74 protein-coding genes and 2 pseudogenes (2 of these 76 running past the window's edge) are annotated in these 115343 nt (G+C 32.2%); 37 read left to right on the plus strand and 39 right to left on the minus strand.

Annotated features, from left to right (window positions below):
• Window positions 1–140, minus strand: the 5' portion of a protein-coding gene (locus OXU93_RS02055) for a hypothetical protein (RefSeq protein ID WP_267384180.1). 286 nt of this gene lie to the left of the window's left edge; the window shows 140 of its 426 coding nt (coding positions 1–140); its start codon is at window positions 138–140; the stop codon falls past the left edge of the window.
• A gap of 1425 nt (window positions 141–1565) precedes the next feature.
• Entirely contained in the window at window positions 1566–2924 is a 1359-nt protein-coding gene (locus OXU93_RS02060) for a CmpA/NrtA family ABC transporter substrate-binding protein (protein ID WP_267384181.1), read from the minus strand.
• A gap of 611 nt (window positions 2925–3535) precedes the next feature.
• Between OXU93_RS02060 and OXU93_RS02065 the strand changes: the two genes are divergently transcribed.
• From OXU93_RS02065 to OXU93_RS02090, 6 genes are all read left to right on the plus strand, one after another.
• Window positions 3536–3664 (plus strand): hypothetical protein, encoded by a 129-nt coding sequence (locus OXU93_RS02065; RefSeq protein ID WP_267384182.1) that lies wholly within the window; start codon window positions 3536–3538, stop codon window positions 3662–3664.
• 569 nt (window positions 3665–4233) lie between these two features.
• Window positions 4234–5826 carry an apolipoprotein N-acyltransferase gene (gene lnt / locus OXU93_RS02070; protein ID WP_267384183.1) on the plus strand — a complete coding sequence of 531 codons (1593 nt, stop codon included), beginning with the start codon at window positions 4234–4236 and terminating at the stop codon, window positions 5824–5826.
• A 525-nt stretch (window positions 5827–6351) separates the two neighbouring features.
• Window positions 6352–7269: a metal ABC transporter solute-binding protein, Zn/Mn family gene (locus OXU93_RS02075; RefSeq protein ID WP_267384184.1), complete on the plus strand. Its 918-nt coding sequence runs from the start codon at window positions 6352–6354 to the stop codon at window positions 7267–7269.
• A 32-nt stretch (window positions 7270–7301) separates the two neighbouring features.
• A complete protein-coding gene (locus tag OXU93_RS02080) occupies window positions 7302–8081 on the plus strand; it encodes a metal ABC transporter ATP-binding protein (RefSeq protein WP_267384185.1) in 780 nt (259 codons plus the stop codon).
• 4 nt (window positions 8082–8085) lie between these two features.
• Window positions 8086–8898 (plus strand): metal ABC transporter permease, encoded by an 813-nt coding sequence (locus tag OXU93_RS02085; RefSeq protein ID WP_267384745.1) that lies wholly within the window; start codon window positions 8086–8088, stop codon window positions 8896–8898.
• A gap of 453 nt (window positions 8899–9351) precedes the next feature.
• Window positions 9352–11037 (plus strand): alpha/beta hydrolase, encoded by a 1686-nt coding sequence (locus OXU93_RS02090; RefSeq protein WP_267384186.1) that lies wholly within the window; start codon window positions 9352–9354, stop codon window positions 11035–11037.
• A gap of 737 nt (window positions 11038–11774) precedes the next feature.
• Here the strand turns inward: OXU93_RS02090 and OXU93_RS02095 are convergent.
• Window positions 11775–12875 carry a CobW family GTP-binding protein gene (locus OXU93_RS02095; protein WP_267384188.1) on the minus strand — a complete coding sequence of 367 codons (1101 nt, stop codon included), beginning with the start codon at window positions 12873–12875 and terminating at the stop codon, window positions 11775–11777.
• 602 nt (window positions 12876–13477) lie between these two features.
• On the opposite strand from OXU93_RS02095, the gene OXU93_RS02100 reads away from it, so the two are divergent.
• The 4 genes from OXU93_RS02100 (at window position 13478) to OXU93_RS02115 (ending at window position 17337) form a co-directional block, all read left to right on the plus strand.
• A complete protein-coding gene (locus OXU93_RS02100) occupies window positions 13478–14959 on the plus strand; it encodes an aminotransferase class I/II-fold pyridoxal phosphate-dependent enzyme (RefSeq protein WP_416378777.1) in 1482 nt (493 codons plus the stop codon).
• Between the two features lie 278 nt (window positions 14960–15237).
• Window positions 15238–16056: a signal peptide peptidase SppA gene (sppA, locus tag OXU93_RS02105; protein ID WP_267384189.1), complete on the plus strand. Its 819-nt coding sequence runs from the start codon at window positions 15238–15240 to the stop codon at window positions 16054–16056.
• 40 nt (window positions 16057–16096) lie between these two features.
• Window positions 16097–16480, plus strand: a complete 384-nt coding sequence (aroH, locus tag OXU93_RS02110) for a chorismate mutase (protein WP_267384190.1) — start codon at window positions 16097–16099, stop codon at window positions 16478–16480.
• Window positions 16481–17067: 587 nt separating this feature from the next.
• Window positions 17068–17337 carry a hypothetical protein gene (locus OXU93_RS02115; RefSeq protein WP_267384191.1) on the plus strand — a complete coding sequence of 90 codons (270 nt, stop codon included), beginning with the start codon at window positions 17068–17070 and terminating at the stop codon, window positions 17335–17337.
• A 156-nt stretch (window positions 17338–17493) separates the two neighbouring features.
• Here OXU93_RS02115 and rodA read toward each other — a convergent pair whose 3' ends face one another.
• From rodA to OXU93_RS02135, 4 genes are all read right to left on the minus strand, one after another.
• A complete protein-coding gene (gene rodA, locus OXU93_RS02120; protein WP_267384193.1) occupies window positions 17494–18744 on the minus strand; it encodes a rod shape-determining protein RodA in 1251 nt (416 codons plus the stop codon).
• A gap of 38 nt (window positions 18745–18782) precedes the next feature.
• Window positions 18783–19844, minus strand: coding sequence for an Mrp/NBP35 family ATP-binding protein (locus OXU93_RS02125; RefSeq protein WP_267384194.1), 1062 nt, complete (start codon window positions 19842–19844; stop codon window positions 18783–18785).
• Window positions 19845–20658: 814 nt separating this feature from the next.
• Window positions 20659–21252, minus strand: coding sequence for a PAP/fibrillin family protein (locus OXU93_RS02130; RefSeq protein WP_267384195.1), 594 nt, complete (start codon window positions 21250–21252; stop codon window positions 20659–20661).
• A 95-nt stretch (window positions 21253–21347) separates the two neighbouring features.
• Window positions 21348–22094 carry a phycocyanobilin:ferredoxin oxidoreductase gene (locus tag OXU93_RS02135; protein WP_267384196.1) on the minus strand — a complete coding sequence of 249 codons (747 nt, stop codon included), beginning with the start codon at window positions 22092–22094 and terminating at the stop codon, window positions 21348–21350.
• Window positions 22095–22330: 236 nt separating this feature from the next.
• On the opposite strand from OXU93_RS02135, the gene tatA reads away from it, so the two are divergent.
• Window positions 22331–22498, plus strand: a complete 168-nt coding sequence (tatA, locus tag OXU93_RS02140) for a twin-arginine translocase TatA/TatE family subunit (protein ID WP_267384197.1) — start codon at window positions 22331–22333, stop codon at window positions 22496–22498.
• A 1036-nt stretch (window positions 22499–23534) separates the two neighbouring features.
• Complete coding sequence (gene eno / locus OXU93_RS02145) at window positions 23535–24824, plus strand: phosphopyruvate hydratase (RefSeq protein ID WP_267384198.1); 1290 nt, start codon at window positions 23535–23537, stop codon at window positions 24822–24824.
• Window positions 24825–25130: 306 nt separating this feature from the next.
• Here the strand turns inward: eno and OXU93_RS02150 are convergent, their stop codons facing one another.
• Window positions 25131–27566: a transglycosylase domain-containing protein gene (locus OXU93_RS02150; protein WP_267384200.1), complete on the minus strand. Its 2436-nt coding sequence runs from the start codon at window positions 27564–27566 to the stop codon at window positions 25131–25133.
• A 1643-nt stretch (window positions 27567–29209) separates the two neighbouring features.
• Here OXU93_RS02150 and fumC point away from each other — a divergent pair.
• From fumC to OXU93_RS02165, 3 genes are all read left to right on the plus strand, one after another.
• Window positions 29210–30604: a class II fumarate hydratase gene (fumC, locus tag OXU93_RS02155; RefSeq protein WP_267384201.1), complete on the plus strand. Its 1395-nt coding sequence runs from the start codon at window positions 29210–29212 to the stop codon at window positions 30602–30604.
• Window positions 30605–32247: 1643 nt separating this feature from the next.
• The gene (gene recF, locus OXU93_RS02160) at window positions 32248–33390 is read left to right on the plus strand and encodes a DNA replication/repair protein RecF (protein ID WP_267384202.1); all 1143 of its coding nucleotides are present in this window, start codon (window positions 32248–32250) and stop codon (window positions 33388–33390) included.
• A 278-nt stretch (window positions 33391–33668) separates the two neighbouring features.
• Window positions 33669–35015, plus strand: a complete 1347-nt coding sequence (locus OXU93_RS02165) for a BRCT domain-containing protein (protein ID WP_267384203.1) — start codon at window positions 33669–33671, stop codon at window positions 35013–35015.
• Between the two features lie 533 nt (window positions 35016–35548).
• On the opposite strand, the gene OXU93_RS02170 is transcribed toward OXU93_RS02165, so the two are convergent.
• Complete coding sequence (locus OXU93_RS02170; protein WP_416378778.1) at window positions 35549–36697, minus strand: class I SAM-dependent methyltransferase; 1149 nt, start codon at window positions 36695–36697, stop codon at window positions 35549–35551.
• A gap of 525 nt (window positions 36698–37222) precedes the next feature.
• Here OXU93_RS02170 and OXU93_RS02175 point away from each other — a divergent pair.
• The 4 genes and pseudogenes from OXU93_RS02175 (at window position 37223) to OXU93_RS02185 (ending at window position 41676) form a co-directional block, all read left to right on the plus strand.
• Window positions 37223–37432: a hypothetical protein gene (locus OXU93_RS02175; protein ID WP_267384207.1), complete on the plus strand. Its 210-nt coding sequence runs from the start codon at window positions 37223–37225 to the stop codon at window positions 37430–37432.
• Window positions 37433–37919: 487 nt separating this feature from the next.
• Window positions 37920–38003, plus strand: a pseudogene (locus OXU93_RS08680) (hypothetical protein); the annotation flags it as partial.
• A 301-nt stretch (window positions 38004–38304) separates the two neighbouring features.
• A pseudogene (gene lysS / locus OXU93_RS02180) lies at window positions 38305–39952 on the plus strand (lysine--tRNA ligase).
• Between the two features lie 1280 nt (window positions 39953–41232).
• Window positions 41233–41676 carry a two pore domain potassium channel family protein gene (locus tag OXU93_RS02185; RefSeq protein ID WP_267384210.1) on the plus strand — a complete coding sequence of 148 codons (444 nt, stop codon included), beginning with the start codon at window positions 41233–41235 and terminating at the stop codon, window positions 41674–41676.
• Here the strand turns inward: OXU93_RS02185 and OXU93_RS02190 are convergent.
• Entirely contained in the window at window positions 41673–42014 is a 342-nt protein-coding gene (locus OXU93_RS02190; RefSeq protein ID WP_267384213.1) for a hypothetical protein, read from the minus strand. The genes OXU93_RS02185 and OXU93_RS02190 overlap by 4 nt on opposite strands.
• Window positions 42015–42635: 621 nt before the next feature.
• Here OXU93_RS02190 and cofH point away from each other — a divergent pair.
• Complete coding sequence (gene cofH / locus OXU93_RS02195) at window positions 42636–43784, plus strand: 7,8-didemethyl-8-hydroxy-5-deazariboflavin synthase subunit CofH (protein WP_267384215.1); 1149 nt, start codon at window positions 42636–42638, stop codon at window positions 43782–43784.
• A 217-nt stretch (window positions 43785–44001) separates the two neighbouring features.
• Here the strand turns inward: cofH and purD are convergent, their stop codons facing one another.
• From purD to OXU93_RS02235, 8 genes are all read right to left on the minus strand, one after another.
• Window positions 44002–45273 (minus strand): phosphoribosylamine--glycine ligase, encoded by a 1272-nt coding sequence (purD, locus tag OXU93_RS02200; RefSeq protein ID WP_267384216.1) that lies wholly within the window; start codon window positions 45271–45273, stop codon window positions 44002–44004.
• 115 nt (window positions 45274–45388) lie between these two features.
• Window positions 45389–45679, minus strand: coding sequence for a YkvA family protein (locus tag OXU93_RS02205; RefSeq protein ID WP_267384217.1), 291 nt, complete (start codon window positions 45677–45679; stop codon window positions 45389–45391).
• A gap of 722 nt (window positions 45680–46401) precedes the next feature.
• Entirely contained in the window at window positions 46402–47916 is a 1515-nt protein-coding gene (locus OXU93_RS02210) for a GMC oxidoreductase (protein WP_267384218.1), read from the minus strand.
• A gap of 31 nt (window positions 47917–47947) precedes the next feature.
• Window positions 47948–48550, minus strand: coding sequence for a cytochrome c oxidase subunit 3 (locus tag OXU93_RS02215; RefSeq protein ID WP_267384219.1), 603 nt, complete (start codon window positions 48548–48550; stop codon window positions 47948–47950).
• Window positions 48551–48626: 76 nt separating this feature from the next.
• Entirely contained in the window at window positions 48627–50306 is a 1680-nt protein-coding gene (locus OXU93_RS02220) for a cytochrome c oxidase subunit I (protein WP_267384220.1), read from the minus strand.
• A 128-nt stretch (window positions 50307–50434) separates the two neighbouring features.
• Window positions 50435–51322, minus strand: coding sequence for a cytochrome c oxidase subunit II (locus tag OXU93_RS02225; protein WP_267384221.1), 888 nt, complete (start codon window positions 51320–51322; stop codon window positions 50435–50437).
• Between the two features lie 67 nt (window positions 51323–51389).
• The gene (locus OXU93_RS02230) at window positions 51390–52028 is read right to left on the minus strand and encodes a DUF2231 domain-containing protein (protein WP_267384222.1); all 639 of its coding nucleotides are present in this window, start codon (window positions 52026–52028) and stop codon (window positions 51390–51392) included.
• Complete coding sequence (locus OXU93_RS02235) at window positions 52028–52528, minus strand: DUF2231 domain-containing protein (RefSeq protein ID WP_267384223.1); 501 nt, start codon at window positions 52526–52528, stop codon at window positions 52028–52030. Before OXU93_RS02235 ends, OXU93_RS02230 begins: the two co-directional genes overlap by 1 nt.
• Window positions 52529–53461: 933 nt before the next feature.
• Between OXU93_RS02235 and OXU93_RS02240 the strand changes: the two genes are divergently transcribed.
• From OXU93_RS02240 to OXU93_RS02250, 3 genes are all read left to right on the plus strand, one after another.
• Entirely contained in the window at window positions 53462–54829 is a 1368-nt protein-coding gene (locus OXU93_RS02240) for an NAD(P)/FAD-dependent oxidoreductase (protein ID WP_267384224.1), read from the plus strand.
• Between the two features lie 1300 nt (window positions 54830–56129).
• On the plus strand, window positions 56130–57170 hold the full coding sequence (locus OXU93_RS02245) for an AI-2E family transporter (protein ID WP_267384225.1): 1041 nt from the start codon (window positions 56130–56132) through the stop codon (window positions 57168–57170).
• Between the two features lie 33 nt (window positions 57171–57203).
• Complete coding sequence (locus OXU93_RS02250) at window positions 57204–58076, plus strand: transporter substrate-binding domain-containing protein (protein ID WP_267384226.1); 873 nt, start codon at window positions 57204–57206, stop codon at window positions 58074–58076.
• A 904-nt stretch (window positions 58077–58980) separates the two neighbouring features.
• Here the strand turns inward: OXU93_RS02250 and OXU93_RS02255 are convergent.
• The 6 genes from OXU93_RS02255 to ylqF form a co-directional block, all read right to left on the minus strand.
• A complete protein-coding gene (locus OXU93_RS02255) occupies window positions 58981–60411 on the minus strand; it encodes an FAD-binding domain-containing protein (RefSeq protein WP_267384227.1) in 1431 nt (476 codons plus the stop codon).
• A complete protein-coding gene (locus tag OXU93_RS02260) occupies window positions 60404–60964 on the minus strand; it encodes an NUDIX hydrolase (RefSeq protein WP_267384228.1) in 561 nt (186 codons plus the stop codon). The genes OXU93_RS02255 and OXU93_RS02260 overlap by 8 nt, the downstream gene beginning before the upstream one ends.
• Before the next feature lie 15 nt (window positions 60965–60979).
• Window positions 60980–61471, minus strand: a complete 492-nt coding sequence (gene folK / locus OXU93_RS02265; protein ID WP_267384230.1) for a 2-amino-4-hydroxy-6-hydroxymethyldihydropteridine diphosphokinase — start codon at window positions 61469–61471, stop codon at window positions 60980–60982.
• 1225 nt (window positions 61472–62696) lie between these two features.
• Window positions 62697–65156: an ATP-dependent DNA helicase RecG gene (gene recG / locus OXU93_RS02270; RefSeq protein WP_267384232.1), complete on the minus strand. Its 2460-nt coding sequence runs from the start codon at window positions 65154–65156 to the stop codon at window positions 62697–62699.
• Window positions 65157–66078: 922 nt separating this feature from the next.
• The gene (locus tag OXU93_RS02275; protein WP_267384233.1) at window positions 66079–66450 is read right to left on the minus strand and encodes a phosphomannose isomerase type II C-terminal cupin domain; all 372 of its coding nucleotides are present in this window, start codon (window positions 66448–66450) and stop codon (window positions 66079–66081) included.
• A 1235-nt stretch (window positions 66451–67685) separates the two neighbouring features.
• Window positions 67686–68525, minus strand: a complete 840-nt coding sequence (ylqF, locus tag OXU93_RS02280; RefSeq protein WP_267384235.1) for a ribosome biogenesis GTPase YlqF — start codon at window positions 68523–68525, stop codon at window positions 67686–67688.
• A gap of 606 nt (window positions 68526–69131) precedes the next feature.
• Here ylqF and OXU93_RS02285 point away from each other — a divergent pair.
• Window positions 69132–69797 carry a TVP38/TMEM64 family protein gene (locus OXU93_RS02285; protein ID WP_267384237.1) on the plus strand — a complete coding sequence of 222 codons (666 nt, stop codon included), beginning with the start codon at window positions 69132–69134 and terminating at the stop codon, window positions 69795–69797.
• 682 nt (window positions 69798–70479) lie between these two features.
• The gene (gene grxC / locus OXU93_RS02290) at window positions 70480–70791 is read left to right on the plus strand and encodes a glutaredoxin 3 (protein WP_267384239.1); all 312 of its coding nucleotides are present in this window, start codon (window positions 70480–70482) and stop codon (window positions 70789–70791) included.
• 208 nt (window positions 70792–70999) lie between these two features.
• Here grxC and OXU93_RS02295 read toward each other — a convergent pair whose 3' ends face one another.
• Together OXU93_RS02295 and OXU93_RS02300 are read right to left on the minus strand one after the other, a co-directional pair.
• Window positions 71000–71161, minus strand: a complete 162-nt coding sequence (locus OXU93_RS02295) for a hypothetical protein (RefSeq protein WP_267384241.1) — start codon at window positions 71159–71161, stop codon at window positions 71000–71002.
• 866 nt (window positions 71162–72027) lie between these two features.
• Window positions 72028–72804 (minus strand): ABC transporter ATP-binding protein, encoded by a 777-nt coding sequence (locus OXU93_RS02300; protein WP_267384243.1) that lies wholly within the window; start codon window positions 72802–72804, stop codon window positions 72028–72030.
• Window positions 72805–73822: 1018 nt separating this feature from the next.
• Between OXU93_RS02300 and OXU93_RS02305 the strand changes: the two genes are divergently transcribed.
• The gene (locus OXU93_RS02305; protein ID WP_267384245.1) at window positions 73823–74317 is read left to right on the plus strand and encodes a peptidylprolyl isomerase; all 495 of its coding nucleotides are present in this window, start codon (window positions 73823–73825) and stop codon (window positions 74315–74317) included.
• A 110-nt stretch (window positions 74318–74427) separates the two neighbouring features.
• Here the strand turns inward: OXU93_RS02305 and shc are convergent, their stop codons facing one another.
• Window positions 74428–76362: a squalene--hopene cyclase gene (shc, locus tag OXU93_RS02310; RefSeq protein ID WP_267384246.1), complete on the minus strand. Its 1935-nt coding sequence runs from the start codon at window positions 76360–76362 to the stop codon at window positions 74428–74430.
• A gap of 342 nt (window positions 76363–76704) precedes the next feature.
• Between shc and hemJ the strand changes: the two genes are divergently transcribed.
• On the plus strand, window positions 76705–77271 hold the full coding sequence (gene hemJ / locus OXU93_RS02315) for a protoporphyrinogen oxidase HemJ (RefSeq protein WP_267384247.1): 567 nt from the start codon (window positions 76705–76707) through the stop codon (window positions 77269–77271).
• Window positions 77272–78160: 889 nt separating this feature from the next.
• Here the strand turns inward: hemJ and thiO are convergent.
• Together thiO and OXU93_RS02330 are read right to left on the minus strand one after the other, a co-directional pair.
• The gene (gene thiO, locus OXU93_RS08645) at window positions 78161–80155 is read right to left on the minus strand and encodes a glycine oxidase ThiO (RefSeq protein WP_324127319.1); all 1995 of its coding nucleotides are present in this window, start codon (window positions 80153–80155) and stop codon (window positions 78161–78163) included.
• A 1255-nt stretch (window positions 80156–81410) separates the two neighbouring features.
• Complete coding sequence (locus tag OXU93_RS02330) at window positions 81411–82790, minus strand: IctB family putative bicarbonate transporter (protein ID WP_267384249.1); 1380 nt, start codon at window positions 82788–82790, stop codon at window positions 81411–81413.
• A gap of 409 nt (window positions 82791–83199) precedes the next feature.
• On the opposite strand from OXU93_RS02330, the gene OXU93_RS02335 reads away from it, so the two are divergent.
• Window positions 83200–83895: a M15 family metallopeptidase gene (locus tag OXU93_RS02335; RefSeq protein ID WP_267384250.1), complete on the plus strand. Its 696-nt coding sequence runs from the start codon at window positions 83200–83202 to the stop codon at window positions 83893–83895.
• A 601-nt stretch (window positions 83896–84496) separates the two neighbouring features.
• Here the strand turns inward: OXU93_RS02335 and OXU93_RS02340 are convergent.
• Window positions 84497–85054, minus strand: a complete 558-nt coding sequence (locus OXU93_RS02340; protein ID WP_267384748.1) for a M23 family metallopeptidase — start codon at window positions 85052–85054, stop codon at window positions 84497–84499.
• A gap of 300 nt (window positions 85055–85354) precedes the next feature.
• Complete coding sequence (gene uvrC / locus OXU93_RS02345) at window positions 85355–87199, minus strand: excinuclease ABC subunit UvrC (protein ID WP_267384252.1); 1845 nt, start codon at window positions 87197–87199, stop codon at window positions 85355–85357.
• A gap of 270 nt (window positions 87200–87469) precedes the next feature.
• Between uvrC and OXU93_RS02350 the strand changes: the two genes are divergently transcribed.
• Window positions 87470–88303 (plus strand): carbohydrate ABC transporter permease, encoded by an 834-nt coding sequence (locus tag OXU93_RS02350; RefSeq protein ID WP_267384254.1) that lies wholly within the window; start codon window positions 87470–87472, stop codon window positions 88301–88303.
• 1005 nt (window positions 88304–89308) lie between these two features.
• Here OXU93_RS02350 and coaBC read toward each other — a convergent pair.
• The 3 genes from coaBC to surE all read right to left on the minus strand — a co-directional run bounded on the left by coaBC (window position 89309) and on the right by surE (window position 92067).
• Window positions 89309–90562 (minus strand): bifunctional phosphopantothenoylcysteine decarboxylase/phosphopantothenate--cysteine ligase CoaBC, encoded by a 1254-nt coding sequence (gene coaBC / locus OXU93_RS02355; protein ID WP_267384256.1) that lies wholly within the window; start codon window positions 90560–90562, stop codon window positions 89309–89311.
• 45 nt (window positions 90563–90607) lie between these two features.
• Window positions 90608–91186: a DUF3727 domain-containing protein gene (locus OXU93_RS02360; RefSeq protein WP_267384258.1), complete on the minus strand. Its 579-nt coding sequence runs from the start codon at window positions 91184–91186 to the stop codon at window positions 90608–90610.
• 65 nt (window positions 91187–91251) lie between these two features.
• Window positions 91252–92067, minus strand: coding sequence for a 5'/3'-nucleotidase SurE (gene surE, locus OXU93_RS02365; protein WP_267384260.1), 816 nt, complete (start codon window positions 92065–92067; stop codon window positions 91252–91254).
• Window positions 92068–92339: 272 nt separating this feature from the next.
• Between surE and pheS the strand changes: the two genes are divergently transcribed.
• Window positions 92340–93344, plus strand: coding sequence for a phenylalanine--tRNA ligase subunit alpha (gene pheS / locus OXU93_RS02370; protein WP_267384262.1), 1005 nt, complete (start codon window positions 92340–92342; stop codon window positions 93342–93344).
• Between the two features lie 990 nt (window positions 93345–94334).
• Here the strand turns inward: pheS and OXU93_RS02375 are convergent.
• Window positions 94335–95201, minus strand: a complete 867-nt coding sequence (locus OXU93_RS02375) for a branched-chain amino acid ABC transporter permease (RefSeq protein ID WP_267384263.1) — start codon at window positions 95199–95201, stop codon at window positions 94335–94337.
• A gap of 372 nt (window positions 95202–95573) precedes the next feature.
• Window positions 95574–97052: an FAD-dependent oxidoreductase gene (locus tag OXU93_RS02380; RefSeq protein WP_267384264.1), complete on the minus strand. Its 1479-nt coding sequence runs from the start codon at window positions 97050–97052 to the stop codon at window positions 95574–95576.
• Window positions 97053–98419: 1367 nt separating this feature from the next.
• On the opposite strand from OXU93_RS02380, the gene OXU93_RS02385 reads away from it, so the two are divergent.
• The gene (locus OXU93_RS02385; RefSeq protein WP_267384265.1) at window positions 98420–100927 is read left to right on the plus strand and encodes a phospholipid carrier-dependent glycosyltransferase; all 2508 of its coding nucleotides are present in this window, start codon (window positions 98420–98422) and stop codon (window positions 100925–100927) included.
• A 647-nt stretch (window positions 100928–101574) separates the two neighbouring features.
• Here the strand turns inward: OXU93_RS02385 and OXU93_RS02390 are convergent.
• Entirely contained in the window at window positions 101575–102564 is a 990-nt protein-coding gene (locus OXU93_RS02390; protein ID WP_267384266.1) for a glycosyltransferase, read from the minus strand.
• A 1114-nt stretch (window positions 102565–103678) separates the two neighbouring features.
• Window positions 103679–105136, minus strand: coding sequence for a phosphoglucosamine mutase (gene glmM, locus OXU93_RS02395; protein ID WP_267384267.1), 1458 nt, complete (start codon window positions 105134–105136; stop codon window positions 103679–103681).
• A gap of 2723 nt (window positions 105137–107859) precedes the next feature.
• Between glmM and OXU93_RS02400 the strand changes: the two genes are divergently transcribed.
• From OXU93_RS02400 to OXU93_RS02425, 6 genes are all read left to right on the plus strand, one after another.
• The gene (locus OXU93_RS02400) at window positions 107860–109458 is read left to right on the plus strand and encodes a 2-isopropylmalate synthase (RefSeq protein ID WP_267384268.1); all 1599 of its coding nucleotides are present in this window, start codon (window positions 107860–107862) and stop codon (window positions 109456–109458) included.
• Between the two features lie 114 nt (window positions 109459–109572).
• Window positions 109573–110466 carry an S-methyl-5'-thioadenosine phosphorylase gene (locus OXU93_RS02405; protein ID WP_267384269.1) on the plus strand — a complete coding sequence of 298 codons (894 nt, stop codon included), beginning with the start codon at window positions 109573–109575 and terminating at the stop codon, window positions 110464–110466.
• Window positions 110467–110625: 159 nt separating this feature from the next.
• A complete protein-coding gene (gshB, locus tag OXU93_RS02410) occupies window positions 110626–111585 on the plus strand; it encodes a glutathione synthase (RefSeq protein WP_267384270.1) in 960 nt (319 codons plus the stop codon).
• A gap of 683 nt (window positions 111586–112268) precedes the next feature.
• Complete coding sequence (locus OXU93_RS02415) at window positions 112269–113147, plus strand: universal stress protein (RefSeq protein ID WP_267384271.1); 879 nt, start codon at window positions 112269–112271, stop codon at window positions 113145–113147.
• 65 nt (window positions 113148–113212) lie between these two features.
• Window positions 113213–113779 carry a DUF3611 family protein gene (locus OXU93_RS02420; RefSeq protein ID WP_267384272.1) on the plus strand — a complete coding sequence of 189 codons (567 nt, stop codon included), beginning with the start codon at window positions 113213–113215 and terminating at the stop codon, window positions 113777–113779.
• 127 nt (window positions 113780–113906) lie between these two features.
• Window positions 113907–114239, plus strand: coding sequence for a DUF565 domain-containing protein (locus tag OXU93_RS02425; RefSeq protein ID WP_267384273.1), 333 nt, complete (start codon window positions 113907–113909; stop codon window positions 114237–114239).
• A gap of 590 nt (window positions 114240–114829) precedes the next feature.
• Here the strand turns inward: OXU93_RS02425 and OXU93_RS02430 are convergent.
• On the minus strand, window positions 114830–115343 hold the 3' portion of the coding sequence (locus tag OXU93_RS02430) for an ATP adenylyltransferase family protein (protein WP_267384274.1). Its footprint extends 425 nt past the window's final position; only the last 514 of its 939 coding nucleotides appear in the window; its start codon lies off the right edge, out of view — the gene reads right to left on this strand; the stop codon is at window positions 114830–114832.

Below are 115343 nucleotides of genomic sequence, written 5' to 3' on the forward strand. Positions count from 1 at the left end.
ATAGCATTAATTAATGCTTCGGTCTCATCTTGTATTGGTCTACTATTGGGGTAGGCTGAGGATACTTTGTCAGTTTTAATAATTTCGACATTCACTTGTTCAATAGTATTTTCCTGAGATACATTAGGTTCGGTTGTCATTATAATTTTTCCTCCTAGGGGTTAGGGTAAAAAAGTTGAGTAAGTTACTAAAAATATTAAGTTTAGTTTATCGTAATTACTACTTTGCGTAAACCTTGTGTCCTAACATTCAAGAATATATTAGTAAATAATTAACTTGAAAACTAGCTAATTAACTAAACAATGGTTTAAAAGCTAAGTTATCATCACATATTGCTAATTACTAAACTAAGTTTTATAAGTATTATTAGACAATGACTAAATTTCTATGATTTAGCGTAAACCACACCAACCCTACATTAACTTAAAATGTTATAGCTTCTGAAACTACTATTTGAATCATATCTAAAATTATTAAAGGGAGGTAATTTTGTCATGATATATAAACCATGCTCTATTGTTTTTTAAAAATTTTATTTTATTTTTAGATTTTAATTATAAATTAACACTTTTGAAGTAGATTTCCTGGCAAGGCTTTACACAGATAAAACAACTTATAATCTACTTTCAATTTTAAATATATTCAATTAAATATATTTAAAATTGAATATTTATGTTTTTATATTCAATTAATTCTAATTAATTTTAAGTTATATTGGCTGAACTCTTATATAATTTACTTTTAACAAATACTTTCTAGCTAACTTGTCTTAAATATCTTAAATATATTTAAAATAAAACTCAATAATAGATTTGCATTTTTAGATTAGTATCCATAACATAATCTTATACAAAAAAACAGAAAATAATGAATATATTTTCTGTTTTTTGTGATTTATTTGGTATTTATATACCGATCATTATTTGTAGTTACTATATATATTTATTTATGCAGTATTTTTAAATTTTAGCTATTATTTCATAGATAAAACTGTAAAGTTGATTTTACATAAAATAGTTTTTATTATCGATAATATATAGAAACCATAATAACATTTTATACTTAACAAGCTATATAAAAACTTAAAAATTTCAGACAAATGTATGTTGTTAGATCTATTTATTTTTTTGCGAGCTATTAAAAAGACAAAATATCTTATTTAGTCTAAGCTATTTGCTTAAAAACAATCTATCTATAAATTACTTTTCCTATTTCAGGATATCCATCCTAATATTTAGCCATCGTACTTAGAGGTAAAACAAATAATTAACATTGATATTTTTTAAAAATTCTAGAATAAGGAATACTGTAATCGGCTATATACTTTTATTTTTAAATAAGTTTACTTACTGCAAAAACAATATCTAAAAATGAAATTACCGAATAATTTAGGTTGGTCTAACAATAGAAGTAGAGGCAAATATAGATTTATGGTATTATAAGTAATCTTAAATCAAGTCAAGTTATTACATTTGGTAAATTAATAAATTAAGTTAACCTCAAAATTTAGATGTTGTCTGTTTAGGAGGATAAGCCAATAAAATTATTGTTAGATTTTCTTATGATTAAACAAAACTAAAAAATTGGGGATTATTTGCTCGAAGAGAAAACTGGTTGAGGTAAACTAGAGGTTGACTCGGATCAAAGGGTCGTCCATCTATAAAAGCAGTAGTCGGTTCAGATTTCATTGATTCATGAGGAATTTTAATGTTGAGAACTTTAGCTACTTCTTTATAAATAGAGACAGGATAAATTCGGTCTAAAATTTGTTCAGCATCTTTCGGATAGCTGGTGATTTCCAGTTGATTCCAACGAATCATTTGGGTTAGCACCCATACAGCATGAGAACGCCAAGGATAGTTAGCATGGTCGGGGGTCTTAAGATATGGAGTATCTTGATAGTGAAAAATAGTGAAGTCTGGAATCTTTACCAATTTATTCTTAGGGGTATTATTGGTATAAGCATAATCTCCATTTAAAGTCGGTTCAATCAAGGTCTTATCTAGATTTAGATACTGATTTTGAGCTAATATTTCAGTCATTTTCCCTCGATGGCGTTGATGATCGCAATACTGACAGGCTTCTAACAACGCAGCCATTAAAGATCGTGTAGTAGCAGGATGTCTTTTTACCCAACCATCCATAGCAGCTAAAATCTTATTGGGATGTCCTTGCCAGATTTCTCGACTAATATTGATGATAAATCCTGTGTTCTCAGCAATTGCAGAGCGTGTCCATGGCGCCGAAATACTATAACCTTCTATCGTCCGCGCTTGCAATTTATAGATCAATTGGCTGGCTTTAAATTCTAATAATTTTATTTCACGATCAGGATCAACTCCCATAGCTGCTAACCAATAACGCAATAAATAAGCATCCATTGAAATTGGGGAGTCTATAGCAAAACAAGTATGAGCATTACTTCGAATATATCGACAAAAACTTCTTTTAAAATCCCCAAAATCATTATAATTTAGGAAAGAACGTAAACCTTTTTTCCAGGCTTGCTTAGTAAGGGTAATGGCACTACCATTTAAGTTAAGGTTCATCAGGGAAATCAGGGAAGCTTGTTGTTTCCCTAACTGGACAGATATTGGTAAAGCAAAAGGAGCCTGTGCAGCATCTAATTGCCAGTTTAGTAAATCCTTTTCGATTGCTTTCCAGGAAGATAGGCGTTTAAGAATAACTTCTAGTCCATAACGTCTAAAAAAACCTTCTTTTTGGGCAATAATTAAAGGAATAGCATCGGTAGTTGGAACAAATCCTATAGTTAGGTTAGTTTTTTCCAATGAGCCGAATTTGTTCTTGTAGTTCAATAAAGTTTCTGAAAAACGAAGGGGATCTAGATTACCTTGAGTGCAAGCGGTTACTCCTACACTAGCCATTCCTAGGCTGCTGTATTTAATGAATTGACGACGCTTCATAATGGAGGTTAATCGGAGTAATCTAAACTTTTCAGTGAATATTAAGGTAGCATCTCTTTAATTATTTTGCATCTAATCTACAATTGATCTACAATTCTTCATACTTTTGAAATACTACAATTGGACTTATGTTAGTTACTTTTAATTAATATCTATTACTTTAACAATTTAAAACTTCAGTAATCAGAATTAGAGCTTAACTTTTGGTAGTTATTTATTTAAAAATTTATTTTTAATTGCCTGGTATATAGATAACTTAGCTAACAATAACTAATATCAGGTTGATCATAACACATTAGTTTATACTAGAAAAGCTAAACTAGAACTTATTCTTTTTCCCATATTTTTTTAAAAGGATTACTTACTTTGAACTCATGGGATAAATGAGGACGCAAACAAAACTTTATAAAATCTAATCTTATACTGAATACATAGTAGCAATCTATTTAAGTCAGCGTTTTTTCAAGATATATTCGACCGAACGATACATTTTAACTGATAGTCTAATTGTTATTAAAGAGACAATAGCCGGATACTCAGGAATTAGTAACAAAAATAAATCATGGGTTCAAGATATTTTTGCCGACACTATCTGTGATCAAGTAACCCAAATGTTTATAAATCAAGAACTAGTAATTGTGATGGGCAAAGATATCATAGAAGAAGAGACTTGTTATTTAACTAAGTACGGCTCATTAATTCACATCCTAGTCTGTCACAAGAAAACGCTGGCTAGTTAAATTACACAAAACTATCCCTCTAGCCATCCCAGCATTATTATTGACTAGAATAGAAAAGTGGTAAGCACTATACTTAATGATTCTAAACTCGAAGAACTAATAATTTGTAGTAATCAAAGAGTACGAACAGACAAATTAAACATTAGATAAGCATATTACACTATCAGCAATATTTACAATATAAACTTCCTTAAAGTACAATTACAACTTAATAATGTTAGTTATCTTTCTGTCATAATGGAAAAACTATAAACCAACTAATACTGAAGATATTTATGGGGTTATAAGTCTACAAGATTATGAACTATAGCATTAATGATACAACAATTTGTTGACATTAATATATAAACTAGTTGTTGAATTTCTAAGTATAATAATGTACTATCACTAAAGATTTAGTAATAACTTAAAAATATTAATTTAGCTAAACCGAAAAAGTTACTATTGTTGAGTTGTCAACAAATATTTATATTTTTTTATTAAAAAACAAATAATCAATGAAAATTAAACATTTTTTTAATTTAAATACTTGTATACCAATAATTATAGCTTTTTTAGGCGGAATATTGATGGGATTATCAACTGCTCCTATATCAGCTTTTTATTTTGCATGGTTAGCTTTAATTCCTCTATGGTTTTTCACATTTAAAAAGCATCAATATTATAACCAATCTAAAGAAAAGACAACTATAAAAACTTTAATTTTAGAAAAAAAAACCTGGATCGCTTTATCTTGGGGAGTAGGCTATCATGGATTAAGTTTATTTTGGATTACTGGAATTCATCCTATGACTTGGATGCAATTTTCTTGGTTTACTAGTTTATTTATCACTATTATTTGTTGGGCATTAATCACTATTTGGGGAGCCATACTAGTCATTATTTGGTCATTAATAGTTAGAGTTATTGATAATCTTAAATTTAGAGAAATTTACTTTAGAAAAAAGATAATTGATTCCTGTTCAAGAGTTTTTTTTGGTGTAACAATTTGGTGTCTACTAGAGTCAATTTGGAGTAAAAGCTCTTTATGGTGGACTTCACTCTCCTATACTCAAAGTCCTAATAATTTAGCTATTCTACAACTTAGTCAATTTTCGGGATTTTCAATGGTAACTGCCACTATTGTTACTATTAATGGATTAATTGCAGAAGGAATTATTTTACGAACAAATCAATATCAGTCAAAAATAACTTTTTCTAATTGGTTTAAGTTAAATCAGTATAATTATCACTCTTTAACTCTTTTTTTTATATCAATTAAAATTTTAATTGGTTTACATTTAATAGGATTATCTTTATACAAAAGTCCAGTTTTGATAATAAAAAAAAATGCTATAAAAGTAGGCATTATCCAAGGCAATATTCCCAACTCAATAAAGCTTTATGCTGAAGGTTTACAAAAAGCAACTCAGGAGTATGTAAATGGTTATAGAATATTAGCTCATCAAGGAGTAGATTTGATTATAACCCCAGAAACTGCTTTACCTTTTGACTGGAATTACATTGTGATTAATAGTCCTTTATATTCAGAAATTTTAAAATACAAGGTCCCTGTTTTATTGGGAGCATTTGGGAGGCAAAATAATAGCTATACTAATAGCCTATTTTCAGTAACGGGAGAAGGAAAAATATTAAGCAGTTTTGATAAAGTCAAATTAGTTCCTTTGGGAGAATATATTCCTTTTAGATTTATTTTAGGTAAAGTTATTAGTCGACTTTCTCCATTAAAGAGTCATTTAAAAGCGGGAGACAACAGTCAAATTTTTAAGACTACCTTTGGACAAGCAATCATAGGAATTTGCTATGAATCAGCTTTTAGTGAACATTTTCGTCGTCAAGCAAAAATAGGTGGAGAATTTATAATTACAGCATCTAATAATTCTCATTATAGTCAAGCAATGCCCGCCCAACATCATGCTCAAGATATAATTAGAGCCATTGAAACAGGTAAATGGATGGCAAGAGCAACTAATACTGGATACTCTGGTATTGTTAATCCTCGTGGTAAAACTTTATGGATATCTGATATTAATACTTATCAATTACACCAGGGAAAAATTTATCGTAGTAATAGCCATACTTTGTATGTTCAATGGGGAGATTGGTTAACAAAAGTATTATTATTACTAGGGATAGTATTATTGTATATTAAGATTAAATAACAATAATTAAACTTAAAGAATAATCGGATAAGTAAACTCGTATTTATATACGGTAGTAACAATATTTTAGCAGGTTTACAAGCTAGATCTTATATTATAAAATAATATTTTTTTCTTAATTAATTAGCTATGAATATTAAAGTAATATGACATTAATTAACTATAAAAATATTTCTAATAAAAAAAATAATTTAACTAATAACAATATATGTGACAGACTATATTGCTCTATATATTTTCAATTTAGATCAATAAATAAGTGAATCAAAAAAATACCTAAAATAGAAAATAGAGAGAATAGTTGTTACGGTTAAAAATAGCTGAATATGTATTATTCATAATAACAGCAGTGTACAATGTATCATATAAATATTCACATTAATATAACTAACAAATATTGTTATAAGTCAATATCTTAGTTATCTGCTTCAAGTACAGAAGATAGTGACGTATTTAAATACTTATCAAGTGTAATAAAATATAATTATAATTATTATCACTCTTACATAAAGGTCATAATCTTAAATGAATTTGCGGGTTTCGGCTATCTGGATGACCCTAGTATTGAATGTTGTTATGACAACGGGGTGTAATAACCAATCGAGAATTCAAACCAAGACTACAGAGGTTTTTAACGTTACGGTAAGTATCGTTCCCCAAAAGTATTTTGTCAGGAAAATTGGAGGTGATCGAGTAAAGATTAATGTTATGGTAAAACCTGGGGCTGACTTCCATAACTACGAACCAAAACCTGAGCAATTACAAGCTCTGAGTGATGCGAAAGCTTACATCACTATTGGTATCCCGTTTGAAAGAGCGTGGATAGACAAGATTTCAGGGATAAATACTCAATTGCAAATTATCGACTCAGCTAGGGGAATAGAGCGTCTCCCTATGATAGACCATGATCATCATAAACATCACCATAGTAAACTAAAATTAGAAACCGCAATAGAAACCCTAGATCCCCATATTTGGCTATCTCCAACATTAGCTAAGATCCAAGCTAGAAATATTTATAAAGGATTGTCTAAACTTGATCCTGATTATCGGGCAAAATATCTAGAAAATCTAAACATATTTCTACAAGAGATAGAACAGTTAAGTAATCAAATAAAAGAAAATCTCACTCAAATAGAAAATAGAAAATTTATTGTATTTCATCCGGCTTGGGGTTATTTTGCTAATGAGTATAACTTAATTCAAATACCTGTAGAGGTGGGAGGACAGAGACCAAGTCCTGCTGAGTTAGTAAAATTGATTAAGAAAGCTAAAAAAGAAAAAATAAAAGTTATTTTTACTCAACCAGAGTCAAATACTAACTCTGCTAAGATTATTGCAAAAGAAATAGATGGAGAGGTTTTATTTATTAGTCCTTTGGCACCTAATTGGTCAGAAAACTTACTAGAAGTATCCAAAACTTTTTCTACTATTTTAGATTAAAGTATATTTTGTAGCACCATCAATTTAACTTTATGTCTACTGAAGTTATTAGTCTGAATCATGTTTGGGTAAAATATAATCAAACTCCTGTCTTAGAAGATATTAATCTTACTGTTTATGAAGGAGATTTTATTGGAATAATTGGTCCAAATGGAGGGGGAAAGACAACTTTATTAAAACTAATATTAGGATTAATCTCTCCTTTTCAAGGTAATGTTAAAATCATGGGAAGGCGAGTATGTTCTGGTCGACAATATATAGGTTATGTTCCTCAAGTCTTAGAATTTGATCAAGATTTTCCCGTTAGAGTTGCTGATGTTGTCAAGATGGGTCGATTAGGAAAACGCCGTCTATTACACAGATACAATGCAAAAGATGAAGCCATTGTCAATCATAGTCTAGAACAAGTAGGAATAGTCGAACTGCGAAATCGTCCCATCGGTCAATTATCAGGAGGTCAACGTCAACGGGTTTATATTGCTCGCGCTTTAGCTTCAGAACCTCGTATTTTGCTATTGGATGAACCTACTGCAAGTGTTGATTACAAAATAAAAAGCAGTATTTATGAGTTACTCAAAGATATTAATCAATATATTACAATTTTGTTGATATCTCACGATATAGGAGAAATTTTAACCTACGTTAAGAGTATAGGCTCTCTTAATCGCCGTCTGCTCTATAGCGAAAAAGACCAACTTACAAATAATATTCTTGAACGAACTTATCAATGTCCTATTGATTTTATTGATTATAAAGTCCCCTATCAGATTCTTCCCCAATATTCTTGCCCCTTTTATAAAAAAAATGATTGAAAGTATTTTTGAATTATTTCAATTTGAATTTATGCGTAATGCTCTTTTAGTAGGGGTATTAGTTAGTATTGCTTGTGGCATCGTCGGTACACTAGTAGTTGTTAACCGTATTGTATTTATCAGTGGAGGAATTGCTCATGCAGCCTATGGCGGCATCGGATTGGGCTATTTTTATGATTTTAACCCTATTTTTGGGGCGATTATTTTTGCGTTGATGGCAGCTTTAGGAATGGGATGGATAGCTCGAAAGACTAAACAAAGAGCAGATACTTTGATTGGTGTAATGTGGGCAGTTGGGATGGCGATTGGTATTATTTTAGTAGATTTGACTCCAGGATATAAAGCAGATTTAATGAGTTACTTGTTTGGGAGTATTTTAATAGTATCCAAAGCCAATCTACTGATAATAGCATGTCTAAATACTATTATTATATTGATAGTGACTATATTTTATAAGGAGCTATTAGCTATTTCTTTTGACCGTGTTTTTGCATTAACTTGCAATATTCCTGCAGATACTTTTTACTTAATATTAGTTGCCATAATTGCTTTAACAGTAGTAATGGTAATGCAGATTGTTGGGTTGATTATGGTAATTGCTTTGTTAACAATTCCAGCAGCAATTGCAGAACAATTTTCACAGGATCTTAAGCAAATAATGATATTTTCAATTATTTTAGGGGGAATTTTTACCACTTTAGGACTTGGTTTATCTTACCGTTTTAACTTGACTTCTGGAGCAACTATTATACTAATATCTGGAACTGCTTATTTAATAAGTTTAGTTATTAAACAATACAATCAAATCAAAATTTAGTTAAAATAAAAATTATTAAATATTATTTTTTGTTACAGACATCTAATTATATTCTTAAATAATCAATAAAAAGTCTTATTTCTTGGATAGCTTGTCAGAATATAAAGTATAAAGTTGTTAGAACAATCATTAAGTATAATAGGTGAAATTATGTTAAAAAAATAATTTAAATTTTTGAGTATATGCTTCAATGGTGTCATTATCAATGATTATTTTATGGATAAATTTAAAGAGCATTATTTGTGTATTAATCAAGCAAAAAAATGTAAAATATGTCACATTTCTTATACTTATATTTATTAAATTAAATATATCTAAAAATACTATTTTCTAGAAATATTAAAAGTAAGTATGATGATAAAATTATATAAAAAATATTAACTAATATATCTGCGAGCAATAGCAATTTCTTATAAAATCTATAAATATAAAATTATTTGGACATTCTCTCAGATGAGATTTGCTGGCATTTTTTTAGTTCCTTGGCTATTGACTGCATTTAGTATAGCAATGTTTACCCTTATAACTCCTGTTCAAGGAGCTGAGACAATATATCTACTATATAATGCCCTTAATCTTTCAGTGAGAGTTAAATCTTTAGAAAAATTTGCTAAAAAAGGAAAAATAGATAAAAACTTAGCATTCTATTTAGATATTGTCGGGACAACAGAAGAAGAAAAAGTCTTATTTCGGGAGGCTTTAATGACCCCTGTAGAGGTTAACCCTGTTTTGTTGTATCGTTTTCTTCGCACTGATGAAGGAGAACGTCTTATTGATTATTTTGGAGATGTTATTAACATTCAAGGAGGACGTAATGGCAAATATCCTCTGAGAGGGTCATTAGTCCAAGCAGCCTTTGAACCTGAAGGATTAAGCTTAATTAATATTCTGAAAAAACTTCCTGTAAATATGCAAATTGATCTCAAAAAAACTTTACGTTTATCTCAACAAATCAAGGTAATTATTAACGGTACCTATTTATTTAGTGAAGCTGTCGCTGAATTATCAGAAATTGAAGCTCAAAATGCTGCACCTATTAATTTTGTACAGTTAACTGATATACGAGAGCCAGGCCCTTTTAAAATAGAAAAACCTAAACGTTGGACTTTACAACATAAAAAGCGAAATATACAGTGGAAAGGACAGGAATTTTATGTCGATGTCTATAGACCTCAAACACAGCGTGAGGGTAGAACCCCTGTAGTGATTATCTCTCATGGACTAAGTTCTAGACCGGAAGATTTTGCCAAACGGGCCGAACATTTGGCTTCTTATGGTTATGTGGTTGCTCTTCCTCAACATCTAGGGAGTGATGTTCAACATCTTCAAGATTTGTTAGAGGGTTATACTAGAGAAATATTTGATCTTGATGAATTCTTAAACCGTCCCCTAGATATTAGCCAGACTTTAGATGAATTAGAACGACGTAATATTACTGAGTTCGGCGGAAACCTAAATTTAGAAAATGTAGGAATTTTTGGTCATTCTTTTGGCGGTTATACAGTCTTGGCTTTAGCAGGAGCAACTCTAGATTTCAAAGGACTTGAAAAAGATTGTAATATAGAACTTGGTAAGTTAAATACAGCATTATTACTTCAATGTCGAGCTTTAAAATTGAAGAGAAAAAATTATAATTTTCGAGATGAACGAATACAAGCAGTTTATGCGATTAATCCCGTTAACGCTAGTATTTTTGGAGAACAAGGATTAAGTAAAATCATAATCCCAACTTTCATTGGTGCTGGAAATTACGATCCAGCCACGCCTTTTGTATTTGAACAGGCTCGATCTTTTCCCTGGTTAACAACTAAAAACCGCTATCTTTTATTGCAAGAAGGTCAAGCACATGTAGATTTTTCTCAACTAGATGCAGGGTTAACGGATATGATTAAAACTCTTCCAAATTTAACTTTACCTAGTTCAGTTTTACTTGATAATTATACTAATGCAACCATGTTAGCTTTTTTTGAAATCTATATTGTAAACAATCAAGATTATAAATCTTATCTTCAATCCTCTTATGTTAACCATATCAGTAAAAAACATAACTTTTCTGCTCATTTGATTTCAGGAAATTCTACAGAAGGATTAATTAAATTCATTAAACAGTTTAGATTAAACAATTTAGATACAAACTAAAATCAATTGATTGGAGTTACAAAGCTTATTATTCTCAGCCATAGAATAATTAAATCTTGACTTATATAAATAATTTACTGGGTTATTTAAGAAACCAAACATAGTAAAATGTTATTTTTTGAAAAATCATTCTAACTATTCAAGATAAATAGTATCCATAAATAAATAAAAAATATTTACGCGATAAATCACTCTTTACTCTTGATAATGGTAGGTCCTTATTAATTTATATTAATTTTTAAAAATTGTTTCTTAACTGAAATAGCTCTTTCTTTAGCTAGGGATAAATAAAATATAGTCATGTGTAGATTAAGAAATTAATTTTAGTTTTTAATAAAGTCATATATTGATTTAAGCTCATTATTTTTCTATTAATCTGATTATCAGAATAGAGATATATTTAAATATAAGAGTATATTATACGATGATTTACAGTTCCAAAACTTTGACACTGATTTTGTAAAATAATTCAGGCACAGGTGGATTAGAAAATTTTATTCTTAATATAGGCGACATACTTCCTTTTTTTAACAATTAATATTGGTTCAAACATTAACGATAAACTGGTGATATCTGTAAATAATAAATTGATTATTGATCTAACAAGATTAGACAGAACCTAGGAAAGAAATGATTGCATATTCAATCATTCCTCATAGAATTATTCTGGAAACCAAAAAGTAATGCATAGTAGTTAATCTTAATGCCTTACCTTTTGGTTAAAATATTATTTTTGTTTATTTATCAAATTCTTGAGCTTGACGATCTATAGAAAGAGAAATACACTCTTTCATTTGTTCACACAACATCTGGCTGTCAAGATTCTGACCAATGAATACAATTTGATTTTTGGGTTCTCCTTTCCACTCATCATCTTCTAGGGTAAACCGTTTACCACTAAGGTGAAAGATGTGACGTTTGGGACTTTCATCAAACCATAAAATACCCTTAGCACGAAAGACATTATCCGGTAGTTGGTTGTCTAAAAAGTACTGAAATTTGCGAACGGCAAAGGGTTTATCACTTTCAAAAGAAATAGATATAAATCCATCATTGTCCAAATGATTGGAATGGTGGTGGTCATGATCGTGGTGGTCATGATCGTGGTGGTCATGATCGTGGTGGTCATGATCGTGGTGGTCATGATCGTGTCTATGTTTGTGATACTTTTTGGACTCTTCAGAATCAAAATATTTACTAGAATTAAATAGCCCGACACTTAGAATTAAAGGTAATGGTACTTCAGACTCTCGAGCGCGTAATATTCTGGCCGCTTCTTTAATATCTCGAATTCTAATTTCCAAAGCATCTACATCTGATTTGTTTACCAAATCTATCTTATTAAGAATAATAATATCGCCATAAGCAATTTGACTGTAGGCAGCTTGGGAATTAAATAAATCTAGACTAAAGTTAGAACAGTCTACCATTGTGACAATAGAATCTAAGAATGTCATATCTCTTAACTCTGTTCCCAAAAATGTTAAAGCGACTGGTAAAGGATCAGCAACTCCAGTAGTTTCAACAACTAAATAATCTATATTGTCAGGACGTTCTAAAATTTTATAAACTGCTTGAACTAAATCTTCATTAATAGTACAACAAATACAACCATTGCTCAATTCTACTATATTATCTTCAACAGTCACAATGAGTTCATTATCAATACCGATTTCGCCAAATTCATTAACAAGAACTGCTATTTTTAATCCTTTTTGATTGGTCAGTATATAGTTAAGAAGAGTTGTTTTCCCACTACCAAGAAATCCTGTAATAATAGTAACCGGTAAGCCGTGTTTTGCTAGATCCATCACTTCAGAAGTTACTGATGTTTGCATAATCTTCTCCATTTGCTAAACTTTAGGGCGAAGGCTGCTACGCTAAATATCTAAAGTTAACTATAATGAAAATTGTCGCTTTCACTAAAGCTTAACTTTTGTGAGTAGTCCTACTGTTTTTTTGATATATTTTTTATTAGTGAGGTTAGTCACCTGTCTCAGTCTAACGTCTTTTACAAATCTAGAACAATGTTCTATTGTCGAAACGGGGTATTCTCATTCCAGGTGGGGTTAGATTATGTTCTTACTTTCTCGATTAATTTATTCAAATTGTTATTTATCTTTTGTCTTCGATTACTTGTAATAAGAATACTCTTAAAATTTTAATACTTTCTGTATTTTTTAGTAAAGAAATATGCCCTCTTTTGGGAAAAACAAATAATTTTTCTCAAACATTGTAGTCCGTATTCCCTAATTATTTCTTACAACTACTTTGATACCTCCCGCTTCGAGAACGATAACCTTAATAAAACGCCAAGCAGTTAATTTTTAATGACTATATAGTCATATCATACCAAACACGAATTCAAACCTGAGTATAACCAAATAATATCCATTAATTACTAGACACGTCAATATTTTAAACGAATGTTTCATCTCGCATGACCTCATCGCAAAACAAATTTTTCAACTCTCAATCTAAAATGCCTCTCATTGGGGCATTAATAAAATCAATTGCTCAGAAAAATGTAGCTTTCCATACACCTGGACATAAACAAGGGCAAGGAATATCACAACCCCTGGAAAGGTTACTAGGAAAAACTGCATTTACTGCTGATCTGCCAGAGTTGCCTGAATTAGATAATTTATTTGCCCCATCAGGAGTTATAAAAAAAGCACAAAAATTAGCAGCAGAGGCGTTTGGAGCAGAACAAACTTGGTTCTTAGTGGATGGTTCAACTTGTGGAATTGTTGCAGCAATTTTAGCTACTTGTAATCCAGGGGATAAGATTGTTTTGCCCCGTAATATCCATCAATCAGCGATTGCGGGATTAATTTTATCGGGGGCTGTTCCAATTTTTGTTAGTCCTTACTACGATCCTCTTTGGGATCTTTCCTATAGCATTACCCCAAATTCCTTAAAACAGGTTTTAGAGGAAAATTCTGATGTTAAGGCAGTTATGGTAGTTTATCCTACCTATCACGGTGTGTGTAGTGATATAAAAGCTATTGTAGATTTAACCCATTGTCGGGGAATTCCTTTATTGGTCGATGAAGCTCATGGAGGTCATTTCACCTTTCACCAAGACTTACCACCCTGTGCTTTATCCATGGGAGCAGATCTAAGCGTACAATCGACTCATAAAGTATTAGGAGCTATGACCCAGGCTTCTATGTTACATCTTCAAGGTACACGTATTGATCCTCAAAGAATTAGTCGAGCGTTACAGTTAATTGAGTCTACAAGTCCGAGTTATCTATTGTTAGCATCTTTGGACGGAGCAAGACAACAAATAGCATTACAGGGAAAAGAACTATTAGATAAAACAATTGAACTTTCTAGAAAAGCTAGACAAGAATTAAGTCAGATTCAAGGCTTGTCCATTTTAGATTTAAAAGAACCTTTTGACAGCTTTTATTACTTAGATACTACGCGATTAACAGTCAATGTTACAGCTTTGAAGTTAAGTGGTTTTGAAGTTGATAAAATTCTCCATAAACAATTAGGAATAACGGCAGAACTACCCATGTTACGTCATTTAGCTTTTATTATTTCTATAGGTAATACAATAGATGATATTACTAAACTGATAGCAGCTTTCCAAGTTCTAGGTAATGCCTATTATTGTCCCCATACCCCCACCTTTCCATACCCCCATCTTCCTGTACCTCAATCTCCCTATCCCCCCATTTCCCCTCGTGAAACTTTCTTTGCTGTGACAGAAATGGTTGACTTTAACTATAGTCTTGGCAGAATTAGTGGGGATTTAATTTGTTCTTATCCTCCAGGAATTCCAATTTTAATGCCCGGGGAAGAAATTACTAATCATATCTTAGAATATTTACAAATAGTATTAGCTCTAGGAGCTAGTATTACTGGTTGTAGTGATCCCCATTTACAAAAATTAAAAGTATTAGCTTAATGGAAAACATCAATTAAAAATGTTAGAATTAAAAGTCTGATGATAATAATCTTGGCTTTTCTGACTGGCTTTAAAGGTATTCCAATCAAGTCAAGGACTGAAAGTCTTATTCTACAAGGATTCTAAGATATCAGAAACTTGAACTTTATAAAAGTTTAGTTTCTGTAGTTACAGAATACACTCAGAATAAGAGTTCGAAAAGTTATTGGCTACTATCATGCTTCAGCCTGGAAAGACTATAACTTTTATCTTGTCTATTAAACCATTAAAAACCGCTTATGATTTGGCCGTTTAAACCTAGACCAACTAAACAAATTGCCCGCATTGAAGTTAGTGGTGCTATTGCCTCAGAAACTCGCAAAAATGTTCTTAAAGCTTTAAAAATCGTCAAAGAAAAGAAGTTTCCTGCTTTACTTTTACGAATTGATTCTCCAGGAGGAACAGTAGCGGATTCCCAAGAGATTTATGAAGCAATCAAAAAATTAAGAGAAACAGTTAAAATAGTAGCCAGTTTCGGCAATATTTCTGCCTCTGGTGGCGTTTATATTGGAGTAGGAGCGGAGTATATTGTCGCTAACCCAGGAACTATTACTGGAAGCATTGGAGTTATTTTGCGGGGAAATAACTTAGAACGGTTTCTAGATAAAGTTGGAGTTTCCTTTAAAGTGATTAAATCAGGTCCTTATAAGGACATTCTCTCTTTTGATCGGGAATTAACGATGGAAGAAGAGACTATTCTTCAAGAAATGATTGATGTGAGTTATCAACAATTTGTCAATACAGTTGCTCAAGGTCGTAATTTAGATGTAGAGAAGGTTAAAAGTTTTGCTGATGGGCGCATTTTTACTGGACAACAGGCTTTAGAATTAGGGGTGGTGGATCGCCTAGGAACAGAAGAAGATGCCCGTCGCTGGGTAGCTGAATTGGTGGGACTTAATCCTGATCGAGCTCAATGTTATACAATTGAAGCCCCCAAACCTTTATGGAATCGAATTTTATCTAAAAATCAAAATAAGTCTGGGTTAAGAGTAGCAATAGATTGGGTTAGATTTGAGTTGGCGACCAATGGTCAACCATTATGGTTATATCGACCCTAAACTCTAAGTATTAAGCAAAAGTTGTCGGAGGGATTTGATTGTGAATTGCAAAGTGCGGGGTATTCGAGGAGCAACCACAGTATCAGACAATACAAAAGAAGAGATAAAGGATGCTGTGAACGAATTACTTGAGGCAATCGAAATCCGCAATCAACTTAATCCCGAAGATATAGTCAGTGCGACTTTTACTACTACTAAGGATCTTGACGCCATTTTTCCAGCGGCGATCGCTCGTCAACGTCCACATTGGGACAATGTTCCTTTATTAGATTTGCAACAAATGCACGTGGAAGGAAGTTTAAAAAGATGTATTCGGGTTTTAATTCACTTTAACACCTCAAAACCTCAGGTAGAAATCTACCATTCTTATTTAAGAGATGCTAGTCATCTTCGTCCCGACTGGCATTTTATGAAATTGGGATGAGATTTTTCTATTAAATTTATAATAAATTCACATGGAAGAAAGCTTAAAAAGATGTATTTTGGTGTCAAAGTATATCAATACTCCAAAGTATCAAATAAGCATATATCATTACTTATTTACGAAATACTTGTTACTTAACGGTTTTTCCTGATTTTTTCTATTTATATAAGCTGTTAGCATGGACGGTAGTGAGCGTCATTCTGTACTAGAATGGCATGCTATGATGTTTTGTATGTTTTTTAGAGAAACCTTCAGATCCAGTCGAAACTTATATTAAAAAAACATAAAAGAAAGGGCAGGTGGGAACTTCTAATTGGGCGGTACGAAAAATTTAGTATTATTAACCCAATATCTGTGGCATTATTGCCTTGGAAAAAGATAAGTCTCAAGCTTGCGATGTAGCCAGTATTATTTTTATAGTGCAGATTATTTACTTATTTTACTCATAAATCTATCTCATAAATTAAATACAAAAAGATAAAAGTTTTCATTTATTTAAACAGATGAAGCTTACTTAGGATAAGTTTTAATATAAAGTTCGTGAACTTATTTTATATTTATAATGAGTTATAGTTAAAGTTATAGATATGAAACAAACAACAATAAAACAACAACAAGTTACCTACTCGAATTTACCGTTAGCAGTATATCGAGAATTAGCAGCTCATTTGCAACAAGTTAAAGGGGTAACCACTGAGTTAATTCCCCAACAATTAAAACAGTTTGATTATACTCAAAGTCAAGTAAAAACTTTAATAATACATTATACTAGTTCTCTTGATACCCTGAAAAAATACCAGATACAAATGATCTTAGACTATTATGCTAAAATATACGGCAAATATGAGCTAAGGTAGTTAAATGGCTACTTTGAAGAATCTTTTGCTACTCAGTTGTTTTTAGGTAAAAGGATATTAAGTGAATTTATTTTTAAAATACATTTGTTTTATTTATTGAATGAAGGGTATTGAAGTATATTCATTAAATAAAAGTCAATAGCTTTTATTTAAAAACTAAGACCTTTTATTACTACGATAATTAGCTACAGATTCTACTAAACCTAGAGCAATAAAGTTAGTTAGCAAGGAAGATCTACCATAACTTAACCATGGCAAAGGGATACCCGTGATAGGAGCTAAACCTACCGTCATACAAATATTGACAACAACCTGAAACGAGATCATTGATAAAACTCCAATAGCTAATAAAGACCCGAAGTTTTCTTTAGCTTGACAAGCAATAACTACTAATCGAAAACAAATTAACCAAAAGGCAAACAAAACACAAATACTACCAATAAAACCGAACTCCTCTCCGACAGCCGCGAAAATAAAATCAGTATGTTGTTCAGGAATAAAATTTAGTTGGGTTTGAGTCCCTTTATGTAGTCCCCGTCCCCATAATTCTCCTGAGCCAATAGCAATTCGGGACTGAATCAACTGATAGCCCCCACCGAGTGGATTTTTTTCTGGTTCTAAAAAAAGAGTTAAACGATCCTTTTGATAATCTTGGAGTAGTTTCCACAACATACCGCTCAACTGCCCTGCTGCTATATTAACAGCGACTGCTCCCATGCTAAAAACAAAACGCAAGGGCAAAGTAAACCAAGCAATTAAACCCATAATCACTACCCAAATAATCCAACCCAACGGCAATATATTGACTAATATTGCAGAAATTAGGGGAGATAGAATTAAAATGAGCCATCCTGGGTGCATGTTTGCCCAATACAACATTCCTAAGGTAATTGCGGTGAAAACTAATCCTGTACCTAAATCTGGTTGTAACATGATCAGTATCAAAGGAACCGCCATTACTGCGAAAATTCTTAAGACAGTTGAGATTGTTGTTGCTTGTTTTTCGTGCAAAAGAGCACTTAAGGTAATAATCAGACCGACCTTTGCAAATTCTGAAGGTTGAATGTTAAAGCTACCAATACTAATCCAACTTTGCGCCCCATTAGCTGCTACTCCAATGATAATCACCGCGATGAGAGAAATATTGGTGATAGTGTAAGTTACCCAATGTAACTGTATAAGGGGGTCATATCTCCAACAGGCCAATATCAAAGTAATCATTAACCCTATTAATCCAAATACCCAATGTTGCCACCAGTCTACCGATCCTTCTAGAAGTTCGGTACTGCGGATCATCAACCCTCCTACACTAGTTAAACCTACAACTAAAAATATTAACAGCCAATCAACTTTGGCTAAGTTATATAACCAGAAAGGTAAACGTCGTTTTTTAGCAAGTCTAGGCATTATCTAGGATAACTCCCCGTTTGAAATAATTTTTTAACTTAGGTTAAGGCTGCTACCGATACCTTTGCAGCAATTTGTTGAGCAATTGAGGTCAATACTTTAGCAGAAACCGATTCAGGGGCAGCCTTAACAATCGGAATTCCTTGATCTCCTCCTTCACGTAAGGCAATTTCGAGAGGAATACAGCCAAGTAAGGGGATATTTAATTCTATAGAAGCCTTTTCTCCACCACCTGAACCAAAGATATCATAAGTGCGATTAGGTAGGTCAGGAGGGATAAAATAGCTCATATTTTCCACCAATCCCAGGACATTAACCCCTAATTGTTGAAACATTCTTAGCCCACGACGAGCATCTAATAAAGATACTGTTTGAGGAGTAGTAACAATAACAGCGCCTGCCATAGGAACTGCTTGGGCGAGAGTTAATTGAGCATCTCCAGTTCCCGGGGGCATATCTACAACTAAATAATCTAAAGTTCCCCAACTGAATTGATAGAGAAATTGACGAATAATGCCATTTAGCATTGGACCACGCCAGATAACGGGTTGATCAGTATCAATTAAAAAGCCCATGGATACTATTTTTACTCCATGATTAAAGGCAGGCTCTGGTACTTCCCCATGGGACATATGTTCTATCTTAAATCCTGCGTCGGCTAATCCTAACATAATCGGAGTATTAGGACCGTAAATGTCAGCATCTAGCAAACCAACTTTTGCTCCTGTTTGAGCTAAAGCAACAGCTATATTCACCGCAACGGTGCTTTTACCGACACCTCCTTTCCCACTCGAAATAGCAATAATATTTTTGATTCCGGCGACGTGTTGTTGACTTGGTAACATTTTTTGTTGAGGAATTTCGGCCGTTACTTTTACTTCAACAGTTGTTACTCCTGGTAACTGTTTAATAGCTTTTTGGCAATCCTTAACGATAAATTCTTTTAAAGGACAAGCCGGAGTAGTTAAAACCAGAGTAAAACTGACTCGGGAGCCATCAATAATTACATTACGAATCATATTTAAGTCTACTAAACTCTTTTGGAGTTCAGGATCTTGAATTGGACGCAAGACTTCTAAAACCGATTGGGTATCAAACATTGTAATTTCAAGTTCTCCTTATAAGGCAATGTTAAATTTTCTCATGCTGCATCTATGAAAATGTTAACGGTTTTAGAGGTAAAGATGTTTAATGCTAAGAAGTAGACGAGCGTAAATAAGTAGGGATTGAAAGGAAGAGTCAAAAATTTAAAATATTAGCAGAGTTAAATAAGAATAAATATACTTTATCTAAAAAGCGAGAAGAATCAAGCATAAGAATAAAGGAGATCAGGTACATAAAACGTTTTTGATTTTCTTAACAACGCACGGATTAAATAAAAAGACGATTTATGTTTAAATAATTTTCAATAAAATACTGTAGAGTATAAGAAATATTAATTGATTTAGAAAAAGATGGCTTATATTTTTTGCTAAAAAATTACTGTCTATTTTAATAAAATAATAACGGAAGGTATCAATAACAAATTAAAGTTAATTGAAACGATAATTTATTAATCAGCCAATTCCAACTTTAATTTATTGTTTATTTGGGCTACTAGTTAATTCTATATCATCATTTTAGTACAAGCAGATTAGCTAATATAGTCTTTCTATCTAAGAATTTTTCTGAGGATCAGAGCAAAAAACATTTAGTTAAGTGAAGTAAAAAAAATTTATAAAAGAACACAAGCTAAAGTTAGCTTTACAAGGAAGATGAATATGAATTTATAATATAAATTATTAACTATTGATTTATATTATTCTGGTTAGAAGAGCCTAAATTTATTCCAGAATAAATATCAAAATATTGGCAATCAACATAAAAAATATATCTATTTAATATATATAAAAATAATTTAAAACTCAAAATCATCTAAATCCCTTTCTCTTTGGATAAGATAAATATATTTCCTTCATTCCCTCTTCCTACCCGAAGATCATCATCTAAATAAGTAATTTCTAACCATCCCTGTTGTTCTTGACTTTCGAGGCTAAAGTCTAGAGGAAAAAACTTTTTTCCTATTTCAATATCTTCAATTAATTGGCTAGGTGATTGATATCCTAATAACCTTTGAGAACCAATAATATAACGTTCAAAATTAACATTAATTCGTTTATCAGAAACAACTTTAAACTTAGCCATGACACCTACTAGTCCTTCTAAAAGAGGAACTCCAATAATTTCAGCAATATTGTAAAGTTTTCCGTCAGCCATGCGTATACATTGATAAATTTGTCCTAATTGCAATACAGGAAAGCGACCCAATCCTAAAATTCTCTTACTTGTGGTATAAAGTAACCGCCAATTCCCATCAAGTAATTCTTTTGCTCCTAGGGTTTGAGGAATGGGATTATGATCTTCTAACTGTTCTAAGGCTGAGAGAACTCTTACCCGATCTATTTCTGTTGCTAATAAACCTCTATTTTTTCCTGCAATAGCTTCTAATAGTCTGGCTTTCTCATTCATTCTAAAATACTTCCTTTAATGAATTCTCCGTAGGAAACCATGGGCTTTTAATTAAAAACTCCTACTGCTGTCCCTAAAGAGACAGTGGTAGGAGTTTATTTATCTTGAGGAGGTGAGTCAAACAATACTTGAGTCATATATTTATTAGCCCATTTTTTACCAAAAACTTTTTCTAGGACTCGACGGGTTTTATCATTTTGTTGTTGCTTTGCACAATAGTAATGCTGTCCGGCTAAGTTAGACATTTGCTGTCTACTTGAAACAGTTTTAGAATCTATCGCAGTTTGACAGTGAATCCTCAAAAATTCAACCACACGGGATAAGAATTGAGTTTCTTCCTCTCGGTCAGTTGGACGAATAAATAAACAATAGTCAGAGAAAATATCGCCCCACTCGGGTAATCCACGAGATTTAGAAAACTTCAAGACGGGTGATTTGGATAGAGCTTGGTGGTATTCCGAAGAAAGAGTTAGTTCTTGGTTAGCAGGAGACAAATCTACGATTGCCGTATTTATTCCTTTAGGACTCGCTACTATATCACAACCGAACATAGGTAGGGAATAACTCGGATGAGGAAACATCACACAATGAAGAATATTTAATTCCGATCCCACTTTTGCTAGCTCCAAATGAAGTTTACGGAACTGAGAAGTTTTATAGCATCGATTTTCAATCACTACTTCTTTCCCCTCAAGTTTTCCTTCTAAAAATTCTAACCCGTCGGGTAGTTCGTAGGAGACTAAAGATAAATACTGTTCCCAATGACATTGAATAACATCAGCGAGTAGTCGTATCAAGGGATTGAGTTGGGAGCGAAGAGAACCTGGTGAAATGTTTAGCATACTGCCTACTAGCTAAGATTTTCGGATAGTTGGTAATAAATACTGCACAAGGTAAGATTTATCCAAGCAATTTTTCACTAGCCTCAAACTCAATTATTGCAGCCTTAGCTATTCTAGCATTATGTTAAGACGTTAATCTGATATTATTCTTTAGAATTTAATGTTTTTCTAGTATAAAATAGTAGAAGCAATTTGTTAATTAAACATAATCGATTGTTGCAGTATCTGGAGAAAATATGTTTGGATTGGGATGGACAGAAGTAATAGTTGTTATCGTTGTTGCTTTATTAATTTTTGGACCTAAAAAAATACCTGAAATTGGTTCTGTTTTTGGGAAAACACTACGAGAATTTAAAGATAGTATAAATGCCTCTGACGATGAGTATTCTAACGATAAAAGTTGAGTGTTGCCGTTAAATAACGAACATCAGCTATCGTAGCTGTGGGCTGATTGTTATTAGTTAACTGAACTTAAATATTAAACTAAATCTTAAATAAGAGTTTAATGGTTTAGATTATATTTCTGATATGTGTATTATGATAATATATATATCAGAAATATAATTTTTTAGGTTTCTTCTTGACAACAAGGTATAAAAACAATTTAGACTAGACAACTATGTTTATCTCATTTTTGAGAAGTGAAGGACACTGATGAATAAGCCTTCATAGTCATTCAACTAAACTAGTGCGACTACGGACGGTTATGGTTTTATTTACTAAGCTAAAATAGTTAATATTCCTGTGTATCGTCAAAATTTATATATATAGTGTATTTGAGGAGTTAATCAAAAGGAACTGGAATGGAAGACTCTCTGTTTAATTACTATCTTGAAATTAGAAAAATACAAACTAGTAAGACAAATTTATTAGCCGTACCCTGTCTATGAATCGCATTGCCGACAATACTGGATCAGTTTCATGAAATTAAATTAATATCAACGTATAAATTAAAAAATAATTGAAATGTCACTAGGTCTCCACTATCAATACAGACTCAGTGGTAATTTAAACAAACTTTGAAAGTACTATCAATGAATTGATTATTAACTGAAATCTAAAAAAGAAGTAATCTAATTTGTAGTTTAAAGGTTTGAAATAATTGACAATATTGATTCAGCTATTATAAATTTAATGGCTGCCAATGACCTTATTTGTGATTAATAGTACTTAAGTTCTAATCTAAAAACTGGAATTTTCCATAATAGACTTTAAAATATTTGGCAACAAGTTTAGAAGGCAAATCATTTGTTTGAACGTATTGTTAGAATGGGGGTGCGATTAGAGTCGAGTCTTGATAAGGTAAATGTGGCGATTGTGGAAAGACAATTCTAGAGAATGACTAGAAAAGTGTTCTTTATTTTTGATAAAAATAGCTATATTGTCAGGATACATCTTACCGAATAATCAGATTTCTCCATTACTGGACAGACTTAACTTATGTTAAACAAACCTGAAGTTCTCATTGAAGCTATTACCGCTAGAGAGATTTTAGACTCTCGTGGTCGCCCCACCATCGAAGCAGAAGTGCTTCTCGACACAGGTGCATTTGGTATCGCTCAAGTACCTAGTGGAGCATCAACAGGTAGTTTTGAAGCTCACGAATTACGGGATGATGACTATAACCGCTATGGTGGTAAAGGGGTACTAAGCGCTGTCCGTAACGTTAAAGAGAAAATTGCACCCCAATTATTGAATACCAATGCATTCGATCAAACTTCTATTGATCAGAAGATGATTGATTATGATGGGTCTTCTAATAAAAAAGAATTGGGAGCTAATGCTATTCTCTCAGTTTCTTTAGCAACGGCTAAAGCAGCAGCAGCTGAATTACAGATACCTCTTTATCGTTATTTAGGAGGTCCTTTAGCTAATGTTATACCCGTCCCCATGATGAATGTCCTTAACGGGGGCTCCCATGCAGATAATAATGTTGATTTCCAGGAATTTATGGTGATGCCCATTGGGTCTGACTCTTTTAAGGAAGGGTTACGTTGGGGAGCTGAAGTTTTCGCGACCCTAAGTAAAGTTCTCAAAGAACGTAATTTATTGTCTGGCGTAGGGGATGAAGGAGGTTATGCTCCTGACCTTAAATCAAATCAAGAAGCCTTAGATTTACTGATTGAAGCCATTGAACGTGCAGGATATAAGCCTGGAGAACAAATAGCTTTAGCTATGGACGTGGCTTCGAGTGAGTTCTATAAAGATGGACAATATATCTATGACGGGTCAGCCCATTCTCCCCAGGAGTTCGTTAAGTATTTGACTAAATTAGCGGATCAATATCCTATTATATCCATTGAGGATGGTCTGCAAGAAGAAGACTGGGATCACTGGAAACTTCATACTGATTCTTTGGGGTCTCGCATTCAATTAGTGGGAGATGATTTGTTTGTTACCAACATCACTCGTTTACAGAGAGGAATTGATATAGGAGTTGCTAATTCTATTTTGATTAAACTCAACCAAATTGGAACCCTCACCGAAACACTGGAAACTATTGCATTAGCAACCCGTAAAAAGTACAGTTCAGTGATTAGTCACCGTTCGGGGGAAACTTCAGACACCACTATTGCCGACTTAGCTGTAGCCACTCGTGCTGGGCAGATTAAAACTGGTTCTTTGTGCCGTAGTGAACGGGTTGCTAAATATAATCGATTGTTACGTATTGAAGAAGAGTTAGGTGATCATGCATTTTATGCGCCTAGAGTTGGTTTAGGACCTCAATAAACACTTAAGTGACTTAGAGTGTGATTTATTTAAGAACAAACCCACTTCGAAAGGTGGGTTTGTTCTTAAATATCAGTTTTTATACTTAAAAAATATACACAAAAAATATATCAAATAGATTTACCAATGTAATACCTTAAACTTATAGAAGTGTAGAGTATATTAGTGTGGTGCTATATACCAAAATATATTTTGGTGTATTAGAGTATAAAAAATATAAATCAGCAAAAAACTTGTTTTTGCTTAATCTAATTTACTCATTAATGTTTTGTACGGGTTAAATTTTCTGATTCCTAACCCAGATGGTTAATTAGTTTTACGTGACGCAGGGGGAGCCGGAAGTACGAATTCAGTCTTAGGAGTAGGAGTAAGCTTTTTAGCCGCACTAGGAGCAGCAAGAGAATTAGGAACAGGGGATGTAGCTTGAACAGAGGACGGAGTTTGGGATGTGACTGCTGTTTGTGAGGAAGTACTCGATGGGGTAGCTGACTGAGCCTTTGTCTTAGTTGAAGCAGCTTGTTGAGAATTAATGTAAGCGCGCTGACGGTGAATTACAGTTTGTTTCCTGCGATGGTTGCTAACCATAGACCTTGAACGTGATGATCTAGACCTTGTAGCCACTGTATCTGATTTATTTTTCGGGCTAATGGGTTCAGCCTTAATAATTGGTTTACGTCCTTTTATATTAGGAACAAGAGGAAAGGACTCAATAGGGGTATCTTTGACGACTTCTTGCATAAATTCTTTCCAAATACCCGCAGCCGTAGTACTTGATCCTCTGGTGGGACGATTATCATCGTTGCCTAACCATACCCCCGCTGTTAACTGAGGAATATAGCCAATAAACCATAAGTCTCTGGCTTTATCAGAGGTTCCTGTTTTTCCTGCTACCGGTCGCTTTTCTAGCTGAGCAGAGGAGCCGGTTCCCCCAGTCACTACTCCCTGTAGCATAGAAGTCATCACAGCAGTAGTGTCGGAATCGATCACTCCTTTAGGAGGAAATTTAGCTTGGTATAGAATCTGTCCACGGCGATCAAGAACACGGTCGATACCGTAAGCGCGTTGATGGACACCGAGATTAGCTAAAGTCCCATAAGCACTGGTTAATTCTAGTAAATTAACTTCCCAGGCTCCTAATGCTAGGGAATAAGTCGGTTTTAACTTCGATTTAATACCCATTTTTTTTGCAACTTCAATGATGGGATTCCATCCTACTTTCACCAATGTTTGAACTGCTACTACATTTAATGAAGATGCGAGGGCTTTACGAATGGAAACGGGAACGCCGCTATAGCGATCACCATAATTCTCTGGTCGATAACCGTCCACTATATAGGGGGAGTTTAGAAAGGTTTGGTCAGGCGAAAGTCCGGCAGCAATTGCAGCAGTATAGACAAACGTTTTAAAAGTAGACCCTGGTTGACGTTGAGCTTGAGTAACTCGATTATATTGATGATTTTTGTAGTCATCTCCCCCAACCATCGCTTTTATTTGTCCGTTACGCGGATCAACTGCTGTCAATGCTGCTTGTTTAAACCCTTGCCATGGGCCATATTCTGTTACGGCCTTTTCAACAGCGGCTTCAGCGGCTTCTTGCCATTGATTGTTGAGAGTGGTTTCGACCACAATTCCTCCTTGTTGCAGCACCTCTTTAGAGATGTATTTCGGTAGTTGAAGTTGAATATAATCAGTGAAATAGGGCGCTTTTCGTTGTAGCCGTTTTGGTTTATTTGGTTTTAGAATAATAGGCTCAGCAATTGCTTTTTTTGCTTGAGAAGTATTAATAAATCCCTTGAGTTTCATTCGTTGTAATACGAGATTTCGACGCCCAATAGTAGCTGCCTTGTTCTGAATAGGGGAATAAACGCTGGGGGCGGGGACAATCCCTGCTAGGGTTGCAACTTCAGCTATAGTTAATTGATCAATGGGTTTACTGAAATAAACCCAAGCTGCATCGGCAATACCGTAGGCTCCCGAGCCTAAATAAACTAGATTAAGATAACGTTCTAAAATTTGGTCTTTAGTCAATTTTCTTTCTATTTTCTGAGCCAAACGCATTTCCTTGATTTTTCGGGTTATGTTAATTTCCTGATTCAAGAAAACAATGCGTGCTAGTTGTTGAGTGATTGTACTTCCCCCTTCCACTACTTCTCCTGCCAGTAAGTTGGAAAAAGCTGCACGAACAACTCCATGAATATCAACTCCTCGATGACTTTCAAAGCGATGATCTTCACTAGCAATGAATGCTTGAATAATAAGCTCAGGAATTTGCCAAATTTTTAGTTGCTCATGAGTAACTGGTCCTACTTCTTGAAGAATAATCCCGTCAGATGATTTAATAATCAAAGTTTGAGGAGGAGCATAGGTGAGAACATCCTCAATTGGTTCCATTATGCTATTTTCAAGTTGGTACATGCCATATCCTAAGACAATTGTGCCGCTGCTAGCTCCCAGCCCAATCCAAAATAATAGACAGAGCTTTGGATAATGGTTTATAGAGACTATTCGTTTAATAGCAACAATGGAGGTTTGGGATATTCTTTGATATAAACTAACTAGTTCAGGGAAACCCCCGAGAGTTTTTGCTAAAAAACTGATCTTAAGTTGGGTTTTGTTTTGACAAAACTTAATGTTATCAGAGTCATTTCCTGAATTTTGATTTAGTTTTTCAATATTGTTTGATTTTGGGTGCAAAACTTGGTCTATTTTATATCTAAACTTTAATACTAACTGATTAAACACGCTTACTCCTCAACAAATATTAATAACAAATATTATCTATATAGATAATACATAAATTTTTGTGTAATGGATTAGTTCTCGTAATCTATTTCAATTTGTCAGGTTGAATAGCAACATCATTTTCTGTTCATTAAATTCATATCTTTTAAGGTTTTTAATAAAGTAACACTCATATCTACAATAATATAATTTTCATAATTACCTAATATTTTAAAACGAAAATTAATAATAAATCTTGTTTATATGACACTCATAAACTATAGATATAACCTATAAGTTATATCTATAGTTTATTGCACATAATTAATATCAACAAAGACGAGTCTGTACTCTATTTTGTTTACTATATTTACCCAGTAATGTAGCTTTGATTTTTGTTAACTTACTGATTGATTATGCCAGACTTTAGTAGTAACTGAATTATCATGTGATTAGTTCCTCATAAAGATACCTATTACTATATTTGTTGAGTATAAAAATTATTTTGCAGAAAAACTATCTATCCGAACAGGAATAGTTATTTATCGTCGTAGTTGAGCTTTGTATACCTTATAGATTACAGTAAAAATAACATGGAATCTATAATAATCAAAATTATTTTATAATCCATACAAGCTAACTGACAGTATGTAAATTTCATTGATTTTATGTTGCAAATGAGAGAATTGAAGTTATACAATAAAGCTTTTTTAGCAAGACAATAAGAAATATTAATTTCTTCATAGTAACTATTATAAAAATAATTCTTTCCAAAAGAAACCGATGTTAGATTCAGGTAAATACAAATTATTTACTCATAGATAAACGTCTCTATTTCTACTTCATGGGCAGTGTAAATTAGTTAGGTTACTATCATCAAATTGTTGTGATATTAATTAGATAGGGAATTCTCCATTTAAGCTAATTACTTTTGTGTAGGTAGCGAAATAAATAATAATATATTGTTGATTAAATACATGTTGATAATTATAAGTATTATCTTCAACTAGTAATCTTAAATACTCAATATTTTCGTCAGAATAACGAAGTACCTAAAACTACTAAGTCTATTTCTCCTATCAAACTAACAAGTTCTTTAAAAGCTGTACTTAATTTTGTTTTGCTTTAGTCAAATAGCTGCGCAGCATATTGACTTCAGTCAGGAGAAGATGGCATTTATTGAACACAGTTTTCTTAGTTAAGATAAACGTAATCAGGAAAAAGATTGAGTAATTATCACATAGGATTAGTTTCTTCAATAACTATAACAAAATTGTCTAACACCGTAAACTTCGTATCTTTATTTGAATAAAAACTAACTTAGATAAGAAGTATTTTACACGGCGTCCTTTGAATTAGCTTTTAATTAGGTAGTGTTTCGGTTAGTCTGCAAGTAAATAATCGGATATTTTTTAATATTAAAACTAAGTTAATATCAATTACATGCATTGCTTTAATTTTTGTATTTATTGCTTTATAGTAAATGCTTAGAATAATAGTAAGTTACAGACTACACACTTATTAGCATTTTAATTCATAAAATTTATATTAAAATATTTGATAGATTCATTACAAAAGAGCAGCTCAGATTTTATAGCGGTAGATCTGGAGAATTATGGAGTGTTATATGATATGTATTTCAGAGTCATTTATGAAGAGATGGTATGCGAACTGAAATTGATAGTATAGGGGCTATTGAGGTCCCAGATGATTGTTACTGGGGAGCTCAGACTCAGCGCTCACTACGTTATTTTGCTATTGGACATGACATTATGCCTCCAGAAATGATTAGGGCTTTTGGTCTTCTGAAAAAGGCGGCAGCTAAGGTAAATTACGATTTAGGAAAATTGCCCTATGAGAAAGTTCTATTAATTACGCAAGCTGCAGATGAAGTCATTAGAGGTGACCTTGATTCCCACTTTCCTTTAAGTATTTGGCAAACAGGAAGTGGTACTCAAACCAACATGAATGTAAATGAAGTGATTGCTAACCGAGGGATTGAATTAGCGGGAGGTATTTTAGGGAGCAAATATCCTATTCATCCCAACGATCATGTTAACATGTCCCAGTCTTCCAATGATACTTTTCCTACAGCAATGCATATTGCTACAGTGGATAAAATTAAGTGTAATTTATTACCCATGGTGACCAAGTTACGAAATGCTTTGGCAAATAAAAAGGAGGAATTTGACGATATTATCAAAATTGGCAGAACTCACCTTATGGATGCAGTTCCTCTAAGTTTAGGACAGGAATTTTCAGGATATATTTCCCAACTTGATAAAAATATTGATCGCCTTCAACGCACTCTACCTGATTTGTATGAATTAGCTATTGGAGGAACGGCAGTAGGGACTGGGTTAAATACGCACCCATATTTTTCCCAACTGGTGGCGGATGAAATTGCTCAATTAACCAGTTTACCTTTTGTTTCTTCTCCCAACAAATTTGCCGCTTTAGCCTCTCATGATGCTATAGTAATGACTAGTGGAATTATTAAAACTTTAGCAGGTTCCCTGATGAAAATCGCTAACGATATTCGCTGGTTAGCATCAGGTCCTCGTTGTGGTTTGGGAGAATTAATATTACCAGTAAATGAACCAGGGTCTTCAATCATGCCAGGGAAAGTCAACCCCACACAATGCGAAGCAATGACCATGGTTTGTGTGCAAGTGATGGGCAATGATTCAGCTATAGGAATAGCAGGAAGTCAGGGTAATTTTGAGTTAAATGTTTTTAAACCCATGTTAATTTTTAATCTTCTCAACTCTATTCGATTATTAGCGGACGTTTGTTCTTCTTTTACAGATCATTTAGTTTTGGGTATTGAGCCTAACAGGTATCAAATTGAAGATTACTTAAATAATTCTCTAATGTTAGTAACTTCACTAAATCCTCATATCGGTTATGATAATGCAGCAAAAGTAGCTAAGAAAGCTTATGTTGATAAGATAACTTTAAAAGAAGCCTGCGTTAATTTGGGGTTTCTGTCTGCCGAAGAATTTGATTGCTTGGTTAATCCTAGAGATATGGCCTATCCTTCAGAAAATAAATCATAAGCTATCACAACATAGATATGATAACTATCGCCAATTGCTATCTTAAAATTATAAAATAAGGCAAAAATTTTTATGATCAAGAAAAAGAATACATCAAATTAGCCTATTTATCTATAAAAGTATTATTCTAATTTCTAAAAAGATGATCCAATTTTATTTGTTGTAATAATTAATGAGGCATATAAAATTTAATTTTTAACTATAAAAATGGAAAATTTTATAATATATTTGTCCAGCAAAGATTAGGATTAATAAAAGTATTATTTAACAAAATAAACACTTAGTTAAATATCTAAGATGCTTGGTAAAACACTGAGTGTTTAAACAGTTAGCTTCTCTATTTTTTAGTGCAATTTATATTTGTTTTTTAAGATACTGCTGGTATATTTACATTCTTATATTCATTGCAATAGTATTTATATACTTTAAAAAGCTTTTAATAATAGTTAATAGTGAAAAATTACTGTTCTTTATAAAAAGATATATGTATTATATATATATTGAATTGTTTTCATTTGTTTTTTATTAGCTAAGTCATGGCTAGTCAATATAAACAGTCTAATTTATATTAGTTATTTTAACAAAATTTTCTCAATTAAATAAATATTTTTTTAAAAAAATAAATAGTTTATATTCTATATACTTACTATTTAAGTCTACAATAAATTCATATAAAATGTATATATTTTTCGTTATTACTTTGATTGCAAGTGGTATATTTTTGATATTTGCTAAACCAAATATTTATTGACAACAACTACATTTTATATTTTTGTATTAAATTTATTAGCTTTATCTATTTGTTTTTTTAAATTTTTATTGTCACAGAATATATTCGTTTATATTTTTATATTTCATGATGACTAAATATTTGCTTACTAAATCATATATTTTAATGATAGTTAGCAAAAACATACTAGCTCTTATTTTCTCTAATTATTTTATGTAAACATTGTAAACTACAGTTTTTATATAAAATTAAATATATTTAATATCTGATATATTCACGTTATTGTTCTTATCTATAATAAAGTTTTTATTCTTAAAATTTTATTAACTTTATTTTTTTGTTTGAATCAATTAAATAAACCCCAAAAAATATTTATCATTCGTACGTTAAATATACTAACCTATCAAAACTTATATTTTATAAAAATTAAATTAATTCAATGGAAAAGGTAATTATTATTATGATTGTACTAGCAGAATAATATATTTATATCTAAGGAAATTTTTATAATAAAAACTAATAGTCAAGTATCTTAAAATAGAGCTATTGATTTAATTTTTAATATAAAATATAACTCAAAATAATAATTACTTAAACACTCAAAATATTACAGGTTAATATTTTATCAAAGTAACCCATCCCAAAGTCAAGCAATAATTTTTGATTATTATGGATTTTAAAAAATTGCGATAAAAGCTGATTCTAAATTGTCATTATAAATAAATTTTAAAATAAGGTTTTTCAATAAAACCTAAATTATAATGCGATGTTGTCTTTAATAAAATCAAAATTATTAATACTATTAATTTTTTATTTCCTGTATAGTTAAAAACCACGTTTAAAACAGAAGAGAAGAGTTACAATACATTATACTTATCCGCTACTATATATCCCTTTTTTTCTTGCCAGCAAAATGTACCTAAAAACCTTATATCTACATAATTTTCGGAATTATTTGGAGCAATCGGTTGAATTTGAGCAGCAAAAAACTATTTTGTTAGGAAATAATGCTCAAGGAAAGTCCAATATCCTTGAAGCAGTAGAATTATTAGCTACTCTCAAAAGTCATCGAACAAATCGTGATCGCGATTTAATTTTTGAAGGGAAAAAGACGGGGCAAATTTTGGGAAATATTGAACGAACCTACGGTAAATCGGATCTTAGTATTATTCTACGTTCTCCAGGAAGGCGGACCTTAAGCCTGAACCAAGAAAATTTACATCGTCATTTAGAATTTTTAGGAAGTATCAACGTGGTAGTGTTTTCCTCCTTAGACTTAGATTTAGTTAGAGGGTCTCCTGATGTCCGCCGAAGTTGGCTAGACACTCTATTAGTTCAACTAGAACCGATCTACACTCACATATTACATGAATACTATAAAGTTTTACGTCAACGAAATGCCCTGCTAAAAAAATTACGAAAAAAAGTTACTGGAGAGAAAATAGATGCCAATCCAGCGTTCCAGATATCTCAATTGTCCCTTTGGGATCAGCAATTGGTAGAGATTGGTTCACGGGTAACAAGACGAAGGGCTAGAGTAATAAAAAGACTAGTTTCTTTAGCTCAAACTTGGCATAAAAATATTAGTGGAAGACGAGAGTTCTTAGAAATTACTTATCTCCCTAATATTCTCTGTGATTCAGATGATCCAACCCAGGTTAAACAAGCATTCCTCGACAAGATAGAACAGCACCGTATTGCAGAACAACAATTAGGGACAAGCTTAGTAGGTCCTCATCGAGACGATGTGAGATTTACAATTAACCAAGCTTCTGCTAAATCTTCCGGGTCCCAAGGACAACAACGAACCCTTGTCTTGTCACTGAAATTATCTGAGCTCCAATTAATTGAAGAGGTGATAGGAGAATCGCCATTGTTATTACTTGATGATGTATTGGCTGAACTTGATCCGAACCGACAAAATCAACTGTTGGGGGCAATTCAAGGACGATTTCAAACCCTAATTACGACTACTCATTTACACTCTTTTAATGCTCAGTGGTTACAATCTTCTCAAATTCTTAAGGTAAAAGCTGGCAAAGTTAGTTTTTGTTAAAGGCTAATTCAGTAATTATTTTAAAATAATTAAATTGTAAAGATGTACTACAAAGTTATATTGTACAGCCCTCAAGAGCGTATTTTCAATTTTTTACGCTCTTACTTCTCTAGCCTCACCTTCTATTAAGATTTGTAAGATTTAATCTATTTACCTCATTTCTAGTATGACAGCCTGATATATATAGTAAGGATATAAGTAGGCCACATTGGCTTGACTAAAAGAATATCCTCTACATCAACAATTAGCCAGCGGCTGCTTTTATTAGGAGAAGTGATATGATGAATCGGTTAGTATACGAAATTGCCGCATTAATGCTTATTTTGGGTGCTTCTTGGGTTAACTATTGGCGACTTCGTCGCAATAGTATAAAACGGGAAGTAGAACTCGTTGACAAACAAAAACAGATCAAGCAAGAGAAAGAAACTCTACATGAGCAGCTAACTAGTGTTGTAATGTCTAACAAAAGGTTAACTGATAATCAAGAACACGTTCAGCATCAACTTAATGAAGTCTCTTGTCAACTTACTCGTCTGAAAGAAACTGAAAAGCAGATAGAACTTGATAAGAGTAATTTAGCTAGTGATTTAAAGGAAAAAAAGCAAGAGATTGCTACTTTAACAAAAGATTTGTATGATAATAAAAAACAATTTGTTTCTCTAGAAAACGATCTTAAAAAATCAGAGGAATTAAAACAAAAATTATGTATTGAAAAGCAAGAACAAGTTTCTTCTTTTCAACAGGAACTCAAGGGTTTACGTCAGGAAAAAGAGCAAACACTCAATACGTTACAAAAGGAATTAGAAAAAATTACTGATTTACAACAACAAGTAGATGATTTAACTCAAGAAAGGAAAAAACTTGGAGAGTTTCTCGCTGAAGAAAGTCAGCGAGTAGTTTTTTTTGAAAGACAGATTCAAGAATTAGCCAAGGAAAAAAATACTATACAAACTGATTTACAACGACAGGTAAAGAGCTTAACTCAAGAAAAAGAAACTTTTCAAGAAATTATAAATAAGGAACGTGAACAATTAACTACTTTGCAAAAACAAGCTAAAGAACAAGAGGTGTTAGGGCTTACCCTACAACAAAAAATGGATTATTTAATTCAAGAGAGAAAAGTTTTTGAGGAAAATATAAGCAAAGAACGCGAACAGGTGTCAAGTTTAGAGAACAAGATAAAAGAGTTAGAAGCGCAACAATTGAGTGTCAAAGATAATGTTACTAAATCTTACGATATTCTATCTCAATCAAAATTAGCATTAGAAGAAACTGAGGAAGTGGAGGTTAAGAAAAAATCTACTAAGGGAAATACACAGGAAAAAAAAGAGGATAAACAAAGCAAAGAAAGTTTGAGACAAGAAAATCTATTTGAAGGAAAAAAAATAGTTTTATTGGGCAATTTATCTCAAATGAATAGAGATGAGGCTAAGTTGTATATTCAAAAAGCTGGAGGAACTTTAACTAGCTCCCCCAGCTTAAAAACAAACTATGTTGTTGTGGGAAAAACTCCTGGTGATAAATTGAAAAAGGCTCAAAAGTTAGGTATCTATCAACTATCAGAGACTGAATTTATCGAACTACTTGAATCGGCTGGAGTTCATGTTGATCTTAATACTAAATAGTCAAGTAGAACTGGATGAGGTTATTGTTTGTCTTAATGAAATTACTAGACAAAATATCTACATCACAACACCATAATAAGTTGCATTATTATGGTGTTGTGATGTAATAGCCGATGAACAATTTTTAATGAGGATAGCAAAGTTGTTAATGGAAAAAATAAGTTGATTATCCTGTATATCTAACACATGAGCAATTAAGGTTAAATTTATATCGTTATAATTTATATTATATCTTTGGTAAAATCTTTATCAAATTGCCATCTTCAAGCAATCTCACCAGTTTTTGTTAAATGTAATTTCTTTTTTTTGAGCATTTATCTCATAAAGATGAGACTTCTGTTTTTGTTCTGGAAATAATTTTTAGGTTATGATCTTAATTTTGAAGTTTAATAAGTCTTAATAAATTAAAATATTTGCATGGTATTGATTACGATACAAATTAAATAATTGCATAAGTTAATAAGTATTGGCAGATTAAAAGTTAATAGTATAATTATCGGTATATAAAATAATTAACATCTGTGGTTAATTACTTACTGAAAACCTTTAAGTGGTCGTTTTTGTTCCTCTGGTGTCAGTCCTTTCCCTTGCAACAATACCCCAAATCCTCCTAGCCCCATGGGATCAATTAATTGGTGGAGGGTATCTCGACGTTTAATCACGTCAAGAAAACTATACTTACCTGTTGACAATGCTGACAGGCGAGTGCCCAATCCTAATCCCATTAAAAATAATCCTTGTTGAGTGAATTTTATAGTTTCTATGTTTAATAATTGCCCTTGTTTTTCTAGTGCAGTAAAGTTAGTGTGAGATGTAATATCTTGCTGCCCAATATTGACATAAGGATTATTATGATGACGGTGTTTATAATAACATTGCAACGTTCCTTTATGACGTTGAGGATGATAATATTTACTTGCAATATAGCCATAATCTATTGTCAGTAAATATCCCCTTTTTAACTTACCACATATTTTTTCTAACCAATCTAAAGCCCCTAAATTAACTTCTGTTCGGTAGTTTTCTGCATACCTGTTAGATTTTAAATTAATATCAATTAATTTAAAATACTCGATAATTCTTGTGGTTGACAAATCTGAGATTACTTCTTTGATTTTTCCTTCTGACTGCGTTACGTATATTTCTGTTAATTCTTTATTCTTAATAGTAATCAGATGAACTGGGAAAGCGTCGATTAGTTCGTTACTAAAAATACAACCAGTTATAGATAAGTCTTCAATTTCATCCCATGATTTCCACCTAACTTTATTTTCTTTACCAGTTAGACTAAGAATACTTTCTTGCTTCCTAATTAATCCTTGTGCTTCTTCAACGATGATATAGCTGATTATTTCATAGAAATTTGGATAATTATCATGTAAGTACTTTAAAATATCAGCGGCACACAAACCACTTCCTGCACCCACCTCTATTAAATTGAAAGTTTTGGGAGAACCTAGCAATTCCCACATTTCCAAAAATTGCTCAGCCAGTAATTCTCCAAAGTCTTCTCCCAAAGAAGAAGCTGTAAAAAAATCTCCCTGAGTTCCAATGTTTGCTCTTCCAGAGGAATAGTATCCTTCTTCGGGGTGATAAAGAGCCAGATTCATATAGTCAGCAAAAGTAATTTTTTGCTGAGGGGATTGTTCAATAGCTTCAATAATAGACTGCATAATCTCCAAAAAAATAAACCACGATTTTTAGAAAATGTTAAATACATTAAGTTAATTTAACATACTTAATGTATTAACTATTAAGTGCTAGTTGGATTTACCCAATATGTTGATAATTAACTCTTATTATTCTTAGATAAGTTATACTAAATTGGTGGACTACACATCAAACCCCTTTGGATTTATTAATTAACAAAAGGTTTACCCTTAATGAGCACCATCTAATAATGATGGATTAATCATAGAGATAACTATCAGTTTTCTTAATAATTTAAGTTCACTGATAAGGGATTGAGTTGGTGCAAAGTCCTAACTCACAATTCTGATAACTTATACAGTTGAGATTATTTAAACAGGTTATTAGTCTTTACTTGCTTATACTCAAACTATCAAACCGTTTTAGACATAACTAGATTTCTTTTTGAGTTTATCTCATTTGCTTGGATTAATTTAACATTTAATAAGGGGATAACTGAAGGAAATAGTTTTCCAGAAACCCCAGTTATTAACTTTGTCAAAAACAAGGAGTTTGCCATGTTTCTTAATGAATTACAGCCTATTTTTCAAGAGTTTTTGCAACATCCGTTAGTATTCACTGGGGGACTTGTATCTGGAAGTCTAAAACTAAAATTATCTGAAGATCCCTTAAGAGGCTGGTTAGAAAAACAAGGACTTACTAATTCATCCTGTACAGATAACGCTTCCGATAACGGAAGTGGACCACAGTCAATTTCTATTGATTAACTTCTATAGTATCAGCAAGTATCTTAATGTGACTTTGCTGATACACTATCTAAAAAATATTTAATTTAAACGATTTTAATTAGATTTCTCAAGGTGCCTATTTTTAGAGAATGTTAGAAAACGTTTAAATTGAAGCACTTTAATTAATTTATATTGATTTTTTTTAAATACAACTGGTAAAAGCTGAAAAACATGACATTAGTAGAACTTTATTCGCTACTATCGCGTCTCCCTACAGACAATGCCAACATTTTCAAAATGACCCAGCAATTATTTGAGAGCAATATCTAAAAGTTACTCTGAGTAAAATAGCATATATCAATGGACATATAACTCCAGCTAGTTTTGAATAAAGTCTTATGAAATAACCAAAGAAATATTAAAGCCTTAAAGTATGGATTATAGTTTTGTCCGCGTAAATATAGAAAATGTGGATCGTAGTGAACTTTATTTGGTCATGCTACTTTGACAGGAGCGGAATTTACGCGAAATTGATTTCGACGGCGTTAGTTTTAAGCATACCAACTTCGTAGAAGTTAATCTGTGCAGTTCCCATATCACGTTTGTCTAAATATATTCATACTAGACTTGAAATTACTGAGAACTAAGTCATAAGCCGTAGTGTCCAATGGCAAGCCTGGACTTTAAATGAAGTCTATTGATATAGAAAACTTTAGACTGAATATTTAATAATTGCTATAAGTTGAAGTCATGCCCCATTTCTTGATTTTTTAAGCATAACATTTTCGTAAAAGTGGGAGATATTTAAGACTAACAAGCTATAATAAAACTCCGTTTATATTCCTGTTTGGAGGTAATTCCAAACAGAAGTTTCTGTTCGTAATTTTAAATTATCTTAATTATCAATTCCAATGTCTTTCAACCAGCCTCCAAAAGAACTCCAATCTGTCTCTACTTTAGAAGAAATTCGTACAACCCGTCTTGAAAAAGTTGAACAGTTAAAACGATTAAATCTAGTTCCCTACGCTTATCAATGGAAATCTACCAATACTGCAGCTGATTTACAAGATAAATATATTGACCTTAAAAATGGGGAAGAAGTTGACTTAACAGTAGCTATCTCTGGAAGAATTATTGCCCGTAGAGTGTTTGGTAAATTGGCTTTTTTTAACCTACAAGATGAAACAGGCACCATCCAATTGTACTTAGATAAAAAACGAATTCAATCCTCTATGAAGGATTTTCCTAATGCGTTTAGTCATCTTAAAAAGTTAATAGATACTGGTGACATTATAGGAGTCACAGGAACTATAAAAAGAACTGAGAAGGGAGAACTGTCTGTTAATGTTAATACTTATACTATTTTGACAAAGTCCCTGCTACCTCTACCCGATAAATGGCATGGATTAACGGATACGGAAAAACGCTATCGTCAACGCTATGTTGATTTAATCATTAATCCCCAGGTGAGACAAACTTTTCGTCGTCGTGCTCAAATCACCGCTTCGATTCGTCGTTATTTAGATGATAAAGGATTTATTGAAATAGAAACCCCTGTGCTACAAGGAGAGGCGGGGGGAGCAGAAGCTCGTCCTTTTGTCACCTATCATAATACGTTAGAAATGGATTTATATCTAAGAATTGCTACTGAATTGCATCTCAAACGATTAATTGTAGGAGGGTTTGAAAAGGTTTTTGAATTAGGGCGAATTTTCCGGAATGAAGGGGTTTCTACAAAACATAATCCTGAATTTACTTCCATTGAGGTTTATCAGGCTTATGCTGATTACTTTGATATGATGGAATTAACTGTGAATATTATTAATACTGCAGCAAAAGACACTTTAGGAACCCTGAAAATTACTTACCAAGGAGAAGAGATTGACTTATCTTCTCCTTGGAGAAGAGTTACAATGCACGAAATTGTTAAAGAAAAAAGCGGTCTAGACTTTAACGAATTTAAAACTTTTGAAGAAGCAAAAAAAGCCGCCATAAAAGTTGGAATTGAAGTTCCTGTTCATTGTGTTTCTATAGGTAAATTACTCAATGAAGTATTTGAACAAACTGTTGAAGAAACCCTCATTCAACCGACTTTTATTCTTGATTTTCCAGTAGAGATTTCTCCTTTAGCTAAACCTCATCGCTCTCAAAAGGGTCTAGTAGAAAGGTTTGAACTATATATTGTTGGACGAGAATTAGCCAATAGTTTTTCTGAATTGACTGACCCCATTGATCAAAGACAGAGATTAGAAGCACAAGCTGCCCAAAAAGCTACAGGAGACTTAGAAGCACAGGGAGTTGATGAAGATTTCTTAACCGCTTTAGAATACGGAATGCCCCCCACAGGTGGGTTAGGTATTGGTATAGATCGCTTAGTCATGCTATTAACTGATTCAGTCAGTATTCGAGATGTGATTGCTTTTCCTCTTTTAAAAGGACAGAATATTGCGGTTAAATCTCATGAGTGTAATACTGAGAAAAAAATTGAAAGTTAAATTTGCTAATGACAGTATCTGTCAATATCACTCTTTACTTAAAAAACTTAATATGTTGATATAAGTAATTATTATTTTTAGTATAGATAAATGGAGATTAAATTATGTAAAGATATAAAATGAACGCAAAAAAAAAGGAATTATTTAAATAGTTATTAATAAGTGTTATAAAACAAGCCTTTAAATGCATTTAAAGCTCCATAATTAATATTTTATTGCGGAGTCCTAACATATCTACTAGCTTAAGTATTTTCTTGACAAAAAGTATAGATAATTTTTCGCAAAAAAGTTATTAATCTATTGATTTTTCAAATAAAATATTTAACTTGTAGATAACATTATAAATATTAGTAAAAAGCTTGATAGTAGCACAAGATTAAATGCATTGATTGGATTATTATTTTTAATATTTAAATATAGAATATTACTAAGTTAAAGTCAAATGATAAGCTTACAATCATAAAAACCGGAAAATTTTAATAACTAGTGAGAAGTTTACCAACATATTTTGATTTTTATTAAAATATGTTGGTAAATAATTTAGTAATCTTAAAGTAAGATTATAAACAACTTGATACTATTATTTTGAATAATAGTAGATATATTTAATGCTATGAACTCAATTAATTATAAATAAAAAGCTAAAGCTAAGGAGCGTAAAAATATTAATCAAAAATATATTAAAGATAAAATAAAAGCAAAATACACTTTTTAAAAATTTAAAAAAAATAGGATTATATAGTGTAACAACTAACAATAATAAATATATTTTGATAAAAACATTTTGGGGATAAGTCAATAAAAATCGAATAACAAATTTGCACTAAATTAAAGTTAATAAAATTATTATTTATATATTTATAAATCTCATTTTTTTTAACAACTAAGTTAATCAATCTAATATTTTATTAAATTTCATAAAACTAACTTTTCTGGATTAAATTTCTTTTGAAGAACATTTGTTCTAATCATAAGAACAAAATAATTATATATAGTTATCTATTCCTCTTTTTATAAAAGACGACGCAGAAAGAAATGTAAATAATCTAATATAGACATTCAAAACGCTAGAAAATTACCTAAATTACTAAATACTTATTTTCTATATTGCCCGATCTTTAAAGTTTGTTAAATATTAGTACGCGCTAAAAGATAGTTTCTCCTTAAATATCTGTATTAATTTTTACAAAAAGATTAAATAGCTATATTAGTTTTTGTAAAAAAATTTATGTTCCTAATCTGTAACATTTTTTCATCCCCCACTAGGCTAATCCGATTTGGGGGTTTATTATTAGGATTGAATGTTTACTATTAAGGGTAAAGATGAGACAACCACTCAAGAGTATGACAATAACTAAACCTCAACTGACAGGAAACTCAGCTAATGTCCATCTATTTGTTAAACAAAAGCCCCCATCACAATCAATGGAAGACTGGAAACAAGTAGAATCCCTCTTGGACAAAAGGACCCGCACAGACAATACATTCATTCGTGATTTTGTGAGTTATCTGAGTTTGTCTACTCTTTTTATCTTACTTGGACTTTTAGTCGGTGTTATTGGCTATCATTGGACTGCTCATTTAAGTTGGATCGATGCTATGGTAGAAGCGTCTATGATTCTGAGTGGAATGGGTCCTGTTAGTCCATTGCTAACCAATAGTGCAAAATTTTTTGCTTCACTCTATGCACTGTTTAGCGGGTTAATTTTTGTTTTAGCTATGGGGGTTGTTCTCTCTCCTCTTGTGTATAGTTTACTTAAACAGTTACGTTTGAATAAACCTGATTAGAGTTTTATTTTTAGAAGTTCTTCATATCGTGTCTCCACTTGAGAAATTAGTTCGCGTAAACTTGAATCATTTTCTAGCCTCTCCCACATTTGTAGAATATAGTAATTGGAAACTTCTTCTGAAGGATAATCCCTTGGAGGAAGACAACTTAAGTATTGTTCTAATAATTGGATAGTTTCTTTTAACCATTTACCTTGACTTTCTTGTTTTAATCCGGCGTAGACTTTTCTTCCTTTCTCTAAGGCTTGTTTAATACGATTCAATTTAGTTTTCTCTTGTTGAATCATCCATTGCTGCATATCAGGAGGATATTGATCGAATTTCTCTTTAATGTTCATGTAATCAAAATGGTATTAGCTAGACTTCAAAAATATATTGTGCTTTCTTATATCCTTTGGTAAATAACTTTATTGTTCAACCACCTAGCGTTATCGACTTCTTTCGTGCTAGTTTTTTTTTCAAAACCTAATATCCAAGTTAAAACCAATTACTTTTATTACGTTGTTGTTACAAACATCACTATCAATAAGATTGTCGGACTAGTCAATCCAAATCTACTCTCTCAATTAAAGTATATTAGAGCTGTAGAACAAAATTCTATTTAAGTGGTAGGATCTTGGCTACTTGACATTTAACGACGCAATCTAGATTTGGGAAAATAAGGAATTACTATTGCTTGATAGAGTATTAGACATCATATAGAGTACTTAGTTCAATGATAATGAACTGATATTGATAAAGCAATAATGCCCTATTCTAGCAAATTTTTTCATTATATTTACATAGATAGAAGGTTAACATTATTGTTTTTAACAATATTTTCTGCCCTTAACAGAAATAGGTAATACAAAGAAGATAAAAAAAGAAAATAAAAAAAGAAAATATTAACTATTCTGACGATACAATACTGTCTAATAATAAATGTTAAACATAATTGAATTTCAACTAATTAAATAAGTATGACTAATATAGATGTTATTTTAGATAAAGTCACCAGAGGGATTGACTTACTACCGGAAGAAGGAATTATATTACTAACTCAAACAGATAAAGGGTTAGTTAATACTATTAGAGAAACAGCTGATAAATTGCGCAGAAAACAAGTAGGAGATACTGTTACTTACGTAATTAATTGTAATATTAACTTTACCAATATTTGTGAACAGCATTGTAATTTTTGTGCATTTCGACGTAATGAAGGGCAAATTGGAGCATTCTGGTTAAGAACAGATCAAATACTTGAAAAAGCTGCCTATGCTTTTAAAAAAAAAGCGACAGAAATTTGTATACAGGGAGGGTTAAATCCCCAAGCTAAGTTAAATAAAACTTCCCTTGATTATTATTTACAATTAGTAAAAACGTTAAAAAAAGAATTTCCCAAACTCCATTTACATGCTTTTTCTCCCCAAGAAATCCAATTTATTGCCAGAGAAGATAACGTTAGTTATAGTGACGTCATTATTGCCTTACGTGATGCAGGGTTAGGATCAATTCCAGGAACTGCCGCCGAAGTTTTGGACGATAATGTAAGGCGTGTTATTTGCCCTGAAAAGGTCAACACACAAACTTGGTTAGAAATTGTAAGTACTGCTCATCGTTTAGGAATTCCTACCACGAGCACCATGTTATCGGGTCATATTGAAACCCCACAACAACAAATACGACATTTAATTCATCTAAGAAACCTTCAAAAAACAGCTATTAAAAAAAGTTATCCTGCGAAAATTACAGAGTTTGTTTTATTACCCTTTGTTGGAAAAGGAGCACCTCAACCCTTAAGAAAAAGAGTGGGAAGAGACCAGCCTATATTAGGAAATAATTTATTATTAACAGCGGTAGCAAGAATTATGTTGGGAAACTGGATCCCTAACCATCAACCAAGTTGGGTTAAATTAGGACTAAATGGAGCATTAAAAGCCTTGCAATGGGGCTGTAACGATATTGGAGGAACGTTAATGGAAGAAAATATTACCCTAATGGCAGGAGCAAAAGGAGGGACTTACATGGAAGTAGAAACCTTACAAAAGGCGATCCAATCTATCCACCGTCCCTATCAACAAAGAGATACTATATACTCAGACTTATTATCAATCCCTAATAGTAATTAATAATAGTTAAAATTGTAGTAATTCTGAATGGACGTAATGAGATAATAGATGATCGATGTTTAGTTGTACTTATCCCAAATACTAGTGTAACGATAGTTTGTAAGCACTCGGGTAATAGGTAACTAAATAAATCTAACTTACTCTTCATAAGACTATTGGCTAATTTTTTCTTGACTTATGTTTTTATACCTACTCTATAGTGCAAGACTTGCACTTTTTAGTCTTTTCGAGATTGCGCTCGATATCCAATATCTCGACGGTAATATTGTTCGTCAAAGTTAATGCAATCGACCCCTTGATAAACCTCAGTAATAGCTTCACTAAAATTTTCTCTGATTGCTGTTACCCCTAAAACTCTTCCCCCATCTGTGATTAGACGATCTCCCTCTAATGCAGTTCCTGCCTGAAACACCGTCACTCCAATTGCTTCTGCTTCTTGAATACCTGTAATCAGTTTCCCTTTCTTATACTTTCCGGGATACCCTGAGGAAGCTACTACCACACATACTGCTGTTCCTAAATGCCAACATAGGGGAGGAAACTCTTCTAAACGCTGTTGCACACAAGCCAAAATAACTTGATCTAAAGGAGTTTTCAACAAAGGTAGCACCACTTGAGTTTCAGGATCACCAAAGCGACAATTGTACTCTAACACTTTGGGTTCTCCTTGAGGAGATATCATTAACCCTGCATACAAAACCCCCCGATAGTCTATTCCCCGGTTGCGTAAAGCGGCTACAGTGGGCTGTAGGATTTCTTTGTCGACCCGTTGTAATAAGTCTGATGTTGCAATTGGAGCTGGACAATAAGCCCCCATACCCCCCGTATTGAGCCCGATATCCCCTTCTCCAATTCGCTTATGGTCCTGGGCAGGAAGTAGAGAACGAACTGTTATTCCATCAGTTATTGCCAATATAGAGACTTCTTCTCCAATTAAATATTCTTCTACCAAGATCGGGGAAAATCCCGCTTTAAATAAATAATCAACTGCAGCATAGGCTTCTGAGGCTGTTTGGGCAACAATAACCCCTTTTCCAGACGCTAGCCCATCAGCTTTAACGACAATGGGCGTCTCTTGTTGAGTGATATAAGCTTTGGCTTCTACTGCATTAGTAAAGGACTTTCCTTTGGCGATAGGAACTCCCGCTTCAGTCATAAGAGATTTTGCCCAGGACTTACTTGACTCAAGTTTTGCCCCAAGTTGAGTAGGACCAAAAACAGGAATATCTTTTTCTCGAAGAAGATCGCTAATTCCTAAGGATAGGGGAACTTCCGGACCTACTACCACTAGATCGACTTTATTTTGAATGGCAACCTGAGTAATACCTTCGATATCCTCTACCGCTAAGGGAATATTTTCGCACCTCTCTAATAAGGCGGTTCCCCCATTTCCCGGAACACACCAACACCGTTTAACCTGAGGAGACTGTAACAGTTTCCATGCTAAAGCGTGTTCACGCCCTCCATTACCAACAACTAAAACTTTCACCCTTTTTCCTTATTGAACTACATCTTCAAGACACTATCGACAATAGTACCAAAAGATTAAATTTAACCTAAGAAGTAAAAAAACTGACATTATCTCATAGATAAAAGTAACTAATTCACTGAATAACTTCAACGTCGATTGTAGTTACCTGAGAAGAATTGTTATCAACAGTTGGATAAGTATGACTTTTTTGACTGTATCCCCAAAATAGGATAGACAGTTCACTAACTAATAAGGTTATCAATAAACCATCGTCAATCCACCCTAAAATAGGAATTAAGTCTGGTGAAATGTCGATAGGGCTTAATAGATAAATAATAGTACCAAGAATAATAAGCCGACGGGACAGAGGACGTTTCATAGCATTACGATACCAGTTATAGAAAAGTCGAATTATATAGTTCATATTTACTGACTTGAAATTTACTTTTTAACTCAATCATAGCTTGACTTAAACTATTTAGGTTAATAAAAAGAAAACTACCGTGTTTAATATTAAAATTGAGCATTAAATACTCAATCGGTAATTAATAATTTGGATTAAGGTAATAATTAATAGTTACATGTTAACAACACTTATCAAATACGCACTGTTAAAAACAGATAAAGCGATTACCAATAACATTAGACAAACTCAAAATTATTTAGTAATAACTGGATTTCTAAATAGATAAGTATACTAAACTAACTCTTAAACGTTATTAAGATCGACTTTTAACTCAAAACTCAGGTGTTACTTTGATTTTATACTTACACATTATTTAAATTTTTGACTTTTATTACATTAAATTTTTACCGATAAGACTTTTAAGACTAGAAAATACTTAATTTTTATAGAAATTAAAGTTTCTATAGTCATAGAATGCACTCATAATAAAAATTTTGTAAAAAATTAGAGGTTAACCTGATCGTGTTCAGTTAAAAATCTAATATTTTATACTCGTAATTTAACTATTTCGTCATTTGATAGATAAACGATTTAGTTTAACAAAAATAACAACAAAGGTTAAAATAATACCTATTACCTTGCCCAACATGGGGATTAAAAGGGCATTCGTCTTCATCCCCAATTTAAAATTCTTTTATGAGCAATATTAACTTCTAACCTTTGTTTTCATCAGATTTCTACTAAAGTCTTTCCATCAGATGATCACCAACTCGCAATGCATTAGCGATAATTGTTAAGGCTGGAGGAACCCCTGAACTTGATGGAAAGAAACTACTGTCAACAATATAGAGATTATCAAGATCATGAGCACGACAGTTGAAGTCAAGAACAGAAGTAGCTGGATCTTCCCCAAAACGACAAGTACCACATTGGTTAGCAACCGCTTGTATAGTCACCTCCCCACGAGGGTAAACCGCAAGCTTCTCAAAGACAGAATTTCCTAGTCTATTTTCTCCCTTTTTTAATACATCTATCCAACGGTAGATAAGGCGATCATGTGCCTCAATATTATTAGGAGTGTATTCAACATATAGCTTATCTCCACTAACTCTTACACGATTATTTGGATCAGGCAAGGTTTCCGTATACATCCACCAACCGATAGATCGTTTCGCTAAATGCTCAAGTCCAAACCCAGGTAAACCTTTTGCTAAAACAGATAAAATGGGGGGAGATTCTGCAAAAATAATATCTTGAAGCAGTCCACCCGTATTCTCAATATGACCCATTGGGTAAGGAAAATTTTCGTCACCCCAGTAAAAATCATTGATACTAACTGTTCTGAGAAATTGTCCCGAGTTTGGCTTTGCACTCAATTCCACCATTGCAGTTTGATGATGTTTCATAAAATTACGTCCTACCTGATCGGAACTATTTCCCAATCCGTTAGGATGTTTATGATTAGCAGAACGTAACAGTAGGGCTGATGAATTAATCGCACCACAAGCTAAAACGATTACATCTCCAAAAAATAGATAAGATTGACCGCAAATTTCTGCTTCTACTGCTCTAACTGCTTCTCCTGAGGAATTAGTTAACAAGCAGACTACCTTAGCCGAAGTTTTAAGAGTCACATTAGAATATTTTAAGGCTGGTACAATGCCAAATACTTCCGAGTCTCCCGTAGGATCATCCTCTGCCCGAGTCAAACTTAGAGGTAATATCGTAGGATGTAACCCCTGTTGACTGATCGCGTCAACAATCTTTTGAATTTGGGGTTCGTTTTCTATCGGAGGCAAAGGATAGTCAGAACTACGGAAAGGTTCAGTAGGATCACCTCCTGTTTGTCCATGAACCATGTAAAGCTTTTCAGCTTCGGTATAATAGGGTTCAAAATCACTATATTTTACCCCCCAAGCAGGTGAAATTCCTTCTTGATGTTCTACCTCTTCAAAGTCCTTTTCTCTCATCCTCACTAACGCTGAGCCGTAGATTTTTGTATTCCCTCCAACAGCGTAATTTGTCTGAGGCGAAAATGCCTCCCCATTCTTGTTGTACCAGCGTTCTGGTGCGCGATAACGTTCTTTCTTAAAGACATCAACGTTAACTCTGTTTTGTTCTTCTAGGGGCATAAAATCCCCTCTTTCCAGGACTAAAATTTCTTTGCCTGTAGAGGCTAGTCTATTAGCTAAAGTTCCTCCTCCTGCCCCCGTACCAACAATAATTACATCATAATGTTTATCATCAATAATCATAACTTCCTCTACTTTAACTATTAAATATTAACTATTGCCATAGATAAATTAAGACAAATAAAACAATCCAAATAACATCAACAAAGTGCCAAAATAAAGAGGTAGCCATTACGCCAAAATGTCCACCATCATAATTTTTTGGAAAAAAGGAACGACCTAACATTAATGCTTGTAGAATTACACCTGTGAGTACATGTAAACCATGAAATCCTGTTAGGAGATAAAATATTCCTCCAAATACTCCAGAGGTAAAGCTAAACTCTAAATTACTCCATTCGATAACTTGTCCTACTAGGAAATAACTTCCCATAGCCATAGTTATCAATAGAAAAAACCGAAATCCCCACAATTGACTGCGTTCTAAAAACTGCTCAGCAATATAAATTACAAAACTACTAGATACCAAAACCGCTGTATTAATAGCAGGTTCTTTAACTTCTAGTCCTGTTACTCCAATCGGTAACCAGTCAATCGCAGTAGTTTTGTAAACAAAATATCCGACAAAAAAGCTGATAAAAATAATACTCTCTGAGAGAAGAAACACGACAAAGGCAAAGAGACTATTACCCTCTGCATCGTGTTCATGTCCTCCTATTGCCTCATGCAATTGTTCTGAAGAAACTGAACTATTCATTGTACTCTCCAAGTTTTGAAGTTAGGGAATAAAAACTAATAGTAATAATCAAAAACTACTAGCTGTTGACTGTTGACTATTTACTATGTCCTACCATTGCTTCTTCATTAGAGACTAATGGGTCTGACTTACCATAACCGTAGGGACCAGAAATAATCACAGGAATATCTTCGAAATTTTCTATACTCGGAGGAGAGGATATCATCCACTCTAATCCAATAGCACGCCAGGGGTTATTTGAGGCTATCGGTCCTTGTATCCAAGAACTAACCATATTCACAATAAAGGGCAATGTAGACATTCCTAACAGAAATGCTCCAAAACTTGCTACCACATTCCAAAAAGTGTATTCAGGATCATAAGAAGCTACTCTACGTAACATTCCTTGTAATCCTAAAGGATGCATAGGCAAAAAATTTAAGTTCGTTCCAATAAAAGCTAACCAGAAATGGATCTGACCCCAACTTTCGTAGTACATTCTCCCCGTCATTTTAGGGAACCAATGATAAATAGCGGCATACATTCCCATAGTGACTGTTCCATAGAGAACATAATGGAAATGTCCAACGACAAAATAGGTGTTATTAACATGAATATCCACGGGGACCGCTGACAACATAATACCCGTTACGCCAGCAAAAATAAACATAATTAACGCCCCCAGGGAAAATAACATAGGAGTGTTGAGGCGTAATTTTCCTCCCCAAATAGTACCGACCCAAGCAAATACTTTAATTCCGGTGGGAACTGACACACACATAGTAGACAGCATGAACACCATCCGCATCCAACCAGAGGTTTCACTAGTATACATATGATGCACCCAAACCAAGCCACTAACCCCAGCGATAAGTAAAGAAGAAATTGCAACAATTCTATACCCAAACAAAGGTTTACGGGAATAAACTGGGAAAATTTCTGAGAATATGCCAAAGATGGGCAGAATAATTACATAGACTGCAGGGTGGGAATAAAACCAGAAAAAGTGTTGAAATAAAATTGGGTTTCCTCCTCTGGAGGCGTCAAAAAAACTCGTCCCTGTAGTGACATCAAACAATAACATCACTGCTCCTGCGGTAAGAGCTGGTAGTCCAAATAATTGAATAACCTGTGCGCTAAAAACAGCCCAAACAAAAACTGGCATCCGAAAAAAGGTCATTCCGGGGGCGCGCATTTTGACCACAGTCGTTACAAAGTTGACTGCTCCCATAATCGAGGAGACTCCAGAAATAGCTACTGCCAACAACCAGAGAACCTGTCCTGTTATCAATTGCCCGGTCGGGTTTTGAACACTAACCGGAGGGTAAGACCACCAGCCGGACTGGGCTGATCCACTCGGGACAAAAAAACTGGATAACATCAAGGTACCAACAATGGGGACCATCCAAAAGGCAGCCGCATTGAGACGAGGAAAAGCCATGTCTTTTGCCCCGATCATAATCGGAACCAAATAGTTAGCTAACCCTAGCAATGAAGGAAATGTCCATAAGAACAGCATAATAGTGCCATGCATTGTGAACATTCCGTTGTAAAAAGTCCGATCAACCAAATCCGCTTCTGGGGTAATTAATTCTCCCCGAATGACCATGGCAAAGATTCCACCGATAAGGAAGAAAATAAAAGAAGTTACCAAGTATTGGATCCCAATAACTTTATGATCTGTACTAAAGCTAAAATACCGTCTCCAATCTCTGGCAGATAGGTCTTGATAGCTTTCCGCAATAGTTGTTGTATTTTTGATTTGACGATCTGTCATTGATTTTTCCTGATATTAAATGCTACTAATGACAATCTGATTGATGTTTGTTTCAAACACAAATGATTGATGAAGGGAGAAAAAACTGAAGTCTATTTTCAAGCACAAACTATAAAACTCAAGCTAAGTTAGGTAGGATAGTTAACTACTGGTGGTTTTGCCGGAATAATTGTCGGCCAACCGGTTTTAAAGGCTTTTTTTGTCTGTTGGAAGTACTCTGAAGCTGCAACATTACTTGCAGGAGACGGTTTGCGTTTTGCTGCTTCAAGTAACCACTTTTCGTAAGCTTCAGGAGACTCAACTACTACATCTGTCTGCATTGTAGCAAAATAAGTTCCACTAAATTGAGAGTCCCTCAAGCGATATCTCCCTTCTTTAACGGGAGTGAATTCAAAGTCAGTGGTTTTGTTAGGAACGATATCTTGTTTAACTCGAAAGGCGGGAATATATAAACCATGCAGTACATCCTCTGATTTTAATGCTAAGTGCACCCTCTGATTTGCAGGAAGATGTAATTCCGTACTGGTTATATTCTTTTCAGGATAACGGAATACCCAAGCCCACTGTTTCGCAACTACTTCAATAGCTTGATCTGGTTCTGGAATAACAATAGTCTGTTTTTCAGCAACAATTGGTAACGAATTCAGTTCCATTGAACCGCGAATAGCCATCTGATCGTAAATCTGATAGCTATATCCCGCTAGCCAAAATACTAGGAGAAGAGGTATAGATGTCCAAATGACTTCCAGGGTGATGTTTCCTTCAATATGAGGTCCATCACTATAATCATATTTGGCTGCGCGTTGAAAAAAAACGCAGTAGATTATTACTCCCGTAATTCCTAGGAAAATAAAGGCTCCTATAGTTACAAGAAAGGCAAACAATTCGTCAACTAATAGAGATTCTGCCGAAGCTTGAGGAGGAAACCAAGAATAAGAAACTTGTCCTACCCAAAGACTAATCAATGTTAAGGTAATTGTATAAGCAATCAAAAACAAGATATTGTGAAGTCTCATAACTAATAAATACCAGAACAATAAACGTAATCCTTAATCAATGGAAGTCCCAAAAATATCATAACTTTTACTCATTCTTCTTCCCCTTTGGGAAGTTAACTTCTGACATGAATAACTGAGATTCTTGTCCTGACTCTAACAATTGATCCGCTGTATTATGGACACCAAACTCTGCAGCAATTTGTGCTCCCAAAGTTCCATGAAGGAACAACAGAAATAACATGAAGATGCCTACCCCTAAATAAGACCACTGCACTTGTATGGTTCTTTCTTTACGCCAAACAAATCGCTGAAACCCTCTCCATATAGTCATTGCAATTATAAAAGCTAGGAGTAATACACCTCCTACTCCGTGCAATAAAAGAGTAGTCATCGCGTCAAGTCCCCAAGCACTTTGAACGTCAGTGATTGGGTTAGCTAACATGATCTCATAAAATCCGGCTGCAACGGTGAAAACCGTGATAACTGAAGCGGCTAAAAGGTTATACCAACCAACATCAAAAAAGTTACTACGAGTAGCGGGAATAGCAAAAAATTTAAACAGAGGTTTTTGAAAACCAAACATTGCTCCTAAAGTATCAAAAGCAATGGCGATTATAAACAATCCTATAGTCAGATGAACCAGATTAGGATGAACCGGGACTGAATAAGGAAGTCCATTCGCGCCTAAATTAGCCATAAATGTATCAATTACTTTGGGATTCATTATTGTAAAATTCCCTCCTTAATGGCTTCAACAACAGGGACGGTGTGGAGTCCATACACCCATACTAGTTTGTCTCCTAGATATACTTGAACACTAACAATTGTTACCAAAAACAATAACAATCCTAGATAAGAGATCGGTAGTTTTTCAGGATTTTCCAAGCGAATCACATAACGCCATCCTGTAATTGCTGCAATTATCCCTGATAATGACCAACCCATCAATGTATGAAGATGCAAAACTGGCCGTACTGCTTCATAAGGTTGAGCTAATCCAGCCTCATATTGACCAAAAATAATGGCTACAAAAATAGAAACAGTTGCAATCAACATATTCCACCAACTTACCTCATACAAACGAAAATTGCGAGTAAAGTAGCCAATTACATCGCATAAGAAGGCGAACAAAACCATTGCAATAACGAAATGTACAACGATTGGATGAATGGTATCGGAATAGGGCAAATTATGATCATTTAGAGGTGGAAGATAGTTAAACATAAGTATCCTTTTGGCAGATCTTCACCTGTCCGTACATTTCCTAAGTTATTAGTTGTACGATATGTCTTCTAGGTTAGCAGTCGTACGATAACAAATATATTAAATTTGTTCAAAATTATTTGTATCCCCTATGACTTTTAAATTTTTAAAAAAATAGTATAATGAGTGCCTTTATCAAGATTTGTCAATTAGGCATAAATTGTATGCTGACATATTAATCGCATATTTGATGCAATCAATATGTCAAAATTAACAAATAATAAAATTATTTGTTATATATTTACACTAACTCGAAATAGATTGCTAAATATTTAGATAAATGAGAACATTAAATGTCGACTTAAATCCACTAAGTATAGAATGAATAATAATAAGTTTAATCATTTTTATAACCTTTTTATAACCTTTAATCTATTAAGTCTTAATCAGATTAAAGGTTATAAAAATAAATAGGCTAACTTTTCTCTACAATAGTTAGTAGCAAAGAAATAAAGTATTTAAAAGAAGTAAAAAATCTTAAAAATCAATAAAATAACTTTTATTTTAAGTATGGAAGTTTAAAATTTACTTATATTCATAACAAAGTTAATATATAAATAATTAATCAAGTTTTTCAAGCAAGTACAAAACTAAGTACACAATATAGTCAGTATATCCTAACATATTTAAAATAGATCAAGATAGTTGATTCAGTCTTCTAATAATAAAACAGTATTAATATATATTTTAAAATCTTTTCAAATAAATTAGGCTATCATGTTAGTGTTGGGGTTGTACTTAACACTAGCTAACAATCTTAAAGAATTACTTCAATGAAACTTTTAATCTCTAATACATCTTGAACAAGATTGTTCAAAGACGTGTCGGTTGTGTTTGAGTATCAGTATTTCCAAAATTTTTCCAGACTAACCCAAACTAAAGAGAAAAAGACCTATGGTTAATCAACAAAAAAATAAGACTGACCTCCATCATGTCGTAATTATTGGTGGTGGTTTTGGGGGACTTTATGCTGCTCAAAAACTTGCCAAAGCCCCCGTCAAAGTCACTCTGATTGATAAACGTAATTTTCACGTTTTTCAACCGTTGCTGTATCAAGTAGCTACGGGAGGGTTATCACCGGCCGATATTTCTTCTCCTTTAAGGGCTTTATTGAGTAGAAATAAAAATACAGAGGTGTTAATGGGAGAGGTATCCGTTATTGATCCCAAAAAACAAATAGTGAAGCTCCGTTACCGAGAAATTAAATATGATTCTTTGATCGTGGCAACAGGAGTAACCCATCAATACTTTGGTAATGATTGGGAGGAAAAGGCTCCTGGATTGAAAACTATTGAAAATGCTCTAGAAATTCGTCAGCGGGTATTTATAGCCTTTGAGTCAGCTGAAAAAGAACCTAATCCTGAAAGAAGAAAAGACTGGTTAACTTTTGTCTTGGTGGGTGGAGGTCCAGCTGGAGTGGAATTAGCGGGATCCTTAGCCGAATTAGCCCATGGAACCCTAAAAGAGGATTTCCGTAATATTGATACTTCCCAAGCTAAAATCGTTCTTTTGCAAAGTCCTCAGTATATTTTACCTGCCTATCCTTCTCATCTATCTGTTAAGGCCCAAAAGTCCTTAGAACGGTTAGGAGTAACAGTTAAAACCGGCGCGAGAGTTACTGATATCAGGGGACAGTTAGTAACCTATCGTCAGGGAGAAACCATTGACCAAATTCGCACTCGCACAGTTCTCTGGACAGCAGGGATGAAAGCATCTGCGATGGCTAATGTTCTAGCTAATTATGCTGAAGCTCAATTAGATAAAGCCGGGCGGGTTATAGTTGAAAGTAACTTTAATCTATCAAAATATCCAAATATATTTGTTATTGGAGATTTAGCCCATTATTCTGATGGAGAAGGTGGAACTTTACCCGGTGTTGCCCCCGTTGCCATGCAAGAAGGAGAATATGTAGCACGTTTTATCCGCAATACTCTACAAAACCGTCCTTTATCCCCTTTTAAATATACTGACTGGGGAAACTTAGCAGTAATTGGAAAACATCAAGCAGTTGTTGATATGGGTTGGTTAAAATTATCTGGCTTCTTCGCCTGGTTTGTGTGGTTATTTATCCATGTCTTCTATTTGCTCGAATTTGACAATAAACTAATTGTCATGATTCAATGGGCGTGGAGTTATTTCACAGACAGTAAAGGTGCGCGTTTAATTACCACACCCGGCAAAAATCCTGAAATCAAGCTTGAGGATGATAATGAGACTATTGTTTATCAAAAAGAAGCTGTTCAGCACGTAGAAGTTAATTAATCCGACTCCAACTTATACGTTTAAATACGTTGAAAACTAAGGAGTTTGAAAACCTAATAGATAGGAGCGTAGTTAGTTATGCTCCTATCATGAGAAAATAACTGGGCTGTTTTATTGTTTATTTTCACAATCATTAAGAGTAGCTATTGCTGCCTTGAGAGTTTGCAAAGAGCAGAATCCTAAAGTAGATATGAGAAGTAATATTGTTTGTCAGTATTCTACTCTATTTAAAGTTTATCAAAATTATTTGAAGTCTGAACTGAAATATTAGCGTTTTTAAGCGTTTAATGACTTGAATTATAATTTTTCTACATAAAATATAATTCAGTCTGCATTGTATAAGCTGGATTTTGTGCTAGAACTTCTGGGATCCCCAAAAATACAGCAAGTAATAGTAATGTTCCTTACTTGTATATAGGTTCTAGTTTCGTGAGCAGTTAAATTATTCAATAATTTCTTATAACTGATAGATTGGAGTCAAAGATAATTACAGGCATTAATATAAATTAAAGTAAACTTTTCTCTGGTCAGGATACAGATTAAATTCAGACTTCAAACTAACGACTTCTTCTTGTTGTGAACATGCTACTTGATAGATCCCATTTTAGGGATAGGAATAATCATCATTATGATAACTAATTTAATTAACTTTATTAAAAGCGATAAATCTAGTTAAATTAGTGGAAATATATCATATACTATTTAATTTCATATAAATCACCGTTTTTTGTACCAAGTAGTTATCATTAATAATGATATCAGCAATTATACTTTTTTATCTGCATCATTCTTAATACCTAGCTAATACATAAATTAATTTATTTTTGATATTAAATAATTGACTTTAACAAAAAAATATTGTACTTTTACATTAACTTAACTAAAGCTTAAACAGGTATCAATTCTTATATACTACTGCTTCTGAAGTAGCATACAAACTAATAATTTTAGTTAGATAGACAATAGCTTGCTGACAATGATACTTTTTTATATTTTATGCTCTCTGAACTAATTTTTGTTATAGCATAAGATGCCGGACTTAAAAAAATACTGCAATTGTTTTTTCTTTATTAAAAAGACTAAAAATATATTCGTTTTTTTTAATCCTTATTATAAATTCTAATTTAGATCTACTCATCATAAATATAACTTACAACAAATAAATAATTTATAACAATAAAAATGCCACATTATCAACACTAAAATTTTATTCTATATAAAATTTTAGTGTTGATAAAATTATGTTTTAACTTTATAGTTAAAATAACCAATAATGCAGATAACTTAGTATAATAAACTTGTGAAACTTGGTCAATGGCTTGGACTATCTAGCTTAGTAATTTCCGGTTATATTCTCTGGGAAATTCGTCAGCTTTTATTGTTAGTATTTACAGCAGTTGTATTTGCTACTGTTCTTAATCGACTGGTTAAATGGTTAAGTCAATTCCATATTAGGCAAATAACTATAGAACGAAATATAGCTGTTGTAATTATTCTTTTAGTAATTTCTTTATTGACTACCTTATTTTTCTTATTAATTGTTCCACCTTTTATTGGACAGTTTTATAAGTTTATAGAATTAAGCCCTATAGTTTGGGAAAAAATTCGAGATATTTTAATGTCATTAGAACATAAACAATTTAAGCTGAATTCACTTTTTTCTCCTTCTTCGTTGGTGAATTTTATTGAACAATTACAACCCTTATTTTCTAAAATATTCAGTAACTTTTTTGCCTTTTTTTCTAACTCAGTATCAGCTATATTTCAATTATTTTTTGTGTTAGTATTAACAGTTATGATAGCAATTAATCCTCAAGCATATAGAAAAATTTTGTTAAAAATTTCTCCATCTTTTTATCGCCATAGAGTTGATAAAATTCTAACTTTGTCAGAAATTGCTTTAGGAAATTGGTTAATGGGTATTACTATTAATTGTTTATTTGTTGGTATTTTGAGTGGAGTAGGTTTATTAGTTTTACAGGTCAAGCTCGTGTTAGTCCATGCATTACTGGCTGGACTACTTAATTTTATTCCCAATATTGGACCAGCTTCTAGCGTTATTTTTCCTATTATGGTTGCTCTTTTAGATGAGCCTTGGAAAATCTGGGCAATTTTACTCTGGTACTTTATTATTCAGAATATTGAAAGTTATTGGCTGACACCAATAATTATGGCTAAACAGGTTTCTTTATTACCTGCTGTTACTTTAATGGCACAAATTTTCTTTGCTCAATCTTTTGGCTTATTAGGATTATTATTAGCTCTTCCTCTAACTGTTGTTGCTAAAACTTGGATTGACGAAGTTCTATTTAAAGATATTTTAGATTCCTGGGTAGAATAAACTTTTTGGTTATTATATCTTATCGAATAAAAAATGAATTCAAGAAGTCTGCTATTTATACTTACTTTAACCTTATTTCTATCTGTTTCTACACCAGTAAAAACACAACCTCAATCTATTCTTAACGAAATTTTTAGTACGGGGTTACTTAAAATTGGGATAAGGGAAGATACAGTTCCTTTCGGTTATAGAGATTCCAATAATAATATCGCTGGAGTTTGTTTAGATTTTGTCTATATTTTTAGAGAAATATTGAAAGAAAAGTTAAACAAAAAGATTATCTCAACACATTTATATAAATCAACTTTATTTAATCGATTTGAACTAGTTAGTCATGGAATCGTTCATTTAGAGTGTGGACCAAATATAATTCGTGATTTAGAACAATTAAATGTTATGTTTTCTAATCCAATTTTCTCAACAGGTACTCAGCTACTAATTAACAAGAAGAAATATAGTATGTTTGATAACAAAAATAGTTTAGCAGAAATTAATATTGGAGTTCTTAATAATACGAACAGTCAACGGTTAGTACAAGCAAAGTATCCAGTGGCCAATTTTATAAAATTTCAGGGAATTACAGGAATATCCCGAGGGATACAAGCCTTGCAAGGAGAAAAGATTGATGCCTTTGCTAGTGATAGTGTTCTGTTAATTGGTGAGGCTATTATACAAGAATTAAACCTAGGGAAAAAGTACATTTTAATGCCCAAAATACCTTTAAATTGTGAAAAGTATGGACTTATACTACCTAATAACGACTCTCAGTGGCAAGAATTTGTCAATTCAGTGATCATAGATACTAAGTTAAGTAACATTTTTAACAAATGGTTTAATGAAGTTCATCATGAAATTGAGGTGCTAGAAAATTTCTGTCATTCCCAGCCCAATCAAAACCAAGAGTAAGCTAAGGGTTTATAAGATTAAATGCAAAAATTTTGAATAAAACTAGACAGCTGGGTTAAAAACCCATTATATTTTCTGACTAATAATTATCATTCTTTACTGAGTTAATCTAATGAATATTATATGTTAATAATTACAGAATTGATACCTAGATAAAAAATATTTTTATTCTCTATTCTATTTAGCTAAATTAATATTGTTTTTATGTTTTATTTCGTATACTTGTTCTAATATTTATCTAAATTGAAATTCAGATAATCAGATAAAAAGCACAAATTTTGTTTGCAAATAAATAATACTAACTATTTTAGGTTTATTGTAATACTGATTATTTTTTTAGAAAAATACTGTTTTCCTGTTGTTTTTATTTCCCAACTTTTGTAACTAATTTAATAAATTAAGTATCAATTATTGACACAATATAAATATATATTTATACTATAGATAATTCACTGATTTAGGTATATTTAAAATCAATATAGTTTCTTTTCTATTGTATCTACTTCTAGGCTATGAATATACTAATTTTGTTATGCTAACATGGCTATAATTTAACTTAGCATATCCATTTAGTTAGCGATACAATTGATATTGTACTTAATTTTTTGTTTAAAAAAATTAATCTTACTTAGGTATTTATATTTTTTATTAAGCTTTTATAGCTTTATGTTTTACCTATGATAAATCAATTAATAGCTCCGTAATCATACATAAATCAAAGTTATTTATTTCCTACAATTAGGTGTATTTTAAAAAATTTTGGCTATATAGATTTTAAAGCTATTTTTTCTGTGATGATTTTCGTTGATTTAGACTGATTTCATCCTAAAACCTATCCATAGACCTATGTTTTAAATTATAGTCATAGACTATTAAAATAACTTACCTAAATCAGTTATTTTAATTATAAATCCTTAATATTATTATATCGTCGTTTAAATTCTCTTTGTCGTTCTTCATGATTCTTAATTGGCTGAGGATAACCAGAACTATAACAGTCTAGAGGAGAAATTTTTCCTGTTATTAGACATTCCGTATCAAGAAAGCTTAATTCAGGTAGCCATTGACGAATATATTCACCGTCAGGATCATATTTTTGTGCTTGACTTGCAGGATTAAAAATTCGTAATGGTCTAGGATCCATTCCACTTGATGCACTCCATTGCCATCCCCCATTATTAGAAGCCAAGTCACCATCAATTAATTTTTGCATAAAATATTTTTCTCCCCATTGCCAATTAATAATTAAGTCTTTAGTCAAAAAACTGGCCACAATCATTCTACAACGATTGTGCATCCATCCTGTTTCATTTAACTGCCTCATTGCCGCATCTACAATAGGATATCCTGTTTTTCCTTCACACCAAGATTGAAAATCGTCTTCATTATTGTCCCAGGGAAATACATTAAATTTTTTTCTATAAGGTCTTTCTGTCAATTCTGGAAAAAAGTATAAGCAATGTTGATAAAATTCTCTCCAAGCTAACTCTTTTTGCCAGGTTTCAATACTTTTCCTCATTTCGTCGCTACGACTATTCTCATAGACACTAACTGTTGCTTGCCAAACAGTTCTAATACCAATTGCTCCGAATTTCAGAGCAGCACTTAGCTGAGAAGTTCCTTCAATAGCTGGAAAATTTCTAACTTCTTGATAAGAATCAATTAAAGAATCACAGAAATATTCTAATCTTTCTTTAGCCGCTATTTCTCCTGGGGATATAACTAAACGATTAGTCCAATAAAACCCTAGTTCTATTGCCGATGGCAACTCAATAGTACCCATCTTTTTAGCTTGTTCTAACTCTATTTCAGTTAATCCTTCTAATTTATTTAGAGAATTAGGAATAGAAGATTTTTTTTGTTGCAATAATTTTTTAAAGAAAGGAGTATAAACCTTATAAGGATATCCTGAGTTATTTGTTATTTCTTCAGGAGAATGTAACAGTTGATCCCAATAAATTTGAGATTTAATTCCTTTTTCTTTTAACGCTTCAATGACTTGTTTATCTCGTTTTCTGCCATATGGTTCAACATCCCAATTCCAGAATACTGATTTAGCTTGAAGACTTTCAGCTAGGTTAGGGATGGCTTGACTAGGGGTTCCTTGAATAAACAGTAAATCACCACCTAATTTTCGGTAATTTTGTTGTAATTCTTTTAGACAACCTATCATATAGGTTATCCTTACAGAAGCAATATAATCTAATTCTAAGATATTAGTATCAAAACAAAATAACCCAACTACTTTATGGCTTTGCTGACAGGCTTTAGACAAACCTATATTATCATTTATTCGTAAATCTTTACGGTGCCAAAAAATTATTAAATTAGTCATTAATATTCTCCAGAAATAGTCTTGTCATAAAAAAACTGCTAATAGATTTAGCATCAATAGACTCTCCTTTTAGGATAGCTGTTTCAAATTCTGAAAATGTCATTAAAACTACTTCAATATCTTCCTCTTTGTCCTGTTCTGGAGGACATTCTAACTTTTCTAAATCCTGTGCTAAAAAAACATAAATATACTCATCAGAATAACCAGGAGCCAAAGGAAATTTTCCCAACGAATGCCAAATATTAGCACGATATCCCGTTTCTTCTTGAATTTCTCGTTTAATAGTTGCTAATGCTTCTTCCTTTGGTTCTAAAATTCCAGCGGGAAATTCTAATAGTTGTTTTCCTACAGCAAAACGGTACTGTTTAACTAGGACCAATTTACCTTTTGATGTAATAGGAACAGCTAGTGCTCCTCCTGGATGACGAATACATTCCCAGTCTCCTTCAATTCCATTATGTAAACGTAGAGAATGAACATCAAAATTGAATTTACGCCCCCTGTAAAATAAACGTTGCTGTAGATAGATGGGAAATTTATTGAAGACAGACATAAGTTGACATATTAATTAGTTTGTCTGATAAAGATTAACTCCAGAACAGTCTACCTTGTCAAGAAGCTGAATAATCTTTTTTTTACTGACAGGATGTACCCAATGAGGAGAAATTTCTGCTAGAGGAACCAGGACAAATCCCCTTCTTGTCATATGGGGATGGGGAACTGTGAGTATATCGGTTTCTAGAATTAAATCTCCATACAATAATAAATCTAAATCCAGGGTTCTTGGACCCCATCTTTCCCGATGCACTCGTCCCCATTGTTGTTCAATCTTGAATAAGATTTCTAACAATTTATCGGGGGCTAAATAGGTTTCCAGGATAGCACAGCCATTTAAATAATTTGGTTGAGGTGGTCCAATAGGTACAGTTTCATACCAATGAGAATAGGATTTGAGATATACTTCTGATAATTGCCTAAAAATGTGGATAGTCTCTTCCAGGATATTGAAAGAATTTCCTAAATTACTGCCTAAAGCAACTGCACATTGAATATTTTTCATTGATTTTTAACTAATAATTTATTAGTTAAACCTTAAACATTGTAATTATACAATATTATTCTAGATAGTCTATGAGTTGCTATCGTAATCAACAAAAAATATGACTGTATAAAGTCACTAAAATTAATACTCTAGTAAAAGTTGTACTTACATTATAGCAAGTATGTTATCGACTTCATAACCACTAAACTAATTACTTTGTGAATAAATAATCAACTATGTTAGTATCTTTTTGGTTATTTTTAGTTCTAGTATATACTAATACTATACTTAATAGTAACTAATGAATTATCATACAAGTAAAATTTTAATATTAACAAAATAAAATTTGCTATTGTTAATACCTAAATATTTTAAGATTGTCTTTTCTGATTTTATTGCTATAAACTTAGTTTCGATAATTAGGTTAGCGGATGCTATTTTAAATTTTATGAAAAAGTATTTAATTACAAGATTAACTAACAAATAGTAACCTTATATAGTTTTTAGCTTTTAAAAGTTATATAAAGTAAAGTATCATTACATGACTCTTTCTTTTTTACAATCATAAGAGAACTAAAATTTTATAAATAAATCTAATATGATAATTACTTTAATAGTTTACCAATTAACTCATTATAATAAATATTCCACTATTATAATTTAAGTTCAAAAGAAGCACTGCCACTGTCGAATTTAATTAAATTTGTTCCGACTGAATATATAAATAATAACCGAAAAACATTGGCAATATAATAACAGTAAAGCTCTAATTATATTGCAGCAACTTAAGCAAAATAGTAAGTATTTAATATTTTAATCGTTAGTTGAATAAGTTATTGTTTAATAATTTTTTATATAAAACAAAAGCTATATATCGTAAATTAATAAAATTGTCATATGCTTATTTTATAGCTATTTAATTAACTATTCAACTCTTAAGACAATACATAACTAACTAAAAAAAGTAGGATTTTTTACAAGAATTAATACTAGAATTTTAGCAGGAAATACCTAAAAATTTTAATTATCAAAAATTGTTTTAATTTTAAATATTTTTAAGTGGTAAAATAGATACAGTATCTGATTAAAATAAATATGACATCGCTTATTAATGAGCGACTTATTATTAACAACACAAGGCGAGAGATTATCTTTTGTCTAAAAATAATTTATTCGATCAAGTTTTGACTAAATTTAAACAAAAAAATATATTATTTTTTTTAAAAGTCTTAGATAATAATTATTAAGTTAAAATTTCCACTCCTATTAATTTTTGATAACGTTGTTCTAACTCTTTTTTCAAAAAGGGCATTCCTTCTAAACAACTATTGGCTATGATTATCTTTTCTGCGGCAGTTCTAGCTAATCCCAAAATTTCTTGATCTTCAACTAAACTTGCCAAAGCAAAATCGGGTAATCCTGATTGACGAGTTCCTAGAACGGTTCCTGGTCCTCGAAATTTTAAATCCATTTCTGAGATAAAAAAACCGTCTTGAGACTGTTCCAACACACTTAATCGTTGTCGTACATTAGGAGTCTTACTATTACTCATTAATAAACAATAGGACTTATGGGAACCTCGTCCTACTCTTCCTCTTAATTGATGTAATTGAGATAGTCCAAACCGTTCCGCATTTTCAATTAGCATTACCGTTGCGTTGGGCACATCAACACCTACTTCAATTACCGTAGTCGAAATAATAATTTGATTTTTATTATCTCGAAAATTAGTTAAAATTTCATCTTTTTCTGCTGAACTTATACGTCCATGTAGCAATCCAATATTTAATTTAGAGAAGACAGTTGTTGATAATTTTTTATATTCCTCTACTGCGGCACGAATATCCAAACTGTCTGATTCTTCAATCATAGAAAGAATAATATAAGCTTGTCTTCCCTGGGCAACTTCTCGTTGGATTAGATCATAAGCCTTAGTACGTCCTTCTCCAATTAATACTGTCGTCTGAACTGGTTGTCTTCCTGGAGGTACTTCATCAATTTGGCTAACATCTAAATCTCCATGTAAAGTTAATGCCAAGCTTCGAGGAATAGGAGTAGCAGTCATAGTTAAAACATGAGGAGATTTACTTTTAGCTAATAATTTAGCTCGTTGATGTACACCAAATCGGTGCTGTTCATCAATTACTACTAGTCCCAATTTTTGGAAGTTTACCTTATCTTGAATAAGGGCATGAGTTCCTACTAATAAAGGTAACTCTCCAGTTTCTAATTGACTATAAATCTCTTTTCTTTTAGCTATTCTTGTTGAACCAGTTAGCAATTCAACAGGTAAATATAAGAGATTAAACCAGGATACTAATTTTTGATAATGTTGTTTTGCTAATACTTCTGTAGGAGCCATCAAAGCAGCTTGATAACCAGACTGAATAGCGGCTAGTATAGAGAACACGGCAACGATTGTCTTTCCTGAGCCTACGTCTCCTTGTACTAAGCGATTCATTGGAGTTGATGAGTTTAAATCCTTTAAAATTTCATTAATTACTCGTTTTTGCGCATTGGTTAAAGTAAAAGGTAATAATTTATTAAACTCTTCTATCAATTTTCCTGTTGGAATAAAAATTGCACTGTTATTAGTTTTTTGTTCTTTTTGACGACGTTGTAAAAATCCTAGTTGTAAGTAAAAAAATTCGTCGAATATTAATCGTTTTCTAGCATCTTTTAAAAGATCTCTAGTTTGAGGGAAATGAATATTAGCAATCGCTTCTTTTAATTTGATTAATCCGTATTGATTTCTTATTGCTACAGGAAGGGGATCTTTAATTTGTTTAATTGCTTCCAAACAAATTATAATAACTCGTCTAACTAAATCGGCAGTAATACCTTCTTTTAAAGAATATATTGGTAAAAGACGTCCAATTTTTAATGACTCTATATTTGAATTGAAACTATCTAAAACTTCGATTTCTGGGTTATCTAAAGTAATGCCGTACTTATTTTTCTTAACTAATCCTGAAGCAGCAATCGTTGAACCTAAAGAGTAAAGTCGTTTCTGTTTTTCTTGCCAACCACGATTAGTAAAACGAGTTCCTACAAAAAAGCGACTGAGTTTAATTTCTCCGGTATTATCTCGTACAATCAACTCAAAAATATTTAATTTTTTATTCTTAGGGCTAGTGAAACAATTACATCTTTTTACCTTTCCTACTATTGTTACTGTTTCTCCGGGACTAAGATGAGCAATATTTACTTGACGAGTATAATCAATATGATCGCGAGGATAATAAAACAATATATCTTTAACAGTAAATAATCCTAATCTTTTTAGCGATTCACCTTTTTTATCGCCTACTTCTACTAAAGTATTAAGAGATTGGTCTAAAGTTATTTTGCGTGGATAAGTTTGCTTTTGCACTACAGACACAGTTCGTAGTGGTTTGGAGGGTGGTGATTTGGAAACAGTTCCTAATGAAAGTTTAAGCTTATGCAAAAACTGTCGAGTCCTACTTATCAAATTCTGGCGTTGAGAGAGAGACAATTGAGGATATTTGGCATATTTAACTGCAAAACTCTTCCATAGGCTACGATCGCTAGCAGTAGTTCCTGAAGGAGGCATTTTACCAAAATTAAGGCATAAAAATTCACTAAAACGATATTGATTCCCTTGAAGATCAGTGTAACCACTTTTTGCTTCAATTGAGAGAGATTTATCTAAGCGTATCCAATATGATAGTTCAGCAGACATTGTTCTCTGATAAAATTTTAGGAAAATAACTTTTAATAAAATGATGCATGATAATTAGCTATTATATCCATAGATGTTAGAGTTAAAACATCAACCTATGTTATCATCAAAAATTTTTAACATTTAATTGTTTAGCAAACTTATTAGTTATAACTATAAATTTTGGATGTATTACAGAATACTTTAAGTAAAATAAGTTAAATATATACACTTTATTTAGACTTTGAAATATTTGTTTGGATTTAAATATTATTATCAATATCAATGCTGGGCTATTACTTTATTAATACAAACCTAATTAAGAGTTGTCTATTGAGTGAAATACCTAAGATTTAATGATAATTGAGCAACTAATTATTTCAGGAATACGTATGACAAACTTTAAATTAATATAATAATTATTTACTTTCTTAAATAAGTAGTTTGCTTAATTGATATTTTCTGAAATAAATATGATATAACAATGTTAAGATTTGTCTTAGCTTGTTAACTAAATAAAAATTATCAGAAAATAACAATAAAACACCTCTATTTTTTGTTAAATAAATATTAGAACATGTATCTATTCTAAAGCAGCTAATTATTTTTAAATAAAAATGCATATTTGTGAATATAAATTTAAAACCTAAGATTTAAATAATTATGATAAAATTCAACTACAATCCCTGTTATAGAACAATATTATATATCAATAAATTTAAGTATTTGTTAGTTAAGCAGTCTTGATAGTGCTTTTTTAAATTCTAGTTTTAATTATGTATTTATATAAAAAACAAGTTTAAATAGTACAATATCATGGCATTAAGTATTAAATTTAGCTAAACAAATTATATGTTGATATAAAAAATTAACTTATATTGATTATGGTTTAATCACCAAAATAATTCCGTAGCTTATGAACTTTATGTTTTACTAAGTAATTCTATATTATAGATTTGGGAGAATCTGGAAACCGAATAATATCGTCTTCTTCTAAATACGCCCCATTTTGTACTTCAATTATTACTAACGGAATTACTCCTGGATTTTCTATACGGTGGCGAGCGTTCATAGGAACGTAAGTAGATTCTTTTTGCGTGAGCAGTTTTTCTTGTCCATCACAGATAACCTTAGCAGTCCCTGAAACAATAATCCAATGTTCACTTCGATAATGGTGTATTTGAGTGCTAATGTGTTCTCCAGGTTGGACTACAATTCGATTAATACAATAACCATTCCCCTTTTCTAAAACAGTTACAGTTCCCCAAGGAGGTTTTCTCATTATCATATTTTTGGATGTTTGAGATTCTGACATATTATTTAGAATTCTCCTCATAGTCTATTCATTGAATTACCTGAATATTATTTATATATCTATCACAAAATTTGATTTTTACTGACTAGTTTTCTTAAGTAAGTCCCCTTATTGTAGGATAATAAGTTTTATTATCCTACAATCTAGATTTAATTCTAGACAGTAGGCTATAAATAGTAGATAGGATTACAAAACTAATATTTATATGATATTAGTTTATCTCTTTGTACTTCTTTGTATTATTGCTAATTTCTTTTGAGTTTTATAGTTTTTTCTTAAAAAACTAAATAAGTAACTATTAGATAATCATGTTGGTATATATACTTCCTAAAAAAATGAATATATCATTTTTACCTCTTCTATTGTTATTTTAATAAACTAATCAATTACGAATTTTATTTAAATATAGATATATATATATCTATAATCAGTTAGCTAATCTTCTAACTCTTGTAATATAAATATTGTAAAAAAATAATCATAGAAGGTTATTTAAGTTTACTCACTTACTAGCTAATTATAGCGTAAGTGAGTAAACTTTTTTATTAATTATGGCTATATACAAAAATCAATTATTGTGCATAAGACAAGTAAGTTGTATTTGTACAATGGTAACTTTCTTTTTATGGACTACTATAAATCTAGTAAATAGTAATTATTTGGGCGGATAAATCGTTATTATCTGTATTTTATATTCCTATAACTAATTAACAATAAAAAATGAGGTTAAATATTGCTCTCTAGTCTAATTATATCATATGTATATTATATAAGAAATAAATTCGTTAATTATTACTATTTGAGTAAATTATATTCAAGTGTATGTAATTTACTTACAATCAAGATCATTCCGATACTCAGTTGTCCGTTACTCCTAATTTAGGACTGGCTATTTCTCATTTATTTTTGTGATTCTTTATAACTTACTAATAGTTTCTGCCTTTCATTAATTAGTTAGAAATATTAAAAAGTAAAACCAAGAAAATTAACCTGATTTTAGAATTTTTAACTTCATTATTACGCGCAAGTTTTTCTCTTAATATATTCAAATTGGCTGGTAACCAGGCTAAATTGAATAGTTAGTTTTATTAATAAATGTTGATATATACTTCTACGTATATTAACATTTATTAATGGACATCACTTAGTTTTTCAAGAATAACAATAGTCAAAGCTTGCCATTTTTACAAATACCATTGTATTAAGTTTTCTTTAAAATATTAAATTATTATTAGTTAATTTATTAATGGCAATTCTAAAGGAATACTGCCCATAAGTCCTTTGCGGAAATCATTTAATAACTGTCTACTTGCTCTTTCAACATCTCCTTGATAACGTTCATAACCCAGAACTCGAACGTACTCCTCCCCCGTTATATCTAGAGGGTCAATACTGTAACGTAGTCTCAAGATTTCTTCAAAATTTAATTCAACTAGAAAATCAACCAACATACCCGCTACATATTGATTATCGTAAGCTGCTTCTCCAATATCTTCACAAATTGCTAATTTAACCGCATCTTTCTGATTTTCTAAATTTCCTGGTATGATACCAGGCGCATCTAATAGTTCAATAGTATCAGAAATTTTAACCCAACGAATTTGACGAGTCACCCCCACACGTCTAGCACTTTTGACGATTTTACGTCCTAAAAGGCGATTAATCAAGGCAGATTTTCCCACATTTGGCAGTCCAATGACAACTGCTCGAACTGGACGAGGTAGCATTCCGCGACTACGTCTTCTTCGATTTATACTTACTCCTGCAGTCCGAGTAGCTTTATGGAGTACTTTGACCCCTTTTCCCTGTTTTGCGTCGGTAAAATAGGGCGTTTCCCCTTGATTGTCAAACCAGGTTGTCCATTGTTGACGTACAAATTCTGGTATCATATCCACGCGATTAAGCACAAGAATCCGAGGTTTTTCTCCAATCCATTGAGGAACCTGAGGATGATGAGATGCTAGGGGAATTCGCGCATCAAGAACTTCAAGAATAACATCAACTTTATTCAACTGTTCTTTAAGTTGTCTTTCTGCTTTAGAAATATGACCTGGATACCACTGAATTTTAGGCATAGTTTTTAAAAATCGATAATTATTAATTGATAATTTATTTGTAGTGAGTTGCTAATCTATAAACATTATCATTTTTAAATATTTTTACGCAGATTAAATTATTTACTCTATCTATAGTGAGTATTGCTAGTCAATATTGACTAGCAATACTCACGTAAAAGACTCTATATTGTTTGCAATATATATTATTATATAAATATAGTCAAGATATTAATTTTTATATAATTACATATAGTTAATTAAACGTTTATTTACTAGGTTTATCTGTCATATATTCACCATTTAGATTTATATGCACTATTACAATTTAATATGACAAAGTGTTTTTTGCTACTAACTTAGCAGACTTATTAATATATAACTTATAATACTAGTCTATATATAGCAGTTATTTTTTTATTAACTTTAATAGTATTTCAAGTTTATTTACAGTATATATATACCCAGTTTAAATTATTGATATCTTTTTAAGAGTTGTTGATCTTAATACAGGTTTTATTTTCTAAGTATTTAGTCAAAAACTAAATACTTAGAAAATAAGTAAAGTTTTGCAACTGGATTGAGTATGATACCCTTATAGATTGAATCTCGTGAGGGAAAGAGTAAATGGACAAAGGAAAACAAGGAATGATCTTACTGATATTTTTTTGTCTAGCTATCACTGGAATTGGGGTAGTTTTCCTTGGAGAAATTGATATTGAAAAATTAGAAGTTTGGCTTAATGAAATGGGGGCTTGGGCTCCTACTGTCTACGTAGCAGTTTACATTTTAGCGACCTTACTGATTCTACCTTCGACGCCCCTTAACTTAAGTGGTGGAGCATTATTTGGCATTGGTTGGGGAGTCTTTTGGACAACAATTGCAGCCATGTTAGCAGCAATTTCATCTTTCACTTTTACCCGGACTTTAGGAAGACAATATATAACGCGAAAACTTGCTGGAAAATGGGAGGCCATGGATGCAGAAATTCGTCAGGGTGGCTTGTTTTATTTGTTTGCAATTCGCTTACTACCGATTATTCCCTATGGGATTGTTAATCTTATGGCAGGATTAACATCAATTAGATTTCGAGATTACTTAATTGGAACTACTCTGGGAACTATTCCAGGGATTTTACCTCCTATTATGATAGGGGCAGGATTCAAGTCTCTCAATCAAGGTAATACTTTACCTCTACTGTGTGGTTTTACATTAACTGGAATATTAATAGGAGTTGCCGCTTGGTATCGTCATCGCCGTCAACCTCCGCATTTAAAAAAGAGCAACCGGTAAAAGCTAAAATCACTTTTTAACAATTTTGTTACTACTCAACACTTTTTTATCTATATTATGGGATAAACACTTAGAGGATATTAGATCTATAAAACTTTTTACTAGGAAACTATTACAGGAACTATCTAACAACGCCGCGTTTCGATAACTTATCATACTATAGCGTATCCAGTATATAGAATAATGGTCTAATAAACATTAGATGAATTAAAACAAAAAATTCTTATTTATGATTTATATCTTTATATTGTTATTTGTTAAATAAGTATTCTTTGCCAAAATTTTTTAATTGAATTAGAACTAGAATATTTTATTTACAAATAAAATATATAGAATATTATTCTACTTTCTTTGTTACTAAACTAAATAAAGATATAGAAAATAGTTTAAAAATAGCTTTGAAATTAATACGACAATAGTACGTTGACTGTGAAAAACAAATTATTTTCTACAAAATTGACTAGACGTGAGATAATCAGTAATGTCAAGGTTACATTATAAATTAACCATTTGTAGCTTGCTAGCATCTAGCTCCAATGATTAGGATAAATTAATCAAAGATATTGAAAAATTTTACCAACTCGGACGAAATTAGAATAATATCGATGCAATTACTGACCAAATATTTAAGCAATATTCTGTAATCTTGGCTATGAGTTTTTAAAAATTAAGAATTTGTTCTATGTTAGAAATAATTAACTTTTTATTTGGCCGTCGTCCCCAAAAAATTAATGCTAATGTTGAAATTTATACTTGGCAAGTTTGTCCTTTTTGTATTCGTGCAAAGTTTCTTCTGTGTTGGAAAGGAGTTAACTTCACTGAATATAAAATTGATTGTGACAAAGTAGCTAGAGATAAAATGTCGAAAAGAGCTAATGGAAACTGTAGTTTACCTCAAATATTCATTAATAATAAACATATTGGAGGTTGTGATGCTTTATATGCTCTCAACAAGACTGATAAATTAGATGCTATGTTAGGTATCACCCTTTGAGTTCATACTATTAGGTGAAGCGAAAAGAGAACGAAAGCTGAGATATTGTGAACATGTGGGAGAAAAATTATAGTCCCTAATTATCTCGCCGCTACAGAACTCAAGCATAGTAAAAACTGGGATTTACAAATTCTGTTTGCTTGGTTGCGAAGTGTGTACCTAGTCTAGGGTGTCACTGCTATTAGGGTCGTAGTTTTGAGAAGCTGACTTATAGATTTACTCCTAACGTTTTTAGATTTCCTCCTCGGATGGAACCAGTGACCTCATCCACCCTATTATAACCAATGGGGTGGCTTTCTATTTCAATCAATAATTTAATCCAAGGAATAGAGAAGTAGTTTAGTAAAAGTATTTTTACTAAACTACTCATTCAATGTCTCTATAGTTGTAGAATATAGCTATTATATTTGACTGTATGTCATCACATATAATGAAAAGATAATATTACAAATAAATTATTTAAAAAAGAGAAGAACTACTAGTCTCTTCTAAGATTAGAAAAAAAGAATTTGGATAGCTGATAGCTATGAAAAATATAAAAAATAGTAAAAAATTATTTAAATACGGGCTCAAAAAAATTCGTAATATTTCAAAATAAGGTCTATCTCTAGTAAGTGTAAAAATTTATCAATATCTTGAGAGACAGAGAAGTAAAAAACACAACAAAAGTATATAAAGCTAAAATATGACAAAAACTAAAGAGATAGATATACTATCATGATAGTAACTAGGTGTATAGAAGTCAGTTAGTTACTATCAACCCAAAATAATAGAAATAAAAAGTGACTATACCTATTTAATGTACTAACTAATAATCTATCATTATATATGATGTAAGGATAATAATACTTAATAAAAGTAATTCACCCATGAAAGTATATGCAGGCGGGTATTATTATAATTTAGGTAAAATATTTAAACAATATCTTATTCAAATGGGTAACTATAACAAACAAATGTTAAAAATAAAAATACAATTTCGATTTCTTAAATATCAGAAGTACAAAGTTATTTGTTGTTTAAAAAAGCATTAATAGTTTCCTGATTAATACTTTTTTAAAAATAGCTATACACTAATTCCAATATCTATAGTTTTAGTTTATGACAATAGTTCAATTTTAGACTAAAGATAAGAAATAAGTCAGAATAAATGTCTATGACTGTAGCAAATATTAAAAGTAAAAACAAAGTTCCTCTCCTTCTAAAGGAGTATCAAACCATATAATCTGTAGAGGTTTAACCTCCCAAATAAGCTTCAAGAACTGAGGAATTATTCTGAATTTCTTCTGGAGTGCCATCAGCAAGATTAGTTCCTTCTGCTAACACCCAAATGTGGTTACACAGTGACATAATCACATCCATATTATGTTCAATAATCAAGAAAGAAATACCTTGTTGATTCCAATTGATAATATGCTCACAAATTTGTCCAATCAGGCTAGGATTAACTCCTGCCGCTGGTTCATCTAGTAAAATGAGTTTAGGGTGAGTCATTACAGCGCGAGCAATCTCTAACAATTTACGTTGGCCTCCAGATAAAGCACCAGCATAGTCATGAGCTTTTGCTGCTAGTCCAACCCATTCAAGAATTGATAGGGCTTTTTCCCTATTTTGTCTTTCTTCGTGCTTAACTTGTTTTTGTTGTAACCAAACTTGAATTAAATTTTCTCCTGTTTGTCTTTGGGTTGCTAATAGCATATTTTCTAGAACAGTAAGTCTGGAGAGAACCCTTGCCACTTGAAAAGTGCGAACACATCCTTGTAGGGCAATTTCATAGGGAGATAGCGGATGAATTGGAGAACCATCAAAAATTACTTCTCCCTGATCAAGACGGATAAAGTTAGAAAGTAGGTTAAATAAGGTTGTTTTACCAGCACCGTTTGGTCCAATCAACCCCGTAATGCTTCCAGTTGGGACTTCAATATGAGCATCATTAACAGCACGTAGACCCCCAAAATTTTTGTATAGGTGGCTTGCCTTAAGTAAAAGGTGATCGGATTGATGAATGGTCATTAGCCTATCTTTGATTCGCTTAAATCAGAGCGATAAATCTGCTCGCTGCCCGATCATAACAAAAAAATACATGAAAAATACATATATTTTTAGCTCTCGACATATATTGGCATATAGTATAGCAATCGTAAAATATTAGTATTTTAGATACCAGTTATCGCCTAACCCCTTAGCTCTTATTAACTTTAAATATCAATATACTAAAAATTACGTAAAACTGTCTCATAGTTTATAACTATGAACTTATTAGTTTAATTCTATTACTTTGACATTTAGTAATTACACTTGATGTCTTAATAGTTTTACGGAATAAATAACACACTGTTGAGATAGTAAAGGTATTATTTAACTACCAAGCATTTTATGCTTTCCAATTACTATTGACAAGCAACTATTTTTTTTTGATTTATATACTTTTGGCTAATTAATATTTTTTAAAAAAGTTGGTTTTCTATTTTTAGATAGTTAAAATACATGTCTAAAGTATGTTTAATATCTAAATCTTAGATTAAAATCTTTATAAATCAATCTAGATCTTAAAAATTTTTATTTATAGACCAACAATAGTTTGTCAAGAATATAGTTAAAAGTAGATGAAACTTATAGCAAATAAAAGTACAATAATTAAATCAGTTATTTTAATAATTTTATTCAATCAAGTTAAATAGAGATATTTTTATCTTAAAGTGTCTCGACAACTTTATACTCAGTATTTGAGGTCGTATCCCTAAATTTAATATCTTAGTTCGACTTCATTATCTAAATAAACAATTCCATACCCCTTTTTTCTATAAAAATAACTCACCTGATTATAAGATAAATTAGTTATAAGACACATGTAATTAATTTTCCCTTTAACTATTTTCAAAGTCTCTACTCAAGTATTAAATATCTTCAATCAACAATCTATTTAAAGATATTTATATGGTATAATTGACATTGACTGCTAGGAATTTCAATAAGTAGAATCCATTGTTGTCAGATTGTCTTCTTAATCTTAAATACCAGAACTTTTACTATGACGAATCCAACTGTGTTTTTTGATATTGAAATTGATGGACAGAAAACCGGCCGTATAGAATTTGAACTATTTGCTGATATTGTCCCTGAAACCGTCGAGAATTTTCGTCAATTGTGCACTGGAGAAGCCGGTTTTGGGTACAAAAATAGTATTTTTCATCGAATAATTCCTAATTTTATGTGTCAAGGGGGGGATTTTACTCGAGGTGATGGAACAGGAGGTAAATCTATTTATGGCAGATCCTTCAAAGATGAAAATTTTAAGTTCAAACATACTGAACCTGGAATTTTGTCTATGGCTAATGCTGGACCTGATACTAATGGCTCTCAGTTTTTTATTTGTACTGTTCCCTGTAACTGGCTAGATGGTAAACATGTCGTTTTTGGAAAAGTATCCAAAGGATATGACATAGTAGAACAAATGGAAAGAGTGGGAACTAATGGGGGACAAACCATAGCAAAAGTTATTATTGCTGACTGTGGTGAACTTTAACAAAAAATATAAAATTGCCGTGGGGACGAGGTAGTGTCGTGTTTCACCCTTGTCAGGGGTAAGGTGATAAGGTGGAACTTGACCACCTTATTTGGCTGCTTCATTAGGTGTTACATTTTAGAATATAGATTATGATAACGGCCTAACGCCATCAACGGAAAATAATGGCAATAAAGATGATAACGGATATAGAAATGACAGGGGAACCCTGTTCCGGTAAACTCAGTTTCTTCCCAGGTTCCCTCAGCCGTTTGGTTAGTTAGTAAGTAGTTGATGCCTCGTTTTATAGCATCTGTGGCAAAGTTCCCTAACGCTTTCCCTGTATCTAATAATCCAATTAAGGCCCAAGCAGTCTGGGAAGCAGTACTTCCCCCTACTCCTTTGAGAGAAGAGTCATTATAACTCCAACAAGTTTCACCCCATCCTCCATCATTATTCTGACAACCGACTAGCCAGTTAACGGCTTTTTCCATCTGAGGTTTATGGGTCTCCGCAGCGATGGCTGCTAAGGCAGATAATACTCCACTGGTTCCATAAATATAATTGACGCCCCATCGTCCAAACCAGCTACCATCTACTTCTTGTTCCTTGTTTAAATATGCCAAAGCTTTTTGAACGCGATCACCATCGATTTCCAAACCACAAGACCCCAACATTTCTAACACCCTAGCAGTGATGTCAGCCGTATTTGGATCGATCATGGCTTTTAAATCTCCATAGGGAATTTCATTGATCCAATTTTTATCATTGTCTACATCAAAAGCTGCCCACCCTCCAGGTTTACATTGCATAGTTGCCATCCATTCTACACAACGATTAATAGCAGCTTGTTTGCGCTTTTCATCGGGCAATTTAACGCCATGTAAAGCCATAACTATTACCCCGGAATCATCGAGATCGGGATAAAAACGGTTAGTAAATTCAAAGGACCAGCCCCCTGGTTTTCCCTGGGTATTTTTAATGGACCAATCTCCATAATCAAGAACTTGCTGATTAAGTAACCATTCACCTCCTTTCACTAAAGCTTGATGATCCGGTTTTAGTCCTGATTCAACTAAAGCTCTTAACGCCCATCCCGTATCCCAAACAGGAGACACACAAGCTTGGACACGATAAGTTTCTTCTTCTTCAATGGAAAAACGATCAATGGCTTCAAATCCTTTTTGAACACAGGGATCGGCTATATCATAATCGAGTACCCGAAAAGCAATTAATGAGTTGACCATTGGGGGCATAATACCTCCCCAATCTCCGCTTTCTTGTTGATGATCTAAAATCCATTTTTCTGAGGATTGAATACTTTTTTTATGAAAAGGAACTAAATTATTTTTATTACTCCACTTAAAGACTTTATCTAATTTTAAAAAAATGTCTAACCAATTTCCATTACTAGGCAAGGTATATTTTACATTTGCAATTCCTTCAGCATATAATTCATTTAGAGTAAAATCTGAATTAATTTGAAAAACAGGCTTTTTATCAAAAACAATTAGTAAAGGAACTGTACTTTCTCTAGCCCAACTAGACATCTCATAAATATTGAAAAAAAAATTGTTGGGAAGTAATATAATCCAAGGCGGGATAGAGGGAATTCCTCTCCAATCATAACAGCCAATTAAAGCTAAATGAAACTTGGTAAAAATCCTGGTTTGACTAATACCTCCCTTGCTGAGGATAAAGTCCCTAGCTCGAATTAATGCAGGATCCTCTTGAGAAACTCCTAACAGACGCAAGGCCATATAAGCCTCAACAGAAGTACTGAGTTCTCCACCATCACCATAAAAAAGTTCCCATCCTCCTTGTTCATTTTGTTGACGACGAAGATAAGTTTCCACTTTATGGAGGGGACGAGTTGTGTCAGTTCCCCATATTTTATGAAGTAGAACAGTTTCAGCCGTTAAAGTAATATTTGACTCAAGTTCTCCCCACCAATATCCGTCAGGATATTGTAAAGAAAGTAAATACTGTTGACTGACCATGATAGCCTGACTAAGGTTGAATTGGTTAACCCTTTCGACTGATGACACACTCTCTTTGATCTGCATTTATGTTCCGTCTTTCTCCTCAATTGTCCCTCTAGATTATAGCTAGTTCAAGATTATCCTAAGTAACTATAGGTAGTCTGTCTAACGTCAACCAAATACAGTTCACCTGCATGAGTCTATTTAATAGGGAATGGGCTATGATTTATTTTTTACTGGCAAAAGTGAATCTGGTATCAGAAACTGATTTTGTTTCTGAAATATTAGATAACCTATCTTCTTATCCCAACAGCTATTTCAGATCTTCGATAAATTTTTGTTGAGTATTTTTAGAAAACTATCAGAGAACTCGATACACTCACAATTGATGATCAATTTTAATCCATATTATTCTCAACAAGTATTATGATGTATTTTTGGTTCAAGGCTTTGCACCTTATCGGTATTGTAGTTTGGTTTGCAGGATTATTTTATTTAGTACGTTTGTTTGTCTACCATACAGAAGCTTCTCAACAATCTGAACCTGCCCAAACTATTCTTAGAACTCAATACGAAATTATGGAGAAACGTCTTTATAAGATCATCACCATACCAGGAATGGTAATGACAGTGACCACGGCTATCGGTTTGATTTCTACGAAACCTGAAATCTTAAAACTAAGATGGTTACACATTAAGTTAGTTTTTGTTGCTCTGCTTTTAGCCTATCATTTTTTTTGTGGCTGGATTATGAAACAGTTGGAGAAAAAAGAATGTCAATGGACAAATCAACAGTTTCGCGCTTTCAATGAGGCCCCAACTGTATTATTGTTCATAATTATTTTACTAGCAGTTTTTAAAAATAATTTGCCATTTTATTCAACTATTATACTGATATTTTTGGTTGTTATCACGATAACTATTTTTATTAAAATTTATGAGAGAAAACGTAGTTTTATTCAGGTTAAAATAAATGAATATAGAAAAGAATAATTAAACAATACAAAAATAGATAGTGTTTAATTGATTGCAGCTAGTTACAATTTTTATTATTAGTTATTGTCCACGAATCTCTCATTTATTATTATAATTATTTTAAAATCTATATACTAGTGATATTAGTAAACATATAAAATTATTTTTTAATCGTATAATATAGCTTGTGCCTGTTTAGTTAAATCCAGAACATAAGAGATAAACTATATTTTAAATAGAATAATTTATCAAAATATTTCTTCCTGACTATAATCAGTAAAATGATTATTGTTTTTATCATTTTACTCAAAAAACTTATTTTATTGTTGATAACGTAAGTACAGAGATTAATTATGAAAGTTAATTATAATTAATCTTTGAATTAGCTAGATACTTTAGATACTTTAATAAGTTAAAAAAATAACTATTAAATTGATGTCAACTCCAATTAATATCCGACTAATTTATTTAGATTTCTAGACATTTATACCATGTGTACACTTATTAACTCTTTTTGTTGGGGTGGATAAAATAATCAATTATATAGTTGCTTGAACTGCTTGATAAAATTTAATCCTGTAAGCGTTTTTTGAATATTTTTTAATTAAAATAGTTAATGACTACTTAATAATTAGTTTTTAATTAAAGACTCAAACATATAAGTATTTAAAATTATTATTTTTACTTTTTTATTCGATTTATTTTCCATACTTACCTACCTGAAATAATCTCTCTGGATTTAGGTTGAATTGGCAATTATTATTTCAGGTAAGCATTAATTTTTGATAACTCATACCACTCACGTTATCATTAACATAATCTATTCTGCATAGATAAAGACTCATGAAACGATAACATATTAATAGTAGTTCGTGCTATATTCCTGTACCACTCGTCGAGAGGAGTATCATCTAGTTAGAGAGGGCTTTTGGGTGTTGATAGTTCCCGTTAAGGGAGAACTAGCGCTAGCATACTCTTTAACAGGAATACGTCCTCCCAAATAAGCTAAACGTCCAGACTCAATTGCCATACCCATTGCTTTTGCCATCCCCACAGGATTTTTAGCCAAGGAGATAGCACTATTAATTAACACCGCATCAGCTCCCAATTCCATTGCTTTTGCTGCCTCACTGGGTGTTCCGATTCCAGCATCGATTATAACGGGAACTTTTGCTTCTTGGACAATAATAGTGATGTTGGCTTCGTTGCGAATCCCCTGACCTGAGCCAATAGGGGAACCTAAAGGCATAACCGTAGCACATCCTACGTCCTCAAGACGTTTTGCTAATAGTGGATCTGCGTTAATATAGGGAAGTACTACAAACCCTTCTCTGACTAATGTTTCAGCTGCTTGTAGAGTACCGATAGGATCAGGTAGCAAATATTTAGTATCTGGAATGACTTCTAGTTTGACAAAGTTATTGTCTTCTTGTCCCAATAATTTTGTCATTTCTCGTCCTAACCTAGCTACTCGAATAGCTTCCTCAGCTGTTTTACAGCCTGCAGTATTAGGTAACATCCAAATTTTGCTCCAATCTAAGGCTTCTGCTAATCCTTCATGTCCAGGAGCTTTAGTTTGCACTCGTCTAACGGCAACAGTTACAATTTGGCAACCACTAGCAGCCACACTATTCTGCATACTCGCAATGTTAGGATATTTCCCCGTTCCTGTCATTAAACGTGAGTGAAATTTATGCCCGGCAATTATTAGATTATCATTGGCAGGAGAAGAAAGTTCGCGATACGATGATGAACTCTTAGCTCCGTTGAGGGAAACTGGATTAAAAGTTGTCATACTCATAGTTGTAGGAGTAGCTCTACTGTAGAAGCGCTCACTTCGAAAAGAATCGAGGATAGGATCAGACTTCTGGTTAATAATTAAATTACTAATTAAGGAGGCAGTTATAGGGGCTAATAAAATACCATTACGACAATGCCCTGTTGCTAATATAAGATTATTGCAATAGCTTTGTCCTAAAATTGGCAATTTATCTGGCGTTACCGGACGATAACCCCACCAAAATTCTTCAATTGGCCAATTAGCTAATTCAGGATAAAGTCGGATTGCCCTAGTTAGTAAGGTCTTGATACCTTGAGGGGTATTGTGGGGAGTCAAACCCACCTCTTCGGAAGTTGCACCAATAATTAAACGACCATTACGTCGAGGAACGAGGTAAGTAGCTGGACCATATAACACCCGTTGTAAAGGAAAGGTTTCTTCAAGTTGTCGGGAAGGCATAGTAACAGACAACATCTGTCCTTTAACTGGGCGCACAGGTAAAGGAAGAATTTGACCAGCCCAAGCTCCACTAGCTAGCACATAAGTTTCTGCTTTAATTTCTCCCTCAGACGTTAAAACACTAGTTACTTTGTCTTGTTTTTGTTGAATTGTTTGAACAGTCACTCCATTACGGACATTAATACCTAACTGCCGGGCTGCTTTGCTAAGAGCTTCCATCACTATGCAATTGTCTACTTGACCATCTTCAAAATGCCACCACCCTCCGACGACATCATCTCCTAAACCTGGTTGATGAAGACGGATAGCAGTTTTGTCCAACCATTGGGCAGTAGCAGTATTTAGCAAATCTTTGGAGGGAAGATCATAAACAGGAGCTATGATACCGGAAGGATTATATCCTAAATCGAGTCCAGTAAGATCTTGAATCTTGCGAACCCATTCAGGATACAGCCAGCGAGATTTAATACATAAGTCTAAAAAGGGTCCTGGAGTTATGGCTTCTGCATTGGGGGCCAACATTCCTGCAGCCGCTCGGCTTGCCGTTGGGGAAAAATTTCGGTTGAGGAGGGTGACAGACGCGCCTTTCAGTTTAAGATCCACAGCGATGGATAGGCCAATGATGCCACCGCCAATAATAAGAATGTCGTTGGTTGGGTTCATGTGTTATTCCGTAATTCCACCCCTTCTTTACTTAATTGTAGAGTTTAACATTTCTACGTGCCGTAAAATAATTGTCATTTTATAGATATACTCGTAAGCCCCACGGTTTTCGAGAAATGGAAAACCTTCCGTATTTCCTGATTCCAGAAATGTTTATACTCACTGCTCTATCCCCTATTCTCTATCTATCGTCTTGTCTGAGCTGTTGCTCTCATTGAACCTCTCTTTAAGAGCTGTCTATAATTTATTGTCCTTGGAAAGCTATTATCCCACTAAAACGATAGCTTTATATTAAGATATAAAGCTATCGTTTTACGACAAAACTTCTAGACAGTTTGAATTAAGTTGCTTAGTCTAAGTAGTTATATATAGAGGAACAGCACTTTGTTAACAGGTAGTATAGATAAAATAATAACAATAAACAGACACAAAAGTATGTTAACAAAGTTAGTAGTAAAAACTCTAATTAATGTCATTTTTTATTACGGGCTTTATTATTATGAAATAAAATTTAAAAAAATATTTAAAGATCAAGTAATAAACTTAGCATCATAAAACTATTAATAATTTCAAATAAATGACAGCATTTGCTATTGATTTAAAATTTGCTCTTTTCCCAGTTTGTAAAATAGTTTATTTGCCAGTTAAACTAGTATCTGTTGGGTTGATCTCTAGGAGGAATCTGCCTAAAAATATAGATAAAAAAGTTGATTGTAGAAACTATAAAATTGTATCTGGAATGAGATAGTTTATAAATAAGTAGAGAGGTTTCCTATTAATAATTAGAATATCAAAAAAGTTGCTCGACGCACATTAAGCAATATATTCACTAATCTTAAACTTTATTCAAACCCCTCCAGTTATAAAAGTCATCAACTCTTTGAAGGATATGGGGTAATAGTTCAACTACTACACTTAACTTCAATATTTAGCTATGTAAGTTTTTGCTAAATATTTTTATTAATATTTTATTAATTATTTACACAGTACGATTATAAAATAAAAATGTAAATAGTAGCCTAGAATGCTTTGCTGACTTAGGTTAATTTTTCTTCTTCTGATAAATAATATAAACGTTAAAACGTATACTCCTATTCTTAATATTGTCCAAACAATAATTACGTTACTAGGTCAGAGATCTGTAAACTGCTTTGTTAATCAGTATCTGTAAGATTTAGAAAACTTGTTAAATCATAAAATATTTTCTATAAATAAGTGTTTACTAAACAGATAAAATAAAATAATCTAGACGAAATTATTTTATTTCTTGTTCTCTTGTTTGGAATTGATACTGACTGGCAATCAAAGCAACAATAAACCACCACAAAGTATTAACTTGAGGACGATACCAGACTGTATCGACTAATCCTTGAGTTAAAATGCCAGCGATGGCTGAGATCGCCGCTATCAACCAAAGTCCCTGACTATTATGTTCTAAACGTAACCGTTGTATTTGTTGAACCCCTTGATTAAGGGTAACTATAATCAACCAAAAAAGAATTCCCAAGCCAATCAATCCCGTTTCCACTGCTGTTTCTAGAAAAATAGAATAAGCACTCAAAGCGCTATATTTAGGACTCATGTAATGAGGATAAACAAGATTAAAAGTCCCATTTCCTGGACCAATACCCGTTAAAGGATAGTCTCGAATTATGTTTATTACTGCTATCCAAACGTTCATCCGAAAATTATTACTGCTATCTTCACGTCCAGCAAAAATACTCATGACTCGTAATCGTAAAGGTTCTACCATCATTACCGAAACTATAGCGAGCCCTGTAAACCCTCCTAAAACCAGAGTTAATAGCCATTTACGCCAAAAATTAGACAAAAGTCCCCAAAACCAAAGAATAAGTAATGACATAAAGACAACTAACAAGGCTATCATCCCAATCCATCCACCCCTACTGCCTGTAAAGTACAGACAGGTAGAATTAGTTAAAACCATGGTAACAGCTAGAGTTTTTGGTAACCAACCTCGCCAAATAAAAATCGCTCCAATACTTAAAGCGATTGCTGGAAATAAATAAGCACAAAGTAAATTAGGATTACCTAAATAACTATAAACGCGAGTTGCTTGGGCTAATTCAGAAGCCGGATCATTCCAGGTAGCTAGCTGTTCAACTCCAAAAAAGTTTTGTCTCACTCCATAGGAACTGACTACTAAGCCAATTAGCAAAATAACAGTAATCAACCAGTTAGTAAAGCGAGGTGCTCTTAAAATTCGTGCACATATTAAGAAAAATAAGAGGTATAAACTTAATTTAATTAACCCCGACAATGCAGCTGTTTTAACTGGAGAAAATGCCACTGCAATAGCAGCCATTATCCAATACAACGCCACCATGAAGTGAATAGGAGTAATTCCTGGGTTTTTCTGATCAGAAACGGTTAATATTCCCCAATATACGGCTAGAGCTGTCAACCAAACTCCAATTAATCCAGTAGAGATAAACGGTCCAAAAATAAAAACAATACTAATCAGTAATGCGCCGAGAGTATCTCCCCATCTTAACAGAAAACTTCCCTGTTGCCATTGACTCAATAAACCAACAGTGCGATATAAATAACTACCACTAAGCCATCGATATGGGGAAAAACATGAGAAGGTCAACTTATTCCAAATATTATCCATAGATAATAACCAGTGATTGTAAATCTGTTATTAATCATAAAAGATAGAGTTGATAATCGCCGACTATCTTAGTGATTAACATAAATAGAATATTAACAAATAGCTGTTAACTGTCAGATTTATGTTAATTATAACTAACTATAGGTTGTTAAAGACAAAGTCAGTAGTCTTAGACAAGATATTTTATATCACTTGCAAAAAAGTTGTTTAATGATACCAATGACTCACTTACAGTTAAAGATTATATTGAACTGTAAGTGAGTCATTGTCGACTTGGCGATGTAAGAAACAGCCGATTTTAGTTCTAATGCGATAGTATTTAATTAATTAGATTAAAAAGTAAAGTTATGGACTGCTTTCATAAGCTCTCTTTACTTTATTTGGCTTATCTCTTACCAAAAGTAAACTTGTGAATACAAAGCCGTATCATAGTATTTCTATCCAAGATTGTGGAGAGCCTTTAGTTCTAATTCCCCTCAAAGAATTTGCTATAGAATCACCTCACCCCTACGCAAAACTAGGAGCAATTTATCAAGGAAAATCTCCCTATCATTTACGCCAAGGGGTTCTGGATGCTTTATTAAATGCTCAAACTTATTTACATCAAGAATATCCAGGATGGAAAATAAAAATTTTTGATGCTTATAGACCCATAGAAGTACAACAATTTATGGTTGATTATACTTTTGATTTAGTTATTAAAGAACAAAAATTAAGTCTAGAAAATTTAAGCCCTCAACAACAACAAACCATTTGGGAAAAAGTATACCAAATTTGGGCAATCCCTAGTAATAATAGTGAAACCCCTCCTCCCCATAGCACAGGAGCTGCCATTGATATCACTCTAGTCGATAATCAAGGAAATTCTCTCAATATGGGAGGGGAGATTGATGAACTTTCAATGCGATCACATCCTAATTATTACATTAACAATCATTCTAAAATAGAAAGGACCTATCATCAAAGACGAGAAATTTTAAATAAAATTATGACTAAAGCTAGCTTTTGTCGTCATCCCCGAGAATGGTGGCATTTTTCTCTAGGCGATCAAGTATGGGCATGGCAAAAAGGGAAATCTACAGCCCGTTATGGTGGAATTATCTAAGATTAGAATTAGGTGTTATGAAGTTTTAAATGTATCTTAATTTATATCCTATGATAATAAATGCTATAAGATATAAATTGTAAATTAAACTCACTTAGGAAAAATATTATTGATATTTAAATTTATATTCAAACTATTATTCAAATTTCTCTAACCGTAGGCTAGTACCTTCATTAATTAAATAAATTCAAAAGCACTATAAACTATCAAAGAAATAATAAATACATATCAGATATAAATACAGCCTTAGTTACTATTTTATATTGATGATTTTATAATTAACGAAAGCTATGAGTATGTTTTTTAAAAAACAATATATAATTTAGTTAATGTTTAATTTTTTATAAATAAAGACAAAAACCATAAGTAAACTATTTACAATAGTAACAAAATTAATTATATAAAAATATCAAGACATTAAAAATAATCTAAAACAAAAAATAATAAACTACTTTTATAAAAAATCATAGAAAATGAAAACCTGTTTCAAACATATATTCAGAAACTGATTTTAATTTAAACAACAGCAGTTTTAAGTATATTTTTATCAGTAGTATGTCAGTGTATGATTACAGATTAACCCTAAATATTACTGTAAACTTTAAGAAGATACTTGATAACGAAACATCTCCTTAATTACCAACTCAGGATCAATATATTGATCTCCATGTTTTAATCCCCAATGTAAGTGTGAACCAGTGGTTTGTCCAGTCATCCCAATACGTCCAATCCTTGCCCCTCCTGGAATTTCTTGACCCTGCCAAATAATAATTCCTCCACCTTGATCTATAAAATAACGTCCTTGAGGAGTATCTTCTACTGATCCCATCAAATGACAGTAAATATGTTGCCATTGTCCTGATTGAATTTTAATCATTGTTCCACAGGCAGTATGATCGGATAAACTTATTACTCGGCCTATCCACCAATTTCGTACATAACTTCCTAAAGGAGCAGCCATATCTAACCCTTGATGAAATTGCGTTTCTCCGGTAAGTGGAGATGTACGGTAACCATACCCAGAGGTATATGTTTGAAAGTTTTCCACTGGAAATGAGGCATATCGCCAAATACTTCTAGAAATTACTGCTGGAATATATTGTGCTTTTAATGGATAATGTCCCAACCATTGAAAACCTAAACAGGGCATAAAACTCATCAAGACTAACAAAATAGGACAAGACCATTGGGAACGGAAAATCCTAAACCTTGGACTAATAAACTGAACTACTTTAATCATGTCACTACTCACACTTAATTATATTAAAATTATAGCTTTGGTTTTATTTTGGCATGATAATCATTTTTGTTTTGATTTGATCGTCGACCACAGTAACTAATTGAAAATAATGCTGAGTTATTGTAGTGATTACGTAGAACTTTAGTTTAATAGTTTTTACAAAAAATAAATGACTTTTAAAAAATTTGTTTCACATAATATATCTTGATAAAAATAAAGTTAATGAGAATGAAAATAAGTATAAATTTTCTGGGCTAGAGCTTTTCCAATACCGGGTACTTGTTGTAAGTCTTCCATGGAAGCTTCCCTAATATAATTAATAGAACCAAAATAGGCCAATAGATGTTTTTGACGTTCAAATCCTAACTCTGCAATTTCATCTAACCTTGATTGCCGACTTTGTTGAATTCTTTGTTGACGATGAAAACTAACAGCAAAACGGTGAGCTTCATCCCGTATTTGTCTCAATAAAAGAACCCCAGGTTGTTCTACTTTAGTTCTTAAGGGGTGGGACTCCCTAGGAAGAAAAATTTCTTCTTTTCGTTTAGCTAAACTTACTACTTTGAACTCTTCCATCAAGTTTAATTCTTCTAACACAGCTACAACTGCTGAAAGTTGACCTTTTCCCCCATCAATCATAATTAAGTCGGGACGCTCTTCATTATTAACTTGATAATCACGAAAACGGCGACTAATAACTTCAGCCATACTAGCAAAATCATCAGGATGGCCAATTGTTACCGTAGGATTTTTGATTTTAAAATGTCGATAATGCTGTTTAGCAGGTATTCCGTCAATAAAAACTACTTGCGAAGCAACCGTATTTGTTCCTTGAATATGAGAAATATCATACCCCTCAATACGTCGTGGTAACTCTGGCAAACCTAACATTTGTGTTAGGTCTTTCATTGCTGTTATATTTTGTTCTACTTTTCGTTGAGTTCTTTCTAACTCATAGTTTGCATTTCGTTCTACCATATCAATTAATTGGGCTTTTAATCGCCGTTGAGGAACAGTGATAGATACTTTTCTTCCCTTACGTTCACTTAACCATTTTGCAAAAATCTCCATTTCCGGTAACTCATATTGAACAATGATTTCGGTGGGAATTTCTATCCCATCTGCCTGCCAGTAATGTTCTTCAAGAACTCGTTGTAAAATTGCGCCAGAATCCCCTACATTAGTATCTGTAAAAAAAATCAACCGCCCCACTAAACGACCAGCACGAATTTGGAATAATTGAATACAACAATGTTTAGTATCTTTGGCTAAAGCAATGGCATCTCGTGAGATAGTATTATCAGGTAATGAAACTTTTTGATCTACTGTTAACGTATTGATTGCTTTAAGTTGATCTCGGATCATAGCAGCTTTTTCAAAGTTTAATTTAATTGCTGCTTCGTCCATTTGGCATTTAAGAGTCGTTATCAATTCTCCTGTCCTACCTTGAAAAATCATCGCTATTTTTTCTACAATTTTACTGTAATCTTCAGTAGAAATTAATCCTTGACAAACCCCAGGACATCTACCAAGCTCATAGTTAAGACAAGGACGATCTTTAAAGAGAGGTGTGAGGCGCTGACGTAGGGGAAAAACCTGTTTAATTGACCGTAAAGTGTGTCGTAATAAATGAGCGTCTACATAAGGACCATAATAGCGATCACGTTCTTTGTTTAATCGTCGTTTACGGGTAATAAAAATACGGGGATATTCTTCTGACCAAGTAATGCAAACATAAGGATATTTCTTATCGTCTTTAAGCAGAACATTAAAATAGGGTTGATGTTGTTTGATAAGATTTGCTTCTAAAGCTAATGCTTCAGCCTCTGTGTCGGTGACAATAAATTCAATATCAGTCACTTGTTGAAGCATCAAAGCAATGCGAGGACTGTGGTGTTGGGATTGCTGGAAATATGAACGAACCCGTGACTGCAGTTTTTTTGACTTTCCAATATAAAGGATATCTCCCTCTCCATTACGCATTAGATATATTCCTGGCTCAGAAGGAAATTCTTTTAAACGAGTTTTTAGTTTATTAGTATTTAAGAATAATGGGACAACCATGGATAATATTAATAATCCTTATTTAGGGAAATATTCTTATAAACAAGTAAAGTCTTTATAAGAGAAAGCAAAGACATAGTATTTCAATTGTAATGATAGATCTAAATGTTTTAGTTTATTTATTAATTTTGGAGTTACCATATCAGAATTCAATAACTAACGATGAATATAAGTTTTAATGTACTTTTTTAGCTAAAATGTTGCTCATAAAGCCTGATACTAATCTATAAAGAAGGCCAACATATACTTTAACCTGTTGATTTTCTATTAATGGTAAATTTTAAATCTCTAAATAAAACTAGCATTTATTACCTATTTTTAGCTCTGATTGCCATAGGAATGCTCTTTCCTTTATTCTGGCTATTAAGTACTGCCTTCAAGTCTCCTACAGAAGATATTTTTACTGTTTCCTGGAAAATTTTTCCCCAAAACCCTACTTGGGATAATTTTACGTCCGTCTGGCAAACTTACCCTTTTGGACGTTATTTATTTAATAGTACCGTAGTTGCAATTTCAACCGTCAGCTTAAATCTATTATTTTGCTCTCTGGCTGCCTATCCACTCGCTAGATTACATTTTCAAGGACGAAATATTTTATTTGCGGTTATTGTAGCCACAATTATGATTCCTTTCCAGATTGTTATGATTCCTTTGTATATTCTGGCAGTACAATTAGGACTCCGCAACACTTATCTAGGAATTATTGTACCCAATTTAGCATCAGCATTTGGGATTTTTCTATTACGTCAAGCATTCCAAGGAGTTCCTAAAGAATTGGAAGAAGCGGCCCGTATTGATGGTTGTTCAGAATTGGATATTTTATGGCATGTTATGATCCCCTCGGTACGTCCTGCTTTAATTACTCTGGCTATCTTTGTCTTTATTGGGTCTTGGAGCGACTTTTTGTGGCCATTAATTATTCTTGATCGGCCCGAACATTATACTCTTCCCCTAGGCGTTGCTAAGTTAGCTAGTGCTTTAGATCTCGATTGGAGACTAATTGCAGCTGGTTCAATCATATCTATTGCTCCAGCTCTATTATTATTCGTATTTTTACAACGATACATTATTCCGACCGATGTAGGAAGCGGAATTAAAGGATAATAGAGTAAAGACAATCTATAGAATGGGGATCATTCCTAATTTATTGTATTGAGCTTTTATTTTAGAGACGCTCGGCTGCCTATTTGTTTGATACTTATGGCTTAGGCTAGATAATCTACTGAACAACCGCGCTTGCAATAGAGATTTTCTTGGTTTAGCTTTATTAGGCATCATCAAAAATATTCTGCCTAAAGGCTACTGAGTTCTCATCAAACAGCAAAAATTAATTAATGTTCTTGTTTAAAAATCATTTCTAATAATAAATTAAGTTGTTTTTGCAACACATCTTATTTCCTTTTTAAAAAATCAAAACCAATTTTAGTAAAGAATAGCAAAGATTAAAATACTTTACATTTATTGTCGTCATCTTTTGTGTAAAAATATAGCGACAATAAATGTTATTTGTAAATCATTTGCTTGTAAAACAACTAACACTATAGTTGTTTTTTATTTATAGTTTGATAGCTAAATTTTTACACTTAATAATACCTATAATAAAATCTTATCATTTATATACTTCATTTCAATGATTTTACGTTTAAAAGACAATCAGATTATAAATGTGTAGTATATATTTTTAGATTTTGATAACTTTAGATTGATATTCATTTTATATAAAAATAAATATCAATCTAAAGTTATCAGTTTATTCTTAATAGTCTTCATCCCTATTGTATATCACTTTTCATTGCTATTAAATCCGATCAACCTCTACTTCTTTTTAAAGATTAAGTAAAGATTACCGATAGTAGATATTAACTTTGATTTTTAATTGACAATTTTACGCTTAATATTTCCAATACTAATGGCAAAATAAATACTCTGTAATCGATAACATCTAACCAATTATTTTAATTATCACAATAACCTGATAGTTTTTTGTGATTTGTCCACAATTCTTAGTTAGTTGAACTAAAATCAATATAATGTTAAAAATATTCTTCTTAATTAAGAGAGGCTAGTCTGTTTTAATTAGTTAATTTTTAGAAGTTTATACAATACTTTCTACATTGACTTATAGATACTCTCCAAATGCTCAACAATTTTTATAGCTATTTCTTTTTTTCCTATCATCTTTTGAGGTAACTCATTTTTAGTAACTAAATAAGCAATGTGTCTCTCTTGATCCTCCATTTCCTCTCTTCGATTAGCAACTACTACCTGATACCCTTGTTTTATTCTAGCATTAGCAATTTCTATTAAAGCCTTATAACTAACTTGTTCTTGGTATTTAAATGTCACCATATAAAGGTTAGGAAATTTTTGTCTAACCTCTTCAATAACTTTGATGGTCGGAATTAGTTTAATAGTTTTTAGTTTTCCTCTACTAGAAATTTTACCAGGAATAGTTTTCTCTGGTTGATAGTCAGCAACTGCCGCTGAAAAAATCCCAAAAGCATAGTTGTTTTTTGTTAATTTTTTTATTACTAATTCTAAATAATCTTGGTAAGTTTTGATAAGTTGACAGGATAAATAATCCGGCGGAGTATAAGAACTTTCTCCGTGAATTAAAGTTACATCTGCTCCTTTTACGTATAATTCTTTAGCAATTGTAGACCCTAACTGCCCTGTAAAATGATTAGTTAAACGACGAATATTGTCAATAGGAACTGGTGTTGGTCCACCTGTTACTAAAATGGGTATATTCCTTAAAGGAGATTTACTAATTAGACGGCAAACTTCCATTGCAATATTTAATTCATGGGGAATATTATTTTTTCCATACTCTTGTCTAGGCGGCATAATTTTTACTCCCCTATTATGCAAGAATTTTAAGGATTCTATTAAAATAGAATTATGTAAGCTACCGTGCATAGTAGGAACGATCATAATTTTAGTTTTTCCTTGTTCCATTCGTCCTAAAGCAGATGCCAAGGTAGAGGTAATTACCCCATCCGCAATGCCGTAACGCATTTTATTAATAGTATTATAGGTAGCAGGAGCCACAATATAGGCAGTAAAAGGAGCACGGTCACTTAAATGTTCAGCCACTGATGTTAATTGAGTAACGACAGGATTATCAGTGCTCCACTCCAGAGCATTCAATGTAACATATCGAGTCGCTTCCTTGGAGACAAAAGCCCGAACATTAGCCCCTTCCCGACGTAGAGCACGTGCAATCAAAGGAGTTTTCATAGCAGCTATTCCACCAGTAATTAATAAAGCAATATTCTGCCCAAGAAGATTATTTCCCACTAAAGGAACATCATGATCTCCCAAGTCCGAAGATGGAGGTAGACTAAAGTCCCAGTCTTTCATATGGTTGTTGATTAAATTATTAAAGATTAACTTTTATAATATTCATTATTCTGTATCTTCAAACAATAAATCCTCCAAAATAGGCTGCATTCGCTGATCGTCAGGAGAGACTAAAGATATTTCTCCAAGTAAGTCATATTTAGCCAAAAATAACAAAGGAGCAAGAGGAGTATAGACAGAATACTTTTGATTTTTATGATAAAAATCAGCTAGAAACTGTAATTCTTCTGAGTCTAGGGGTTGTTCCTCAATATCTAAATCAAGGTTCAAAATGCCGTCATCTTCGATGGGAGGTAATTCTCCTTTAACCGTTAAAGTAAAAGCTGTAAAACTTAAAACTAAATCTAATTCAGCTAAAACGGCTCTAGCGTCAGGAAAAATATCCTTAATTTCTGCTTTGTCTTCTAAAAGAATAACATTAGTGTCTTCTTCTTCCTCTAACTGCTCATCCCAGTACAAAATAACAACGGGAATGTCGACAGGCATCAGAAGGATATAAGTTCCATCTTCTGCCTCTAGAGCGTTTTCTACATAGCATTCTAAAGTGCGACCCTCGTTATCGGTTAGGGTAACACTATCAATTTCTTCTGGCTCGCTTTCTGGACTAAATTGGAACGAGGGCATGCTCTTGAATAGGACTGTGATAGTTGATTAGAATATCACACAATGTCATTAGTTATTGACAAAAATTAACTTAGATAAGTATCTAACCAGCCAGTTTGATAAAGATATTTAAATCCCTCAACATCTGTTAAATTGTACTGTAACGGAGTAATGGTAATGTAGTTGTGTTGAATACCTTGGACGTCTGTTGGAATATCTGACGGAAGATGGAGATGTTCTGGTTGTTCAATTTCAGTAACTAACTCCCCAGCTAGCCAATAGTAGCTTTTTCCTCTAGGGTCGAGACGTTGTTCAAATTGCTCCACGTAGCGGCGTAATCCTTGACGAGTGATCATTACACCGGCAATCACGTCTTGAGAAACTGGAGGAATGTTCACGTTTAAAAGAGTTGCCTTGGGTAATGGGTTACTAACTAATTGTTGAACTAATGTACACGCAAAATTAGCTCCCGGTTGAAATTCTTTTGAAGAAAAACTAGCTAAACTTATAGCAATACTAGGAATTCCTTCAATTACTCCCTCCATAGCAGCTGAGACTGTCCCTGAATACAACACATCAGTGCCTAAATTGGAGCCATGATTAATGCCTGAAATGACTACATCAGGAAGGCTCTTAAACACGGCACTGAGGGCAAATTTAACGCAGTCTGAGGGAGTTCCTGAACAAGACCAGGCAACTACCTGGGGATGAAAAAGGTTTTCCACTACCTCGGCACGAATTGGGCGGTGAAGGGTTAATCCATGACCAGTTGCTGAGCGTTCGCGGTCAGGACAAACTACCGTTACATCATGTCCGGCCAGGGATAGAGTATTGGCTAATGTGCGAATACCCTGAGAGAAAATACCATCATCATTACAGATAAGTAGTTTTAAAGATTCCATGATCAAACTTGAAAGGTAGAAAAGAGGGGCAAAAAGTAAAACTTGAGTACAACAAGGTTATGGCTTTTACCTATGTTTTAACCTTAATAGGTAGTGTTACAACACGACAATTGAATCATTTATCTCAACTATAATCCTCCACTAAGTTTCAGTGTGATAATGATTTAAGTGAAACTGAAACAAGGATAAAGCCAAAACTTCGATACACTAAGATGTAGATGTCAAAACATTTCTCAGATAAATTTTAACTGTTAACTTCTGACTTTATTTCCATGACTACAATTTCCAACGCCCTAGAATTAGAATTAAAAAATTTAAAAGAGAAAGCACAACAGGAGATCAAGTCCATCACAGATTTGGAAATACTCGAACAACTTCGCATTAGCTATTTAGGAAAAAAGGGACAACTTTCCAGAATTTTGCGGGGGATGGGTAAGTTAAACAGGGAGGAACGTCCCCATGTTGGGTCCTTGGCTAATGAAGTGAAAGAAGCTTTACAAATTAATCTTGATCAACAACGTCAAATATTGCAAACTGCTCAAATTAAAGCACAACTTATTGCAGAAACCCTTGATGTAACTATGCCTGGAGTAAATCGTCCCCTAGGTCGTCTTCATCCCCTTAATAGTACTATTGATCGGGTATTAGATATTTTTGTTGGGTTAGGATATAGTGTAGCTACCGGGACCCATCTAGAAACGGATTATTATAATTTTGAGGCGTTAAATATTCCCCCTAATCATCCTGCACGGGATATGCAGGATACTTTCTTTTTAACTGATGGTCATTTGTTACGAACCCATACCTCTCCTGTACAAATTCATTACATGGAAGCTCATGAGCCTCCTGTCCGTATTGTAGCTCCTGGACGCGTTTATCGTAGGGATACGGTGGATGCAACTCATTCGGCTGTGTTTCACCAAGTAGAGATTTTAACTGTAGACAAAGGATTAACTTTTACTAATTTGAAAGGTACTATCAAAGAATTTTTAAAGCAGATGTTTGGAAAGGAATTACCTGTCAAATTCCGTGCTAGTTATTTTCCTTTTACAGAGCCTTCAGCAGAGGTAGATATACAGTGGCAAGGTAAATGGTTAGAAGTAATGGGGTGTGGTATGGTTGATCCTAATGTCCTCAAAGCTGTAGGTTACGATCCAGAAGTTTATACGGGATTTGCTGCAGGTTTAGGAATTGAAAGATTTGCCATGGTGTTACATCAGATTGATGACATTCGCCGTTTTTATAACAATGATATGCGATTTTTATCGCAGTTTTGATAGTGAAGAATAAATAGTCGTCATTTTTTAAAATAAAAGTATAAAAACCTTATTATTTTGCTGTGTTTTACTTTCTATTCTATTTGACTGGATAGCTTTAAATAAATCCTAAAAAACTAAATACTTGTGTATCATTACATATAGACAATTAGAGTTAAACTTATATTTTTTATTAAAAAACTTTTTTAGCCAAAATTTTGTTCAACTGCCTCAGTTTGAATTGTTACTGTATTTAGTTTAAGATATACTATTTAACAATTTTATAAACTTGTATTTGACGCTATTCCTCTTCTATAGAGAGTCAAGTTATTTTTTTTATAAAATTAGCTTAATTTATCTTGCTTAACATTCTATATAAACGCCAAAGATAAAAGATATAAGAATAAAACTAAAGCATCAATAATATAATTTTTACAAACTCTAAGCACTGTGTTAATAGCATCATAAGGAGTTGTCTGTTTAGACTTAATGATACTGTACTTAGTATTTTTACTTTATGCACAGTTATGGCATCAAATGCTTAAATCAATTTAATGAATAAAATTATAAATTTAGAAACCCTAACAATAATAACTTGTTTCTAAGATAATTCAACTCTGAGAAAATTGCACCAGAATAATCAATTAAATATTGACAAATTTAGTTTAGGTAATAAAAGCTATATATTTTAATATTAATCATCTTAGAATAAGACATAACTAATTTATAAAATAAAAATAATAATTAAGATATTTTATTTTTAAGTTTAGTTTTTACAATAATAATTAATTGAACTTATCTTACTTTAGTAATATAAAACTTTACTTATTTTCAAGCTTCTAGATATCTCAATAAAATATTTAATTAATTATCTATTCTAATTAGATACGATTATTATCGTTACTTATTTTGGCATTAAAAATTATAATGCAACTCAAGAAAAACATAGTGCTACTTATTGAGTTACATTATAATTTCTTGGAAAGAATACTAACATTTATAGAAAATATACTACATCATTCCTTTAAAAATTCCTTGAGGACGAATTAAGAGAATAAAAATCATGATTAGTAGGGATACTCCTAGTTTATATTCTGAACCTAGCCAGGAAATACTAACACTTAATTCTTGTACAATACCAACTACTAGTCCGCCAACAATCGCCCCATAGGGGTTGCCAATTCCTCCTAAAATTACTGAGGCAAACATAGGCAAAGTAAGAAACCATCCCATAGTTGGTTTAATAGTATAAATTAGTCCATACATTGCTCCCCCAAAAGCGGTTAGCCCTCCTGTAATTACCCAAGTCCAGAGAACTACTTTTTCCACATTAATTCCTGATACTTTTGCTAAGTCTACATTATCGGCTACTGCTCGCATTGCCTTACCAAGTTTAGTTCTTTGTAAGAGAAGATGAAGAATTGTAATAGCCACAATGGCTAACCCCATAACGATTAGTCGATCTCGTTCAAATTTAATTCCTAAAAATTCTTGAGCAGGAACAAGGGGAAGTTGATAACTTTGATTATTACCTCCCCAAATCATTAAAATTCCGTTGCGAATAAACAATGCTAAGCCAATAGAAATAACAATCAAAGTGGTAGAATTTGCGCGGCGATCACGCATGGGTTTCCATAGTAGATATTCCGCAATGATCATAGCAATAATGGTGCCTAAAGCCCCTAGAATCATCGAAATCCATAAATTAATCCCGTTAATTTTTGCTACCCAAGTCAAATAAGCCCCCAAAGTCATAAAATCAGCATGGGCAAAGTTAGATAACCGTAAAATTCCATAAGTGAGGGTTAAACCTACTGCGGTGAGAGCAATAATACTTCCAATAACTAGTCCGTTAAAAATCAGTTGGGGTATTTCCATAGACTCCTAAATAATGATTTACTCTGATTCCATATCATGTCATATTTAGACATCTTGGTTGATATACTCCACTCCCTAAAGTGAGTGGAGTATATTAAATATCATTGTTTTAGATTTTTGGCTCAATGAGTTTCCCTAAATTGAAATTCTCTTTTATCTTTCACCCAGGGGCGATTCTATTCTCAGATGTTTACCCTATTTTAGGAGCCTGTTTTTTTATTTCCTACAATATAATTCAAAATTAGAATATATGATTTCTCTAAATACTTAGTGCTTAGAATGTTGACCTGTATAAACTTTCGGATACAGAACTCCATAATTTTAGTTTGTTAGGTAAAAGTAAAGACTAAAAGGAAAAAACTAAAGCTTTTATTATCTAACGGTAAAAAATTGTAAAGGGTAGGAGTCAGCAACTAAAGTTTCTGCTTGTTCCTTAACCTTTTTTAGGGTTGTTGAATCAAACGCTATTTTAGGAGTAGATTCTTCAAAATTAATCAAAGTTTTAATACGCTGATAAGCTTGGTAGGCAACAGTGGGGAAAAAAGAGAATTTGCCAGGAAGAACACATAAATAATTACTTTGGGGATTAGACTCGATCCAATAACTATAACGCCTTTTCTGTTCCTCCTCGCTAATGAATTCAGTTTTCATACATTCATAACTAAAAAGTTGACGATCATACAGTTTTTCTTTGCCAAAATAACGCTCTGCTAATTCTAGAATAGGCTCAATGTCAACTTCCTCCGGATCCTCATCTCTCATATAACCTGAATTAGCTAACATTGAGTAGATAAATTTTTTGTTGCCCTTTTCTCTTTGCTGAAGAAAATGATTGAAATGAAAACGATTCTTTGTGGACATTCTAACAAAATTATTATTTACTAGAGCTGGGTAGGCTACCACCATGGCACTTCGACTCCGTTTTAATCTAGCTCTTATCTGCAAGTCGGCTAAAAATGACTCAAATTCTTCCCCAACTGCAAAAATAAACAACTTAGCTTTCAGTCGTTTTATCAGTCCTTGTTTAGTTTTACAAATTAAACTTTTTAGGCGGATTGGACCGTAGCGATCTATTAAGAGTTTATCAATGGTAATTCCTGTTTCGAATGTTACTTCCTGATTTAGACAACTTGCTACTAAATCTTTGATAATTCTACTTGTATTCATTGAACAATCTAGGGTGTGGAGAATCTCATAATTAGAGGGCATCATCCCATAAGAACTGTCAAATTTGGAACAAAGATTACGAATGTTTTCAGTTGATTGACGCAGAGAACAAGATACCCCTTCGTAATTTTCTACTTGAGCATAACTAGGAGCAACACAACTATCATTATTTTTCCAATTATGTTGTTTTCCATAAGCAACTTCTAAGCGACCTAATACTCTACTGAGTTGAATATCAACTTGTACTTTATCACTTCGTAAACGAGATGAACTGATTTCTGGTGCATCAGCCTTGGGATGAATGATATGTACCGGTTGATCATTAAACCATCCTTGGGCATTAGGAATAATAGTTGGAGTGTAAAAGTTAGAAGATTTCTCAATCAAATTAATATTACAGTTTTTCAGAAAATAGGGACTATAGAAATTGATTATATCTTCTACTCCATTGACACAATTAATAAAAGTTTGGGCGTCATCTTGGCCAGAATATAAAGCACCTGTATGAAACCACCCTTCTAATTTACCCGAGGCTAAATTACCTAATTTGAGAGATTTTTCTAGAACTTTAATAGTTAAATTACTATGACGTGAAAGAAATTCAGCTATAGCAATCCCAGCGATACCGCCTCCAACAACGACAACATCAACGTATTCTATTTCAGATGCTTGAGTTGAATTCATGAGTTTGTTTTAATAATTTAATTTATAATCGATAGTGGACATTGACAGGTTTAGATAAAGTTTTAGAAATTGCTGTTACAGTTTTTATCTCTTTAACCATTTATTCATAAATCAAAACCAGGATTTCAATTTCATTACTTGGATGAATTTTATACTTATTTAGTTATTTAGCAGCAGAAGCATTGGCTCCTAGGTGATCTATATAACTGTAGCATTTATTTTTTATAAACTTTTTAATATATTTTCATTTAACTAAGTTGTAAATCGACTAGTAGGACATATTTGTTTAATTCCTAAAAGGAGACAAAATATCGACGGTTAATGTTCCGCTATTGGATACATAAATACTAAAATTCTCAAATAACTTGACATCTCAAAGCTCCTGTATGTAAAAGCATGTTACCATTACCTTATACCAAGTCAAATTAAATTTATAAATACTTTTTGGCTAGAGTTATTATTAATATAACCTATCATTTATTTAGATAAGTATTTTAGCTAGATATCCTCGTCATTTAGTTGTAAATTACGAGGATATGCTGAACAGCAATGTTAGGCAAATAGTTATTTAGTAGTAGAATAAAATTTAACCAAAATACCTTACAGTTTATTGGTCAGTAGAACTAGATTTGTTAAATAAGAGTTAATTATTATAATAACTAAAGACTTAACTTGATTCAAATAATATTAGATATCAAGTTAAGTCTTTCTTATTCACTAGTTTAGTTTTTTAAAATTATACTTGTCTAGTAAACTATATTTCAATAAAAATTTATACAATACCTAGTCTTACTATTATATTAATAGCTATATATTTTTACTAAAAGTTAGATTGTAAAAATATATTACTTAGATTTAGTTTTAACTATTAACTTTTACCATTAAGGTACCTTAATTATATTAATTATTAGAAATATAGAAAAATATCGGATTTTAGTAAAAATACTATTGATTTGATATCCTATTTAGGATAAGTTTATTTATATATAATTTAATTTAATTTTAACTTTTTTATTCGACTAGGTTTATAAATAATTATTTTTCTTTATTCAGTCAAAGGATTTAAAAATCTTTAATATTTTTTATTTCCTTAAATATAAGACGAGTAGATCATAACTTAAATTAATCATTTTTAGTAAAATAGGTACTTTTTGTAATTGCTTAGTACGGTATTTTATTGATGGTCTAATCAATTACTTTCTGTTTAATTTTATTTCTAAAATAAGAGTTTTTAGAATGAATAAAATAAATAGAATAAATCAAAAATTACTATAAATACTATTAAAATTAATAACAAATTTTCATAACTAGCTATAATGGTGTAACACGCTGATGATGATATCATTGCTACAATTAGTCCTGTCAAGATGAATATAAAAAAAATATTATCAAATTCCACTCAAGTATGGATAATACTAGTAACGATTTGGTTTATCAGTAGTTTAAGTGATAATATCTGGTTAGTTTTAGATAATTCTATTCCTCCTTGGGATCAAAGTAATCATTTAACTAAGTCTGTTCAATATCTCCATGCATTAGAATATCCAAACTTTTTTAATAGTGAATGGTGGCGAAGTTTTTGGAGTATATCATCAAAATATCCTCCATTAACCTATATTGTTGCTGCTTTGTTTCAAAAAATTTTTGGGGTTGGTAATGATTCTGCATTAACCACCAATATACTTTACAATGGCGTCTTAATTTTAGCAATTTATGTATTAGGTAAAGTACTATTTAATCATCAAATAGGTTTATGGAGTGCGGGTTTATCAATGCTGTTTCCAAGATTATATCAAAGCCGCTTACAATTCTTAATTGATACTCCATTGATGACATTAACGGTTTTGTGTTTTTGTTGTTTAACTATTTGGAAACTCCAGAAAATCAATTATAAACAATGGTTATGGACAGTTATATTTGGAATCTGTTGGGGATTAGCACTATTGACAAAACAAAGTGTAATGTTTTTCTTACTTATCCCTTTATTATGGCTAGCAATAGGCTACATATTCAAACGCAAATGGCAGAGAATATTACAATTAACTATTAGTTTAATTATATCCAGTGTAATCTGGTTTCCTTGGTATCGCACTAATTGGATTTATTTATTCAGTACAATTAATAATTCTAATACAATTCCTGCCTCTTATGAGGGAGATCCCCCTCTTAATACCCTAGCAGCTTGGACTTATTATTGGCAAGATTTGCCTTCGGCAGTCACTTGGATATTACTAGTGATTCCTTTAGTTGGTTTGATACTAAATTGGTTGGGAATGTTTCCTGATAACAAACAAAAAATAGAGACAAGTAAACTAAGACAAGGAATTGTTTGGTTAGCTATTTATTTTATTGGTTCATATTTAATTTGCTCATCTATTTTTAATAAAGATACTCGATATATTATGTCTTATTTGCCAATTTTAGCAATATTTTTGGCTTACGGATTACTTCAATGGAGAGCAAAATGGGAACCTGTTAGGTGGATTACTTTAGGTCTTGCATTTTTAGTTATGTGTACAAATTTATTTCCTATTCCTGGGACAGATAAAATTAGCTTAATATTAAGTGGAGGAGGATTGTTTCATCCCTATTTAGATAAAAATATTACCAATTCTGAACTAATAAAAACTGTACAACTAACAAGTCCTTATCAGGTATCTAATTTAGGAGTTATTGTCAATACAGATTTTTTTAATCATAATACTATAAATTATTATGGACAAGTTGCTGATTTTCAAGTGTATGGACGAGAATTAGGAAATAAAGAAAAAGACATAGAACAAGACCAGAAATATTTTGATTGGTTTGTCACTAAAACAGGAGATAATGGATTTGCTAGAAAACCTCAATTATCTTTGGCTAAAAAATTAGAAGCTAACGTTAATTTTTCGACTATTAAAACTTGGTATCTGTCTGATAAAAATATTTTAACTTTATACCACCGTCAAGTCCCATCTGTGATTGTAAAAAAAATTTTAAATACAAATATAAATACATCTAAGAAAGTAAATTTAGAGGAAGTTAAAATTCCCCAAAGAATTCCTTCTGGGTTTCCTGTTCCTGTCACTTATGAATGGTCAGGATCTTGGAAAGAATTAAAATCAGGTTTAGTGTTGTTAAATTGGGAACCTATACAGAAAAAGAAACAAAGCAAAATATTAGATGAGTATTGGATACACGATCATGGAATTGGAGCAGGAATGTTGTATGGAAATTATCCAGAGGAACAAACTTTTAAAGTTATTGAAAATTTTGGTATGATGGTTCCTAAAAATTTACCTTCAGGGGATTATCGATTAACAGGAATATATCTCAATCGTAATACTAAAGAAACTTATCCTATCACTATTTCTAATGTTAATATTACTATCGATAATGATGCATCTCCCATGCCTTCATTCCCATTAGATTTAGTCACAAGGTTAAGACAACTTTCTTTAAATTTAGCTCAAGGGATAGAGGGACTTGACCCTATTTTTGAGCAAGTTGATCGGATTAACCAATATGATCCAATTCAGGATTATCTTAAACAAACCGAAGAATCATTAACTTATCGCTTAAATCATTATCCAGAAAAATATGAACTGGAATGGACTTATGGGTTAGTATTATCCCATGTTTTACAAGAAAATCCTAAAGGTGCGATTACTAACTTAAAAAAATCAATTAAACTTGATCCCAATAACCCCTATAATTATGCTTATCTGGCATTTGTTTATCTCTATAATTGGCAACCAAAAGCAGCAGAAATTCCTTTAAAATATGCTCTTCAACTTAAACCTAATTCTAAAGAATTTCAAATATTAGACGGAATTTCTGCTGTAATGCAGGGCAATCTTTTTAAAGGATGGCGTGTCCTATCACCCTTGCTTTAAAGGTTAACGTTAAATCGATTCATATAAATATAAATTGAGATATTTAGATATAATCAATATATTACATAGTTCTGCAGATTATACTGATGTCCTTCCTCAGGTTAATCATTAAATAATTATTATTCAATAATTGTAAAAACTTTTGATGATTAAAATATCACTAATAATATTTTTGGACAATCTGCAGTTTTAGGTTTAATAATTCTAGTTAAATATTTAAGAAGCTATTAATTAGAGTGGAGTGAATTATCTGATTAAATATTAACTTTTATATCATTATATGTTTTCTATAAATCGTTACTAAATATAGAAAAAGTTAATTCTATAGGATATTTTTATTTTTTATCTATTCTGTATTTATATACTGTTTATCATAAAAAAAATTAAAGTTTTAAACTAATAATATATCCTAGTTTTATATAAAAAAATAAAAATATTTGAATCAATACTTAAAGATCTATCTCAACTGAAGTCAATAATGGCAATCAAATTAAACTCCTACTTAAAACAATTAATTTATTAACAATGAGAATATAAATCATTTAGTCTGATAGCATAAAAAGCCATCATTGTAAAAAAACAATCTTAATATTTCTAATAATGTAAACGCGTGTTAATATAGTTAATTATTGTTAAATTAATTGATCCTATATTTTTAGTAACTTTTTATAAATTCTTTTTAGGAATAATTTAGTAAATTTAAATTTAGTTAACTTTTGAATGTCGTTAATATACTGAGACTTAAGGTCAAAAAATAAATTAATATCCTTTAAAATAAATTCTAAGCGCCGGATAATATTTCCTGCTCTATACTCAGATAATACCTGCTCTAACAACATCATATTATCGGAAGAATTAATAGTCTTTAAAATTCTTTGTACATCATAGGTTGTTGAATACCCTGCAATTTTATAACAATTAAATCCAGGATCTAAATAATCAGACAATCCACCATTAACACTTGAAAACACTTGGCATCCACAAGCTAAGGCTTCCATTGGCTGCAGTCCAAACCCTTCACTTATCCTTTGTTGTGCCCAATACTCTGCTGAATCGTAAAGATATACTTTTGCCCGATTAAACAATTTACCCAAATCTTCAATATAGGAATCAACAACATAAACTTGACAATGTTTCTTTAATTCAGGAACTAACTGTTTAATTAAATATTCCGAAGACTTTCTAGCCTGAATTAAAACATCAATATCTCTTTCAATATGTAAGTTAGTAAACTCACTAGAAATTTGATTAGGTAAATAATAAATCAAAGAACTGGGAGATTTTTGTCCCCAATACCCCATTGTATTACGACTAACAGTTATAATGGGGATATCTGGCGGTAATGTAAAGTTGTATCCTGCACTATGGGCATGATAAACAACATGACAATTTTTTAATTTGCTCACTAAATTAGGAATATCAAAACCCCAACTTATTATAAATATAGCATCTTCGATAAATTTTCTTTGTTTAAATATGTCATCAAGAAACAATGTTTCTGGTTCCCTTTGACGATAGGTAACTACTTGCGATTGGCAAATTTGTTGCGCTAGTTTAAAGATTTTTAACTCAGCCCATAATCCGCCACAAGCAAATTTACCCCCTGTACCTGGAACTAAAAAATATAGTTTTCTCATTTTAATTATTGATTATTGAAATTATTAACTAAAAATGAAATCGACAAGAAAAATATAAATAAGAATGCCAAATCAACTAGTCACACACTATTAAATTTGAATATAAGTTAAAATAAATAGTATAAATAAAGGCTTCCAGTCCTGTAGTCATCTCTCTTAATATAAAGCATTTTGCTCATAAATGTCAGACTATTTACCCTTTTTTTGAAAATATCTAAGAATGGAACAGTAAGTAACTGCCAGAATCAAGATCTTAAAATTATTAAAATCTTAGAAAATGTTAAGATAGTAGATAGTTATTATGTACAGTAATTTTATCCTAAGTGTTCTTTAAAGTTTTATACTTAATATTTTATTTTTAGGAAATGAAGATCTTATCTATAATTGTTTATCCAAAGTATTTAATAACTTATTTCATAAAAGTATAAATTATTTCTATCGAAAGGTAAAATTATCAAATTATAAATTTATTTATAATTTGATAATTTTAAACTAATTCCAAAATAAGGAAGTTTATTTTGAATCATGAAATAAATAAGAATTTACTAAAATAATTAGTTCGGCTTTATTATCTTATTACGGACTATAGAATAATTTATTTTTTAAAATTAGAATTTTATTTCGTAATAACTAGTGTGATTAAAATAAATTCGTCAAAAAGCTAGTAGACCAACAATAACTATAATCTAACAATTATCTATGCAATTATTTATATAAGTCTAGCTACTATAATATTGCAGTTATCAAGTTATAAATAGTTTATTTTTATATAAACAATAATCAAGCTTATCAATTTTTCCTAAATATTTACTATGTAATTAATAAACACAATCCAGTTTTAGTAAATATAATTTTTAGCAAGCAGGTTAAGCATCCGATTTTTATTTATCAGGATAAATTCTTACGGATTAAATCTTATAAAATTTTTGCTGTATATTCATAGCATTTAAAGTTAGTCATTAAAACGCTGCCAATGCAGATAAGCAAATATGAACTCCAAATGTATAAGAATATTTAAAATGTATACTACTCTTAAAGGCAGTAAATTTTGTCTTTAAGAGCTTAAGTCGCTGTACAAACTCTTAGGTTTTTAAATTTTGACATGATCGATTTATTAATCTGCTAAATACTGCTCAACAACTTTTACTAAATATTCAACCCACTCGTGAGCATCTTTATAATTTACTGACTCTACCATAACTCTAATTAAAGGTTCCGTACCAGAAGAACGAACTAAAACCCTACCAGCATTTCCCATACTTATTTTTGCTTGAGTGATAGCTTCCTGTAATGGAATACATTCTTGCCAAGAATGACGCCGACCACGATCTTCTATACGAACATTACGTAGAATTTGGGGATAAGTTTGGAAACTATTGTCTACTAGGGTGGCTAAAGATTTCTTAGACTTACGAACTAAAGCTGCCAAGTGAAGAGCAGTTTGTACCCCGTCTCCAGACACACCATAATGATGGCAAATAATGTGCCCTGATTGTTCACCCCCAAGCACCGCCCCAGTCTCCCACATTTTAGCTTGAACATAGCGATCACCCACGGCTGTCCGAATAAATTTACCCCCCAAGTTTTCCCAGGCTCTTTCAAAACCTAGGTTAGCCATCACCGTTCCTACCAAAAGATTATTAGGCAGTTTTCCTTGTTGAAGAAGATGTTTTCCCCATAGATATAGGATATAGTCGCCGTCAACTACTCTTCCCCGACTATCTACAGCCATTACCCGATCTGCATCTCCATCAAAAGCAAATCCCAAGTCAGCTTGATGTTCTTTAATTGCTAGTTTGAGTGAATCAAGATGGGTTGAGCCACAATTAACATTAATACAATCGCCATTAGGGCTATCATGTAAACATATAACCTGTGCTCCCAGTGACTTAAAAGCTTTAACAGCCACATTCACCGATGCCCCCCAAGCCAAATCTAAAACTATCCGCATTCCTTGCAAATCTAGACTTTGCTGGAGATTACCTTGTAAAAATCGACAATAATCATCTACTAAACTAGGCTGATAACTAACTTTTCCCCATTTTGTGGCGTTATTAAATGACAAGGATAGATTACTACGTAATCTTTCTTCAATCTGTTGCGCTAACGCTTGACTGAGTTTTGTCCCTTCATGATCAAAGAATTTAATTCCATTATCTTCGGGTGGATTATGGCTTGCAGAAATCATAATCCCACCCACTGCATTGCTGGTGCGTGTCAGATAAGAAACACAAGGAGTAGGACACAAACCTAATTTCCAGACTTCTAGCCCAGCAGAGGTCAACCCTGCAGCTATGGACATAGCTAACATATCGCTAGAGTTCCGCGAATCTTGTCCAATGATTACTGGACCCGAAGTTACTCGATTTGCTTTTAAGACTTGTCCCGCCTGAAACCCGAGTTGAAGAACAAAAGGTGCATTTAATAATTCACCTGCCTTACCACGAATACCATCAGTTCCAAATAGGGGGGTATTGGGGAGATGGACAGATTGTCCCAGAAAAGCTGTATCTATGGCGGTACTAACACGGTCCATACAACTGTTTCCATTACGAGATAGAGAGCTTACCATCTTATCTATTTCCTCACACAACACATTCACTTTTAAAGAAAAAACCTTATTTGTCAATAGGGAAGGATTAACTTTTTTTGATAAATGAATTTAATCATCACTATCTATCAAATGAACGTTAATGAGTGATTTAATGTTCCCAAAATAAGTCAAATGATCAAAAATCGTTACTTTTTGTTTCAATATCTATTCTATTGTATTTGCGAGTGTGTCCTAGAATCTTAAATTAAGAAGGAATTATTTTCTTTGAGCTTAAAGTAATATGGGCGTGTGCTTAATTTTAACTTAATAACTTTAATGATTCAAAATTTTATTCATTTCCAGCGTATTTCAAGCTAAAAATAAATAGAAACCGCTATGGATAAAAATAGAGTTGTCCAGCATAAAGAATAACTTATCACTTACGGATTTAATAGATTAACTAGTCATTTTCAATAGCCAGCCGTAATTATTCTGACTAAAACTTATAAGTAAATGGTACCAATTTTAAAATTTGCTATGACCATTTAATTCCTTATTTGAGTATCTAGCGCAGTAAAAATTTACTTGTCGGGTATGCAAGGTAATATTAGGAATACTCCCTAACATTACCTTGCATATTTTAAATATCCTAGGAACAATTTATTTTTTAGTAGCTGACCTTATTAATATCGAAACATTAGGATAAAAAATAGTTGCTCTTATTAGTACAAGTATTATTTAAATAGGTATAGAAATTATAAATAGTTTTTATACTAAAGTAAACAATATAATAGCTACTGCATCGTTTACTTGAAATGGATTAAACGTAAAATATGCTGTGAACAAAAAATAGATCGCTCCAAGTTTTTTAAAAAATTAGTAAAATTAGCCTTGCTTAATATTGTCTTAGATGAGACAGATTTTTATATGGAATTGGTAAGAGTTTTGTGATTAATTAATTATAACATAAAATAACTATTAAATTGTTAGTAGTTGTTAGTCTAAACATAACAATATATATCTATATATGTTAATTACTAGTATAGTATTTTAACCAAAAAATATAATACAGGCTATATATTTAACACAAACAATTTGACTACCTAAGGCAACTTTAGTATGATTTTTTTGATCTAATAAAATTACAAGAGAATATTTAATGTTAACTTATAATTATCTTTATTTTTGTCTAATTATTGGCTTAATTAATATGCTGGTAAATTTTTTAAAAAGTTATTTATGTATTGCTGTTGATGTCAACGAGAGTGTTATTAAGAATAGTTTACTGAAAACAAAAAATATCCGTAAATAGCTCATTTATAAAATTTTATCATCGGAACTACTTGACATATTAGAAACAGGGACATACTTTACTGGTTGGCTAGGATTTATGTCCAGCCATTATCAAGTAAGAATTACTAATAAACCCAGCTTAAGATTAATACTAAACGAGGGGATTTACCTCTATCATAAATGGATTTAGGACGATATTTAGGTACAATATAGATTAGAATTTATTTCTCTTCTATCTCTTAAATTAAAACATATTTTTATTTGCTAAAACTACATAATTTTTCCCGATTAAAGAATAAATTAAATCAAAAGACTTTGATTATAATAAATAATGTTATTTGAGCTTGCATTTTTTAAAGCTTTTTGTATAATCTTGTTTCTTCTTTATGCCGAAACTTACGATGTGCAATAAATTTATTACAATTCAAAAAATCAAAATGAGAGTTATAGGACTATAAGATTAACCTATCTTCTTAATACTTGAATAAAAAAGCAAACAATCTCTCTACTACCTATTGCCTAATTATTATAAAATTTAAATAACAAATTAGATCTTCATATTATTAGGTTGATTTATTATTGATGATTATTTTGCATTTAGTATCAAAAAATATTTTATATATTCGGCTTAAGTTTACTTTCTTATTTAAGTTATCTTGGGATTTTTAAAATTTAATCATTATTAATAATGATTAAATTTACTATATTGTATATGTATTCATTTTATTTTTATTTAACCTGATGATATGATTTTAGTTTGCTTAACAAAGGAGTAGGCAATAGCTTATCTATAATCAATATATCATTATTAGCAATATCTCAAATTAGATGATAAGAATATATTTTGTACAAAGCACTCTAATAATAGTATAAATAAAAAAGCTACTATAGAAATGAAAGGATATTTTTTAAATAAAAAATATAAATTCTAATGACATTTACACAAAAGATATTTGAAACTAAACTGCTTTTATAAAAGTAAAATAATTAACTATTTTCTCGTAAAAATAAATTATGTATATAACTAGTAATATGTTCTTTGACAATGATTAAATTTGCTTAAAATACTTACTCATAACAGCTATATAGAATAATTTAAACAGTATTTCAATTGACTGTCTCTTTAATGATTTTCGCGAAGTATAGATAATTTGCATAATGACAATAGAGATAATAACGACATAAGCATTAAACTGGAGTGTTAGAAGAAAGAGATTAGTTTATATCAGGGTAAACTATCAATACTTACAGCTAATATTATCAAATTTGTCTTATATTGGCATTATTTATATAGAAAAAACTATAAACCATAGATAGTTAATTATAGTAGATTAATAATTCCAAAAAACTGAAATATCAGAAGTCTTTGATCCAAGAAAATCTATGGCTTGCAATCAGAGAAAATTGCTATAATTCCAGAAGATAATTAAATTAAAAGTGTTTCTGAATAAGTTAGTGCGAGTTGGGATATGAGTAATCACTCTGATCGGATTATTATTTTTGACACAACTCTACGGGATGGGGAACAGTCCCCTGGCGCAAGTTTGACGGTTGAGGAGAAACTAACCATTGCTCGATCACTCGCACGACTTGGAGTTGACATAATTGAGGCAGGATTCCCTTATGCTAGTCCTGGAGACTTTAAAGCAGTTCAAAAAATTGCCCAAACTGTGGGAACCGAGACTGGACCCACCATCTGTGGGTTAGCTAGGGCTACTGAAAAAGACATTCGAGCAGCAGGAGAAGCCCTTAAACCAGCTGTAAAGGCTCGTATACATACCTTTCTGGCTACTTCAGATATTCATCTCGAATACAAACTAAAAAAAACTCGTCAAGAAGTTTTAGCTATTGTTCCTGAGATGGTAGCTTATGCTAAAACTTTTGTGAATGACATAGAATTCTCTCCCGAAGATGCCGGACGAAGTGACCCCGAATTTTTATATCAAGTTCTTGAAGCAGCGATCTCAGCCGGTGCAACGACTCTTAACATTCCTGATACTGTCGGTTATACGACTCCTAGTGAATTTGGAGCATTGATTGGAGCTATTAGAGAAAATGTTACCAATATTGATCAGGCTATTATCTCTGTACACGGACACAATGATCTAGGGTTAGCAGTGGCTAATTTTCTTGAAGCAGTTAAGAATGGGGCTAGACAGCTTGAATGTACCATTAATGGGATCGGAGAACGGGCGGGGAATGCCGCTCTAGAAGAATTGGTGATGGCTTTGCACGTACGTCGTCAATATTTCAATCCTTTCTTCGGCCGTTCTCCAGACTCTACTAAACCTCTGACCCAGATCAAGACAAAAGAAATTTACCGTACGTCTCGTCTCGTATCCCAACTGACTGGAATGATGGTGCAACCTAATAAGGCAATTGTGGGAACTAATGCTTTTGCTCATGAATCGGGAATTCACCAAGACGGGGTGCTCAAACACAAGTTAACCTATGAGATTATGGATGCAGAATCCATCGGTTTAACTCACAATCAAATCGTTCTGGGTAAGCTATCAGGGCGCAATGCTTTCCGTAGTTATTTGAAGGAACTAGGATTCGAATTATCGGATATGGAGATCAACAATGCTTTCTTACGTTTTAAAGAAGTAGCCGATAAAAAGAAAAAAATTACCGACTGGGACTTAGCAGCGATCATTAATGACGAAATTCGACAGTCTCCCAAATTGTTCCGTGTAGAATTAATCCAGGTGTCCTGTGGAGATAATGCTGTGCCTACAGCTACCGTCACTCTAAGTACTCCTGATGGTCAGAAATTAACTGATGCAGCTATTGGAACTGGCCCCGTAGATGCAGTTTATAAAGCTATTAACCGTTTGGTTAATGTTCCCAATGAGTTGATTGAATTTTCTGTAAAGTCTGTCACTGCCGGAATTGATGCAATAGGAGAGGTCACGATTCGCCTAAGTCATGAAGATCGCATATATTTAGGATATGCGGCCAACACTGATATTATCACTGCCTCGGCGCGGGCTTATATTAGTGCCTTAAATCATCTTTATAGTGCGACTCAGCAAAAGTTACAAGTGACACTTACGAATCATAATTAGGTTTTGTTTATAAGTATCAATTATCTTTACTTTTGAGAATTTGAAGTTTGTTGATCTCCTATACTTTTTTCATTTTGACGATATGATAACCTTGACTAAATTATAAAGTAAGTTATGATTCAAGCAAAAATTGGAGTCCTAGGTGGTAGTGGTTTATATAAAATAGATCATCTCCAAGATGTTCAAGAAGTCTATCTTGATACTCCCTTTGGTTCTCCTTCCGATGCTTACATTTTAGGAACTATCGAGGGAATTCCAGTAGCTTTTCTCGCCCGTCATGGACGAAATCATCATTTAATTCCCTCAGAATTACCTTTTCGTGCAAATATTTACGGGATGAAACAATTGGGGGTAGAATACCTGATATCAGCTTCTGCTGTAGGATCGCTCAAAGCTGAGATCAGTCCACGTGATTTGATTATTCCTGATCAATTTATTGATCGCACTCATAATCGAATTTCTACCTTTTTCGGGGAAGGAATGGTTTCTCATATAGATTTCAGCCAACCCGTTTGCAATCAATTAGCTGCTATTTTAGGGGATGCTGTAGAAAGTCTTAATTTACCTGACACTACCTTACACAAAGAAGGCACCTATATTTGCATAGAAGGGCCAAGTTTTTCTACTATTGCTGAGTCCAACTTATATCGCAGTTGGGGTGCGTCTGTAATTGGAATGACTAATTTAACTGAAGCAAAACTCTCTAGAGAAGCAGAAATTGCCTATGCTACTCTAGCATTAGTTACGGATTATGATTGCTGGCATCCGGATCATGATCATGTAACTGTTGAGATGATTATTGATAATTTAAACCACAATATTGTTAGTGCCCAAAAGATTATTTTAGAGACAGTAAGGAAGTTAAGTACAAATCCACCAGTATCCAAAGCCCATCATGCTCTGAAACATGCGTGTTTGACTCCCTGGGATGAAATTTCACTAAAGACTAGAGAAAAGTTAGCAGTATTAATCAAAAAATATTTACCAACGAATAATAAATTAATTTAGCCCCATAACTTTTCTTTTAAAGAAGAAACTAGTTGTCTTCTAATAATTTATTTTTTGAGGAGAGAGAGTTAGTCTGTATTTAATTAATCAATTGTTGAAAGCACTTTCCTAATAGATTGTGATATTTTTAATGCTACCTATTTTCTATTCTATGTACAAATGAAATTTGCCTTTGTTATCGATTACCTGTCTGAGTTAGATCCCGGTCACGATAGCACAGTAGCTATCATGGAAGCAGCTCAAACAGCTGGTCATGAGGTCTGGGTGACCCTAATGCATCAACTTAATGTTATTGAAGGAAAGGCTTGGGCTCTCTTATCTCGACTTCACTTAACTCCAGTTGAATTACGGGATCAGAAATGGGTAGCTGTTCCCAATTGGTATACAATCTCGGAGACAATTTTAAGGTGTCTAGAAGATATGAATGTAGTTTTTATGAGAAAAGACCCTCCAGTAACTGTTCAATATTTCTATGCCACTCATATTTTGGAGTTAATTAATCATAAAAAAACTTTAGTGATCAACTCGCCTCAAGGACTACGTGAAGCTAATGAAAAAATGTATACTCTGCAATTTTCTTCACTAATACCAGAAACTATTGTAAGCTTAGACAAAACAATTATTCGTAAATTTGTAGAAGAAAAAAAACTAGCAATTCTCAAACCTTTGGGAGGAAAGGCTGGAGAGGGGATTCTATTGTTAGATTGTAATGATCGCAATTTTAATTCTTTAATTGAAGTTAGTACTGTTTATGGGCAAAAAGCTGTGATGATACAGCGTTTCGTTCCTGAAGCAAGGGATGGGGATAAAAGAATTATTCTCCTTGATGGTCAACCCATTGGGGCAGTTAATAGAATCCCGACGGAGAAAGAATTTCGAGGAAATATGGCTGTTGGTGGAAGAGCTGAGAAAACAAAGCTCACTCCCAGAGAATTAGAAATATGTAAAGTTTTAAGTCCAAAATTACGGAAGAATGGTTTGTATTTTGTTGGAATTGATGTTATTGGCGGTTATCTTACAGAAGTTAATGTTACTAGTCCTACTGGCATAAGAGAAATTGATTATCTAGATAACACTAATTTAGGAAAAAAAATCATTAATTGGCTAGAAGTACAATAACTATTAATTATCGACTCTAAAATTTATGAATAAACTTTTAATTTCTACCTAGTTAGCTTATTTGCCTCTAGTGTCATTAAGTGGATATTAGGAATATATTTACTTTGGACTGATGAAAAAGTTACTAGATGCTATATATGGTAAATGATTAGCTAATTGATAAGTAATCATAATAGTTGTTGGTAACTGTACATTTTTTAGTACAACTTAGTAGATTAGACATTGTTCTAATCAAAATGTTTTTGATAAAAAATTTATTAAATATTTAAAGAATATAGTTTATTGATTATTTTTATTACTTGTTACTTTTCTCGAAAAATAGCGATTTTAGTGTTGACTAGCTTTTATTTATTATTAATATTTGCGGCTCTAATTATTTTAGCTAAAATTTATATTAAAAATATAAGGAGTTAAATGCAGTAAAAAGTTATTATAGAGATAATTTTTATATTATCATTTCTATAAGTTATTGCTCAAAGAATCTAAACCTTCTATCTTTAAATATTTTAAAAACAATTTACCTGGTTTTCTATAATGCGTTTACTCTCAGAAAAATATTCAGATTCTAGATTATCGTTCGCATGTTTGTTTTCTTAAACCTTAATGTTCATAATAGCAATAGAACCATTTATTCTTGCTATAGTAGTCTCGAGTGGTTTGCTTCAAAATGAAGACTTTTCCTTATGTTTCATAATTGTTTAATTTGCACTGACTTCACCGACGGTTTACACCGCCTAGTTGACTTTATCCCCTCTTTAGCTAATAGCGGTCTTAAACGTATCGTATTTTTACACAGTATCTCAGTTTGGCAGTCGGAAAAAGTTGTCCGGGTTGATGAAGACGAAATTATTGAAGCAAAAAAACTTCTTGCACCCTCCTTGGAAAAAACTCCCAACGGTGTAGAAGTTAAAGTTGAAGTCCTCTCCGGACAACCTAAAGATACAATTTTACGGTTAATTGACTTCTATGACATTGATATTGTACTTACAGGGATGTCGATTCGCAGTGCCATAGAAACCAAAATTTTTGGGAGTCATACTTTAGAATTAGTCAAATTAACCTCGACGCCCTTAATGATTTTGCGTCCTCAGTTAATCTCTACCTATACTTGTGAAGAATTAGCTTTACGTTGTCAACATATGTGGCGTTACTTGTTGATTCCTTATAATGGTGAACAATCTGGTAAGTATTTACTTGAAGAAGTTATAAATCACTTGGAAAACCACCCTAAAAATTCTTGTGAACAATGCTTACTACTATGGGTGATTGATGATGGAGGACGAACGAAAGAAATCACAAAATATCATTATAGAAAGGCACAGGAGGAACTAAATAACGCTAAAGCAAAATTGGAAGCACTGAATATAACTGTTAAAACCAAAGTTATCCAAGGAAACCCCTTAGGGGAAATCCTTGATACTGCCTTAAACTTCGACATTAGCGCGATCGCAATTGCGTCCAATTATCGCAACACCATCTTAGAATGGACAAACCCTAGTTTAGCTAACGAAGTTCTTCGCCGTAGTTGGTTTCCAGTATTGTTTTTCTCCCCGAAAAAATAAGATTTCTCCTCTGTCCTCTTCTTTCTTCGGAGTCTGCAGTACATTGTAAAAATGATAACAATTCAATGAACGATAACCGCAAAAATCCAGCAATCACCCGTCCTGTATCTGAAGCTATGTTAGAAGCTTCCTTAACTTTAAAATGGTGGGGATGGCGTAGCTTTTGGATACAAATTGTTCTCGGGATTATCTCTTTGTTAGCTCTTGGGACTGGTTCATTAGGGGAAGGAGAAAAAAACCCTGGCACAGGGTTTGGTATATTTTTTGCTGTTTGTGGCTTAGTCATTCTCGGAATTAGCATTTATTTTTCCCTTCGTTACACTAAAATTGCTGATCTCCTACAGAGTTCAGATCCAATCCGTCGTCCAAAGCGAATTGATACTATCCAAGTGATTCGGTGGGGATTGATTATTAACCTGATTGGGATGCTATTATCGTTAGTCGGGACTCAATCTGTTGTTGGTAATGTTTTATTGAAATCGGTAGGACAGACTGGGGCGGTAATGGGAGGAGCAGGATGTTTAGTAGTAGCAGCAGATATTTTTAGTATTCAAGCTAATTCAACGGCAGTTACTGCTCATTTTATCGGAATTGGGATCTCTTTATGGTTACTCAGTCGTATTACCAAATAGTACTTCAGGGAAGATAAAAGATTTTTCTTTATATCTAAACAAAGTTAATTACCGGTTTAATACCAACTAAATGGATAATCATTTCCCATGAAATATGGGTATCTACTTAACCATATATCAACTCACTATGCAAAGAACTAGATTAAACACTCTTTTTGATAATATCCAAATCCGTTTTAATAGACTATTTGCTAACCCTTGGCGGCGAATTTCTTTAAGTTTAATAGGTCTTCTATTTGGATTTTTTGTGGGACAAGCTGTGTCAACAACTGCAGGACAAGAAGCCTATTGGGATATTACAATTGCTGTTTTTTTAATATTATTCACAGAAACAATTAGTCGTATTGCTTATAGTCAGATACAACAGTTAAAAAAAAATCTATGGCTTGACATTTTAAATATATTTAAAATTGGTTTTGTTTATAGCCTCTATTTTGAAGCCTTAAAACTTGCTTCATGATTATGAAAATTAAATACAGTGTCTAGATAATAGTTGTCTGACTTTAAATGATCACAAGTTGTCAATCTGGCTCTAAAAGATAAACTTAAAAAAGTAGTTATTGTACTTAATCTATAATAACTACTTTTTTAAGTATTATCTTACAAAGTTTCTAAATATTATAAAGCTCAAATTTTATAAAAATCAAGTTATTAAGTTTATTAGTATTTAAGAGTTTTGTAAGTTATTAAAAATTACTGTTGATAATTATTGATAGTTATAGTTGAGGCATAAAAAATTATATCTTTTTTAAATTTTAGTATTCTAAAAAAAGTAATAGTGTAAATAATTATTGTTAGAATTATTTTGTATTTTTATTAATTTTTTACAAGAGAGAGCAAAGAAAACAAAAATCTACTTTTATTGTTACAATAAGCAAAATGTAAAATACTTATTTTAAGTATAAAACAATATATAAAAAATATACAATAAATTATTTGTTTGAATAGAACTAAAATCTCTAAATACATTAGTACTTAACTTAAACTTTACGCCTACTAATAACTAAAAAATTTAATATATTAAATAATAAATATCTCTGGTATTTCTATTCAATAATCTATTGATTGTTCTCTATTTTGAGCAACATTATGTAAAATCTTTAGAGGAGTTAATTTTTTAAGTTGTTCCATCTGTTTTCTATTTTTAATCAAGAATGTTCCGGCAAAACCTAAAGAATTAATTGGAATAGATTCATAACTTGCTTGTGAGCGCTCAATGATCATCATCCATTTTCGTGTAATTAAAAGATTATAGTCTACAGTTGGTTTTCTTTTCCGTAAGGGTAGGTTAATAGCTCTCAATAATTTATAATAATTATCTAACATAATCAAAGCATTTTGAAAATGATTGTTTTCAGTAGTAAAGTTGATTTTAGTTAAGGCGTGACTAAACTTAAAATTAGATATAAACTCAACATTATTTTGGAAATTAATTTTTTTTATAATTGATTCAATTGGGATATTTTCTACTTCAGAACTTAATGGAAAAGGAACAAGCTGTAAATGTTTATGACGTTGACTTGCTCCTGAAAGCGTGCCACTATTATAAAATCCAAGTCCATCA

Origin of the sequence: Cyanobacterium sp. uoEpiScrs1, assembly GCF_947331815.1 — a bacterium.
Classification (GTDB): Bacteria; Cyanobacteriota; Cyanobacteriia; order Cyanobacteriales; family Microcystaceae; genus Rippkaea.

Bases quoted from the DNA above. Each gene is read 5' to 3' on its own strand.
- glmM (WP_267384267.1), bottom strand. From the start codon at position 105,136: ATGGTAAGCTCTCTATCTCGTAATGGAAACAGTTGTATGGACCGTGTT.
- thiO (WP_324127319.1), bottom strand. From the start codon at position 80,155: ATGAACCCAACCAACGACATTCTTATTATTGGCGGTGGCATCATTGGC.
- OXU93_RS02115 (WP_267384191.1), top strand. From the start codon at position 17,068: ATGAAACAAACAACAATAAAACAACAACAAGTTACCTACTCGAATTTA.
- OXU93_RS02250 (WP_267384226.1), top strand. From the start codon at position 57,204: ATGAATTCAAGAAGTCTGCTATTTATACTTACTTTAACCTTATTTCTA.
- eno (WP_267384198.1), top strand. From the start codon at position 23,535: ATGTTAAACAAACCTGAAGTTCTCATTGAAGCTATTACCGCTAGAGAG.
- OXU93_RS02235 (WP_267384223.1), bottom strand. From the start codon at position 52,528: ATGTTTAACTATCTTCCACCTCTAAATGATCATAATTTGCCCTATTCC.
- OXU93_RS02340 (WP_267384748.1), bottom strand. From the start codon at position 85,054: ATGAGTTTTATGCCCTGTTTAGGTTTTCAATGGTTGGGACATTATCCA.
- OXU93_RS02095 (WP_267384188.1), bottom strand. From the start codon at position 12,875: ATGCAAACATCAGTAACTTCTGAAGTGATGGATCTAGCAAAACACGGC.
- shc (WP_267384246.1), bottom strand. From the start codon at position 76,362: ATGCAGATCAAAGAGAGTGTGTCATCAGTCGAAAGGGTTAACCAATTC.
- hemJ (WP_267384247.1), top strand. From the start codon at position 76,705: ATGATGTATTTTTGGTTCAAGGCTTTGCACCTTATCGGTATTGTAGTT.
- coaBC (WP_267384256.1), bottom strand. From the start codon at position 90,562: ATGAAAGACTGGGACTTTAGTCTACCTCCATCTTCGGACTTGGGAGAT.
- sppA (WP_267384189.1), top strand. From the start codon at position 15,238: ATGATTTGGCCGTTTAAACCTAGACCAACTAAACAAATTGCCCGCATT.
- uvrC (WP_267384252.1), bottom strand. From the start codon at position 87,199: ATGGTTGTCCCATTATTCTTAAATACTAATAAACTAAAAACTCGTTTA.
- tatA (WP_267384197.1), top strand. From the start codon at position 22,331: ATGTTTGGATTGGGATGGACAGAAGTAATAGTTGTTATCGTTGTTGCT.
- OXU93_RS02220 (WP_267384220.1), bottom strand. From the start codon at position 50,306: ATGACAGATCGTCAAATCAAAAATACAACAACTATTGCGGAAAGCTAT.
- OXU93_RS02190 (WP_267384213.1), bottom strand. From the start codon at position 42,014: ATGAACATTAAAGAGAAATTCGATCAATATCCTCCTGATATGCAGCAA.
- OXU93_RS02205 (WP_267384217.1), bottom strand. From the start codon at position 45,679: ATGAACTATATAATTCGACTTTTCTATAACTGGTATCGTAATGCTATG.
- recG (WP_267384232.1), bottom strand. From the start codon at position 65,156: ATGTCTGCTGAACTATCATATTGGATACGCTTAGATAAATCTCTCTCA.
- rodA (WP_267384193.1), bottom strand. From the start codon at position 18,744: ATGCCTAGACTTGCTAAAAAACGACGTTTACCTTTCTGGTTATATAAC.
- OXU93_RS02165 (WP_267384203.1), top strand. From the start codon at position 33,669: ATGATGAATCGGTTAGTATACGAAATTGCCGCATTAATGCTTATTTTG.
- OXU93_RS02425 (WP_267384273.1), top strand. From the start codon at position 113,907: ATGCAAAGAACTAGATTAAACACTCTTTTTGATAATATCCAAATCCGT.
- OXU93_RS02295 (WP_267384241.1), bottom strand. From the start codon at position 71,161: ATGAGTAGTTTAGTAAAAATACTTTTACTAAACTACTTCTCTATTCCT.
- OXU93_RS02385 (WP_267384265.1), top strand. From the start codon at position 98,420: ATGAATATAAAAAAAATATTATCAAATTCCACTCAAGTATGGATAATA.
- OXU93_RS02240 (WP_267384224.1), top strand. From the start codon at position 53,462: ATGGTTAATCAACAAAAAAATAAGACTGACCTCCATCATGTCGTAATT.
- OXU93_RS02330 (WP_267384249.1), bottom strand. From the start codon at position 82,790: ATGGATAATATTTGGAATAAGTTGACCTTCTCATGTTTTTCCCCATAT.
- OXU93_RS02135 (WP_267384196.1), bottom strand. From the start codon at position 22,094: ATGCTAAACATTTCACCAGGTTCTCTTCGCTCCCAACTCAATCCCTTG.
- folK (WP_267384230.1), bottom strand. From the start codon at position 61,471: ATGAAAAATATTCAATGTGCAGTTGCTTTAGGCAGTAATTTAGGAAAT.
- OXU93_RS02230 (WP_267384222.1), bottom strand. From the start codon at position 52,028: ATGAATCCCAAAGTAATTGATACATTTATGGCTAATTTAGGCGCGAAT.
- OXU93_RS02090 (WP_267384186.1), top strand. From the start codon at position 9,352: ATGAGATTTGCTGGCATTTTTTTAGTTCCTTGGCTATTGACTGCATTT.
- OXU93_RS02130 (WP_267384195.1), bottom strand. From the start codon at position 21,252: ATGAATGAGAAAGCCAGACTATTAGAAGCTATTGCAGGAAAAAATAGA.
- OXU93_RS02405 (WP_267384269.1), top strand. From the start codon at position 109,573: ATGATTCAAGCAAAAATTGGAGTCCTAGGTGGTAGTGGTTTATATAAA.
- OXU93_RS02420 (WP_267384272.1), top strand. From the start codon at position 113,213: ATGAACGATAACCGCAAAAATCCAGCAATCACCCGTCCTGTATCTGAA.
- OXU93_RS02065 (WP_267384182.1), top strand. From the start codon at position 3,536: ATGTTTATAAATCAAGAACTAGTAATTGTGATGGGCAAAGATATCATA.
- OXU93_RS02305 (WP_267384245.1), top strand. From the start codon at position 73,823: ATGACGAATCCAACTGTGTTTTTTGATATTGAAATTGATGGACAGAAA.
- OXU93_RS02125 (WP_267384194.1), bottom strand. From the start codon at position 19,844: ATGTTTGATACCCAATCGGTTTTAGAAGTCTTGCGTCCAATTCAAGAT.
- OXU93_RS02060 (WP_267384181.1), bottom strand. From the start codon at position 2,924: ATGAAGCGTCGTCAATTCATTAAATACAGCAGCCTAGGAATGGCTAGT.
- OXU93_RS02225 (WP_267384221.1), bottom strand. From the start codon at position 51,322: ATGAGACTTCACAATATCTTGTTTTTGATTGCTTATACAATTACCTTA.
- OXU93_RS02275 (WP_267384233.1), bottom strand. From the start codon at position 66,450: ATGTCAGAATCTCAAACATCCAAAAATATGATAATGAGAAAACCTCCT.
- OXU93_RS02100 (WP_416378777.1), top strand. From the start codon at position 13,478: ATGACCTCATCGCAAAACAAATTTTTCAACTCTCAATCTAAAATGCCT.
- OXU93_RS02080 (WP_267384185.1), top strand. From the start codon at position 7,302: ATGTCTACTGAAGTTATTAGTCTGAATCATGTTTGGGTAAAATATAAT.
- OXU93_RS02300 (WP_267384243.1), bottom strand. From the start codon at position 72,804: ATGACCATTCATCAATCCGATCACCTTTTACTTAAGGCAAGCCACCTA.
- OXU93_RS02210 (WP_267384218.1), bottom strand. From the start codon at position 47,916: ATGATTATTGATGATAAACATTATGATGTAATTATTGTTGGTACGGGG.
- OXU93_RS02350 (WP_267384254.1), top strand. From the start codon at position 87,470: ATGGTAAATTTTAAATCTCTAAATAAAACTAGCATTTATTACCTATTT.
- cofH (WP_267384215.1), top strand. From the start codon at position 42,636: ATGACTAATATAGATGTTATTTTAGATAAAGTCACCAGAGGGATTGAC.
- OXU93_RS02175 (WP_267384207.1), top strand. From the start codon at position 37,223: ATGTTTCTTAATGAATTACAGCCTATTTTTCAAGAGTTTTTGCAACAT.
- OXU93_RS02360 (WP_267384258.1), bottom strand. From the start codon at position 91,186: ATGCCCTCGTTCCAATTTAGTCCAGAAAGCGAGCCAGAAGAAATTGAT.
- recF (WP_267384202.1), top strand. From the start codon at position 32,248: ATGTACCTAAAAACCTTATATCTACATAATTTTCGGAATTATTTGGAG.
- OXU93_RS02185 (WP_267384210.1), top strand. From the start codon at position 41,233: ATGACAATAACTAAACCTCAACTGACAGGAAACTCAGCTAATGTCCAT.
- OXU93_RS02380 (WP_267384264.1), bottom strand. From the start codon at position 97,052: ATGAATTCAACTCAAGCATCTGAAATAGAATACGTTGATGTTGTCGTT.
- OXU93_RS02215 (WP_267384219.1), bottom strand. From the start codon at position 48,550: ATGAATAGTTCAGTTTCTTCAGAACAATTGCATGAGGCAATAGGAGGA.
- OXU93_RS02260 (WP_267384228.1), bottom strand. From the start codon at position 60,964: ATGTCTGTCTTCAATAAATTTCCCATCTATCTACAGCAACGTTTATTT.
- OXU93_RS02285 (WP_267384237.1), top strand. From the start codon at position 69,132: ATGGACAAAGGAAAACAAGGAATGATCTTACTGATATTTTTTTGTCTA.
- OXU93_RS02400 (WP_267384268.1), top strand. From the start codon at position 107,860: ATGAGTAATCACTCTGATCGGATTATTATTTTTGACACAACTCTACGG.
- OXU93_RS02375 (WP_267384263.1), bottom strand. From the start codon at position 95,201: ATGGAAATACCCCAACTGATTTTTAACGGACTAGTTATTGGAAGTATT.
- surE (WP_267384260.1), bottom strand. From the start codon at position 92,067: ATGGAATCTTTAAAACTACTTATCTGTAATGATGATGGTATTTTCTCT.
- OXU93_RS02075 (WP_267384184.1), top strand. From the start codon at position 6,352: ATGAATTTGCGGGTTTCGGCTATCTGGATGACCCTAGTATTGAATGTT.
- gshB (WP_267384270.1), top strand. From the start codon at position 110,626: ATGAAATTTGCCTTTGTTATCGATTACCTGTCTGAGTTAGATCCCGGT.
- pheS (WP_267384262.1), top strand. From the start codon at position 92,340: ATGACTACAATTTCCAACGCCCTAGAATTAGAATTAAAAAATTTAAAA.
- fumC (WP_267384201.1), top strand. From the start codon at position 29,210: ATGCGAACTGAAATTGATAGTATAGGGGCTATTGAGGTCCCAGATGAT.
- OXU93_RS02390 (WP_267384266.1), bottom strand. From the start codon at position 102,564: ATGAGAAAACTATATTTTTTAGTTCCAGGTACAGGGGGTAAATTTGCT.
- lnt (WP_267384183.1), top strand. From the start codon at position 4,234: ATGGGATTATCAACTGCTCCTATATCAGCTTTTTATTTTGCATGGTTA.
- grxC (WP_267384239.1), top strand. From the start codon at position 70,480: ATGTTAGAAATAATTAACTTTTTATTTGGCCGTCGTCCCCAAAAAATT.
- OXU93_RS02415 (WP_267384271.1), top strand. From the start codon at position 112,269: ATGTTTCATAATTGTTTAATTTGCACTGACTTCACCGACGGTTTACAC.
- OXU93_RS02255 (WP_267384227.1), bottom strand. From the start codon at position 60,411: ATGACTAATTTAATAATTTTTTGGCACCGTAAAGATTTACGAATAAAT.
- ylqF (WP_267384235.1), bottom strand. From the start codon at position 68,525: ATGCCTAAAATTCAGTGGTATCCAGGTCATATTTCTAAAGCAGAAAGA.